This window comes from Asaia astilbis JCM 15831 (assembly GCF_000613845.1).
Taxonomy (GTDB): Bacteria; Pseudomonadota; Alphaproteobacteria; order Acetobacterales; family Acetobacteraceae; genus Asaia; species Asaia astilbis.
The window spans coordinates 115,344-230,686 of the sequence record NZ_BAJT01000001.1 but is presented as its reverse complement, the minus strand read 5'-3'; the positions used below and the strand labels follow the sequence as shown (position 1 = coordinate 230,686).

Genomic DNA, 115,343 nt, shown 5'->3' with positions numbered 1-115,343 from the left:
AAGAAATCGATCCTGACCGGCTGCTTCCTGATCGGGGCCTGTTTTTACGCCCCCGCCCCGGTCTCAGCAGCGCCGCACGCTGCTTCCCACGGGCATCGAGCGCCGAAGAGCGCCAACCAGCAGGCTTTGGAAAAAGCGCAACGCGCGCGCAAGGCGCTCCTCTCTCGTCGGGCAGGAGAAGCTGCCCTGATTGCAACCCAGCGCGCGGCTCAGGCAAAAGCCACGCAGGAGGCCGCCCTGCAGGCCGCACGGGCGCACCATTTTTCCGACCTGACACAGGACGCTGCAGCCGAGCTCGCGACGACCGAAAAGCAGATCGAGGATCTCACACAGGAAATCGCCCGGCTGGCGGCTCAACAAGAGCAGCAACGCGAAGCTCTGGCCCGCAGACGGGCCAGCTTCCAGGCCATCCTGCCTGTTACGCTCCGTCTGGCCCGTTATCCGAGTTCCTCATTACTAGCCCTCTCCGGACAGGCTGACGACGCAGTGCAGGGATTGAGCCTCATCGCGGGTCTGACAAAACTGACAGAACGTCAGTCAGCCGATCTGCGTGGACAACAGGTCTTGCTCGACCGGACGGCGCAAGAACTTGCCGAGCGCAACACTGCGCTCGAAAATGCCCGCAGGAACGCGGAGCGCCTGCACAACCTCAATGCCCGCAAAATGGACGTTGCCACGCACCATCAGGAAGAAGCGCAAACCCGGGCACAACAGGCCCGCGAGGAGATTGCCGCCGCCACGGCCAAGGCGACAACGCTCGATGACGCGCTGGCCGCCATCGAGCAAACTCAGGCGACCATCCGGACACGCATGGAAGACGAGGCCAAAAACCTGGCCCGTCAGAATCGCAAGGCCAAGGCGCGCGCGGTGGCGTCTCAGGCAAAGCACCTCACCAGTTCGGGCGGCGCAGGCGTGAGCCATGGCGGAGGCCAGGGGCCCGTCTCGGGCACCATCCTCACGGCCTGGCATCAGGACACAGAGAGTGGCCCGGCAACGGGAATCACGTATGGCGCTCGACCGGCAAGCCCCGTCACAGCCCCTTGCGCCGGGCAGATCGATTTCGCCGGACCGTTCCGCTCCTTCGGCAACATGGTCATTCTCGATTGCGGGCGCCATTATCGCTTTGTGCTGTCGGGACTGGGGCAGCTTTCTGTTGCGAGCGGACAAAGCGTCAAACGTAATGCGCCAATGGGGCAGATGGAGGCGTCCGGAGGGCGTCTGTTCGTCCAGCTCCGGGCAGGCAGCAAGATCGTCGATCCCCGCCCCTATCTATGAGCGTTAACCAAAGAAACGGCGGACCCCACTTGGCTATTCTGCGTTGTTTCGACAGAGTGGTATAAGAAGACTATATATTTCAAAAGTCAGGTTGGTGAGGGTCCGGGTTCGCGGGTTCAGCTGACAAAAAGACGCTAACAGGATCGGCCCCCGAGCCGGATTCAAGGGATGAATTGCATGAAGCTCCGCACTGGTCTGCTGCTCGGAACGGCATTCCTGGCCGGAATCACCGCCGGCCCGAAACTGGAAGCCATCATGCGCCAAGCCTTGGCAGATGATCAGCAGCAAGGCCTTCGCAAAAGAAGTCGCGTCTGACCCCGACAATCACAGCGAGACCCTGCGCCTGCTGACCCTTTTCGGCACTGTGCTCGATCTGGTTCGCGCCGAATATGTCGAGCCGGTCAGCGACAAGGATTTGATCAACAACGCGCTGGACGGTATGGTCGGCGGGCTCGACCCTCACAGCTCCTATATGAACGAAAAGCAGTTCAAGGAGATGCAGATCCAGATCAGCGGCAAGTTCGGCGGTCTGGGCGTGCAGGTGCAACAGCAGAACGGCCATATTCGCGTCGTCTCGCCCATCGATGGCACCCCTGCTTCCCGCGCCGGGCTCAAGCCGGGCGACTACATCACCGAGGTGGACGGCAAGTCGCTCGAAGGTCTGACCCTCGATCAGGCGGTCACCAAGATGCGGGGCGATGCGGGGACCAAGATCACCCTGACGCTCGTCCGCGCCAAGGAACCTAAACCCCTCAAAGTGACCCTGACGCGTGAGATCGTGCATGTGCAGGTCGTCCGCTCCGCGCTCTACGGCACGATCGGCTATGTGCGCATCTCCGAGTTCGACGACGACACCGAAACCGCGCTGCATGACGCCTATGACAAGCTCAAGGCCAAATCCGGCGGCAAGCTTCAGGGCCTTGTGCTCGATCTGCGTCTGAATCCGGGTGGCAAGCTCGATCAGGCCATTTCTGTCAGCGACGATTTCATCCCCGAGGGCGAGATCGTGTCGATCCGCGGTCGCCATGCGGAGGGCAACCGTCGCTGGGATGCCAAGGGCACCGACATCACCGGCAAGCTACCGATCGTCGTCCTGATCGATGGCGGCTCGGCCTCGGCATCGGAAATCGTGGCCGGTGCCTTGCAGGATCACCGTCGCGCTGTGCTGGTGGGCGAAAAATCCTTCGGCAAGGGCTCGGTTCAGTCGCTCATTCCGGTTCCTGGTCATGGCGCTGTGCGTCTGACGACCGCGCGCTACTACACGCCGTCGGGCCGCTCGATCCAGGCTCTGGGTATCGCCCCCGATATTCTGGTCAAGGAGAGCAAGGACGACGATGGCTACGGCTATCGTGAGGCCGATCTCGCCCATATCATCACCAATACGGGCGGCAACAAGAACAAGGCTCCGGTCCGCACAGACCTGCCCTCCATTTCAAGCAGCATCCCGAGCGCACCGCCCGAGAACTGGCCCCATTTCGAGCTGGCCAAGCCTGCAACCGACTTCCAGCTGCAGCAGGGCCTGCGCATTGTCAGAGCCATGGCCTCCCTGCCCGATGAGGCCTTTCCTCTGGGACAGCCTCCGGCCGATAAGCCCGGAGACAAGAAGGACCAGAAGCAGGCCGCAGCGCCGGAGCCGAAACCGACGATGCAACAGCCCGCAGCTCCAACCCAAGCTGCACCCAAACACTGATCGAAGTTCCTGTCCGGCCCCCTCAGAGGGGCCGGAATTCTATGGGCCTGACGCATGATTGATCCTGCAACCCTTCCCTATCGCCCCAATGTCGGCATCACGCTGTTCAACAGCGCGGGCGCGCTTTTCCTCGCCCGGCGCGCGGATCTGCGCGATGTCTGGCAATGCCCGCAAGGCGGCATTGATGAAAATGAGACCCCGGAGGACGCCGCGATCAGGGAATTGCGTGAGGAAACAGGTCTGAGCGAAGCTCTCCTGCTCGGCAGCTTTCCAGGCTGGCTACCCTATGACCTGCCTGCTCATCTGATCGGGAAGGCGTTAGGAGGAAAATTCCGGGGTCAGACACAGCGCTGGTTCGCCATGCGGATGACGCAGGATGACAGCGCGATCAATCTCGCTGGCGATGGCAGCGAACCGGCAGAATTCGACCGCTGGGAATGGGTCATGCCAGGCGACGTGACCCGCTTCAATCTTGGCTTCAAGCGACCGCTTTACGAAAAGATCCTGCCCGTTCTCTCGGCCCTCGCACCGCCTCTATAAAGAAGCAGGAACCGACTCTTCTTCCTGAGCGGGCTCGACCGGAACCTCCACGTGATCGAGCGACTGGTTGCGTACCAGTCGGGCATAGAGCCCACCCTGAGCCTGTAGCTCGGCATGAGTGCCCAGCTCAACCACAGCGCCGTCTCCCATGACGATAATCAGATCCGCGCTTTTCACCGTGGAGAGACGATGCGCGACGATGATCGTCGTGCGATCGCGACGCAGATCGGCCAGCGTCTTCTGAACCTTTGATTCGCTCTCCGAATCAAGCGCACTCGTCGCCTCATCCAGCAGCAGCAGACGCGGGTCTCGCAGCAGAGCCCGTGCCAGAGCGACGCGCTGTCTCTGCCCGCCAGAGAGACGCTGACCGCCCGGTCCCACGCGTGTATCGAGCCCTTGCGGCAGGGTTTCCGCAAAATCGACGGCGGCGGCCAAAGCGGCAGCTTCTACTTCGGCCCGGCTCGCCTGAGGACGCCCGATCCGGATATTCTCGAGAACCGAGATGTCGAACAGGGTCGTATCCTGGCTGACATAAGCGATGGCGTCACGCAGATCGGCAAGGGTCAGAGCACGGAGATCGACCCCATCGAGCAAGATAGCCCCATCGCTGACATCATGCAGACGAGGAATCAGCGAGAGTGCCGTGGATTTACCCGCCCCTGACGGGCCAACCAGAGCAACGGTCCATCCGGGTTTGACGTCAAAACTCAACCCACGCAGACCGACACGCCCATCGGGGTAAGCAAAACTGGCGTTCTGAAAAACAAGATGGCCGTGGCCCGGAGGCAAAGGGGAAGCATCGCGACGTTCTGCGACGGCAGGAGGCTCATCGATGACGGAGAACACACGCTCCAGCCCGCCCAGGCCTTCCTGAAGAGCGGCGTTGAGCGATCCCAGAGACCGCAAGGGGCGCGATGCTGCAAACAGGGCAGCGATAAACGCCGTAAAATCGCCGAGCGTGGCGCCGCCCATGGCAGCGCGCCACCCGGCAAAACCCAGAACAGCCGCAATCGCTGTGCCACCCAGCACTTCAAGCACGGGATCGACGCGCGCACGACCACGGGAAATGCGCCAGAAGGCACCGTGCAGAAGATCGAGCGAACGATCGATCCGCGTCGACTCACTGCCCTCCATCCGGTAGACACGCACCTGACGCGCCAGAGCGAAACTCTCATTCAGCAAGGTCGCCGTCTCACCGATTTGCTCCTGCATGCCGCCCGAAGCTCTGCGCACGCGCTTGCCCAGCTTCTGGATCGGCACGGCCGCAATCGGGTAAAGCACGAGCGCGATCAGGCTCAGCTCCCAGTCGGTATAGATCATCGACACCACAAGTCCGACGACCGTCACGACATCGCCTAGGGCGTTGACCGCCCGGATCATGGCCTCGCGGATCGAGACGGCATCGGTCGTAAACCGTGCGGCCCATTGAGCCGGAGCCTCGCGCTCGATGCGGGCAATGTCAGCGGTCAGCGCATGAGAGAACATGCGCGACTGCAACCCGCGGATCACGACAAGAACGAGACTCTGCACCGTCAGGGTCTGGCCGTATTGCGATGCGGCCTTGAGCCCCGTCACCAGCACGACCAGAGCGGGAACTTGGTAAAGGATGCGTGGGTCATGCACCGCAAACATGTCGACGGCGCGCTTGATGACCAGCGGATAAAGAGCCGTCAGTCCAGCGGTGAGCACGGTCAGCACCACGACCCCGGCCAGACGGCCGACATGCTGGCGGACTTCCTCACGCCAGATCCGGAACAGCATCCGGCGCCCCTGAGCGCTTGGGGATCGATCCGTCGCAATGGTGTCTGGCTGGCCGGCTGCGGTGTTTTCATCCCTGCCGTTTACCGCTCTCAGCCCCGCGGGGAAAGGGGCAGGCGGTTATTGAGCTCGGCCAGACAGGCCTGCCGGTCCGGCCGACAGCCTTTGGCGCGCCACCAGCGCGTAAGATCGCCGATCACCTTTCCGATCTCCTTGCCAGCCGGCACGCCGAGCGCGACGATATCACGCCCCGCGAGCGGAAAGACGGGCACCGCCATCGTCGCCAGTCTCTTCCGGAGATCGTCCCAATTTTCGCGATCGGGCTCGAAGAGCTCCGCCTGCACGCGCCAGGAACGATCAATCAGGCCCGCCTGATCATGACAGGACAAAAGCCGGCGCAGGGCATCCCCATCCAGATCAGGGCTGAGGTGACCGGATTTTGAAAATTCTGCGCCCTGCTCATCAAACGCGATCAACGGCGTCGATGGATTGAACCGGGCAAGTCGTTGCCCCTGCTTGATGGAAAGACGAAGGCTGCGAGACAGGTCCGGGGCGTCGCTCAGAAGGCCGAGACGAAGAACCGCCTCCTCTGGTGCGCCATTCGACAAGGCATTTGCAAGCCGATCGATCCGGGGTTCAGGAACGATGCGCTCGAGGAGACCGATCTGCTGCATCGCCATCAGCGTCCGAATGAGATTTGGCCCCACCAGAAGACGGAGCAATTCACTGGCAATCCGTTCAGCCGAGAGGCCGGAAATCAGCCCTACACGCTCTCGGATTGCGGCCAGCGCCTCGTCATTGGGCTGGACCGTGCCAAATCGGGCATCGAAACGGAAGAACCGCAGGATTCGTAACGCATCTTCCTCAATGCGCTGAACGGCATCGCCGACAAACCGTACCCGGGACGCGGCAATATCTCGCTGCCCCTCAAAGAAATCGTGAATAACGCCATCTTTGTCGCAGAACAGGGCATTGATCGTGAAATCGCGTCGCGCGGCATCTTCTCGCCAATCCGTCGTCCAGGCGACTTCGGCATGGCGTCCGTCTGTCGTAACATCCCGCCGTAATGTGGTGATCTCGAAGCACATGATCGATCAATGCCGTCACCGTGCCGTGAGAAAGCCCTGTCGGAATCGTCTTGATACCCGCCTGCTGCAAGAGACGCTGCACGTCTTCTGGCGGCTCGGGTGTTGCCAGATCGAGATCGTGGACCGCTTGCCCGCCGAGAAGCAGATCCCGAACGGACCCACCGACAAGGCGCGCTTCAGGCAGAACGGCCCAGAGACGGTCCAGCCCTGTGCGATCAGGCAGTTTTTTCAGAATGCTCACATCAAACCCGGGGCAAGAGAGACGGCTATCGGCGCCTGCTCAATATTACTCGACGTGCATGGGCGCGAGCGGGAAGAAACAATCCTGACTCCACACTCCCATGCAGGGACGACACCCCACATGGCCGGGAACAGCCAGAGCCACAAGCTCATAATAGATCGGGCGAGGAAGCCGGGCGAGAATGGGCTGGTCTCCCTCGCCTCGTCTGACCTGGACATAGGGAATCGCAGCACATTCTTCCGAGGGGGGATGATCCCAGTCCACGATCAGCGGATGCGCGGGACCGACACACAGCAATTCGTCCATATTGGTGCGCAGGCACAGATTCTGCTGTCGACCGCATAACCCGCGAAAATCGAGTTCACGCACGATGAAGGGCGCATCTTCAACCTGGATCGTGCCCGACTCCGTCGCGTCCGCAGCCAGTAAGTTCCGCTATGGTCCCGTGTCAGCATCGATCCGAAAAGACACAGCATCTCTTTGCGGCGGATCGGCGAGCCGCGATAAAGCCACGTCCCATCCCGTTTGATGAGAAAGGGCAGTACTCTATGGGCTGTTTCTTCAGGCTGACCATCAGCCTTCATGTCCCCTCGCACGTCGCACGCCCCCTGCACATCACTCAGGATTGTTGCCTGCATCTGCGCGCAGTATGAGTCCTGTTTTCCACCCTCGTCTCTCAACGCTCTCTCCGCCTGCGGTCCAAAAAACTCGTCTCATGCTGCAAGTTGGGTCGTCTTATGGCTTGATGAAACCCCCGGAACTGTCAGATTGGCAAATATGAGCCAGAACGATCTCTCTTCCTTCTCCGCCGAAACCCCTGCCGACCTCGCCTTGGCCGAGCGCCTGACGGCGCAACTCGGCTCTGTCCAGAGCGCGATCGGGCAGGTTGTGCTTGGGCAACGCGATGTGATCAACCGCCTGCTGGTCACGATCCTCTCTGGCGGACACGCCCTTTTGATCGGCGCACCGGGGCTCGGCAAGACCCTGCTCGTCAGCACGGCGGCTCAGGTTCTGGGGCTGGACACGCGGCGCGTCCAGTTCACGCCTGACCTCATGCCGTCTGACATCACAGGCAGCGACATTCTCGATGAGGATGAGAACGGACGCCGGTTTTTCCGCTTCGTCAAAGGCCCGATCTTCACGCAATTGCTGCTGGCCGACGAAATCAATCGCGCCAGCCCGCGTACGCAGTCCGCACTGCTGCAGGCGATGCAGGAATATGAGGTGGCTCAGGCCGGGACCAATCATAAGCTCCCCCGCCCGTTCCATGTTCTGGCAACCCAGAATCCGATCGAGCAGGAGGGAACCTACCCTCTGCCTGAAGCCCAGCTCGATCGGTTCATGCTGCGTATTGCGCTGACCTTCCCCGAGCGTGAGGCCGAGCGCGAGATGCTGCTGCAGACCACGGGCGTTCAGGCTGCAGAAGCCCCCACCTGCTCTCTCCTCGTCGCCTGATCGAGGCTCAGGGACTGGTGCGCCGTCTTCCCGTTGGCGACAAAGTGCTCGAGGGGATTCTCTCTCTCGTGCGTGGTCTCCGCCCCGAGACTGCTTACAAGCCTGAGCTGGCCTCCTCGCTTCTCTACGGCCCCGGCCCTCGCGCAGCCCAGGCTCTGATGCTGAGCTGCCGCGCCCAGGCCCTGCTCGACGGACGTCTGACGCCCAGCCTGGACGATGTTGCCGATCTTGCAGAATCCGTTCTGGCCCATCGCATGGCGCTCAGCTTCTCAGCCCGGGCCTCCGGCCTTCAGGTGGAAGAGCTGATTGCAAAGGCGGTCGAGGCGCTCCTCTGACCGTGAGCGGTTTTTTCGGGAAATGGCGACGCAAGGCAGATCCTGAAGCGGCGTCGGGAGCCACGATCGCGCCGCTGATGCCGGAAGCCGAAGCCCTGCTTCCTCCGCTGGTGATCGAGGCAGAGCGCATCGGACGTCAAATTCGTGCCGGTGTGCATCATCAGCACCGCGCCGGAGCGGGCGAGGATTTCTGGCAATATCGCCCCGCCCATGATCATGAACCGGCCCACCGCATCGACTGGCGGCAATCGGCGCGCAGCGATCAGCTCTGGGTGCGTGAACGCGAGGCCGAAGGCGCGCAGCAGCTCACTTTGTGGTGCGATCCTTCCCCGTCGATGACATGGCAGTCACGGCCTGACCTGCCGACCAAGAAAAAACAGGCACAGACTGCGACGCTGGCTCTGGCTGCAGCAGGCCTGCATGGTGGTGAACGCGTCGCGCTTCTGAACGGGCCTGAGCAGGGACGATCCGTGAGCGGCCCCCACTCCCTGCAACGTCTGGCGCTTAATCTGACAGCGGGCCCCTCACCGTCCCTGCCCTCGCTGGACACGCTCCGCCCCTATGGCCAGCTCGTTCTGATCAGTGATTTTCTGTTCCCTCTGGACACACTCGAGGCCCTGCTGCGCGATGTGGCCGCCCGCCCGGCGCGCACCGAACTGTTCTGCGTTCTCGACCCGGCCGAACGCAGCCTGCCTTATGCAGGGCGCATCAATTTCGACAGTCTCGAAGCAGAGGGCGCCCTGACCCTGCCCGCTGTCGAGACGCTTACCGCCGCCTATAAACAGGAAATGCGTGCTCATCTCGACCAGATTACCTTGCTGGCAGAAGCCCATGGTGCAGGCTTCACCCTGCATCACAGCGACCAGCCCCTGCTCCCTGCCCTTCTCGCCCTCTATGCGCGCCTGACCGGGGGGCGTCTGCACGCATGATCTTTCTGACACCGCTTGCCCTGATCGGCCTGCTGGCCCTTCCTGCTCTTTACTGGCTGGTCAAGGCCACGCCACCGCCGCCCAAGGAACAGGCCTATCCCTCGCTTCAGATTTTGAGGCGCCTCCGACCGGGGCGGGCCGATACGGCGCGCTCGCCGCTCTGGCTGCTTATGCTCCGTCTGATCGCCGTCGCGCTTCTGATTTTTGGCCTTGCTCAGCCGATCTGGCTGGGTCGCGATCTAAGCGACGCGCCCTCGAAAGATCTTGTCCTCGTTCTCGATAATGGCTGGGCGTCTGTCCCCCATTGGCAGGACCGTCTCCGGGCTGCCCGTCAACTGGCTGAGCGGCGTTTCAGAGCCGGGCATGAGGTCACGCTCCTGCTGACGGCCCCGGACCCTGATGGCAGCATGGCTGCGCCGTTCACCACGACGGATCGTCCCCGCTTTGAGGAGCGTCTTCTCGCGCTGACGCCTCATTCCTGGCCCGCCGACCGGGCACAGAGCGCCAGACAGCTTGCACAATTTGCGGTCGCTACGGGGAATGGATCTCAGCCCCCTCATGACGTTGTCTTTCTCTCCGACGGCGTTGCCACTGCGACCGACATCGTACTGGCAAAATCCGTTCAGGAGCTGAAAGCACATGCGAGCGGCGCAATCAGCGATATGCGCTGGCCTGACTGCGACACGCTGCTTCTCACGGCCAAAAATGAAGAGGGCGGCCATCTGAGCGCGGCCGTCAGTGGATTTCCCTGCCCCTCGCGACCGCTCAGGATCAGGGTCCGTGACGAAAAGGGCGGCACGCTCGGCATTTTTCCGCTCGATGAGAAAAGCCAAAAGCCGACCGACATCGCCCTGCCTCCCCTGCTGCGCAATCGCGCCGCGCGCCTCGCGCTTGAAAGCGACACGGCGCCGCTGCCGGGACCGTCCTCCCTCTTCCTGCTGGATTCGGGAGATCGTCGTCATCCGGTCGGGCTGCTGACACCGGGGGCCGAAGATACCCCTCTGACCGGACAGGGCTTCTTTCTGGCTCAGGCGATCAAGGGCGTTGGGGAACTGCATCGTGGCCCGGCTCCCGCCCTGCTCAAGCAAAAGCTTTCCGTCCTGATCGCAACAGACGGAACCCTTGGCGATGACGACACGCGAAACCGCGTTGCCGACTGGGTGCGTCATGGGGGCGTGCTGATCCGCTTCGCCGGACCGAATCTGGCGGCAGATGCACAGGCAGCCTCCCAGGACAGCAGCAAGACGCTCCTCCCCGTGCCCCTGATGAGCGGCATGCGCCAGCTCGGCGGCCCGATGTCCTGGGGTAAACCCCAGCTGCTCTCGGCCTTTGCCGAGCATTCTCCTTTCGAAGGTCTCGATCTTTCCAAAGAAGTGACCGTGACGCGTCAGGTTCTCGCGCAGCCGACGACCGATCTCGGGGCGCATGTCTGGGCGCGCCTGAGCGACGGAACACCTCTGGTAACCGCTGCTCCCCTCGGTCAGGGAGAGCTCGTTCTGTTTCACGTCACCGGCACGGCAGACTGGTCCAGCCTCCCGCTCTCGGGACTTCTCCCGGCGATGCTCGAACGCCTGATCGAGCGTTCTCTGGGTCAGCAGGATCAGACAGTCCTGCGTCAGCTGACACCGTTCACCATGCTCGACACGCAGGGCGCACTGGTTCCGCCTCCCGAGCGGCGCGCCCGCTGGCCGTGGACAAACTCGCGCTCACCCATCCGGATGTGCAGCACCTCCGGGCTATTACGGTCCCCGCCTTTCCCGTCGGGCGTTCAATCTCGGGGATCACCTCCCCCCGCTTCAGGCAGAAGCTCTTCTGGGCGACGCGGTCACTCCGCAGCATTTGTCGTCCGATCGTACTCTGGCGCCGTTTCTGCTGGCTGCGGCGCTGTTTCTGCTTCTGGCCGATTTCCTGATCGCCCTGTGGCTGCGTGGCCTGTTCGGACGCGCAACCCTCATCCTCTGCGTCCTTGTTGGCGCAACCGGGCTTTCCGGCTCTCCAGCCCTGGCACAGGATGAGGACGAAGGACCTGGCCTGACAAGCGTCACCCACGGCTCTGTGCCAGGCGCCGCGCTCGAAACGCGTCTGGGCTATATCCTGAGCGGCCATGACGACATCGATCAGGCATCTCGTGAAGGCCTGCAGGGGCTCTCCAACTACGCCTCCGACCGCTCCTCGGCCATGATGGGTCACCCCGATGGGGTTACACCGGGCAAGGACGATCTCGCATTCTATCCCCTGCTCTACTGGCCGATCACCGACGACGTTCAGGAAGACCCGAAGCGCTCTGCCGCGCTGAACAGCTTCATGGCCCATGGCGGTATCCTGATGCTCGACACGCAGGGCGTCGGTTCCGAGCTTTCGACGCAGGATGACCGGCAGACGCGCTCTGCCCTGAAACGGGCAACGAGCGGGCTGGTCGTCCCGCCGCTCAGCAAGCTCGACGATCATCATGTGCTCGCCCACAGCTTCTATCTGCTCCATGATTTCCCCGGTCGTGTGCAGGGACTGCCCGTCTGGGTGGCGCGAAGCGGTGATGACAGCAATGACGATGTCAGCCCGATTATTATCGGTGCTGGTGACTGGGCGCATGCCTGGGCTGTCGATGCTCAGGGAAATGCCCCTTATGCGGTCATCCCCGGTGGGGATGAGCAACGCACACAGGCCTACCGCTTTGGCGTCAATCTTCTTCTCTATGCCCTGACCGGCAACTACAAGGCCGATCAGATGCGCGTGCCGGAACTTCTGAAGAGGATGGCCCAATGAACCATCTCACCTTCATGCCCCTCATTCCGGTCTGGACGATCGCAGCGGCTGCGGGGATCGTAACCCTCATCGGGGCCTATGCCCTGCTGCGCCGCGTACCGGGGAGCCTCGCACGGCTCCTTGCGCTACTTCTCGTCCTGCTCTGGCTCTCTGGCCCGAGACTCAGCCAACCGGTCTTCGAGCCCGCACCGCAAGACGTGCTGCTCGTCGTCGATCACTCCCCGTCGATGGCATTGCGCAACCGACTGGACAGTGCGGAAAAAGCTGCGGCGCGCCTGCAGGAGGAGGCCCGGTCAATCCCCGGTCTCACGCTGCACACGGTCACGGTGCAAGGCGGCAATGGTCACGGCACGCGTCTTTTCGACGCCATCGATCAGGCCGACCTCCCTCCGGGACGGTTCAGCGGCACGGTTCTGGTGACCGATGGCATGGTGCATGATGCACCGGCAAACCTGCCATCTCTCTTCACGCATGAGAAAAATACCCTTCCCCTGCATGTGCTTTTGACCGGTAAGGGAGAGGAAACCGACCGCAGGCTGCGCGTGCTTCAGGCACCGCCCTATGCCCTCGTCGGCAAGGAGGCGGTCATGCGTGTGATCGTCGACGATCTGGGTGTACCGAGCGGGCAACCCGTCACCCTCACCCTGCGTCAGGGTGACGAAAAGCCCCGTCAGATCCCGGCCATCTCTGGCCAGGCAGTCGACCTCAGCGTGCCGATCCATCGTCCGGGTGAGACACTGGTCACACTGACAGCTGCCCCTTTGAGCGGCGAGGTCAGCCCTCGCAACAACACGGCAATTGTCCGGATCAACGGGGTGCGTGACCGCCTGAAGGTCCTGCTTGTCTCAGGCACGCCCAATCAGGGCGAACGTATCTGGCGTCGCTTGCTCAAGGCAGACCCCTCGGTCGATCTCGTGCATTTTACGATCCTGCGTCCGCCCGACAAGGATGATGGCACCCCGCTTTCCGACCTTGCCCTGATCCCCTTCCCCATCAAGGAACTGTTTCAGGACAAGATCAAACAGTTCGATCTGATCATTCTCGACGGGTTCCATAACGCCGGGATTCTGCCGCAGGACTATCTCGCCAATATCGCCGATTATGTACGCGAGGGCGGTGGCCTGCTGCTGACTGCCGGACCGGAATTCACTCAGGACGGAACGCTTCAGGATACGCCGCTCGCCGATATCCTGCCCGCGCATGTGCCTTCGAACGGCGTCGTCAATGAACGCTTCGTTCCGGCGCTGACGCAGGCGGGCCGACGTCACCCGGTAACAGCCGATCTGCCGCAGCCCTGGGGGCCCTGGTACCGTGCACTGGCATCGGACAGTTCACACGGCACCCCGCTGCTTGCCGGACCGGGTAACCAGCCCCTGCTCGTGCTCGATACGGTGAACAAGGGACGTGTCGCCCTGTTGCTCTCCGATCAGCTCTGGCTCTGGTCACGAGGTGAAGGCGGCGGCGGCCCACAGGCTGAACTGCTCAAGCGCCTGTCACATTGGCTGATGAAGGAGCCCGATCTGGAGGAAAACCAGCTTCGCGCCTCCATCAACGACAATACGCTGCATATTGAGCGCCATAGCGATTCGGAACGTCTGGCGACCCCGGCACTCCTCACGACCCCGGACGGCAGGATGATTTCTGTGCCGCTGAAGCCTTCAGGCAATGGGCTTTTTACGGCGAACGCGCCCACCAATGGCGCAGAAGGTCTCTGGGTCGTGAGACAGGACGGCTTGACCGCCGTTGCCGCTCAGACGACGCGCAATGCGCTCGAAGATGCCGATTTACGGGCCACAGCGACGATCCTCTCTCCCCTGTCAGCCAAAAGCGAGGGTGCCACGTCCTGGCTCGGATCGGACACGTCGACACCCCAGATCAGGCAGGTTTCCTCAGGTTCGCTCTCCGGGTCCGGCTGGATCGGTTTCCCGAGACAGCTTGTCCCTGTTGCGTCTTCGAGCCGTTTGACGGCACTGTGCCCTTCCTGGCTCGCCTTGGGCGGGACGCTGGTCCTTCTCTTCCTCAGCTGGTGGCGCGAAGGTCAACTTCGCCGTCGATAGGGAGTCGCCAGCCCGTTCACGATTGCTTATAGTCCGATCATGCGCCACTCGAGACGTCACATGAATGTCACACGACTCTTTCCTCTGATGCTGACGACAGCTTTGGCTGCGTCACCTGTTTTCTTCATTCCCTGGCATGCCGCGCATGCGCAGTCTGCTGATGATGCGGAAGCGGAACAGGAAGCCGAAGAGGCACAGAAGAAAGCCGAAGCTCGTCGCGCTGCCAAAGCAGCTGCGCCACCAGCGGCTCTTCCGGGTGCAGAGTCACAGGAAATGAATGCCGGTCACGCAAACGCGGACCTTAATCCCACCGACGCCCTTTTCGACGCGATCAACCGTGGCTCTCTGAACGCTGCCAAGGAAGCCCTTAATCGCGGCGCAGATATGAGGGGAAAGAACGTCCTGTTCCAGACCCCTCTGGACATGGCGATCGATCTGAACCGCAAGGACATCATGTTCCTGCTGCTCTCGATGCGGAGCTACAATGACAACGGTGGCAGCTTTGCAGCCGAAACCAGCCATTCCGGGATCGAGACCGATTCCAAAGGCAATGGTCATCTGACCATCAAGGGTCGAGGCAGACAAAATGCGACGGCAGTAGCGGCCTCAGCCAAGTCCCGTTTCGACGCCTCGGGCGGTCAGCCCCAGCCAGAAATCGGCTTTCTTGGTTTTGGCGGACGCTGAAACCAACGCCCTCTCTGGGTAATCAAGAGGGGCAAGAGCCCGATCTGAGGCTTGATTTCCGGATCGCAAGATCCGGCTCCCCTTTTCAGCGAACCTGCGACGGATCCCTGTCACGGATCAGGATGATCCTCAGGAACCCCAAAACCTTCTGGATTTTCCACGATATGCGACCCGGATGCTCACGATGAGCGACCCATGCTGACAATGCGGCAACAGCCGCATGTCAGCTTAGCGATCTGGAGTTAGCCGACGTTGCGAAGCGGCGCCTGCGCCAGTTCAGTGCGCAGAATATCCAGCTGAAGCACCTCGCCCTTGCGCTCGAAATACCAGAACGTCCAGCCATTGCAGGACGGGGCATTGGTGAGAAGCGCGCCCATCTTGTGGATGGAGCCACGCTGCATGCCTGACACAAGGCTGCCATCGGGCATGACAGTAGCACTGATGCGACGCTGCCGATCGAACAACTCTGTCCCTGCGGGCAGCGCGCCCTGCTCCACAAAACTGCCGAAAGGAACACGAGGCATTTCCCGCTTGGCAGGTGATGGCCAGCTGCTCGTCTGACAGACGCGTTTCAGCCGCCACACGCGCCCGGGCTGCCTCGATATAATCCGGATGACGCTCGATCCCGATGAAGCGACGGCCCAGACGCTTGGCCATGGCAGCCGTCGTGCCGCTTCCCGAAAACGGATCCAGCACGATATCGTCGACCACAGTCGATGCAATCAGCACGCGATGGAGCAGGCTCTCGGGCTTCTGAGTAGGATGCAGCTTCAGCCCGTGGGCGTTACGCAGGCGCTCATTGCCTGTGCAGAGCGGCAGATACCAGTCGCTGCGCATCTGCATGTCGTCGTTCAGGGCCTTCATGGCCTGATAGTTGAAACGATATTTGCTTTCCGGTCCGCGCGCCGCCCAGATCAGAGTTTCATGAGCATTGGTGAAACGACGCCCCCGGAAATTGGGCATCGGGTTAGCTTTGCGCCAGACGATGTCGTTGAGGATCCAGAAGCCCAGATCCTGCATGATCGCACCAAGGCGGAAGACGTTATGGTAAGACCCGATGACCCAGATCGTCCCGTCTTTAGTCAGGATCCGTCGGGCCTCTGCCAGCCATTCACGCGTGAAATTGTCATAGGTCGCGTAATCGGCAAATTTGTCCCAGGCATCATCCACACCGTCGACCACAGTCTCGTCTGGACGGCGTAGTTCGCCTCGCAGCTGCAGATTATACGGTGGGTCAGCGAAGATGCAGTCGATACTGGCATCAGGCAGGCTGCGCATCGTGTCGACGCATTCACCACACAGGATCTGATCGAGAGGGAAATCCTGCATTAAATAGCTCCGACCTGTTGGGCTGCGCTGGCAAGATGCGCACGTATAGGGGCAAATTCGCGACGGTGATGGGGCGTAACGCCGGCCTGTTTCAGACCAGCCATGTGCAGGGCCGTGCCGTATCCGGCATTCTTTTCCCAGCCATACGCATTGTGACGCTCTGAAAGTCTGGTCATCAGACGATCTCGCGTCACCTTGGCGATGATCGACGCCCCGGCGATCGACAGGCTTTTCCTGTCGCCACCGACAACAGCCAGAGCCGGGCAGCCCATCTCAGGGAGGCGATTGCCATCCACAAGGGCAAGATCAGGGACGATGTCGATATGCTCGAGCGCCCGCTGCATCGCCAGATGGCAGGCCTTGCCAATATTGATCGCCTCGATCTCGGCAACCGAGGCAGCCCCCAGCCCGACGCGCACCGACGGATGGGCGAGTAATGCAGCGTAGGCGGCATCGCGACGTTTTGCCGTCAAACGCTTTGAATCATCGATCAGGCTCGCCAGCGCATCGTCTGGCGGCGTCAGAAAAAGCATCGCTGCGGCGATAACCGGACCGGCAAGCGGACCACGCCCCACCTCATCGAGACCGACCACTCTCTTTTCTGGTGCCCCGTGGGCAAGTTCGAGAGCGTAATCCGGCATGAGCTGCGATGTGATCCTTGACGACGAGAAAAAAGGTCAGACTGTCCGAGTCGCACAGTCATTCGAATCGCTTTTGAATCACCCGAATCGCGCTGTAAACCCCTAGCGGCATTCACTGAATCATTTTTGCCGCTCCAAAACGAAAAAGAGGGACCGCATTGCTGCGATCCCTCTTCCCCGTCTCGGGCTTTCAGAGCTGCTTAGTTCTTCTTCGAGCGACCGAAAAAGAGCGCGCCCAGGATCGTACCGACGACGATCGCAACGCTGAGTGAGATCAGCGGGCGGTCCTGCACGAAGGCTGTTGCCTTCTCGAGGGTGGTCTCGGCATCGTCATAAAGATCGGCAAATTCCTGCTGCGCCACGCCGGAGAGCTGGTCGATCTTGCCTTCAGCCTGAACCTTGGCGTCGCCGGTCAGCCCGCCTGCTGCGTCCTTGATGCGGCCCTTGGCTTCGTCGAGCAGACCTTCACCTTTGTTCTTCACTGAATCGCTCATTGTCATAATCCTTTCACAAAACGGACTCAAAGTTATCCGTGACGAGAAGACCAACGACGCATAGGCAAAACGGTTTCGTTTACCAAGACGCAATATCCATTCAAGATGAGGTGGCGCTCTCTAACGTGTCGTGTTTTAAATTGTTTCGTCCTTGAACTAGAATTTAGCTGACGTCATGACAGGTCGGCCTCAAATAACGTATGTCCGAGATACCAGCGCGCGCACATGACCGCTCCTGGATCTGGGTTATGGAAGACGAGAAGAGATGACTGATCAGACGGGCCCCGACCGGACCCAGCCTGCGCGCCATACTGCGCCCCATGCCGCCACAACGCCCGTATCGGGCAAGCCGCGCCGCAAGCGTAAGCTTCTATTTGTGATCGGTGGCGTGATCGTTCTGCTTCTTGCCATCGCCTTCCTGCGCCCCCACTCCTCGACGCACCACGCCGGTCGGGGCACGCATAAAACGGGGCGACCGCCCAGGGCAAAAGCGATGCGAGCCCCGTTGCGGTCGCCGTGGTGAAAACCGGCGACATGCCCGAGATCCTGACCGAGCTCGGCACGGTCGTGCCGATTACAAACGTGACCGTTCAGGCCCGTGTGAGCGGCTACATCATGCAGGTCGAATTCAAGGAGGGTCAGCACGTCAAGGCGGGCGACGAACTCGTTCTGATCGATCCCCGCCCCTATCAGGTGGCGCTCGAGCAGCAGCTCGGCACGCTCAAGCAGGACGAGGCCCAGCTGGCTGACGCCCGCATCAATGCCGGTCGCTATGACAAGCTGATCAAGCAGAACTCGATCGCCGCAATGACGGCCATCGACGCACAATACAAGGTGCAGCAGCTCGAAGGTACGGTAAAGCTCGATCAGGCCAATGTCGATAATGCGCGCCTCAACCTCTATTACTGTCATATCATCGCGCCTGTGGACGGCCGCGTGGGTATTCGTGCGGTAGACATGGGCAATTACTTTACCGCCGGACAATCGGGTGGTCTGACGATCCTGACCCAGATGCAGCCGATCTCGGTCATCTTCACCCTGCCGCAGGATCAGTTGCCGCAGGTCATGGATCGCCTGCGCGCGGTCGGAGAGCTGCCTGTCGAAGCCTGGGACAGCGCAAACCTGAACAAAATTGCCTCCGGAACGGTCAAGGCCGTGGACAGTCAGATCGACACCGCCACCGGTACGGTGCGGATGCGCGCGATCTTCACAAACGAAGACGAGCATCTCTTCCCCAACCAGTTCGTCAACGCACGCCTTCTGGTCGATACGCTGCACGACGTGATCCTGTTGTCGTCCAACGCCCTGCAGACCGGGCCGGACGGCCAGTTTGTCTATGTGGTCAAGGACGACAACACGGTCGAGATGCGCAGTGTCACCACGGGCATTGCCAGCAATGACACGACAGTCATCAAGTCTGGCCTGAAGCTGGGTGAACGCGTCGTGACTGACGGGACGAACCATCTCCGTCCCGGTGCGAAGGTCACCATCCCCGCCGACGATACCGGCAAGAGCGAGAACCCGTCTGCAGACAAGCCCGCCTCTCCCTCCAAGCCTGCACAGTAAATCCGGCCATGAACCCGTCACGCCTCTTCATCGATCGTCCGGTCGCCACTTCGCTGTTGATGCTGGCGATCATGCTGACCGGTTTTCTCGGCTATCACTTCCTGCCGATTTCAGCCCTGCCGCAGGTTGAATATCCGACGATCACGGTCTCGACCTTCTATCCGGGTGCCGGCCCGGATGTGATGACGACCTCCGTCACGGCCCCCCTCGAAACGCAGCTTGGCCAGATGCCGGGTCTTGACCAGATGACGTCACAGTCTTCTGGCGGCGCCTCGGTCATCACGCTGCGTTTTGGTCTCGACATGTCGATGGACATTGCCGAGCAGGAGGTGCAGGCGGCGATCAACCAGTCGAATTCCCTGTTGCCGACTGACCTGCCGGCCCCGCCCATCTACGCAAAGGTCAATCCGGCAGACACCCCCGTACTCACGCTCGGGATCACATCGCGTACCCTGCCGCTCACGGACGTGCAGGACTTCGTGAATACGCGTCTGCAGCAGCGTGTCAGCCAGATTTCAGGCGTCGGACTGGTGACGCTCTCGGGCGGCAACCGCAAGGCGATCCGCGTTCGTCTCAATATCCCAAAGCTGACCTCTTACGGCATTGCGATCGATACGGTTCGCACGACAATCGGCACCGTCAATATCAACTCGCCGACCGGCACGTTCGACGGGCCTCATCGCTCGACCACGCTGCGCATCGACGGACAGATTACCTCCGTCGATCAGCTGATGAACCAGATCATCGCCTATCAGAATAACGGCCCGATCCGTCTGCGTGATGTCGGAACAGTCGTGCAGGGTCCCGAAAACGACCAGCTCGCCGCATGGTCCGACAAGACCCCTGCCCTGATCCTGAATGTGCAGCGCCAACCCGGCGCCAACGTGATTTCGGTCGTCGATAACGTGCTGGCCGTGCTGCCTCAGCTACGAAAGACCTTGCCTCCGGGCATTGAGATCACCCCGCTGACCGATCGCACGACCACAATCCGCGCCTCCGTGTCCGACGTGGAGTTCGAGCTTGGCATGGCCATGCTGCTGGTCGTCGCGGTGATCTTCGTCTTCCTGTTCAACGTCCCGGCGACGATCATCCCGAGCCTCAGCGTCCCGCTCTCGCTGATCGGCACCCTCGCCGTCATGTATCTGCTCGATTTCTCGCTCGACAATCTCTCGCTCATGGCACTGACCATCGCGACCGGCTTCGTGGTCGATGACGCCATCGTCGTGATCGAGAACATCGCGCGCTATATCGAGATGGGCGAAGATCGCTATACGGCGGCCGTCAAGGGCTCGCAGGAGATCGGCTTCACGATCATCTCTCTGACCGTTTCCCTGATCGCCGTGCTGATCCCGCTGCTCTTCATGAGCGATGTGGTCGGCCGTCTCTTCCATGAATTTGCGATGACGCTGGCCGTCACGATCGTGATTTCAGCCATCGTCTCCATCACGCTTGTGCCGATGATGTGCGCACGCCTTCTGAGCGAACGCCCGCATGACGCTCAGGACGGCACACGCTTCCAGCGTCTTGCAGCCAAGGTCGGCAACGGAATCGACCGCGTGATTGCTACCTATGCGCGCTGGCTCGATGTCGTTCTGCGTCATCAGACCGCGACGCTCATCGTGGCTCTGGGCACCTTCGTGCTGACCTTTGTGCTCGCCCTCGTCATCCCCAAGGGCTTCTTCCCGCGACAGGATACCGGTGTCGTTCAGTATTACCGAGATGGCTCAGGCCATTTCGTTCGACAGCATGAAGAAGCACCAGGAAGCCGTCATCGCCGAAGTGCTTCAGGACCCTGACGTTGCCAGCGTGTCGAGCTTTGTCGGTATCGACGGGCAGAACATGACGCTCAATGTCGGACGGATGCTCATCAACCTGAAGCCGCTCGAACAGCGCACGAGCGGTCTTTCGGCCATCCTCGCGCGCCTTGCCGAGAGAGGCAGTTCCACACCCGGAGCGCGCCTCTTCCTTCAACCGGTGCAGGATCTCTCGCTCGATTCCACCGTATCGGCGACGCAGTATCAGTTCCTGCTCGAAAACCCGGATTACGACACCTTCAAGACCTGGGTGCCGAAGCTCCTCACCGCACTCCAGAACGAGCCCGCTCTGGCCGATGTCACATCCGACCTGCAGGCCGAGGGACTGGTCGCCCATGTCACGCTCGACCGCACAAACGGCGCGCGCTACTCGATCACGCCTCAGACGGTCGATAACCTTCTTTATGACAGCTACGGCCAGCGTCAGATCTCGACGATCTACACGCAGTCGAACCAGTATCGCGTCATTCTGGAGACCGAACCGCGCTTTCAGCACGATCTGGCAAGCCTGAACCAGCTCTACCTGCCCGGCATCTCGAGCGAGGCCGGTCAAAGCTCCTCAGGCCCGACACGCCTCCCGACCTCGGGTCTCGTGCCGCTGCATCAGGTCACGACCATCACCAAGGGTCTGGCACCGCTTCTGGTCACCCATTTCGGCCAGTTTCCGGCAACGACGGTCTCGTTCAATGTGGCCGAAGGCTATTCGCTCGGAGCGGCCACGAACGCTATCGACCACGCTGCGGCGGCGATCGGTCTGCCTCCGGCGTTCCAGACGGCGTTTCAAGGCACGGCGGCCGCTTTCCGTTCCTCGCTCAGCAACGAACTCTATCTCGTGATCGCAGCCCTGCTGGCCGTCTATATCGTGCTTGGCGTGCTCTATGAGAGCTTCATCCACCCGCTCACCATTCTCTCGACCCTGCCCTCTGCCGCCATCGGCGCGCTTCTGGCGCTGCTGCTCTGCGGTATGGACCTCGACGTGATGGGCATTATCGGCATCGTCCTGCTGATCGGTATCGTCAAGAAAAACGCCATCATGATGATCGACTTCGCTCTCGAAGCCGAGCGTCTTGACGGCCTCGCGCCGCTCGATGCGATCCGGCGTGCGGCGCTGCTGCGGTTCCGTCCGATCCTCATGACGACACTGGCCGCCTTCTTCGGCGCACTGCCGTTGATGCTGGGTCAGGGTGTCGGCTCTGAGCTGCGTCGCCCGCTCGGCGTCGCCATCGTCGGCGGCCTGCTGCTCTCGCAGCTGCTGACCTTGTTTACGACGCCGGTGATCTATCTGATGATGGATCGCATCGCGAGCGCCACGCGCCGTCGCTTCGGTATGCGCAGCATGTCCGAGCGCCTTGCCGAACAGGGTGGCGAGTGAACATCACCCGCCCCTTCATCCTTCGGCCGGTAGCGACCTCGCTGCTGACCGTCGCGATGCTGATTGCCGGCCTTCTGGCCTACACCACACTGCCTGTCGCCGATCTGCCAATGTGGATATGCCGGTCATCATGGTGCAGGCCCAGCAGGCAGGCGGATCACCCACCGAAATTGCCAGCACCATCGCCGCTCCGCTTGAGCGTCATCTGGGCGCCATCGCCGGTCTGACCGAAATGACCTCGCAATCGATGGTCAATCAGGCGCGTATCATCCTTCAGTTCGATTTGTCCCGCGACATCAACGGTGCAGCCCGCGACGTCGAGGCCGCCCTTCAGGCGGCACGCGCCGATCTGCCCACCACATTGCGAACCAATCCGAGCTATCAGAAGGCCAATCCGAACGGGGCCCCCATTCTGGTTATGGCTCTGACCTCCCGGACCAAAACGCCGGCAACGCTCTATGATGAAGCCACCAACGTGCTTCAGCAGCAGCTCAGCCAGGTTCAGGGCGTCGGTCAGGTCGAGGTCGGCGGCGGCGCGCTGCCCGCCGTTCGCGTCGAGATCAATCCTCTTCAGCTCTATAAATTCGGGATCGGCTTTGAGGATGTTCGCGCGGCGCTGGCCTCCGCCAATGCTCACACGCCCAAAGGCTTCATCGATTCAAACGGCTTTCGCTTCACCCTCGATACGAACGATCAGGCGGAGAAAGCACAGGCCTATCGCGATCTCATCATTGCCTATCGCAACACACGCCCCGTCAGGCTATCCAGCATCGCCGAGGTCAATGACAGCGTCGAAAACCTGCGGACACTGGGCGTCTATAACGGACAGCGCGCCGTCGTCGGGCTCGTTTTTGCCCAGGCAGGCGCGAACATCGTCAAGACAGCGGATGAGATCAAGGCACGCCTACCCCTTATCCGCGCCGCCCTTCCCGCCGGGATTGATCTGCATATCGCTGTCGACCGGTCCCTGACCATCCGGGCCGCCTTGAGCGACACCAAGCTGACCCTGATCCTTGCCGTCATTCTGGTCGTGCTGGTCGTGCTGGTCTTTCTGCAATCGGCCCCGGCCATCCTCGTGCCCGCCATCGTCGTGCCGACCTCGATCATCGCGACCTTCGCCGCCATGAAGCTGCTGGGCTATCAGCTCGATAACATGTCACTGATGGCACTGACCATCTCGACCGGCTTCGTGGTCGATGACGCCATTGTGGTGCTCGAAAACATCACCCGCTATCTCGAACAGGGACAGTCACCGCTCAAGGCGGCGCTGACGGGGGCTGGCGAGGTCGCCTTCACCGTCATGTCGATTACGTTCTCGCTGATTGCCGTCTTTGTGCCCATCATTCTGCTTGGCGGCGTAGCAGGGCGTCTGTTCCACGAGTTTGCCATGACGATCTCGATCACACTTGTGATCTCCATGGTTCTCTCCCTGTCGCTGACCCCGATGATCTGCGCCCTCCTGCTCCGTCCGGCGAAAGAAGAGCACAAGCGTGCCCGTATCGCGATCTATCTCGACAGACAGATCACGCGCATCACCGATGGCTATGTCGTGTCACTGGACTGGTCGCTGCGCCATCGCTGGCTCATGCTGCTCAGCCTGCCGCTCACACTCGTTATCGCAGGGGCTCTCTTCGTCAAAATGCCCAAAGGCTTTTTCCCGGATGAGGATACCGGGATCATGATGGGTCACATCATTGGCGATCAGTCCGCCTCGTTCAGCCAGATGAGCACCAAGACCTACGATGTCGCCAAAACGGTATCGAAGGATCGCGACGTCGCAGCTGTCGTCGGTTTTCTCGGCGGACGACAGGCCAATCAGACCAATCTCTTCGCCTCTCTCAAAGACAAATCCGCACGCGAAGACACGGTCACCCAGACCATCGAACGCCTTGGTCGTAAATTCAGCAAGATGGTCGGGGCGGAGGTCTTCTTCATGGCACCGGGCGCCGTTCGTGCTGGTGCGCGTGGCGGGAACGCCTCTTATCAATATGCGCTGCAAGGTCCGGATGCCGACGAGCTTTTCGCGCTGACCCCAAAGGTCGTGGAAGCCTTCCAGAAGCTGCCCGAACTGATGGATGTCTCTTCCGATCTGAGCGAAGGGGGTTCGGCGCTGGACGTGAAGATCAATCGTGACCTGTCATCACGTTTTCAGATCACGCCGCAGCTGGTCTCCAACATCCTGTTCGACGCTTATGGCCAGCGCGCGGCTTCTGTCATCTACAAGCCGATCAACCAGTATCGCGTGATCATGGAAGCCGCTCCCCGCTTCTGGAAAGACACGCATTCACTCAATCAGGTCTGGGTCAGCACATCAGGAGGCACCGCAGCAGGCAGCGTCGCCTCGAACCGTATCCGCGTTGTCGCCACAAGCACCAGCTCGACCAGCGCCTCGACGGCTGACACGAACTACCAGAACCAGATGGCCAATAGCCTCGCAGGCGGCAACAGCGCGTCTTCTGGCTCGGCTGTGGCAACCAGCAGCTCGACCATGGTGCCATTGTCGCTCACCTCGCATATTCTGCCCGGCACAACGGCTCTCAGCGTCAATCATCAGGGCCAGTCGGTCGCCACCACGATCTCGTTCAATCTCAAGCCGGGCGTCTCTCTCGGCGATGCGGTCACATCGATCAATGCGGCCCTGCTCAAGCTGCACGTTCCCTCCGACATTCAGGGTGGATTTGCGGGCAACGCAGCGTTGTTCCAGAAATCGGTCAACGACGAACCCCTCCTGATTCTGGCGGCCCTTGCTGCGGTCTATATTGTGCTGGGTATTCTCTATGAGAGCCTGGTGCATCCGATCACCATTCTCTCGACCCTGCCTTCCGCTGGCGTCGGGGCCATTCTGGCGTTGCAGATCTTTGGCGAAGAATTCTCGCTGATCGCCATGATCGGGGTCATCTTGCTGATCGGTATCGTCAAGAAAAACGCGATCATGCTGATCGACTTCGCCATGCAGGCCCAGCGAGACGGTGCGACGCCCGAAGAGGCCATTCGTATGGCCAGTGCGCTGCGTTTTCGCCCCATCATGATGACGTCGCTCGCCGCTGCGCTCGGCGCTGTTCCGTTGATCATTGCCAATGGCTATGGTGCGGAATTACGACGCCCCTTGGGTATTTCCATCCTCGGTGGCCTGGTGGTCAGCCAGGCCCTCACCCTTTACAGCACGCCCGCCGTGTTTCTCACGCTCGATGCTCTGGGGCGCAAAATTAAACGCCGCCTTCAGTCCCTCACCGCGCTCTTTCGCCCGCGCCATCAGGATCAGATTCAAGGATGACTTCCTCCCCGTCCCGCTCCGCTCGACGCTTCAGCCTCCTTGCTGCATGTTGCATGCCCCTTCTGGGGGGATGTTTCATGGTCGGTCCTGACTATCATCGCCCCCACGCCGTGATTTCCCCACAGTTCAAGGAAGCTCCCAAGCCTCCTCAGGGATGGGGTGTGGCCCAGCCTCACCTCGCCGAGGCATCGAAGGGCGCGTGGTGGGAGGTCTATAATGATCCGCAGCTGAACTGGCTGGAATCTCAGGTCGCGATCTCGAACCAGAACGTCAAACAATACGAAGCCCAGTTTCGCAAAGCCGAAGCCACGATCGACGCGATCAGGGCACAGCTTTTCCCAACCTGTCCGGGACATTCAGCTTTACCCAAAACGCTCAGGGCAGAGCCTCACAGAGTGCTAGTTCAGGATCAGTGGTCACCTACACGAATTCGACCACAACCAACACCTGGAACACGGGGCCATCGGCCTCCTGGACGCTCGACGTCTGGGGGCGCATCCGTCGTCAGGTGCAGCAGCAGGTGACGGCGGCGCAGGCTAGTGCAGCCGATCTCGCAAATGCCCAGCTTTCCTACCAGTCTCAGCTGGCGAGCGCCTATTTCAACCTGCGCTATCAGGACAGCCTGAAAAAGCTCTATCTGAATAATGTCGGCTACTTCCAGCAGGCTCTGACCATCGTTCAAAATCAGGTCGATGCCGGGGTGACCGACCCCAGCGCACTCTGGCAGGCCAAATACCAGCTCCAGCAAACTCGGGCACAGGCCACTCAGGCGGGCATCACGCGCGCGCAATACGAGCATGCCATTGCGGTCCTCATCGGCCGGGCGCCTGCAGACCTGACAATCCCAACAGGTGCCCTACCGCTCTCCTTGCCGACACCGCCGCAGTCCCTGCCTTCAGTCCTGCTGCAACGTCGGCCTGATATCGCAGCCGCGGAACGCACGATGGAAGGCTATAATGCTTCAATCGGCACAGCCATCGCTGCCTACTATCCCGAGATTTCAGTCAGTGCGTCTTACGGCTATAGCGGCAACCCGCTTCAGACACTCGTACAGGCGGCAACACGGTTCTGGTCCCTTGGCGCATCGTCCACCGAAACCCTTTTCAAGGGTGGAGCAAGGACGGCAGCGGTTCGTTCCGCACGTGCGGATTATGACGCGTCAGTCGCAACATATCGCCAGACCGTGCTAACCGCCCTTCAGGGGGTGGAAGACAATTTGTCCAATTTGCGCCTCTTGAGTGAGCAGCTCACGCAGCAGGATGTCGCCGTCAAATCGGCTCAGGAAGCGGTGCGCGTCTCGTTGAACGAATACATGGCCGGCACGCAGACCTACACGACTGTTCTCACAAGCCAGCAAAGCGCCCTCAATTACGAAGTGCAGGCTCTGGGGATCCATCAGAGCATGGCCATTTCGCATGTCGATTTGATTGTTGCTCTGGGCGGAGGTTGGGACGTTTCGCAGCTCCCGAACAAGGCGTCGCTGCAGACAAATAATCCCCTCCTGCCTGAGTTCATCTCAAAAACGAAGCAGTGAGCCACGCATCAGGCAAAAAAGGGGGAGAGCCGCAAGGCCCTCCCCCGTTTCTTATGGTGTTCAATCGCGCAGGCTCAGGTCACAGCCTTGCCGACGAAAACCGCGATGACCAGAAACAGCACGAACAGCGCGATGAACAGGAAGAACAGAATCTTCGCGATCCCCGCCGATGCCGCCGAAATACCGGTAAACCCGAAAAGACCCGCGATCAGGGAGATGATCAGAAAGAATATGGCTAGCTTCAGCATGGGGGACCCCTCGTTGTTCTGTGGGAGCGTCAACGCGGTCCTGCGATAAAAGTTCGCCTCACAAGACCCGCTTACAGGCTCTGCAGTTCGGCTCAGGCCCGCCGAAGATCTTGCCGAACGTCATCCAGACCTCAGACGTCTCCCGATCTGTGGCCCGCCTCTTCAATCGTCAGAACGGCGGCGTAGGGATGCGCATTCCCTCCGCAGCAGCACAGAATCAAAAATGCCGTTGACCTTGGCCAACGGCATTTCCTCAACAAGCCAGATGATAGGGAGCGGCCCGCAAGAACCGCCCGCTTTTTATCAGTGACCGACCGCCGTAACCGACTCACCGCGGGCAATGGCTTCCTGCGTGTAGCGACGGGCTTCGTCGGAGATCCGCAATGTAATCGTCATCCCGGCAGCTGCGAGATAGATTACAGCGAAGGCCCAGATGATCCCTTCCATGCCAAAGCCGAAAACGCTTCCGCAAATACCAGCAATCGCCGGACCGACCCAGGTGCTCGCACCTGCGCCAAGACCAAGGATCGACAGCGCTGCTGCCTTTTCCTTCGGGCAGATCTGCGGCATCAGGCCGGACAGCGGCACGAAGGCAGCAACAGTCGCGCCGTAGAAGATACCCACGGCAGCCGCAGCGACGAAGTTACCCGGATACCAGACAGGAACGTAGTAGAAGAGCGGGATCGAAATAAAGCCGCCAATGCCCCCGAAGACAGCGACAATGAAACGATGACCCAGGCGTCCGCCAGCATCCCTGAAACCAGATTGAAGAGAATGTTGCTGAGGAAGATCAGAGACAGAAGGTTCAGCCACTGGCCCTGAGTGAACCCGAGATGGTCAATGAAGAACGCGGGCATGATGGCGAGAAATGCATATTCCGACGACGTGTCGATCGTACGGACGATACCGGCGATCAGGGTCTTGGGCTCACGCCACATGATCGAGATCGAGCCGAAAAAGATGTCACGCGTGCTGACGTCATCCGGAAGAAGACGCTTCTTGCCGGTCGGCTCATGGGTGAACAGCAGAGCGACCAGGCCACCGAACACCACGAGACCGAGCGAGCACCAGAATGTCGCCAGTTCGCCAATGGCAGGAATGGCGTAGCGGGCAAACTGCGAACCGAGTGTCGGCAGACCCGCCGAAAAGGAGAACCAGAACCAGCCAGCCGCAGATCCCAGCATATTTGCTGGCGTCGCTGCCGCAATCCAGACCAGGAAGCCATAGGCAAAGAGCGGATAGGCAAAACCACGCAGCGTGTAGAAGATGAGCGTCATGGTGAAATTGTTCGGTCCAAGACCGAGAGCAAGCAGCCCGACTTCAAGGAGCGCCCAGAGGATCAGGCCAATCCACATGACCTTCTTCGGACCGTAGAGATCCGAAAGCGGACCGGAGAACCAGGCGGAGATCATGACCGTTATGCCATAGGTCGTGAAGAGCAGGTTCACATCGCCCTGCGTATGACCGTTATGGAGCATGAAGGTGTCGAGATACCCCGCCTCAACGCCGTCGCCGATCATGAAGAGGAGAAGGCCGACGAAGCCAAAGAAGAGGGGGCGTGGGATGCCCAGGATCTCAGCGATCCCGCGTTTCTGGGTGGTGCTTGCCTCAGACAAAGAAGCTCTCCTGTATCTACACGCGACACGAGCGTACCGGACCTCATTGCCCGGGGCGGCATGGGAAGCGTGGTGACTGGTCCTACGAGAGTGCTCGGACCGTATGGGTGATCAGGATTGGTGAACGCTGGTGAGCGCTCTTATATCCATCCCAACCTCACGAATCTGTGATGAAACAGAAACGTCATCAGACATGAACAATTATCCCAAGCATCGCGCTCGGCTTGTTCATGATCAGCTCAAGGGCGGTCTTAAACGAACTGCGCCCATTTTGTAAGCCATAAACCAGAAAAGCCGGACGGTTTCCCGTCCGGCTTTCTGCAAAGCGCAAGAAGCTGTTAGCTTCAGGCTGCCATGGGCTCTTCACCAGACTGGTTGAAGACCGGGCCGCTATCCTTGCCCTTGGCCTCCACGTCGCGATCGACCATCTCGACAACGGCCATGTCAGCATTGTCGCCATAACGGACGCCAGCCTTTAGGACGCGGGTGTAGCCACCCGAACGGCCCTGATAACGCTCAGCGATCGTCGAGAACAGCTTGGCAACGATCGTCTCGTCACGAAGATGTGCAAATGCCTGGCGACGAGCGTGGAGCGTGCCACGCTTGCCGAGGGTGATCAGCTTCTCGACGACCGGACGAATTTCCTTCGCCTTCGGCAGCGTCGTCGTGATCTGCTCGTGCTTGATAATAGCCACGGCCATGTTGCGGAACATAGCTGCGCGGTGGGTCGAGGTAACATTGAGCTTACGCCCAGCAACACCATGACGCATGATCGGGTTTCCTTACTCTACTTTCTACCGGATAAGGCTCAGAACGTCTCGTCGAGACGCTTCGCCAGATCCTCAATGTTCTCGGGAGGCCAGGCCGGAACATTCATTCCCAGCGACAGACCCATGGAAGTCAGAACTTCCTTGATTTCATTCAGCGACTTGCGGCCGAAATTCGGCGTGCGCAGCATTTCCTGTTCGGACTTCTGCACCAGGTCACCGATATAAACGATGTTATCGTTCTTCAGGCAGTTGGCGCTACGAACCGAAAGCTCAAGCTCGTCAACCTTGCGAAGCAGGTTGCGGTTGAACGGCAGGTCGTCACGGGGCTCTTCCTGACGGACCGGACGCGGCTCATCGAAGTTGATGAACAGCTGAAGCTGGTCTTGCAGGATGCGAGCAGCCAAAGCCAGGCTGTCTTCCGGCGTAACCGCACCGTTCGTCTCAAGCGTGAGCAACAACTTGTCATAGTCGGTGACCTGACCCACGCGGGTCGGCTCAACCTTGTAAGACACCTTGCGGACCGGGGAGTAGATCGCATCGATGGGGATAAGCCCAATCGGTGCATCTTCCGGACGGTTAGCTGCGGCCGGGACGTAACCCTTGCCCATGTTAACCGTGAATTCCATGCCCAACTTAACGCCGTCATCGAGCGTGCAGATAACGAGGTCAGGGTTCATGATTTCGATGTCATGACCTGCCTGAATCTGGCCTGCACGCACTTCGCCGGGGCCGGTGGCCGTCAGCACCATACGCTTGGGGCCTTCACCGTGCATACGCAGGGCAAGCTGCTTGATGTTCAGCACGATATCCGTCACGTCCTCGCGGACGCCCGGCACGGACGAAAACTCATGCAGCACGCCGTCGATCTGGATCGCCGTCACAGCGGCACCCTGAAGCGAAGACAGCAGAACGCGACGAATCGCATTGCCGAGCGTCATGCCAAAACCACGCTCCAGCGGCTCGGCGATCACCGTGGCTGTCTGCGTGGGCACGGAGCCGGGCGCGACTTCCAGCTTTTCCGGCTTGATAAGGGACTGCCAGTTCTTCTGGAGGACCAATGTCGTGGCCTTTCAAACAACTTGTCCCGCTGGGCACCAACGGAACATCAACCGCACCGTAGTGCGGTCAGAACGTGCCGGTGGCTCTCCCGACAGGAAGAACCACCTACGGACGGGTGGTGAGAGACAGACGGCCCCTGATGGGGCCGCAGTCAATCAGACGCGACGACGCTTGCGCGGGCGGCAACCGTTATGCGGCACCGGAGTCATATCGCGGATCGACGTGATGGAAAACCCGACAGCCTGAAGGGCACGGAGGGCGCTCTCACGACCCGAACCCGGGCCCGAGACTTCAATCTCAAGAGTTTCCATGCCGTGATCGCGAGCCTTGCGGCCAGCGTCTTCAGCAGCAACCTGAGCAGCATACGGGGTCGACTTACGCGAACCCTTGAAGCCCTGGGCGCCAGCCGAAGACCAGGCAATCGAATTGCCCTGGGCATCGGAGATGGTGATCATGGTGTTGTTGAACGTCGAAAGAACGTGCGCGACACCAGAGATAATGTTCTTGCGCTCCTTCTTACGGATGCGCGGGGCTGCGGCCTTGGCCATAGTGAGGTCGTCCTGTCAAACTTAGCAATGAGCGAAGGGACGAGAACAGCCTGAAGGCCGTCGCTCGCCACGATCCGCTTAAGATGCGCGAATTAGCGCGTAGCTTTCTTCTTACCGGCAATCGCCACGGCCTTGCCCTTACGGGTACGGGCGTTCGTGTGCGTCCGCTGGCCGCGCACCGGCAGACCACGGCGATGACGCAGACCGCGATAGCAACCAAGGTCCATCAGACGCTTGATGTTCATCGCGGTTTCACGGCGGAGGTCACCCTCAACGCGGAAATCTGCATCGATCAGTTCGCGGATCTTCACGATCTCGTCGTCGCTCAGCTCGTTAACGCGCTTCGCATCAGGAACTTCAAGCTTCGTGCAGATTGCCTTCGCCGTCGACGGACCAATGCCGTAGATGTAGCTCAGGGCAATGACTACCCGCTTGTTCGTCGGAATATTTACGCCGGCAATACGCGCCACGCCACTCACTCCCTGCCTGACCGGAAGGCCAGGCTCTCTTTTCTGCTTCGACCCGAAATTCGGGCCAGTTCAATCGAAGCTGTTCGATCCGGCAAAGAATCGATCACCGTTGAGGTGACGACCACCAGACCTGACAGCACCTGTGTCGAGGGCGCGAGATATATCGAGCACCCCCCCTTGAGTCAAATAAAACCGTTCACATTTGCGTGATCGACGTTACTCAGACCCCTTGTTCAGACCGAGAGCCGAGACAATCGCCTCATGAACAGACTGTACGTCCTGCATACCGTCTATCTGACGCAAGCGTCCTGCACTCTCATAATACGGCAAAATTGGCGCCGTCTGGTCCTGATAGACCTGTATACGCCGACGCACCGTATCGGGTTCATCATCTGCTCTGCGTGAGCCATCCGGGGCGCGTCGTTGCGCGAGACGCCCAACAATCTGCTCCGCGTCGACACCGAGCAGGAGCACGGCATCGATCTTCATGCCACGCGCTGCCAGCATGGTATCCAGCGCTTCCGCCTGGCTCTCCGTACGGGGAAACCCGTCGAGAATGAAGCCCTGCGCACAATCGGACTGGAGTGTCCGACTATGGATAAGGTCGATCATGACCGGATCCGGCACAAACTGCCCGGATTCGACAATCGACTTCACGTTCAGACCCAAAGGCGTCCCTGCGGCCATCTCGGCACGAAGCATATCCCCGGTGGAGATCTGCTTCAGACCGAAATCCTGCTCGAGGCGCTGGGCCTGCGTGCCCTTACCCGCACCGGGCGGACCGAGAAGGATAATGTTCATCGGCGACGCACTCCTCGAGACTGATCTCCCTTGGCGTTACCACGTCCGCCGCGCTGCTTGCGGATCAGGCCCTGATAGCGATGCGCCACCAGATGGGACTGAACCTGCGTCATCGTATCGATCGTAACCGACACGATAATGATGAGGCTCGTTCCGCCGAAGTAGAAAGGCACGTTGTAACGGCTGATGAGAATCTGCGGCAGCAGACACACGGCAACAAGGTAGAGCGCACCGATCGTCGTCAGGCGGGAAAGAATCCGATCGAAATAACGCGCCGTATTCGAACCCGGTCTGATCCCCGGCACGAAGCCGCCCTGCTTGCGCAGATTCTCTGCTGTCTCTTCAGGATTGAAGGTCACAGCCGCATAGAAATACGAGAAGAACAGAATCATCGCCGCATAGAAAATCATGTAGAGCGGCTGCCCCTGCCCGAACTCCTGCCCAAGCGTATTCAACCACCCCGGCATGTTCTTGCCATTCATGAAGCCGGAGATCGTGACCGGAATCAGAAGGACAGAAGACGCAAAGATCGGAGGAATAACGCCCGCCGTATTGACCTTGAGCGGCATATGCGAGGAATCGCCCCCGAACATCCGGCTTCCAACCTGACGCTTGGGATACTGAATCACCACACGACGCTGAGCCTGCTCCATAAACACGATAAACGCGATGGTAGCGCCCGCAAGCACCAGGAACAGCAGCACGAAGAACGGTGACAACGCGCCCGTGTATCCGAGTTGGAAAAGGCTCGCGAGGGCATGAGGCAGGTTGGCCACGATACCGGCAAAGATAATCAGCGAAATGCCATTACCGACGCCGCGAGACGTGATCTGCTCGCCTAACCACATGAGGAACATCGTGCCACCCACGAGGGTGATAACGCTCGACAGAATGAAGAACGGCCCCGGTGTAACGACGGCACTGGCCCCGTTATTCGTGATGTGCTCGAGTCCCATCGCAATGCCATAGGCCTGAAACAGGGCAATCAGCACGGTCAGGTAACGCGTGTAAGCATTGAGCTTTTTGCGGCCCTGATCGCCTTCCTTCTTCAGCGCTTCCAGCGACGGCAGGGCTGTCGACAGCAGCTGCACGATGATCGAGGCACTGATATAGGGCATGATATTGAGAGCGAACACGGTCATACGACCGAGTGCACCACCGGTGAACATGTCGAACATGCCGATGATGCCGCCCTGGTTCTGATGCAGAAGCTGACCCATGACCGTCGCATCGACCCCAGGCACCGGAATGTAGGTGCCGAGACGATAGATAATGAGTGCGCCCAGCGTGAACCAGATACGCTTTTTCAGCTCGGTCGCCTTGGCGAACGAACTCAGATTGAGATTGGCGGCAAGCTGCTCGGCTGCGGAGGCCATCCACCGGTCCTTTCAACAAAAACAGCGTCACCGCGCGGGCGCGGGACGCTGTTTATGATTACCTATGCCCGCCCTACACCGCAACCGGTGCAGAACGTTCTTTTGGGCGATCAAGCCTCGGCGGGAGCCTCAGCCTTCGCGGCAACCTTGACAGAGCCACCAGCCTTTTCGACAGCCGCAATAGCGGATGCAGAGGCGCCGGAGATGTCGAAGGTCACTGCGCGGGTCAGTTCACCCTTTGCCAGCAGGCGGATACCGGCATACTTGCCAGTGCCAACCAGACCGGCAGCGCGGAGAACGTCTTCCGTGATCGTAACGTCTGCCTGGAGCTTGCCGTCAGCAATCGCGCGATCAATGGTGCCCAGGTTGATCGGAGCAAATTCCTTGCGGAAGATGTTCTTAAACCCGCGCTTCGGCATACGACGGTACAGCGGAAGCTGACCACCCTCGAAGCCGTTCAGCGAGACGCCTTCACGCGCCTTCTGACCCTTAACGCCGCGACCGGACGTCTTGCCTTTGCCTGAACCGATACCACGGCCCAGACGCTTCTTGCGGTAACGAGAACCCTCGTTATCGCGGAGTTCATTGAGGTTCATATCAACCCTCCACCTGGATGAGGTGGGCGACCTTGCGGATCATGCCGCGAACCGAAGGTGTATCCTCCAGCTCACGCTCGCTGCCGATGCCGCGCAGACCGAGACCGATAAGGGTATCGGCCTGGCCAGGCTTACGCCCGATAGCAGAAGCAATCTGCTTGACGCGAACAGTCTTGTTCTCAGCCATTGGTCGCCTCCACGGTCTCTTCTGACGAAGCTTCACGCTTCGCGAACAGCTCGGAAGCCTTCTTGCCACGACGGCTTGCAACAGCGCGGGGGCTGCTGCAACGCTCAAGCGCTGCAAATGTGGCCTTGACCATGTTATGCGGGTTACGGGTCCCGAGGGACTTCGCAACGACGTCATTCACACCGAGTGATTCGAAGACAGCGCGCATCGGGCCGCCTGCGATGATCCCTGTTCCGGCTTCAGCTGCACGCACCACGACCTTACCAGCACCGAAATGCCCGAAAGAATCATGATGAAGCGTACGACCTTCCTTCATGGGAACGCGGATCATGGTGCGCTTGGCGCGTTCGGTCGCCTTGCGGATCGCTTCGGGGACTTCACGAGCTTTACCCGCACCGTACCCAACGCGACCCTTCTGATCACCAACCACAACCAGTGCGGCAAAAGCGAAACGACGTCCGCCCTTAACCACCTTGGCTACACGGTTGATCGTGACCAGCTTGTCGACCAGATCGTCGCCTTCGCGTTCCCGCTCGCGACCACCACGGCCGCCTTCTCTTGGCTCACGTGCCATGTGTGATCCTTCCTTAGAACGAAAGGCCGCCCTCACGGGCAGCTTCGGCCAGCGCCTTGACGCGGCCATGATAAAGATATGCACCGCGATCGAAAACGACCGCCGTCACGCCAGCTGCGAGCGCACGCTCTGCAACGAGCTTGCCGACAACCGAAGCGGCTTCGACATTTGCGCCGGTCTTGCCAGCGTCGCGCAGGGTCTTTTCGAGGGTCGAAGCGCTGGCGAGTGTCACGCCCTGCGCATCGTCGATGACCTGTGCATAAATGTTCTTGCCTGAGCGGAAGACCGACAAACGCGGCCGGCCACCGCTCTTGCGGCGAAGCTGGAAGCGAAGCCGCTGACGGCGCCGTTCCTGCAATCCATGCTGCGTAGCCATTATTTCTTCTTGCCTTCCTTACGACGGAGAACTTCGGTCTCGTACCGCACGCCCTTGCCCTTATAGGGTTCCGGCTTACGGAAGTTGCGGATATCGAGCGCAACCTGACCAACACGCTGCTTGTCGTTGCCTTCGACCGTGATGGCCGTCGGACGGGGCGTGGTGATCTTGACGTCAGCCGGGACCGGGTAAACGACGTCGTGGGAGTACCCGAGATTCATGACCAGGTTCGAGCCCTGGACGCTGGCACGGAAACCCGTTCCGGTGATTTCGAGCGTCTTGCTGAAACCTTCGGAAACGCCCTTGACGACATTGGCGACGACCGCACGGGTCGTTCCCCACATCGTCCAGGTCTCGCGTGAGCGATTACCAACCGGACGCACGGTGACCTTGCCGTCTTCGACCTTCGCTTCAACGAAGCGGGTCAGAGGCATGGTGAGCGAACCGCGCTTACCCTTGGCCGTCAGCGTTCCGTCAGCGATTGAAACTTCAACGCCTGCAGGAATGACAACCGGATATTTGCCTACTCGTGACATGTGATCCTCCTTAGAAGACGCGGCAGAGGACTTCGCCACCGACATTAGCGGCGCGAGCCTCGATATCCGACAGGATACCGCGCGGGGTGGAAAGGATCGACACGCCGAGACCGGCATAGACGCGCGGCAGTTCCTTGATCTTGGAATACACGCGACGGCCCGGCTTGGACACGCGGTGGATTTCCTTGATCACGGGCTGGCCATCAGCGTATTTCAGCTCGATGCGAAGCTGGGAGATACCGGCGCGCAGCTCTTCCGTGGAATACCCACGAATATAGCCTTCGCGACGCAGCGCTTCCAGAACGTTGGCACGCAGCTTTGAAGCCGGTGAGATGCAAGCCGCGTGACGGGCACGCTGAGCATTGCGAATACGGGTGAGCATATCACCCAACGGATCGGAAAGGGACATTCGCTTTCTACCTTACCAGCTCGACTTAACCATACCGGGGATCTGGCCGGTTGAGGCCAGGTCGCGCAGAGCGATACGGCTCAGCTCGAACTTGCGGTAGTTCGCGCGGGGACGTCCCGAAACCTTGCAACGCAGACGGAACCGAACGCGCGACCCGTTACGCGGCATTTCTGCCAGCTTCAGGGTTGCGTCGAAACGCTCCTCTACCGGAAGGGTCCGGTCCTTGATGATATCTTTCAACGCGGTCCGCTTCGCTTTATCGCGCAGCGCCATCTGGGCGCGCTTAGCGTTGCGGTTCACGGCGGAGATCTTTGCCATGCTAAATCTTCTCCCGGAACCTGTCGGGCCAATCCCAACGGTTTTCCAAACAGCGTGTGTATATAGGGAGCCGGGCTTCCTTTGGAAAGGAAAAAACCCGGTTCAACCCAATAAATCAGGCAGTGAAGGGCAGATCGAACGCCTTAAGCAGCGCTTTTGCCTCTTCATCCGTCTTCGCCGTGGTGACGAAGATGATGTCCATGCCACGTACGGAATCGATCTTGTCGTAGTCGATTTCCGGGAACACGATCTGCTCCTTGATGCCCATGGCAAAGTTGCCACGACCGTCAAAGCCCTTGTTCGGGGGCAGACCGCGGAAGTCACGGATGCGCGGCATCGCAATCGTCGTAAGACGATCGAGGAATTCGTACATACGCGTGCGACGCAGGGTCACCTTACAACCGATCGGCAGACCCTCACGGATCTTGAAGCCGGCGATTGCCTTACGGGCAACAGTCTTGACCGGCTTCTGACCGGAGATTGCTGCCATTTCGGCAACAGCTGCGTCGAGCTGCTTCTGGTCGCCCGCGGCTTCGCCGACGCCCATGTTCAGCACGATCTTTTCCAGCTTCGGCACCTGCATGGCGTTCTTGTAGCCGAACTGCTCACGCAGCTGGCCACGAAGGACGTCATTGTAACGCTGCTGCAGGCGTGGCTGAACGCGGATAATGGTCTCGCTCATAGTCGCCCCCTTAGCCTTCGATTACTTCGCCGGTCACCTTGGCGACGCGGACCTTGCGGCCGTCCTCAAGCTGACGGAAACCAACGCGAGTCGGCTTGCCGCTCTTCGGGTCAACGAGCTTCAGGTTGGACAGATGAACCGGCATTTCCTTAGCGATGATTCCGCCTTCCTGGTTCGTACGTGACGGCTTCTGGTGACGCTTGGCCACCGCTACACCGCGCACGATGGCCTTTTCGACCTTCGGCAGGACAGAGAGAACCTCGCCGCGCGTGCCGCGCGAAGAGCCGGAGAGGACCAGAACCTGGTCACCCTTCTTAATACGAGCAGCCATTATAGCACCTCCGGAGCCAGGGAGATGATTTTCATGAACTTGCGTGCACGCAGTTCACGAACCACCGGGCCAAAGATACGCGTGCCGATGGGCTCCATCGACTTGTTGATCAGCACAGCCGCGTTCTTGTCGAAGCGGATTGCACTGCCGTCAGCGCGACGAACGGGGTAGGACGTGCGAACGATGACGGCCTGATGGACGTCACCCTTCTTCACCTTGCCGCGAGGAATTGCTTCCTTAACGGACACGACGATCACGTCGCCGACCGAGGCGGTCTTCCGCTTGGAACCGCCCAGCACCTTGATGCACTGCACCTGACGAGCGCCGGAGTTATCGGCAACTTCCAGATTGGTCTCGGGATGGATCATTTCTCAGTCCCCTCTTACGCTGACGCCTGAGCCGGTGCCGCAGGAGCTGCCTCAAGGGCCGCGCCATTACGGGTAATCACCGTCCAGGTCTTGCGCTTGGAAATGGGTGCGCATTCTTCAATGCGAACCGTATCACCGGTCTTGCACTCATTCAGCTCGTCATGCGCCGCGTATTTCTTGGAACGACGAATGAACTTCTTATAGAGCGGGTGCATAATGCGGCGATCGACAAGAACGGTAACCGTCTTGTCCATCTTGTCGCTTGTCACTCGCCCTGTCAGGACGCGCCTTGGCATCGTCCGTCTCCTCTCAGGACTCTGCGGTGGACGTTTTTGCGCCCACCTTGTTCTTCGATTGATGTGCAACCGTCTTGATGCGAGCAATCGCACGACGGAGAACACGAACTCGTCCGACTCCTTCGGACTGACCCGTGGCAGCCTGGAACCGGAGGTTCAGCTGCTCACGCTTCAGATCCAGAAGAAGAGCATCGAGCTCATCAGCGGACTTGGCGCGCAGATCAGCGACTTTATAAGCGTCAGCCATGATCAGACCTCCCCAATCCGGGTGATGAACTTGGTCTTGATCGGCAACTTAGCCGCACCAAGAGCCAGTGCTTCACGTGCCACTTCTGGCGGCACGCCTTCGATTTCAAACAGCACGCGGCCGGGCTTCACACGAGCTACCCAGAATTCGGGCGAGCCCTTACCGGAGCCCATGCGGACCTCGGCAGGCTTCGTGGAAACTGGCAGATCCGGGAAAATCCGGATCCAAACGCGGCCTGCACGCTTCATGGCACGGGTGATCGCGCGACGTGACGCTTCGATCTGGCGAGCCGTGATACGCTCGGGTTCAAGAGCCTTAAGGCCGAACGCGCCGAAATTCAACGTCGTTCCGCCCTTGGCCAACCCATGAATGCGGCCCTTATGGGCCTTGCGAAACTTAGTCCGCTTCGGGGAAAGCATGGTGTCGTATCCTCATGCGCCTCGCGGCGCTTGTCATAATCTACTGCTCAGCGCTGCGGCGCTTGTTCCGCTGCACGACGGTCCTGAGCCATCGGATCATGGGCAAGGATTTCACCCTTGAAGATCCAGACTTTCACACCGCACGTACCATAGGTCGTCTTCGCAGTGGCGATACCGTAATCAATGTCGGCGCGCAACGTATGAAGTGGCACGCGGCCTTCGCGATACCACTCAACGCGAGCGATTTCTGCGCCGCCGAGGCGACCCGAACAGTTGATACGAATGCCCTGTGCGCCGAGACGCATGGCGGACTGAACAGAACGCTTCATGGCGCGACGGAAGGCGACGCGACGCTCAAGCTGCTGTGCAATGTTCTCAGCGACCAGAGTCGCATCGATCTCGGGCTTGCGGATTTCGACAATGTTCAGCGCAACATCGGTCTTGGCCAGACGGCTCAGATCCTTGCGCAGATTGTCGATGTCCTGGCCCTTCTTGCCGATGACAACGCCCGGACGTGCTGCGTAGATCGTAACGCGCGGCTTCTTGGCCGGGCGCTCGATGACAACGCGAGAAACGCCTGCACCCGAAAGCTTGCGACGCAGGTAAGCGCGCAGCTTCAGGTCTTCATGCAGCAGACGGGAATAGTCGGTGCCAGCGTACCAGCGGCTATCCCAGGTGCGGTTAACGCCGAGCCGGAGCCCGATCGGATTGACTTTGTGTCCCATATCAGGCTGCCTTCTGCTCTGCTGCGTCTTTGCCCTTGCCCTTCGGCGCCGGCGCTTCGTCTGCAGCGCGCTCGGCAACGACGATCTTCAGATGGCTGAAGAACTTCTCGATGCGCGAGGAGCGACCACGACCACGAGCGTGGAAACGCTTCATGACGATCGACTTGCCAACTTCTGCGGTCTTGACCACGAGCTGATCGACGTCGAGCTGGTGATTGTTCTCTGCGTTTGCAACAGCGCTCTCAAGGGCCTTGCGGACCTCTTGAGCGATGCGGCGACGCGAGAACGTCAGCGCTGCGATCGCCTTATCTGCCGGCTGTTGCGGATCATTGCCGCAACCAGGTTCAGCTTGCGCGGGCTAACGCGGATGTTGCGGGCAACTGCCTGCGCTTCCGTGTCAGCGAGTGTGCGAATGTGCTTCGGCTTGCTCATGATCAGCCCCGCTTCGACTTCTTGTCGGAAGCATGACCGGGGAACGTGCGTGTCGGCGAGAACTCACCGAACTTGTGCCCGACCATGTTTTCCGTCACCTGCACCGGCAGGAACTTGTGGCCATTATAAACGCCGAACGTGAGTCCGACGAACTGCGGCAGGATCGTCGAACGACGCGACCAGATCTTGATCACCTCATTACGACCCGAAGCGCGTGATGCTTCGGCCTTGCCGAACAAGTACCCGTCAACGAACGGGCCCTTCCAGACGGAACGTGCCATCTCTGTTTGCCCCCTTCTTACTTGCCGGTCTTGCGGCGACGGATGATCAGGCTGTCCGTCTTCTTGTTAACGCGAGTCTTGTAGCCCTTGGTCGGCTTGCCCCAAGGCGTAACCGGATGACGGCCACCAGAGGTACGACCTTCACCACCACCGTGCGGATGGTCGACCGGGTTCATGACGACGCCGCGGTTATGCGGACGACGGCCGAGCCAACGGTTACGACCGGCCTTGCCGAGATGCTGGTTCATGTTGTCGGGGTTCGAGACCGCGCCAACAGTTGCCATGCATTCGCCACGGACGAGACGCAGCTCGCCAGACTGGAGCTTGATCTGCGCATAGCCGGCGTCCTTGCCGACGAGCTGGCAGTAGGTGCCTGCCGAACGCGCGATCTTGCCGCCTGCACCGGGCTTCAGCTCGATGTTGTGCACGATCGTACCAACTGGCATCGAACCGAGCGGCATCGCATTGCCTGGCTTCACATCTGTGCGCTGGCCAGCAATAACCTGATCGCCGACCTTAACGCGCTGCGGAGCCAGAATGTAGGCAAGCTCGCCGTCTTCGTACTTGATCAGTGCGATGAAGGCCGTGCGGTTCGGGTCATATTCGAGACGTTCGACCGTGCCGTAAACGTCGAACTTGCGACGCTTGAAATCGACATAGCGATACGACTGCTTATGCCCGCCACCACGGAAACGCGATGTCGTGCGGCCGTGGTTGTTACGGCCACCGGACTTGTTCTTACCCTCGGTCAGCTGCTTGACCGGCTTGCCCTTGTAGAGCTCGCTGCGGTCAATCAGAACCGTGCCACGTGTGCTCGGCGTCGTGGGATTAAAGTGCTTTAGTGCCATGGTATCCTATCCCGCGTCAGCCCAGCTTCGCGGTAAGGTCAATGGACTGACCTTCCGCAAGCTGAACATACGCCTTCTTGATGTCCGAACGGCGACCAGGACGGCCCTTGACCATCTTGGTCTTGCCCTTCTGCACCAGCGTGTTCACGGAGACGACCTTGACGCCGAAGAGCGTCTCGATCGCAACCTTGATTTCCGGCTTAGCGGCCGTCAGGGCCACGCGGAAAACAACCTGGTTGCGCTCAGAAAGGGCCGTCGCCTTTTCGGTGATGAGCGGCGCGCGAACGATGTCGAACATCGATTCACGCGTCATGCGCTGCGCCTTGTTACGGCGCGCAAGAACGATGCTCGTGGTCATGCCAGGCGCTCCTTGAGACCCTCGAGCCCAGCGCGCGTCAGCACCAGAACGTCGTGGTTCAGAATGTCATACACATTGGCACCGATCGTGGGCAGCACATCGATCTTGGGCAGGTTGCGCACAGCGCGACCGAATGCCACGTCGACGGCACCGTCAACGATCAGAGCAGACGACCAGCCGAGTGCAGCCAGCTTTGCAGCGGCTTCACGGGTCTTGGTCACACCTGCTGCCTGATCGATCACGATCAGCTTGCCGGCTGCGGCCTTCTGCGACAGCGCAGAAATCAGGCCGAGGCGACGCACCTTCTTGGGCAGGTCATAGCCATGGTCGCGAACGACCGGACCATGCACGACGCCACCGGTGCGGAACTGCGGTGCGCGCAGCGAGCCCTGACGTGCCGAGCCTGTGCCCTTCTGGCGGTACGGCTTCTTGGTCGTGCCAGAAACCTCGCCCATGCCCTTGGTACGGTGCGTACCGGCGCGGCGCTTGGCCAGCTGCCAGTGAACGACGCGTGCCATGATGTCCGTACGCGGAGTCGCGCCGAACAGCTCCTCTGGCAGAGACACCGTTCCGGCGCTGCCATTATCGAGGGTTTTGATATCGTATTCCATCGCCCTCAGTCCTTAACCGGCGGCCGCTGCAGTTGCTGCCGGATACGGCGCATCTGCATGGCGGGCCTTCTTGATCGCATCGCGGATCATCACCAGGCCATCCTTGGCACCCGGAATCGAACCACGAACCATGATCAGGTTGCGTTCGGCGTCTACGGCTGCCACTTCGAGGTTGAGCGTCGTGATTCGCTCGTCACCCATATGACCGGCCATTTTCTTGCCCTTGAAGACCTTGCCCGGATCCTGGCGCTGACCCGTCGAACCATGCGAACGATGGCTGATGGACACGCCGTGGGAGGCTTCAAGACCAGCGAAGTTCCAGCGCTTCATGACGCCGGCGAAGCCTTTGCCCTTGCTGGTGCCGGTGACGTCGACCTTCTGGCCAACGACGAAATGGGCCGCAGAGAGCTTCGTGCCAGCCTCAAGCACGGCATCTTCTGCCACGCGAAACTCGACAAGAGTCTTCTTCGGCTCCACCTTGGTGCGAGCATAATGGCCACGCATCGGCTTGGTGACGTTCTTCACCTTCGCCTTGCTCATGCCGACCTGTACTGCGGTATAGCCATCACGCTCCTGCGTGCGGGTATCCACCACCTCGACCTCGTCGAGATGCAGCACTGTGACCGGCACATGTGTGCCATCTTCCTTGAATAGCCGGGTCATACCCAGCTTTTTTGCGATCAATCCGGTACGCATCGTCTGGACCTTAAAGTTTGATCTCGACATCAACGCCAGCGGCGAGGTCGAGCTTCATGAGGGCGTCCACGGTCTGCGGTGTCGGCTCAACAATGTCGAGCAGGCGGCGATGAGTTCGAATCTCGAACTGCTCGCGGCTTTTCTTGTCCACATGTGGGGAACGGTTCACAGTGAACCGCTCGATATGCGTCGGTAGCGGGATAGGACCCCGAACCCGCGCACCCGTACGCTTCGCCGTGTTTACGATTTCCTTCGTGCTGTTGTCGAGCACGCGGTGATCGTACGCCTTTAGGCGAATGCGGATGTTCTGGTTGTCCATCTTACCAATAATCCAACTCGTTGGGGTTCGGGTCTTACCCTGCTCCCTCCTGGTCCCTTTGAAAGCCGACCCCGGCCGGATTTCTCCGACCGGGGCCTGCCACAAATCAGGACCCGTGCTTAAACTCAGGCGCCGATCGAAGAGACCACGCCTGCACCGACGGTGCGGCCACCTTCGCGGATAGCGAAGCGGAGACCTTCGTCCATGGCGATCGGAGCAATGAGCTCGACGTCCATAGCGATGTTGTCACCCGGCATGACCATTTCCGTGCCTTCCGGCAGCTGAACAACGCCAGTGACGTCGGTCGTGCGGAAATAGAACTGCGGACGATAGTTTGTAAAGAACGGAGTGTGACGTCCGCCTTCTTCCTTCGTGAGGATGTAAGCCTCAGCCTTGAAGTTCTTGTGCGGGGTGATTGAACCCGGCTTTGCAAGAACCTGGCCACGCTCGACGTCTTCGCGCTTCGTGCCACGAACCAGTGCACCGATGTTGTCACCGGCTTCACCGCGATCAAGCAGCTTGCGGAACATTTCAACGCCCGTAACGGTCGTCTTGATGGTGTCCTTGAGGCCGACGATTTCGACTTCGTCACCGACGTTCACGATGCCGCGCTCAACACGACCCGTGACAACCGTACCACGGCCAGAGATCGAGAACACGTCTTCGATCGGCATCAGGAACGGACGGTCAACCGGACGCTCCGGCTGCGGGATGTAGGCGTCAACAGCTTCCATCAGCTCGAGCACGCGGTCTTCACCGATTGCTGCGTCGCCGTCTTCAAGCGTCACAAGAGCCGAACCCTTGATGATGGGGATATCGTCGCCAGGGAACTGGTAGGACGAAAGAAGTTCACGAACTTCCATTTCCACCAGCTCGAGGAGCTCGGCGTCATCAACCTGGTCAACCTTGTTCAGGAAGACAACCAGAGCCGGCACACCGACCTGGCGAGCGAGCAGGATGTGCTCACGCGTCTGCGGCATCGGGCCGTCAGCAGCGGACACAACCAGGATCGCGCCGTCCATCTGAGCGGCACCGGTGATCATGTTCTTGACGTAGTCAGCATGGCCGGGGCAGTCGACGTGGGCGTAGTGACGGTTCTTCGTCTCGTACTCAACGTGAGCGGTGGAGATCGTGATGCCACGAGCGCGCTCTTCAGGAGCCGCATCGATCTGGTCATATGCACGGAAGGTCGCGCCGCCGGACTTGGCGAGCGTCTTCGTGATAGCAGCCGTCAGTGAAGTCTTGCCATGGTCAACGTGACCGATGGTGCCGATGTTGCAGTGCGGCTTCGTCCGCTCAAATTTAGCCTTAGCCATCATTCTCTCCATAACCCACCGCCGAAGGAGTTGCGGCGGGGAAGATTGCTAATTCGTACCGGACGTCTCTACGCGAGACATCCGGCGAAACCGGTTAGCCGTAAAAGCTTACCAACGATAGTGGCTGAACGCTTTATTTGCTTCAGCCATGCGATGCGTGTCTTCACGCTTCTTGACGGCGGAACCGCGATTGTTGATCGCGTCCATCAACTCGTTGGAGAGACGCTCCTGCATCGTGTTCTCACCGCGCTTACGCGAGGCGTCGATCAGCCAGCGGATCGCGAGAGCCTGACGGCGCTCGGTGCGGACTTCGACGGGGACCTGATAGGTCGCACCGCCGACACGGCGGGAGCGGACCTCTACGGCCGGCTTCACGTTGTCCAGGGCCGCATGGAACATGGCGACCGGGTCAGCTGTAGCACCACCGCGACGGCGCACTGATTCCAGCGCTCCATAGACGATGCCCTCGGCTGTGGACTTTTTACCATCGTACATCAGGGCGTTCATAAAACGCGTGATGACGACATCTCCGAACTTCGGATCGGGAAGGATCTCACGCTTAACAGCGCGATGACGGCGACTCATGCCTGAATTTCCTCTTACTTCGGACGCTTCGCGCCATACAGCGAACGGCGCTGACGACGCTTGGCGATGCCCTGCGTGTCAAGCACGCCGCGCAGGATGTGATAACGCACACCCGGCAAATCTTTTACACGGCCGCCGCGGATCAGCACGACGCTGTGTTCCTGCAGGTTATGGCCTTCACCGGGGATGTAGCTCACGACCTCATACCCGTTGGTCAGGCGCACCTTAGCCACCTTACGCAGGGCCGAGTTTGGCTTTTTCGGGGTAACCGTATAGACGCGCGTGCACACGCCGCGCTTCTGGGGGCAACCCTGAAGGGCCGGCACTTTATTCCGCTTGGCGGCAGGCTCACGGCCCTTGGCGATCAACTGGTTGATGGTCGGCATACGCCCTTCCCGATCCTTGCTTAATGCGAGACCGGACCGGGGCCCGATTTACTCGCTTCCAACAAAATGCAGCGCGCGACAGAATGTCGCCCGCTTTGACTCTTTCACTACCGGCCTAAGCCTCACCCGAAGGCGGCGGCACCGTTAGCGTTTGATGCTGTCTATCAACGGCTCAGACGCCTTACGAGACGGGGGTAGCCGAGGGCGCGGAACCTATGGCTATTCAGAATGAAAGTCAAGCATTCTCTAGAGTTCTGCTCGATTCTCATACGAGTCCCGTTTCGACTCGCCGGATACGAAATCGGGCGGGTATTACCCCGCCCGATCTCAAACGTAAACTGCTTTTCTGACCCTGTGGAGGTCTTTACTCCGCAGCGTCGTCTGTCACCACCGGTGTGCCACGACTCACGCGCTGACGGTCCTGAGACGCAGCCACCGCACGAAGCTTGTTCATGACACTTCCCGTGCCTGCCGGGATCAGACGTCCGACAATCACGTTTTCCTTCAGACCGTTCAGTGTATCGACCTTACCGGCTGTTGCCGCCTCGGTCAGAACACGGGTGGTCTCCTGGAAGGAAGCCGCGGAGATGAAGGACTGCGTCTGCAACGATGCCTTGGTGATCCCCTGAAGGATCGGCATGCCACGTGCAGCTTCTTCACCTGCCTTGATGCGCTTCTCGTTCTCGACTTCGAACTCGATCCGGTCGACTGTCTCGCCGATCAGATAGGTCGTATCGCCCGGCTCGAGGATTTCCACCTTCTGCAGCATCTGACGAACAATGACTTCGATATGCTTGTCATTGATCTTCACGCCTTGCAGTCGATAGACGTCCTGGATCTCATTGACGAGATAGTCGGACAGCGCCTCGACGCCCATGACCTTGAGAATGTCATGGGGAACGCGCGGACCGTCGACCAGCGGATCGCCCTTCTGCACGAAGTCACCTTCCTGTACCGAGACGTGCTTGCCCTTGGGAATGAGGTAGTTGGTCTCTTCCCCGGTCTCGTCGTTCTTCACGATGATGCAGCGCTTGGACTTGTAGTCCTTGCCGATCTCGATCCGACCCTCGGTTTCAGCGATGATCGCATGATCCTTAGGACGACGGGCCTCGAACAGTTCGGCAACGCGCGGCAGACCACCCGTAATGTCACGGGTCTTCGAGCCTTCACGCGGGATACGGGCCAGAACGTCACCGGCATGGACCGTTGCGCCATTTTCGATCGAAAGCAGCGAATCCGGCGACAGGAAGTATCGGGCCTCATTGCCATTGGCGAGACGCACAACGTTACCAGCCGAATCCTTGAGCTGCAGACGGGGACGAAGATCCACGCCCTTGCTGCCCTGCTTGTAATCGACGACCACCTTCGAGGTCAGGCCGGTGACTTCATCCATACGCTCGACGAGCGTGATGGAGTCGATCAGGTCGAGATATTCGACCGTACCAGCCTGCTCGGTGATGATCGGAAGGGTGTAGGGGTCCCACTCGGCCATTTTCAGACCGCGTGTGACTTCCTGACCATCATTGACCATCAGACGGGCACCGTAAGGCACACGGTAACGCGCGCGCTCGACACCCTTCTCGTCGGTCAGCAGAATTTCGCAGTTACGCGACATCACGATGGTGATGTTCTGGCTGTTCTGAACGACGTTGCGGTTGCGGATAGTCACCTTGCCGTCGCGGGACGCTTCGACCATCGACTGCTCAGCACCACGCGTTGCCGCACCACCGATATGGAAGGTACGCATTGTCAGCTGCGTGCCGGGCTCACCGATCGACTGTGCAGCGATAACGCCGACAGCTTCACCGATATTGACCGGCGTTCCTCGAGCAAGATCGCGTCCATAGCAGTGACCGCAGACGCCGACTCGGCTGTCGCAGGTCAGGACCGAACGGATCAGGACGCTTTCGACGCCTGCCTTCTCGATGATCTCTGCCTCAGCTTCCTCGATCAGCGTGTTGCGCGGGAAGAGCACAGCACCGCTCACCGGATCGGTCACATCAGCCGTCAGGGTACGACCCAGGATACGCTCGGAAAGCGAGGAAATAACTTCACCGCTATCCATGACCGCACGGATCGTCAGGCCACGCTCGGTACCGCAATCGTTTTCAACGATGATGCAATCCTGAGCCACGTCAACGAGACGACGCGTGAGGTAACCCGAGTTAGCCGTCTTCAGAGCCGTATCAGCGAGACCCTTACGGGCACCGTGAGTCGAGGTGAAGTAATCGAGAACCGACAGACCTTCTTTGAAGTTCGCGATAATCGGCTGCTCGATGATCTCACCCGATGGCTTGGCCATAAGACCACGCATACCGGCAAGCTGCTTCATCTGCGCTGGCGACCCACGAGCACCCGAGTGGCTCATCATCCAGACCGAGTTTGTCGGCTTGCCGATGACCTGACGGGAGATCTCCTTCATCATCGCGGCCTGGACTTCGTCCGTGCAACGTGACCAGGCATCAACCACCTTGTTGTAGCGCTCGCCTGCGGTGATCAGACCGTCCTGATACTGCTGCTCGAACTCCTTGATCTCAGCCTGCGTACGCTCGACCAGCTCCTGCTTCTCGACCGGGATGATCATGTCATCCTTGCCGAAGGAAATGCCGGCGCGCGCAGCGTGGCGGAAACCGAGGCCCATCAGACGGTCGCAGAAAATGACTGCTTCCTTCTGACCGCAATGACGATAAACGGCATCGATGACGTCGGACACGTTCTTCTTGGTCAGCTGCTTGTTGACCAGAGAGAACGGAATAGCGACGTTGCGCGGCAGAATCTGCGCGATCAAGGCACGGCCCGGCGTGGTCAGCAGGGTCTGGCGGACAGTCTTGCCCTCAGCGTCCTGCGTTTCCATACGGAGACGGATCTTGTCATGCAGTCTGAGCGTGCCTTCGTTCATAGCCAGCTCGATTTCGGCAACCGAGGCGTAAGCCGAAGGACCTGCCTTAACGAGACGACCTTCTGCATCGTACTCAGCCTTGTCAGGCGTCGTATGATACTCAGGAACCTCAAGGCTCAGATAATAGAGGCCCAGCACGATATCCTGCGACGGCACGATGATCGGCTTGCCGTTTGCAGGGCTGAGGATGTTGTTGGTCGACATCATCAGCACGCGGGCTTCAAGCTGAGCTTCGAGCGACAGCGGCACGTGAACGGCCATCTGATCGCCGTCAAAGTCAGCGTTGAACGCGGTGCAGACCAGCGGATGAAGCTGAATGGCCTTACCTTCGATCAGCACAGGCTCGAAAGCCTGAATACCGAGACGATGGAGCGTCGGGGCGCGGTTCAGCATCACGGGATGCTCGCGGATAACCTCTTCAAGGATATCCCAGACTTCCGGACGCTCTTTTTCCACCATGCGCTTTGCAGCCTTGATGGTGGTGGCGTGGCCGTATTTTTCGAGCTTGCTGTAGATGAACGGCTTGAACAGCTCCAGAGCCATCTTCTTCGGCAGGCCGCACTGGTGCAGCTTCAGCTCCGGGCCGACCACGATGACCGAACGGCCAGAATAATCGACGCGCTTGCCGAGAAGGTTCTGACGGAAGCGGCCCTGCTTGCCCTTGAGCATGTCGGAAAGCGACTTCAGCGGGCGCTTGTTGGCCCCCGTGATGGCGCGGCCACGACGACCGTTATCGAACAGCGCATCGACAGCTTCCTGCAGCATGCGCTTTTCGTTACGGACGATGATGTCCGGTGCACGCAGTTCGATCAGACGCTTCAGACGGTTGTTGCGGTTGATCACGCGACGATAGAGATCGTTCAGATCCGACGTGGCGAAACGACCACCATCCAGCGGCACCAGCGGGCGCAGCTCGGGCGGGATCACCGGCACGAGGTCAAGGATCATCCATTCGGGACGCGAGCCACTCTCGGAGAACGCTTCGAACAGCTTCAGGCGCTTGACGAGCTTCTTGCGCTTGGCTTCGGACGTTGCCTCACGAAGGTCTTCACGCAGCAGATCGCCGTCAGACTTGTCCTGATCGCGGCCGTCACGGTCAATCAGGCCGGGGCGATCGACCTCAGTGGACAGCAGACGAGCCTTCCACAGGATCTTCTTGACCGCTTCAGCACCGATACCGACTTCAAGACCTTCATCGGCGTAATCGTCCATCGCGTCGAAATACTGATCTTCCGACAGGAGCGAATAACGCTTGAACGGGCTCGTGCCGGATTCGAGAACGATATAGCTCTCGAAATACAGAACCTTCTCGAGATCCTTCAGCGTGATATCGACCATCGTCGCGATGCGGCTTGGCAGCGACTTCAGGAACCAGATATGCGCGACCGGCGAGGCAAGCTCGATATGGCCCATGCGCTCGCGACGGACCTTGGCCAGCGTAACTTCAACACCGCATTTCTCGCAGACAATGCCGCGGAACTTCATGCGCTTGTACTTGCCGCACAGGCACTCGTAGTCCTTGATCGGGCCAAAGATACGCGCACAGAACAGGCCGTCACGCTCAGGCTTGAACGTACGATAGTTGATGGTCTCAGGCTTCTTGATTTCGCCAAAAGACCAGGAACGGATTTGCTCGGATGAGGCGAGCTGGATTTTGATCTGGTCGAAAGACAGGTTCTGGCCCGTCTGACCAAGGATCTTCATGAGTTCGTTCATGCGCCGAAATCCCATTTCACGGAGCGGGCCGGAAAACCGGCCGCGCCCGCGTTAGCAACAAACACAGAGAAGGCAGAAGCTGAAGGCATCAGGTGCCACTCTGCTCCAGATCGACATTCAGGCCGAGCGACTTCAGTTCCTTGATGAGAACGTTGAAGCTCTCCGGGATACCTGCCTCGAAATCATCCTGCTCGCGAACGATGGCCTCATAGACCTTCGTACGACCGGAAACGTCATCGGACTTGACCGTGAGCATTTCCTGCAGGGTGTAGGCGGCACCGTAGGCCTCAAGTGCCCAGACTTCCATCTCACCAAAGCGCTGTCCACCGAACTGCGCCTTACCACCCAGCGGCTGCTGGGTAACAAGCGAGTACGGACCGATCGAACGGGCGTGGATCTTGTCGTCCACAAGGTGATGCAGCTTCAGCATATAGATGTAGCCGACTGTCGTACGACGTTCGAACGTCTCACCCGTACGCCCGTCGATGAGCTGCGACTGACCCGACTTGTCGACACCGGCCTTGACCAGCATGTCTTCAATATCAGGGATCGACGCACCATCGAACACAGGCGTCGCAATCGGTACGCCTTTACGTAGGTTCCCCGTCAGCTCAAGCAGCTGCTCGTTCGGCAGAGTCGCAATATCGCTTTCGAAGACAGCGTCGCCATAGACGTCACGCAGGCTCTCGAGCAGTTCCAGCTTACGCTCGCCGGTGCGCTGGTAGTCATCGGCAATCTTGCCAATGTTCTGACCGATATTTGCACAGGCCCAGCCGAGATGGGTCTCGAGAATCTGACCGACATTCATGCGCGACGGCACGCCCAGCGGGTTCAGCACGAGATCGACCGGCGTTCCGTCTTCGAGGAACGGCATGTCCTCAACCGGAACGACGCGCGACACGACACCCTTGTTACCGTGACGGCCAGCCATCTTGTCACCCGGCTGAAGCTTGCGCTTCACGGCAACGAAGACCTTGACCATCTTCATCACGCCCGGCGGCAGCTCGTCACCGCGCTGCAGCTTCTCGACCTTGCTGTCGAAACGCGCCTGGATCTTGCCAACAGCAGCATCGTATTCACGACGCAGCGTCTCCAGCTCGGACATCACGCTGTCATCGGTGACCGTGATGTTGCGCCATGCGCCACGCGGATGCTCATCGAGCACCTCGTCGGTGATGACGGTTCCAGCGCGGACCCCCTTGAAGCCAGCCGCAGCTGTCTGGTTGAGCAGACGCTCGCGCAGACGGGCAATGAAGCTACGCTCCTGAATGGCGCGCTCGTCGTCGCGGTCCTTGGTCAGTCGCTCGATTTCCGAACGCTCGATCGCCATGGCGCGCTCGTCCTTGTCGACACCACGACGGGAGAAGACGCGAACATCGACAATCGTGCCGCTCGTACCGGGGGGCAGCTTGAGCGACGTATCACGAACGTCAGAGGCTTTCTCACCGAAGATGGCGCGCAGAAGCTTTTCTTCCGGCGTCATCGGGCTCTCGCCCTTCGGCGTAACCTTGCCGATCAAAATGTCGCCCGGATTAACTTCGGCACCGACATAGACAATACCGGCTTCGTCGAGGTTGCGCAGAGCTTCCTCACCGACATTCGGAATGTCACGGGTGATTTCTTCCTGACCGAGCTTCGTGTCACGCGCCATGACTTCGAATTCCTCGATATGGATCGAGGTGAAGACGTCGTCGCGGGCGATACGCTCGGAGATAAGGATCGAATCTTCGAAGTTGTACCCGTTCCAAGGCATGAACGCGACGAGCACGTTACGGCCCAGAGCCAGTTCGCCCAGCTCCGTGGACGGACCGTCGGCAATGATATCACCGGCATGAACCGTGTCACCGACGCGCACCAGCGGACGCTGGTTGATGCAAGTCGACTGGTTCGACCGCATGTACTTGCGCAGACGATAGATATCGACGCCCTGGGTCGAGCCCGTTTCGTCGGTCGCGCGCACAACGATACGCGCACCGTCGATCTGATCGATGACACCGTTGCGCTTGGCAACGATGGTCGCACCCGAGTCATGAGCCACAGCGGCTTCCATGCCCGTTCCGACCAGCGGCGCATCGGCGCGTACCAGCGGCACGGCCTGACGCTGCATGTTCGATCCCATCAGCGCGCGGTTGGCGTCATCGTTCTCAAGGAACGGAATCAGCGCTGCAGCGACGGAAACGAGCTGCTTGGGCGAGACGTCGCAAGCCGTGACCTGCTCAGGCGGGACAAGACGGAAGTCACCTGAACGACGAACCGAAACCAGCTCATCGGTCAGACGACCTGTTTCCTTGTCCTGCGCGGCGTCAGCCTGGGCCACGATCAGCTTGTCCTCTTCCATAGCGGAGAGGTATTTCCAGCCGGTCTGCAGCACACCGTCCTGAACCAGGCGATACGGCGTCTCGATGAAGCCGTACTTGTTCACCTTGGCGTAGGTGGAGAGCGAGTTGATCAGACCGATATTCGGGCCTTCAGGCGTCTCAATCGGGCAGATACGGCCGTAATGCGTCGGGTGAACGTCACGGACTTCGAAGCCTGCGCGCTCACGGGTCAGACCGCCTGGGCCAAGCGCCGAAAGACGACGCTTATGCGTCACTTCGGAAAGCGGGTTGGTCTGATCCATGAACTGGCTGAGCTGCGACGAACCGAAGAACTCGCGGACGGCTGCGGCAGCAGGCTTCGCGTTGATCAGATCATGCGGCATGACCGTATCGACATCGACGGAGCCCATACGCTCGCGGATCGCACGCTCCATACGGAGCAGGCCCACGCGATACTGGTTTTCCATTAGCTCGCCGACGGAACGGACACGACGGTTACCGAGGTTATCGATATCGTCGATTTGGCCGCGGCCGTCCTTCAGCTCGCACATGATCTTCACGGCGCGCAGAATGTCTTCCTTACGCAGAACGCGCATGGTGTCCGGCGCATCGACTTCAAGACGCATGTTCATCTTGACGCGACCAACGGCCGAAAGGTCGTAGCGGTCTGCATCGAAGAAGAGACCATGGAACATGGCTTCTGCCGTTTCCGGGGTCGGCGGCTCGCCGGGGCGCATGATGCGATAGATATCGATCAGCGCTTCGTCGCGACGGTTGTTCTTGTCGACGGCCAGCGTGTTGCGGATCCAGGGGCCATGAGACGAGTCGACAGCGAGCATCGGCAGCTCGGTAACACCGGCTTCCTCAAGCGCATCGAGACGGGCTTCGGTCAGCTCTTCACCGGCCTCGGCATAGATCTCACCCGTGTTCTCGTTCACAAGGTCCTTGGCCATGAAGCGACCGAGCAGATCGGCACGACCCACGAGCACGTCCTTGGTCGTCTCGGCGATCTTGCGAACCATACGTGCCGTCAGCTTGGCGTCGGCCTCAGCCACAACCTCACCGGTATCGGCGTCATAAAGCGGCTCGAGCAGCTTCATGCCACGGAAGGCTTCCGGATCGAACGGACGCGCCCAGCCCTTCGGCATGCGTGTGAACGGAACCGTGCCGTAGAAATAGGCCAGGATCTCGTCCTGATCCATACCGCGGATCGTCAGGGACTCCAGATCACCACCCTCGGCAGCCTTGGCGGCACGGGCAGCGATCGAGTGCTCACCTTCGAGCGCATAAAGCAGGGTCGTGACAGGGAGCTTACGCTTACGGTCGATACGAACGTAGATCAGATCCTTGGCATCGAATTCGAAATCGAGCCACGAACCACGATAGGGAATGACACGTGCGGCAAAGAGATACTTGCCTGACGAATGCGTCTTGCCCTTGTCGTGATCGAAGAACACGCCCGGGCTACGATGCATCTGGCTGACAATAACACGTTCGGTGCCGTTGATGATGAAGGTACCGTTGTCGGTCATGAGCGGCATGTCGCCCATATAGACCGGCTGTTCCTTGATATCACGGATCGAACGCGATCCGGTATCTTCATCGACGTCCCAAACGATCAGACGCAGGATGACCTTCAGCGGTGCTGCATAGGTCAAACCGCGCTGAATGCACTCTTCGACATCATATTTCGGCTCTTCGAGTTCGTAGGAAACAAACTCGAGACGGCCACGTCCCGCAAAATCGTTGATCGGAAAAACCGACCGGAACACTTCCTGAAGACCCGTCTGCTGACGGCTGTCAGGCGCCACGTTCATCTGAAGGAACGTCTCATAGCTTGCGCGCTGCACGTCAATCAGGTTGGGCATCGGCGCCACTTCGGGGATCCGCCCGAAGCTCTTGCGAATCCGCTTGCGTCCTGTGAACGATTTGGTGATTGCGTTCATCTATCCCTGCCCTCTCGCACCAGACCTTCGGGTCGTCCGCGCCTCAGAAATCCTGAGTCGACGGGCGACCGGAACGACCGGCGCTATGATTTCTGCCATTACTTGTGCGACAACCGGCCCTTATACAGGGTTTGGCCGCAACGGCAAATCGGGCGGAAACCCCGAAGGATTTCCGCCCTGACCTGTCTCAATCCACAACCGGCCTCACCCGCAGGCAAGGCACAGTTCGTGGGCTTGGTTACTTGACTTCGACCTTGGCGCCGTTGTCTTCGAGCAGCTTCTTGATCTTAGCTGCTTCGTCCTTGGAAACGCCTTCCTTAACGGTCTTCGGAGCGCCTTCGACCAGGTCCTTGGCTTCCTTCAGACCGAGGCCGGTGATGCCACGGATTTCCTTAATGACGTTGATCTTCTTGTCGCCAGCAGCGGCGAGAACAACGGTGAACTCGGTCTGCTCTTCAGCAGGAGCAGCAGCGGCAGCAGCCGGTGCAGCAGCAGCAACAGGAGCAGCAGCAGAAACGCCCCACTTCTCTTCGAGCAGCTTGGAAAGTTCAGCAGCTTCGAGAACGGTCAGAGCGGACAGTTCGTCAACGATTTTGTTCAGATCGGCCATGGTAATGGTCCTTAATTACAACTGGTTTTCGATTCACAACGCGCACCCGGAAACCGGGGTTGTGCTGTGTAAGACACTTCAAGCGGCTTCGCCGGTCTTGGCATAGGCGCCGAAGACGCGAGCAAGCTGGCCAGCCGGAGCCTGGACAACGCCTGCGATACGCGTAGCGGGGGTAGAAATCATACCCACCAGCTGCGCACGCAGTTCGTCCAGCGACGGCAGCGCGGCAAGAGCCTTGATACCATTCGCATCGAGCGTCTGGTTACCAAGGGCGCCACCGAGCACCACAAGCTTCTCATTCGTCTTGGCGAACTCGACGATCGCCTTCGCAACTGCGACGGGGTCCTCAGACCACGCAAGCGCGGTCGGGCCCTTCAGCAGCGGAAGAATACCGTCGAATTGGGTCCCATCCAGAGCAAGGCGGGCCAGCCGGTTTTTCGCAACCTTATATGTCGCACCCGCCGCACGAACGCGTCGACGCAGCTCCGTCACATCAGCTACCGTGAGACCTTTGTTTTCGGTCACGACAACCATGGACGTGCTGTTGAACACGTTGGCGAGGAATTCGACAAAGGCCCGTTTTTCCTGACGGTCCAAATCCATTCTCCTCGTCAGCCTGAAAACCGGAGTTTCCAGACCGGGTTACCCATGACGCTCCCCCATTATCGGAAGAGCGCCGCTCGCCTGTCCATTCAATCGGAACCCAGCATGACTAGTGGTTACCCACCCTGCACTGCTGGCGCCCCGTCTCCCGCTCGCGGATCCCTTGCAGGATCCCTTAGATCACCCCTTACAGGGTAACACGCCCGGTCTCGGACAGGTTCGGAAGCAGGACTGACGCCCTGCCCCTACGCCACTGCGCGGCATAGCCACGCAGTGTCATCTCTCAAATCAGGCCGTAAACGTCGCGACGTCGACGCTCACACCTGCGCCCATCGTGGAAGACAGGGCTGCCTTCTTCAGATAGGTGCCCTTGGCGCCGGTCGGACGAGCCTTCTGGACGGCATCGACCAGAGCCTTGATGTTCTCGACCAGCTTGTCTTCGCCGAACGAAGCCTTGCCAACGCCAGCATGAATGATACCGGCCTTTTCAGCGCGGTATTCGACCTGGCCGGACTTGGCTGCCGTCACGGCACCCTTAACGTCCATGGTCACCGTGCCCAGACGGGGGTTCGGCATCAGGCCACGCGGGCCGAGGATCTTACCCAGACGACCAACCAGTGCCATCATGTCCGGCGTCGCAATGCAGCGATCGAACTCGATTTCACCGTTCTGGATCTTCTCGGCCAGATCTTCCGCACCGACGACTTCTGCACCAGCTGCCTTGGCTTCTTCAGCCTTCGGGCCACGTGCAAACACGCCAACGCGCAGGGTCTTGCCCGTGCCGTTCGGCAGCGAGATCAGACCACGAACCATCTGGTCAGCATGACGGGGGTCGATGCCGAGGTTCAGCGAGATTTCGATCGTCTCGTCGAACTTTGCCTTGGCATTGCCCTTTACCAGAGCGACAGCTGCGGCAAGGTCATAGACCTTGTTGGTGTCGATCGTTGCGCGGGCAGCGTTCAGCCTCTTATTCTTGGCCATAGGATCAGCCCTCCACCACGTTCAGACCCATCGACTTGGCCGAACCGGCCAACATGCGCACGGCGCCGTCGATGTCATTCGCGTTCATGTCCTTGAACTTCTCTGCAGCGATCTCGCGCAGCTGCGCGGTCGTCACGGAACCGACTGCGGCAGACTTGCCAACGGTCTGGCTACCCTTGGAAATCTTGGCAGCCTTGAGCAGGAAGTAGGTGTTCGGCGGGGTCTTGGTGACGAAGCTGAACGTACGATCCGCATAAGCCGTGATAACGACCGGGATCGGCATGCCGGGCTCGAGGGTCTGCGTCTTGGCGTTGAACTCTTTGCAGAACTGCATGATGTTCAGGCCGCGCTGACCCAGCGCCGGGCCGACTGGCGGAGACGGATTCGCCTTGCCTGCCGGGATCTGCAACTTGATGTAGCCAACAACTTTTTTGGCCATATCCGGGACTCCTTGATGGTTTGCCCGAACCGCGGTTCCAATGAGATTCACCCGGCCTTACGACCGACACAACCTCTCCCGCGTTCCGAATTGGAGCGGCCCCTTACCGTCCTGAAGAGGCGGCTGTCAAGTCTTTCATGGGCGGAGTCCCGGGCTGAACTCCGGATAAATCCTGGTCTGCCGGGCTCGTATGCGTATCTACATCACCAGCAGGTCGCGGATGCCGAAGCCCGTCATATTGCAGGATTCCGAACGGATCGATCGCCTTGACAGAAGGCAGAGCTGCACGATCCCAGCCACCGCCGAGCGCCTTGATCAGACGCACGCTGGCCTGAACCTGAATGGTCTGCGCCTGCACCGCATCGATCCGTGCTACAAGCGCCGCCTGCTGCGCGACAACGACGTCAAGATAATTGGTCAGCCCACCTGTGTAGAGCGCCATGGTCATGCGCTGTGTGCGCAAGGCCGCGTCCACAGCCTCCATCTGCTGCTTTTGCTGGTCGGCATAGGCGGTGGTCTGGGAGATGCCGTCCTCGACATCCTGAAAGGCTGCCAGCACGGTCGAGCGATAGCGATCGGCACTCTCGCGATATTGCGACCAGACACGCTGCAACGCGGCACGACGCAGGCCGCCAGTAAAGAGCGGCTCAACAGCCTGCACACCGTAGCTCCACATCGAATTGCTCAGGCTCGCCAGATCGAACCCGTTATTCATGAAGCCGCCATTCAGGCTGAACGTGACATTGGGATAAAAGGCCGCGCGAGCAACGCCGATCGCACGGCTATTGGCCGCCAGATTACGCTCGGCCGAGGCGATATCAGGACGGCGCTCCAAAAGCTGGGAAGGAAAGCCCGCAGGAATACGCAGGATCGAGTAAGGAAGAACCGGCGCCGTCGACGGTGCAATGTGAAAGCTGCCGGGTACGGTATTCACCATGGCCGCGATCGCATGTTCCAGCACCTGTCGCTGAGCCCGCACATTACTCTGGGCCGCTTCAGTGGCAAAAAGCTGATTCTCGGCGCGTGACACATCCAGTCCAGCAGCAATAGCGCCCGCCTGACGCAGTCGGGTGATCTTTACCGCTGTCTGATAATAACGGATCGAATCGTCATAGACGGCATATTGGGCATCGAGGCCCCGCAGCCCGAGATAGGTCGAAGCCAGCTCTGCTTCGAGCATCAGACGCAGATTGGCGTAATCCGCAGCACTGGCCTGAGCCATGTTCTTCTGCATATGCGTCGAGTTGCGGATACGGCTGAAGAAATCCGGCTCCCACGTTGCGGCACCACTATAGAACACACTGGATTCTGTCGTGGGAGAGTTGGCATTTGCCCCGCGCCACAACCGTGTCTGGGATGTCTTGTTGTTCGACATCCCGGCTGAGCCATTGAGCTGAGGGGCGAGCTGGGCTTCGGTCTCTCGCGCAATGTCACGCGACTGGGTGAAGATTTCGGCCTGGGCCTGCAGATCAGGGTTCGAGGCCAGCATCTTCTCTTCGAGCGCGTTTAGCTGGGGATCGTGAAAGACCTCCCACCATTTGCCCTTGGGCACGTCATCGGCCGGTTTTCCGTCGACCAGCACGCCCTTGCCGCCCCATCCATCGGGATAGATGAATTTGGGGGCCTCATATTTGGGAGCGAGATCACAGCCCGACAGCAATGAGAGGCTGAAAACAGCGCTGGCGATGCCGCCACCCAAGGCACGACGTGTCGTTCTGCCACTCATCGGGGCGCTCCATGTTCGTCGCTGTCGCCGTTTTCTTCGAGAGCAGCATGGCCCGGCACAGGCGTGACATTCTTCCGCGCTGCCGCCGTCACATCATTATAGCCCCGGGTTGGATTCACGACCTTCACCTCATCGCCCTCAAGCATATCCGCGGTCGGATTGGCCACGATCTCATCCTTGGCTGAAATACCGCTCAGGATCTGGATCGTCATGCCGTAATTGATGCCGGTCTTCACATCGATCAGATGAACATGATTGTTCTCGACCGTCGCGATCTGCGTCCCCTGCGCCCGAAAAATCAGCGCATTGACCGGCACGATCAGGATATCCGGCTCACCCGGAGCCGTGAAATGCGCCGTCGCGTAGGAGTCTGGCCACAGCGACCCATCGTCATTTGCAAGCTCGAGCTCGGTCGTGACGGTGCGCGTTGCGGCGTTAAACGCCTGAGCGCTCGCCAAGAAGCTGGCGTCAAACACCCGGCCAGGAAACTGCGGAAGCGTCAGCTTGGCTGAGAGCTTGTCGGAGATGACCGCCGCATAATCCTGAGGCACCGAGACAAAGACGCGCATGCGGTGTGTGTCGGCTACGGTGAACAGCTCCGACGCATTGCCTCTCGAATTAAGATCGCCACTTCCTGCGTTGACATAATCGCCCACATTGACGCGACGCGACGTCACGATGCCATCGAAGGGAGACACGATCCGCTTGAAGTTCTCAAGCGCCTCGAAACGCTCGACCTCATGCTGCGCCTGATCGACCTGAGCCTTCTGCGCCGCGGCATTGGCCGCCTGAACATCCACTTCCTGACGCGAGACAGCCTGCGTATCCCGCAGATCGGCCCATCGCTTGGCCGTGATGACAGCAAGCTTATACCGGGCAACAACCACGTTATAATTGGCCTTGGCTGCCTCATACTGGGCGTCGAGGCTCGGTGTGCTGATTTCGGCCAGAAGTTCGCCCGTTTTCACATGGGCGCCGTAATCCTTGTACCACATCTTCACATAGCCGGAGACCTGCGCGTAGATCGGCGCCTGATACCAAGCGGCCAGATTGGCCGGCAGGTCCAGATGACGCTCGCTCGGCCCCGGCTGAGGCGTGATCAGACTGACACGTGCTTTGGCGTTGTCCTCAACCTCGTCTTCCAGACTGCGGTAATGCATCGAGCGCTCGATGATTCCCCAGGCTGCCAGCAACAGGGCAAGGGCGAGGACGATGATGATGATAAAGCGGCCCCGCTTGCGGTTCTGCTCGGCACCGTGTTTTGGGTGCTGGGTCATGCGTGGGCTCCCTCATCTCCGCTTTCGCGCGGCTTTCTGTAATGGACGATGGCAAAGACACAGGGGACGAACAGAAGCGTCGCTGCGGTCGCTACAATCAGGCCACCGATCACGGCCTTGCCGATCGGGGCGTTGTCGGAATTGCTCATGGACATCGGCACCATGCCGATGATCATGGCGAGAGCTGTCATCAGAACCGGGCGGATACGCTCATACCCGGCCTCAAGCGCAGCCTTGAGTGCATCGCCATGAATTTCCATGCGCTCTCGGGCAAAGGAGACAACCAAGATGGCATTGGCAGTCGCGGTTCCCATGCACATGATGGCACCTGTCAGAGCAGGAACCGAAAGCGATGTATGGGTCAGGAACAGGCTCCATGCGATGCCGCCCAATGCGCCTGGCAGCGCCGTGATGATGACGAACGGATCGAGCCAGGACTGAAAATTGACGACGATAATCAGGTAAACCAGCGTGATCGACATCGCGAGACCGACGATCAGCTGCGAATAGGCACCTGACATCGTGACAGCCTGCCCGCGCACCACGAGATGCGATCCCCGTGGCAGCTCGGATTTCATCGAGTCAGCGACACGCTGCACAGACCGCGCCACCGTTCCGAGATCGATATTCTCGTTGGACGCATAGATATCGAACACCGGCATGATGTTGTAATGCGCGACCTCAGCCGGGGTGCCGGTCTGCTGGATTTCAGACAAAGCTCCCAGAAGCTGGGGTTGAGCGTTGGTCGGATTACCGTCGCCACGATCGATGGGCACCGTCTGAAGGTCGTTCAGGGTCTGCAGGTAGTTCGCCGGGGTCTGCACATCGATCAGCTGCGCTACACCTGAGCTGTTCAGGAAGTAGACCTGCCCGACCTGCGCGCTCCCTGACAGCACGATCAGCGCGTTCTGCGCGATGTTCTGTTCAGTAATACCCGTCCCCAACGCAAAGCTGCGCTTGGCGTTGATGCTGAGCGTCGGCTGGGTCATCGGCTCCTGAATGGAGACATCCGTGATCCCGGGGATTTCCGCCAGTTTGCGGCGCAGTTTTTTGGCAAACGCAAAGTTGCCGTAGAGGTCACGCCCGACCACCTGAACATCGAGCGGCGCAGGCAGGCCGAAATTCAGGATCTTGGCCGTCAGATCGGCTGGCTGGAATGTAATCTGCGTGCCCGGAAAAGCCTCGATCAGACCCGCACGGATCTTGCGGCGATACTCGGCGGTCGGGCTCTCGTCATTCTTGAGCGAGACCGTGATATCGCAATCTTCCGTCCCGACGGTCGGTGTCGGGATAAATGCCTGATTCAGCTGTGAGAACGGCAGACCGCAATTATTCAGCACGGCGTCGATCTGACCGGGAAGGATCTGATGCATCTTCTTTTCGATCAGCACCGAGATCTTGCCGGATTCCTCAAGCCGCGTGCCGATCGGCGCGCGCATATGCAGTTGCAACGTACCGGATTTGATTTCGGGGAAGAAATCCTGACCCACGAAGAAATACAGGCCGCTGGACGCAATCGAGACCGCCATAAAGAACGGGACAAACTTCGCCCGCTCCTCGATCAGCCCGCTGAGCACGATCTTGTAGCGCTCGCGAAACCGCGTAAATCCGCGCTCGAAACCCCGCTGGAAGCGACCGAAGAAGCCCGGCTCCCTGCCCTCATCGCCATGCGCATGGGCCGCGACCTGGGCTGCAAGCATCCAGTTGGCCATGGTGGGCACCAAGGTACGCGACAGGATGAACGACGCGATCATGGCAAAGATGATGGCTTCCGCCATTGGCATGAACAGCCAGCCTGCAACGCCGGTCAGCTCGAAGAGCGGGAGCCAGACAATGCAGATACAGGTGGTCGAGACAAAAGTCGGCACAACGATCTGGTTGGCCGCATCGATGATGGCCATCTCTAGATCTTTGCCCATTTCAAGATGGGCATCGATATTCTCGATCATGACAGTCGCGTCGTCGACAAGAATACCGACAGCAAGCGCCAGCCCGCCCAGCGTCATGACGTTGATCGACTGCCCCACAAGACTGAGGCCGATTACCGAGCACAGGATGGCAAGCGGAATCGAGGTTGCGACGATCAGGGTCGATCGCCACGACCCGAGGAAAAGAAGGACAGCCAGCGAGGTGAGAAGCGCCGCGATGACCATTTCGCGGACAACATCCTCGACCGAATCCTTCACGAAGCCCGACGCATCGGTCAGGATCTTGATGCTCGTCCCCTTGGGCAGGGTGTCGATCACCTGAGGCAAGAGCTTCTTGACCCCGGCCACCACGTCGAGCGTGGACGCATCGCCCGTTTTCATGATGACCATCATGACGGCCTGGCGCCCCTTCACGAGCACCATATTGGCCTGAGGCGGGCCGCCGCGATGCACATGAGCAACGTCACGCAGATAGACCACGGCATTGCCCACCTGCTTGAGCGGCAGATTGTTGAATGTCTCGATCTCACGTGGCTGGGCGTTGGTTCGGACCATATAGTCGAACGGACCGATACGCTGATCACCCGCAGGCAGCACGATATTCTGCTTGTTCAGCGCCGTGCTGACATCCACTGCCGACAGATTATGCGCCATCAGTTTTGCTGGATCGATATCGACCGTGATGTAGGGCGCCAGCCCCCCGTAGGATTGGGAATGGAAACCCCGGGCACGGAGATAAGCTGCGGTCGGATCAGGTTGGACGCCATGTTGTACAGCTCGGAGCCGTTCAGCTTGTCCGAGTTGATCTGAAGCGTAAGCACCGGCACCGATGACGCATTATAAGCCAGAATAAGCGGAGGCGTGGCCCCTGTCGGCAGCTGCTTGATGACCGTCTGGGAGACCGAAGTAATCTGCGTCTGTGCGACAGCCGTATCGGTACCAGGCTGGAAGAAGACCTTGACGATGCCACGTCCGTAAAACGAGCCACTCTCGATATGCTCGATATTATTGACGGTCGTGGTCAGGGTCCGCTCGTAATAATAAACGACTCGCCCTGACATATCCTCGGGCATCAGACCGAGATAGGACCAGACAATCGCGACGACCGGAATGTTGATGTTGGGAAAGACGTCAGTTGGTGTCTTGATGACCGAACGAACGCCGAAGATCACGATGAAGATGGACAGGACGACAAATGTGTAAGGCCGCTTGAGCGCAGTGATAACAACCTGATTCATGCCGTTATCCCATTCCGCAGTCCAGAAACTGCCCGGTGCCTCAGGTCAATGACCGACACGAGGAGTCTCCATCCGTATCCCGATATCATCAAGGAGCTTCCTTTTCTGTTACGGCCAGAAATACAACGACGCAGAAACGCGACAAGGAAATTCCCTTTTAAGTTCCGATCCGCAAGGATCGTCCTTTCTGCGTCTCTGCGGCTCCGCCCTTCTCTGGTTCGACCTCCGGTCCCACCGCAAACACTAGATCCCCTCGCCCCTCTCTCGCCATCCCCGCGCGAGGACGTGAGCCGGGGCTGTCAGACTGTCTCCGACCCGGTCGAGAGAACAAAAACCATCTCGAAGGCACAGCCCGGCATGTCCGGCGGACCATCCCCACCGCAGATGGAAAGCTCCACTGCGTGCAGCCTCAAAATCGCGAGAACAAGGCTCAGCCCAAGGCCACTTCCCGGCACATGCCGGCTCTTGTCGGAGCGATAAAAACGACCCAGGACGGCCTCGCGTTCTGCTTCAGGGATCCCGATACCGGTATCGGCCACACGCAGACGAATGCCACCGGGAACCGAACTCGCCGAGACCGTCACGCGCCCTCCTTCAGGGGTGAATTTCAGTGCGTTATCGAAGAGATTGGCCAGGACTTCGACGAGAAGATCTCGATCACCGAACGTGATCATGGCATGGCCGTCGGTCTCTCCAGACTGATTTTCTAACGCATTTGTGATCGGTATCGCGTTGGTGAGTGTCAGCCCGTTCGTCTCGGCGATCGGCTCGTACAGATCGACGATATCGGCCACCAGATCGGCCAGATTGACCAAGGCGAAGCCCGCTCTACGACGGCCGTTCTCGATTTCACCGATCCTCAGCAGAGCCGTGATGACCGAAAAGCATTGATCGAGATCGAGCGTCGCTCTCTCGATCACCGAGTTCAGATAATCGGCGTCATGCGGGCTCGATGTTGCCCGTTCGAGCCGTGCCCGCACACGTGAGAGCGGCGTACGCAGATCATGCGCGATGTCGTTCCCCACATCGCGGATCTCGTCCATCAGATGTTCGAGCCTGTCGAGCATGCGGTTGACCGAGCCCGCGAGCCGCTCGAGCTCGTCACGCTCGCGCGCAGCGGGCAAGCGCTCGTGAACGTCACCCTGCATGATGCGATCGATGGCTTCATGCATGATCTTGACGCGGGCCAGAGCACGATGACTGAGCACGATGCCGGTCAGCAGCGCAAACATGACAACCGGAAAAACCGAGAGCAGCGCACCGCGGCGGATCATGAACCGCAGTTCCGAGAGCAGATGCAGCGAGTGGGCCAGCACCAGAATACGTCCGCCGGGCACTTTGACTGCCAGAAACCGCATCTCGTACGGCGCATCATCGGTGGGAGAGAGAGTCAGACGATGCACCTGGCCATCGACCACAAGACCTTCCGGCCAGGTCTTCAGATCACCGGCGATATGACGATAATGGCCATCGAACAGACCGACCCAGTTGATGACAACACGCAGATCGTTATTGGCACGCTCGCGGACCTGATATTCCAGCCGCTCGGGCGTTTCCTGCTCAAGAACATCGGCCTCCCGATGCAGGATGCCACTTGAGCGTTCGGCCTCGAAATGCGTCATCTGCACAAAGAGCAGAACGAACTGGAGCACCATGCCGCAGATAATCGCGGCGACGAAGGCCAGCGTCAGTCGAAACGTGGCTGTCCGGAAAACGCCAAAGCGCGGATTATCAGAGGGCGACACGCAGCATGAATCCCGATCCCCGGATGCTGTGGATCAGAGGCGCCTCACCGGGCGCATCAACCTTGCGTCGCAGCTTGCCGATATGAACATCGACGAGATTGGTCTGCGGAATGAAACGGTAATTCCACACATCCTCGAGCAACATCGTCCGCGTCAGAACCTGATTGGGGCGACGCATGAGATATTCGAGAAGGCGGAATTCCCGGGGCAGCAATTCGATCTCGCGCCCTTCGCGCATAACCGTCCGATCGATCAGATCCATATCGAGCGGGCCGACGCGCAGGGTTGTGGCCCGCGAATCGTTCGGGCGACGCAAGAGCGCCTCGATCCGCGCAGCGAGTTCGTCCATCGCGAACGGCTTTGTCAGATAGTCGTCTCCCCCGGCCTTGAGCCCCGTCACGCGGTCATCGACGGCCGAGAGCGCGGAGAGCACGAGAACAGGAGACTGTACATTCTGACCACGCAATTTCTCAATCACGCTGAGACCATCGAGCAGCGGCAGCATGCGGTCGAGCACGAGAAGCTCATAAGCCTCACTCATCGCGGCATCGAGACCGGCCTGCCCGGTCGAGACATGGGAGACGGCAAAACCTCGGGCAGCCAGTTCCTCAACCACCTCGCGGGCAAGCGTATCGTCATCCTCCACAAGCAGAATACGTGCCTTGGAGGGCCCCTCAGGCAGCACAGATGAAAGAGCTTGATCCGATATCATGGTGTCGACACTGCCTAAACCTGCCCCGCTTCGATAGTAAAATTGGTTTAAAGCTCGTCCAGTGACTCCAGCTCGTCACCCGGATTTTGCCCGTCCAGACCACGTAACTTGCGGCCCAGAACACGCGTGCGCCGTCTGGCCTCATCGATCGTGTTACTCATAGCCCCGGCGCCGCGGGAAAGTTTCTCGAGCACGCCATCCATGCGCAACATTTCCTGACGTGTCAGCCCGAGCAAACGCGCAATGGCATCAGTTCGCTCCTCGAGAGCCAGGGTCACATATCCGAGATGAACCGTGCGCAGCAGCGCTGGCATCAAGGACGGCCCCATGATGATGACGCGGTGCAGTCGCCCTATTTCGTCGATCAGTCCGGGAATGCGGGCCACCTCCATATAAAGCCCGTCTGTCGGCAGATAGAGCACGGCAAACTCGACCGTTATCGGCGGGTGGATATATTTGTCGCTGATCTTGCGCGCTTCGAGCCGCACCGCATTATCGAGCGCACGTCGGGCGATGCGCTCAGCCGCCTGATCGGTCCGGTCGACGGCATCGAGCAGACGCTCATAGGCTTCTGTGGGAAATTTGCTGTCGATCGCCAGCCTGGGCGGCACAGTACTGCGAACGGGCATGCGCAGAGCGAATTCGACCGCCTCGCCTCCATCGCCGATCCGGAAATTGCTGTCGTATGAGTTGGCGGGGAGAATATCGTCCAGAATGGCCCTCAGCTGGGCCTCGCCCCACCCTCCTCGGGTCTTAACGTTACCGAACAGCCTTTTGAGATCACCGATCTGGGCCGTGACCGCAGACACCTCGCCAATGGCCTTCTGCATCGCTGAAAACTGCTCGACCACGCGCTGAAACGAGGTCTGCATCTGCTTTTCGACCGTCACATGAAGCTGCTCGCTGACAGAGGCCCTGATCTGGGCCAATTGCTCCGCATTTTCACGCATCATGTCGCGCAACATCTCCGCCTGGGCGAGGCGCGTATCAGCCAGTTCCTGACCGAGGCGGTGGCTGAGCCCCGCTATTCTGTCACTTACATCGCTTCGCTGCTGCTCCAGACGCGAGGCAAGCGCCCGCTCGGTTTCAACCAGCGCGTTACGCTGAAATTCGATACCCGAACCCCGCTCGGCAGCTTCGCGCTCCAGCAGGATGTAGATGCGCGAGAGAAGATCGCGATCGGTACCGCGTCGCGAAAGCCGCGACCAAAGAAAGACAGCAAGGGCAAGCGCGAGAACCGCGACCAGCCAGGGAAAAAAACTCAAGAAATCCTGCGACAATTCCGGCTCCGTATCATGCCCCTTCTATAAGAACAAAATAGGAATGAAGAAAGCCGTTTCCTGTCAGGCAATGCCGCAACGCACCGCCTGACAGAGACCACCGGGTTCACACCTCAGTGCTTATATTCTCAGGCTGATGGATATTGCCGTATGAGGCTGCACCAATGCCGGGACAGGAGCAGGGATTACCGAGCGGCACCTGGTTGGCATCTTGCAGGTATAGATGCCCGCCTTGCAGGTATAACCGTAACCGACGACCTGCGTGCCCGGCGGGGTCGGACCGGGGGCTGCGGTGCCCTGACAGGCCGCGAGCATCAATAGACCGGCCAATCCTCCGAGAGCCCGTGCCGAGCGTCGGATCGATGGTGAGTGCGTCATCTAACTATCCCTTTCTGCTTTGGGGCTGCTTTTGGAGACAAAGTCCGACAGCCCCTCTTCGTTGCGATCAACGACCGAGAAAGAAGGCAGTTTTCAGGCAGGTCTGTTGCGATATTGGGCAAGCAGCGCTTCGCAGAAGACAGGCAGGTCTTCAGGGCAGCGGGACGTTACGAGATTACCATCCACGACCACCTCACGATCGACCCAGTTCGCCCCTGCATTGAGCAGATCGGTCTGCAAGGAGGGCCACGATGTCAGGGTGCGGCCTTTGACGCCACCCGCCTCGATCAGGGTCCAGGCGCCGTGGCAGATGCTCGCAATCGGCTTTCCCTCGGCAACGAAGCCTCGAAGAAACGCGACAGCCGATTCATCGAGACGCAGCTTATCCGGATTGGTCGTGCCCCCGGGCAGCAGAATCCCCGCAAACTCCATGTCAGCAGCGGCGCCGATTGTGGCGTCTACGCGATGGGTCGCGACCGGACGAACATCCCCTTCCATCGACTGGATCGCACCTTGTGTCGGCGAAACCAACAGCGTCTTGATCCCGGCCTTTTCCAGCGACTCACGGGGCTGGACCAGCTCACATTCCTCGACACCATCGGTTGCGAGAATGGCCACGCACTGACTCATCTAAACGATCTCCTGACATGAAGTCTCAGCCCCAAGGGGGCTCAAACACGCTGCAGACATGACGCTCAGGGCAGGACCGGGTTCGAAAAATCAGCGTCTCGCTGCGATCGCCCTGCCCGCTGCCACGCCACTCGACCAGGCCCATTGGAAATTATATCCCCCGAGCCAGCCCGTCACATCCACAGCCTCACCGATGGCGAACAGACCTGGCACGTCACGGGCTTCCATGGTCTTGGAAGATAGAACGCGCGTATCGATCCCGCCTTTCATGACCTCGGCCTTGGCATAGCCTCAGTGCCAGAAAGTCTTGGACGCCAGGAGGCGATCTGTGCCGCCAGATCGGCGATGCGCTTATCGGGCAGATTGGCCAATGTGCAGGTCAGATCGCCCAGACTGTTCTGCGCAATATGGCGGGCCAGGCGTTGCGGCAGCTCCTGAAGAAGTGACGGCGGTTCAGCACGCGGCCGCGCCTTCTTGATCGCGCCCAAAGCCTCCCGCGCATCCACTCCCGGCATCATGTCGATCAAAGGAGGATCGAGCGGGCCGTTCTGGTAGGACGATATCTGCAAAATAGCCGGCCCGGACAGACCACGATGGGTGAATACCATGCCATCGGTAAATCCGATTTTGCCCATGCTCGCCCGAACAGGCAGCGACACCCCGGCCAGCTCAGGCAGCGGTGTTTCCAGCGTCAGCGGCACCAGCCCCGGCACGGTCGGCACGACCGGCAGGCCGAACTGCCGCGCAAGGCGCAGGGAAAGATCGGTCGCACCCAGCTTGGGGATGGATAACCCGCCCGTCGCCAGAATGAGGTTGGTCGCCCTCACCTCGCCTGCATCCGTCTGAATGCAGAAAACGTCTCCCTTGGTCACGCTCCGGACCGAGGTATTGAACCTCAGTTCGCAGCCTTCGGCTTCACGCAACAGGAGCGACACGATATCGCGCGCCGACTGCCGACAGAAGAGCTGCCCTTCGGTCTTTTCTTCCCACGCAATATCATGACGCTCGACAAGAGCCAGAAAGTCGCGCGGTGTGTAGCCAGCCAATGCCGAGCGCATGAAGTGCCGGTTTGCAGAGAGAAAATTTTCGGCTTTTGCGTCGAGATGGGTGAAATTGCAGCGTCCGCCCCCGGAGATCAGGATCTTGCGTCCCGGCTCGGCAGCATGGTCGAGCACCACGACCGAGGCCCCGCCCTTGCGCGCCGAGGCAGCAGCCATCAGTCCGGCTGCCCCAGCACCCAGAATGGCAACGTCAAAACTATAACTCATTCAGAAATCCAGATCGGCATAATGCGCGGGCGGATTGAACCCGTTCACGCGATCGTTAAGCAGAGAGCGGAAGCTGGGACGCGACTTCATGCGCGCATACCAGTCCTTGGCTGCAGGCGCCTTCGACCAATCGATATCGCCGATGAAGTCGAGACAGGAGAGATGCGCCGCCGCTGCGAAATCGGCGATGGAGAGCATATTGCCCGCAAGCCAGGACCGCGTCTCAGCCAGCCAGCCGATATAATCGAGGTGAAAGCGCATATTGGCATAGCCTGCACGCAGCGCCGTCCCATCGGGATTGCCGCGCGCCGCCAGACGCTTGTCGACTTTCTCGCCAAGGAGATTGCGCGAGACTTCATGGCCAAACTTGCCCTCGAACCAGGCCATCAGGCGACGCACCTCGACGCGCTCGGCCAGCGTGCGCCCCATGAGTGGGTTATCGGGATAGGCCTCTTCGAGATATTCGCAGATCACCCAGGCGTTAGGGATCGACAAACCATTCTCCTCAACCAGAAGAGGCACGTCGCCCGCCGGGTTGAGTGCGAGATAATCCGGGCGGTTTTCCCAGATTTTCTCGGTCTTCGGTTCATAAGGTAACCGTTTCTCAGCAAGAACGAGCCTAACCTGGCGGCTTTGCGGAGAGAGCGGCAGATGGTACAGAATACGCATAACTCTATTCTTAAGCGTCTGCACGCTGGCGAAGCAAGAGAACTGAACCAGTTGCAACCCTAATTCCCGTTCATGAGCATTTTAGAGCGTTTTCCGACCCATGACAGACCAGACGACCAGCGCAGATCCCGTCCACGCTCCGGCCAGGACGCCAATGCGCATCCGCGCACGGGGACGCTCCTTTCTGGCGCTCGTTCTGTCTCCCGAAGCGCCGCTGGATCACTGGCTCGAAGGGCTGGATAACCAGATCGCGCGCTCGGTCGGCTTCTTCGCCGGACGCCCCGTCATTCTCGATCTCGGCCTTGTTTCGCAGGATGATGCCGGGCTCGAAACGCTTCAGGCAGATCTGACCGAACGCGGCATCCACATGATCGGGATCGAAGGGGCCAGTCCCGATTGGCCTGCGCTCGCTCACTGGGTCTGGCCTGCCGTTCTCGATGGGGGCCGCGCAAGCGGCACCATCGATTTTCCAGACGGACAGGATGATGAACTGGCGGCTTCCCCGGTCGCTCCACAACGGGCCGAAAGCCTGATCCTCGATCGTGCCATTCGCTCTGGTCAGAGCATCATGCATCTCGATGGCGATATCGTCGTGACCGGATCGGTTGCGTCAGGAGCCGAGCTGATTGCAGGCGGATCCATCCATGTCTATGGCGCTGCGGGGACGCGCGATTGCCGGCGTGGGTGGCCAGCCGGGAGCGCGCATCTTTGTCGCTCGCATGCAGGCCGAGCTGCTCGCCATCGATGGATTTTACATGATCGCAGAAGAGATCGACGCCGATCTGCACGATCAATCGGCACAGGCCTTGCTAAACGAAGATCGTGTGACGGTAACAAAACTCCCGTAACCGGAACTATTTGCTTTCAGGACATTGCGGGGCAAACCCTTTCGTCAGTAGTATGAAGGCCGCCGCGCCATCAGGATTGCGGCTGATACCGTTTGAGTTTTGGTGGAGCGCACATGGCTAAGGTGCTGGTAGTCACTTCCGGTAAGGGTGGGGTCGGAAAGACGACCACGACAGCAGCACTTGGTGCAGCGCTCGCCCAGTCGGGCCAGAATGTGGTTGTGATCGATTTTGATGTCGGTCTGCGCAACCTTGATCTGGTGATGGGCGCCGAGCGCCGCGTTGTGTTCGACTTCATCAATGTCGTTCAGGGCGATGCCAAGCTTGCTCAGGCCCTGATCCGTGACAAGCGCTGTGAAACGCTCTCGATTCTCCCTGCATCGCAGACACGCGACAAGGATGCACTGACCGCCGAAGGCGTGGCAAAGGTCATCGAGGAACTGCGTGAGAAATTCGACTGGATCATCTGCGACAGTCCGGCCGGGATCGAGCGCGGTGCCCAGATGGCGATGTATCACGCCGACGTTGCCGTGGTCGTCACCAATCCCGAGGTGAGCTCGGTGCGCGATAGCGACCGCATCATCGGTATGCTCGACAGCACGACCGAGAAGGCGAAAAACGGCGAGAAGGTCGAAAAGCACCTGCTCATGACCCGTTACGACCCTTCCCGCGCGGCCAGGGGCGAGATGCTGAACACGGAAGACGTTCTGGAAATTCTCTCCATTCCGCTGCTCGGCATCGTCCCCGAAAGCGAGGAAGTGCTGCGCGCATCAAACGTAGGCTCGCCCGTCACTCTTTCGAACCCCGACTCTGCTCCGGCTCGCGCCTATTTCGACGCGGCGCGTCGCCTGCAGGGTGAAAAGCTCGAAATTCAGATCCCGCTTGAGCGCAAGGGGTTGCTCGACTGGCTGTTCAAGAAGAGGACCTCATGAGCCTGTTCGGTCTTTTTACCAAGCGCAACACCAGCACCGTCGCTCGCGACCGTCTTCAGATCCTTCTGGCGCATGAACGTTCGGGAAATGGCAACTCCGAGCTGATAAGCCAGTTACACAAGGAAATCCTTGAAGTGATCAAACGTCATGTGACGGTCGATCAGGACAAGGTGCAGGTCAAGCTCGATGGCGGGCTCGACGGATGCTCGGTTCTCGAGATCGATATCGAGATGCCGCAAATCGACAAGGAAACGCGACGCTCGGCCTGATCCTCGGGCCGCGCCAGGAACGGGAGATGTGATGTGAGCGGTTTTATCGGTTCGATGGTCAATTCGGCTCTGGGGTCTGTGGGCGACAAGCTCAAGGAAAAGCTCGGTGGCGGCATTGGTGAGTTCCTCACCAGTGAGCAGGGTATCCAGACCCTCGTTGAACAGGCCCGCAAGGCCGGTCTGGATGAGAAAGTGCGGTCCTGGATTGGCAATGGTGAAAACCTGCCCATCTCTGCGGACGAAATTCGCGCCCTTCTGACCGATGAGCAGGTTCAGGCGCTCGTCTCCAAGACGGGACTTCCCGCTGCCGCCCTGCTTCCGGCAGTTGCCCAGTTCCTCCCCGCAGTGGTCGATCGTCACACGAATGAGCAGGGTGAAGGCACGCAGTCTGCCTGAACCTCAATCGACCAATGGGTACGATGCAAAAGCCGGATCACGATGCGATCCGGCTTTTGTCGTTTCAGGGGCAAAGCACTCGCGTCTCAACCGGAATGATCGGACTGCGCTGAGAGCGGCGGAAGCGGTTCAACGGGAAACCGGATCAGGAAATAAGGCGGCCGACGGCGGTTCTCCCCGTCATTGAACGATGCCAACCGGTTCCATTGTCCTAGAGTGCAGTAGATCCAGTCTCGTGTCGCGCAGATGCCATCCGGGGAAAGAAGACGGGCGTCCCTCACCGCCACGGTGAAGGAACCATCCGGATCACGCCGCAAAATGCAGTCATGCTCGTAATTCGTGGTGTACAGTCTGGCATGACGATCGAAACACAATCCGTCTGCCGTCCCCTTTTCCCCCTCATCCCGCACCAGATCGCCAAGGGCCTTATCCGACAAAGAGCGATCGGCGAGAGCTTCGGTTGGCAGGCTATACAGCCGCCGGCTCGTCAGCGGCGCGTAGTAAAGACGTGACTCATCGGGCAGGAGTGCGATCCCGTCAGCGCCTCCTGAAACAAGCTGGGGACGATGCGGTATATAGCGACGCGGTTCCCCTTCAATAATGGCCATGAACCCTGTTTCGGCCTGAACAGAGGGATGCTCGGCCAGTACGCGTCGCGCCTCGCCCGTCGCGATATCGACGACAATCAGAGCCGGCTTCATCCCGAAGGAGGAGTCAGTCACGAAGACTGTCCCCTGCTCACCTGCCGAGAGCGCTACGCGCAAATCGTTCATATGACTGTCGGGCAGCATGACGGGCGATTTGAGCAGGAATTTATGCACAACCCGGTCCGTCGTTGGATCGATGCACAGAATTTTGGCCGCTCCCTCCGGGATATCATGTTTGGCAAGCTTGCATCGTCGATGAGCCAGAGCCGGTTCCTGCTGTCGAGCGCAAGGCCATGAACCGACATCAATCGATCTGCAGGCGATCGATTCGAAGGAAGGCTCCACTCTGCCGAGGGATAAGGCACAACCTTCCCTCCCTTCACCTCTCCCAATGTGGCACCCGAATGGTTCTCGGCATGGCGGGGAAAGCCAACAAACAGACGCCCATCGGGCAACACCGCCACGCCTGAAGGTCCGGGGCCAGTGAATTCGGCAACGATGTCGAAAACACCGACGGAGCTGAGACCATTATCTGCGTTACCGCTGGCGCGCGCCTGCCCGGCCGTGGCCAGCAAAGGCGCTACTGACGCAGCAGAGAGGAAGGACCGTCTTTTCATGGCATCTGACCTTGGCAGGGCTGGAGAAAAAGCCTTTGCTCAACGTCGCAGGGGACAAAATCGTCTCACAACGCCTTCCGTGAAGCTTCGATCTCTGTCGCTCTTTTGTCACACTATGCCATAAAGCGGGCGCCTCAGTGGCGTATGTATTGTTATGTTATATCATACGGATTAGGAACGCTGACGATTTGCTCCGCTCCCAGCCTGTTGGATTGTCATGACCTCTCCTCGATCCCTGTGGTTATCCGGCCTGTTTTTTTCCTGCTCCGTGCTGGCGCTGACCCTGCCGACACATGTGCAGGCGCAGACCACGCAGGATCGGCCGATTTCGCCAGCCACGCCTCAGACCCCGCCTTCGAAAACTGAGGTCAGACGCCCTGCAACTGCCTCCGCTCCTGCGCAAGAGTCACGCACGTCCTTCGACAACGACACAGTCGCACCTTCAGCCGCGTCAGCAGCGCCGAAAGAGGAGCATATCGTCGTCAATGCCCGGCTGGACGAAATCCGCTCCTCGCTTCAGGCTTCAACCGGAGCCACGACCTACCGCTTTACGCGCGGCGATATCGAGAAAAATCCGGGTGGCGACAATGCCCCGTTGAACACGCTCCTGCTTCAGGCTCCCGGCGTGGCGCAGGATAGTTTCGGCCAGATCCATGTCCGTGGCGATCATAACGAAGTGCAGTTTCGCCTCGACGGCGTGCAGCTGCCCGAAGGTCTGAGCGTTTTCGGTCAGGCCTTGATGACGCGCTTTGCCCATTCCGCCTCGCTGACGACCGGTGCGCTCCCCAGTGAGTTCGGGTTTCTGCAGGCCGGTGTCATCGATATCACGACCAAAAACGGCAGTGCCGATCCCGGCGGGGATGCCTCGATTTATGGAGGCGCGCGCGATTATTTCTTCCCGTCCCTGCAATATGGTGGCCATGCCGGGAAATGGGATTTCTTCGCGACGGGTGACTTCGTGCATAACCGTGTGGGCGTCGAGAACCCGACCCCCAGCTTCAACGCCATTCATGATCTGAGCAATCAGTACCATGCGCTCGGTCATCTGCGTTACACGGCCGATGAGAACACCCGCATCAGCCTTATCGGCGGCGTCTCGAATGCGCAGTATCAGCTGCCGAATAATCCGGGTCAACAAAGACAATTCGCCAATCCGAGCTTTCTCGATTCCGCTCTGTCACAGCAGGTTTATGGCAGCGTCGATAGCGCCAGCCTGAATGAGCGCCAGAAAGAAATCACCGATTTCGGCATCCTGTCGCTGCAAAAAGATATGGGCAAAGTGAGCCTGCAAAGCTCGATCATCACCCGTTATTCGTCACTCGGGTACTCTCCCGATCCCTTGGGCGATCTGGTTTATAACGGCATCAGCCAACACGCCGCGCGCTCGGTTTTCTCGACAGGGTCGCAAAGCGATGTCACGTGGAAAGCGAGCCCGCATCACACGGTACGCTTCGGCTATCAGGTCTATGTCGAGCGCAACAGCTCGAAAACGAATTCGATCGTCTACCAGCAGACCGGCGCGGAAGACGATGGTACGGCGATTTACGATGGCACGACCACGACCGTGCATGATGGCAGCGGCCGCACGGGCTGGATGTATGGCCTTTACGCACAAGACGAGTGGCGTCCCCTTCGAAACCTGACCATTAATTACGGGCTGCGTTTTGATGGGGTCGATGAATACACCATGCCAAGCAGGTCAGCCCCCGGATCAACATCGTCTGGCGTGCCTGGCGCGGCGGTGTGATCCATGCAGGGTACTCACGCTATTTCACCCCGCCCCCTTTCGAACTCGTCGCCAATACCTCTCTGAGCAAGTTCGTCGGCACCTCCAACGAGCCCCAGACGCTGCAGAACAACACGGTGAAGGCCGAGCGAGACCATTATTTCGATGCGGGTGTGACCCAATCCCTCCTGCCCGGCTGGCATGCGTCGTTCGATGCCTATGTCAAACTGGCGAAGAACATGATCGATGAAGGCCAGTTCGGCGCGCCGATCATTCTCTCAGCCTTCAACTATCGTCGCGGTCAGGTGAACGGCTACGAGCTTTCGACCAATTACGAGCACGGCCCGCTTTCGCTTTATGGCAATGCCTCCTGGTCGCGCGCCATGGGCAAGGACATCACCACGGCCCAGTGGACCATGGATCCGGACGATCTGGCCTATATCCAGCATCGCTGGATTCATCTCGATCACGACCAGCGTTGGACGGCCTCCGCCGGAGGAAGCTATTCCTTCTTCTACCATACAGGCCACCCAACCCGCGTGTCCGCATCGATGGTCTATGGCAGCGGTCTGCGTGCGGATGGCACCGTGCCGAACGGCCGCTCCGTGCCGATTTACGCCACCTTCAACCTCTCGCTCGTGCAGTCCTTCAAGGACCTGTTTCAGGTGCCCTTCCTCAAGCGCACCGAGCTGCGTCTCGATGTGCTGAACCTGTTCGACAGGACGTATGAAATTCGTGACGGTTCGGGTGTCGGCGTGGGAGCACCGCAATACGGGCTACGGCGGACGATCCTGACGGGGATTTCCCAGCGGTTTTGACGTTGCCTTGGGGCTTTGCCCCGAACCCCACCAAAGGGCGGTCGCCTTTTGGATACCACTTGGATTGAAGGAGACTGTCTAAATTATTAGCTCAAGCGTCATAGCGAGGGGAAATGACAGGCTACGCGATGTTGACTCTGTTTTTCCTCCAGCTCTGGTCGCTCGACTGCGCATCGAGGCTGAGCTCCGGGGCACCGCGTATGAAACCGACAGCCTGAAGGAGGCGAAAGCGGGCTCGGCACATCTCCCGGCAAAGGCTGACCGAGAGTTTTCCCGGGCTGTGGCACGGCGTCGACAAGGCTCGTGTATAAGGATGAGCCGGTGCCGCAAGAAGAGAGAGGGTTTCGCCCTCCTCGACGATCCCACCCAGATACATGACCGCAATGCGGTCCGAGATCTGACGCACCACCGCAAGATCATGAGAAATGAACAGACTGGCCAGTCCCATATCCGTCTGAAGATCGCGAAGCAGATTGATGATCTGCGCCTGCACCGAAACATCGAGCGCCGAGACAGGCTCGTCAGCCACGATTACTCTCGGGCTCAATGCGATGGCACGGGCGATATTCAGTCTTTGCCGCTGGCCGCCGGAAAGCGCGGCTGGATAGCGATCGTAAAAACTGCCTGAGAGTCCAACACGCTCCAGAAGGTCTTCCACGCTCTGCCGGGAAAACGGGCGTTTATGAATGCGAAAAGGCTCGGCGAGCGCACTGCCGATCGTCCATCTGGGATTGAAAGCCGAGGCGGAATCCTGAAACACCATCTGCAGCTGACTGCGTGTCTGACGGAGTGCACGGGATGAAAGCCTGGCCATGTCCTGGCCATCGAACAGGATCTGTCCCCGGTCAGGGCGGTCGAACCCCATGAGCAGACGGCCCAGCGTCGATTTTCCACATCCCGATTCACCAACCAGAGCCAGCGTTTCACCCGGCGCCAGCGACAGGGAGATGCCATCGACAGCACGCAAACGCCCCTTACCTCCGGCGGCGTAGGTGCGGACAACATCCTTCGCTTCGAGCAACGCCGTCATGCGATAAGCACACAAGCCACACGATGCAGCCCCTCGCCTCTCATTGAGGGACGTACGGCGCATTTTGACGTCACCTGAGGGCAACGTGGCGCAAAAACGCAGCCTGCGGGCCGCGTTTCCGGTGAAGGCGGCACTCCCTCGATAACAGGCAGACGCTCGGGGCGGGGGCCGTCCATGGGTGGAATAGCGCGTAAAAGCGCCTGCGTATAAGGGTGCAAAGGCGTTTGGAGTACCTCGGTAACGGGACCCGTCTCGACCACCACCCCCGCATACAGCACCGCGACATCGGTGCAGCTCTGGGCGACTACGCCCATATCATGCGTGATGAGCATCACGCTGGCCTCTCGTGCACCGATTTCCCTGATGAGCGTCAGGATCTGAGCCTGAACGGTCACATCGAGTGCTGTCGTGGGCTCGTCAGCGATCAACAGCTCCGGGTCGCAGGACAGCGCCATGGCGATCATGGCGCGCTGGCGCAATCCGCCGGAGAGCTCGTGTGGAAAGCGATCCGCTGCCTGCTCCGGTGCGGGCACGCCCATGCGCGTAAGCAGCGACACGACCTGTTTTCTGGCCTCCTGTCGTGACACCGATTTGTGCAATCTGATCTGCTCGATGATCTGCGCCCCGATCCGGCGCACCGGCAAAAACGCCGTCATGGGGTCCTGAAAAATCATGGCCGCGCGCCGACCGCGAAAACGACGCCAGTCCCGAGAGCCGAACCGCGTCAGATCCTCTCCGGCAAACGTCATCGTCCCGCTGAGCCTGCCCTTGGGCTGCAATCCGAGAACGCTGAGCCCAGTCAGGCTTTTCCCCGAGCCTGATTCGCCCACGACGCCCAGAACCTGCCCCCGCCTGACGGTCAACGACACCCCATCGAGCAGAACCCCTGCTTTTTCGTGATCGAGACGCAGATCCTCAAGCTCCAGAAGCGCTTCACCGGCCATAAGAGCCTCCGCCGATACGCGGGTCCATCAGACGATAGAGACCATCGATCAAGGCATTGGCAATCACCACGAAGAACGCCGCATACAGCACTGTCGCCATGATCAGAGGCAGATCGAGTGTGCTGAGACCCTGATAAGTGAGATGCCCGACGCCGGGGAGAGCAAATACCACTTCGGTCAGCAAGGCACCGCCGCCAAGCAGCTGGGCGAAATCGAGGCCGAAGAGAGAAAGGGCACTTAACCCGGAAAGACGAAGCGCATGGGCAAACCAGAGCCTGAGCGGCCCTGCCCCCTTCGCCCGCGCGGTACGCAGGGAATCTTCCTGCATCGCGGTCAGAAGATCGGTCCGCAGCACGCGGCTATAGAGCCCGACAAAAGAGACAGAGAGCGTCAAAGCGGGCAGGATCAGCGCTTTCGCCCATCCGATCGGGCTCGTCATGAGCGGCACATAGCCAAGGGGCGGTACCCAGCGGAATAGCCAGAATTCGTGGAAGCGGCTCTGGCTCACAAGATTGACCATCTCGCCCAGCCAGAAAACCGGAATGGAAAGACCGACCAGAGCAAGAAGAGACAGGAAACGATCGAACCAGCTTCCCTGAAAAGCGGCTCCGATCATCCCGAACATCAGGCACCCGTGATCCAGAATACGGCTGCCCACAAAACGAGCGACAAGGTCACCGGAGCTGCCTCGAAGACCTCGGACACCACGTTCTGACCGTGATTCACATAGGATGTCAGGTTACGCGAGATGAACAGATGGTCCATCATCGTGAGATAACGCATGGGTAGAGCACGGTCGAAACCGTAAGCGTGTCGCACCCGCTCGATCACCTCAGGGCTCGCACCGCGTCCGGCGATACGCGCAGAAGGGTCCGAACCGGGCGTTGCGAAGAACACTGCAAAGACCAGAACCGAGATGCCGAAAAGAACGAGCGCCATCTGCCCGAGGCGGGAAAGCAGCGCTTTCATCGTCCCCCCCGTTCTCGCAACACAGCCTGAGCCGCGTCACCCAGCATATTGAGCGAGAGCACGGTCACGATAATGGCCAGACCCGGCGCAATCGCAACGACGGGGCGGCTGTAAATCAGCCCTTCTCCATCGTGGATCAGACTACCCCAGGATGCCGCCGGCGCCTGCACCCCGAGGCTGAGAAAAGACAGGCAGATTCGGCCAGGAGACAAAGCGCCATAACAAGAGGCGCGAGCACAAGGACCGTCTCCGCAAGGACGGGAAGAATTTCGCGCAAGACAATTCGCGAGGTGGACGCACCCAGACCTCGAGCGGCAAGGACGAAACCGGCACTGGCAAGGCTTTTCGTTCGTGCCTGATCGGGCGCGCCGCATAAGGCACGTAGATGAGCGCAATAATACCGATCGGAAGCAGGAGACTGTCTGCCTCCACGTGAAACGGTCCGACAGACAGACCGTGCCCGATCGTGACGACACTCAGACTGATTGCGAAGAGATAGACCGGCACCGCCCAGAGAATGTCGAGCAGCCGAGACACGATGATGTCGATCCAGCCTCCACAATACCCCGCCAGCAACCCGCATCCGGTCGCCATGACAAGGCAGAGACAGGCCGCGGAAAACGCGATGATCAGGGAGCTACGCGCGCCGTAAAGCAGGCGTGCCGCAAGATCCCGCCCCTGAGAGTCGGCGCCAAGCGCATAGGGGCCCCAGCGCCATGACGGCCCGATCGGCGACAGGCCAAGATGGAGCGGATTATCATTCGGTTGCATGATGTCCATCGCCGCGCCATCGCGCAGAACCGTACCAGCGAGATTTGACTGCATCGCGTCGACACCGACGATGCGTGCATAAAGCGGCGCGGCCAAAGCGGAGAAAAACAGGACGCTCAGAAGCCCGAGAGCCAGCAACACGGATTTGCGGCGCCAGAAAAACATCGTTCGACCGAAAAAGGATTTAACGCGACCGATTGATCCATCTCCCGTCTCAGCCCTGCCCTGATTTCAGGCGTGACAGAACCGCCCGATAATTTCAACGCTGGAATGAGCGTGGGCCAAGGCAGAGCTGGGCAATCAGACGTCGCGACAAAGCGAGGTCGGGGCAGCCCGTCTGCTTGCAGGCAAGCTCGAATCCCTGCACCGCCTCGCAGGCCCGACCGAGACCAGCCTTGTCCCAACGCTCGAGCGCCTTGGTGAAACTGTCCATCCGTTTGAAAAACACCGGAGGCCGGAGCGCCTTGATGGCTTCCTGCCGAGACTTTCCCTCATCCATGGATACAAGAACGCGTTGAAGACGCGTCATGAGGGACAGGCAGGCCCTGGCAAGAGCGATTGGCGACAGACCATCGGCCAGAGCGCGCTCGAGCGCCATATCGGCCAGAGCCCGCTCGCCAGCCATCGCAGCATTTGTTGCATCATCGAGCGTTGCGCTGGCTGAGTCTCCGATACATTCCTGTACATCGTCGAGAGACAATTTTCCGCCCTCGCCCGCATAGAGAATGAGTTTTTCAACCTCGCTCCGCACCGCTGCCCTGTCAGCCCCCAGCACGGACGAGAGCCAGAACAAGGCATCCCGGTCGATCGCAACCGATGCGTCTCGGAACAGATCTGTCAGAGAGGCAATCAGGCTGCGTCCTTCGTCGGGATAGCACCCGATCGACGCAATCTTTGGATGGGCATCGAGTGCCGCACGCAGCTTGGCGCGTGAGGCAAGACCGGGAGCCTCGATCACCAGCAAGGTATCACTCTCGATGGCCAGAGCGGCTGTCACGCGGGAAAGCAGCGTGTCTTGGGCGTCGCGCACCCAGACGACGCGGCGTCCGCCGATAAGCGACAGGGCGCCGGTCTCTTCTTCCACGCGGCCGTGCTGCTCCTGATCCAGAAGAGCAACCCGAAACGGATCATCGAGCGATTCTGCGACCTGACGCACGCAGTGCGCCGCACGTTCGCGGATCAGGCCGAAATCATCACCGTAAAGCAGGACACCCCGCCACTTGCCGATTTCGGCGAGTGTTCTCGACGTCGAGCGGGCATCGATTTTCATGAAAGATCAGTCGCCGTTCTGGCTGTTCAGATCCGTACGTCCGGTCGCTGCCGCCGGGAAGCCGTCCGGACCCGCGCTCTGGTAAGGCTGGCCATCCCGCGTCGGCATCGCATTGGGATCGAAATAGGACGGCACGTTCCGGGCATTGTCCCGAGACGGCTTGATCTGGGATTTGAACCAGACGGCAATCTGCTGGCGGATGGAGCCTGCAAGCGTTTCGGCAAGACGAGCACGCACTGTCTCATCGTTCAAGGTTTGAGCTAAATACTGCTCAAAGGTGGCATTGAATCCATCGAGCGAGGACACGTCGCCTTCAGCCAGGAATTTCGGCGAGGCATCGACGGTCCAGAGACGCCAATGCGCCGAGCCGATCTCGCGGAAACGACCTGCCGTGTTATCGCTATGAATGTCGATCACCGAGGCATTCACGTTAAAGCTGACCTTGAGGGTATAACCGTCAGGCGCCTTGGTGCTCCCGCCTCCCAACTGCTCCTGCAGGGCCAGACGCAGTTCCTGCCCCTGGCGCTCCGGGATGTTGGCAACATAAATACGCTGCAGTTCGTGAACCACACGTGTCCCACCCGCGCCGTCACTTCCATAAAGCGGTTGAAAACCACACCCGCTCAGGGTCAGAGAGGCGAGCAGAACGAAACGACGCATAAACTCAGCCTGCCACAACAAAATTGACGATACGATTCGGCACGTGGATCCGTTTGACGATCCGCTTGCCCTCAAGCATCCGGGCGACATTCGGCTCGGCCTCTGCAAGAGGCAGGACCATATCAGAAGGCGCATCCGGCGGCACCTCAATTGTCCCACGCAGCTTGCCCATGATCTGAATGCCCAGCGTGATGCTGTCGAGGGCGATGAACTCTTCAAGGGCCACAGGCCATGATCGCTCAACCACCATGGCGCTCTCCGGCTCAAGCAGAGCGACCATTTCCTCCGCCAGATGCGGCATCATCGGAGCAACGAGCAAGGCGAGCGTGAGGGCAGCCTCACGACGTGCGGCCCCAATCCCGTCTTCCGTCGTCTTCTCTGCCTCAGCCAGGGCCGCACTCAACTCATGCAATCGGGCTACCGCCACATTTGGCGTAAAGTTCTCAAGCGCTTCGGTCACTGCCTTGATGGAACGATGCGTCGCCTGTCGCAAGGAACGGCCACCCTCGGCAAAAGCCGCATTCTGCGGGACCTGAGTGGCGACGGCTTGCACCAGACGGTACAGACGCTGTCCAAAACGGGCTGAAGCCGCGACACCTGACTCTGTCCATTCCATATCACGCTCTGGCGGGCTGTCTGACAGCACGAACCAGCGCGCCGTGTCCGCGCCGAAGCGTTCGATAATCGCGGTGGGTGACACCGTATTGCGCTTTGATTTGGACATCTTTTCGAGACGCCCGAGCTGAACCGGCTGACCGTTATCCCGACGAACATAGCCTTCCCCGGAACGAACGACATCCTCCGGCGAGAGCCAGCCATTTTCATCCCGATAGCTCTCATGGGTGATCATCCCCTGAGTGAACAGACCGCCAAATGGCTCATCGATATCCAGATGGCCGGTCTCTTTCATGGCTCTCGTAAAGAAGCGCGCATAAAGCAAATGAAGAATCGCATGCTCGATGCCGCCGATATACTGATCGACCGGAAGCCAGGAATTGGCCGCAATCGGGTCTGTCGGCGTGCCCGCTTGAGGCGCGGTAAAGCGGGCAAAATACCAGGAACTGTCGACGAACGTGTCGAACGTGTCCGTCTCACGTCGGGCATCAGCACCACATTGCGGGCACGACACATGCTTCCAGCTCGGGTGATGATCCAATGGATTTCCCGGCCGGTCAAACGTGACATCTTCCGGCAGCTTGAGCGGCAATTGGTCGTCAGGGACCGGGACAGCCCCACAGGACTCGCAATGGACGACCGGGATCGGGCAACCCCAGTAACGCTGACGCGAAATACCCCAGTCACGCAGACGCCAGTTCACGACGCCACGGCCTACGCCCATGGCCTCAACGCGCTTAATCGCCTTGCGCTTGCCCTCAACGGTTCCAAGACCATCGAGAAAGCCGGAATTATAGAGCGTGCCATCACCAGTGACGGCTGTCTTGCCGACAGTGAAGGTGCTCGGCTCTTCACCCGGAGGAAGAATGACAGGACGAACCGGCAAATCGTATTTACGAGCGAAATCGAGGTCGCGCTGATCGCCGCAGGGGCAGCCGAACACGGCTCCTGTGCCGTAATCCATCAGAACGAAATTGGCGATCCAGACCGGCACCGTCTCGTCAGGCGCAAACGGGTTGCTGACACGCAGCCCCGTGTCGAACCCGCGCTTCTCTGCGGCTTCGATGGCCTCTTCCGACGTGCCCAGTCTCTGGCATTCTTCGATAAAGCCGCGCGCCGCGTCATTGCCCGCAGCGACTTTTGCCGCAAGGGGATGATCGGCGGCGATGGCGACAAAGCTCATCCCGAACAACGTATCGGGGCGCGTCGTAAAGACCTCGACCGCGTCGAGATCCACATCATATCCCGATGGCGGAGCATGGAGCGCGAAGCGTACACGTGCACCTTCCGACCGACCGATCCAGCGTTCCTGCATGACGCGAACTCGGGCTGGCCAGCGATCGAGCTTGTCCAGCCCTTCGAGCAATGGAGCGGCAAAGTCTGTGATCTTCAGGAACCACTGGGAGAGGCGTTTTTTCTCGATCAGCGCGCCAGATCGCCAGCCACGCCCATCGACAACCTGCTCGTTGGCCAGAACCGTGTTGTCCACCGGGTCCCAGTTGACCGCCGATTCACGGCGCTCGACCAGGCCCTTGCGCCACATATCGAGAAACAGCTTCTGCTGATGACCGTAATATTCCGGCAGACAGGTCGCGATTTCACGTTCCCAGTCGAGCGAAAAACCAAGACGCTGCAGCGTCCCACGCATTGCTGCGATGTTATCGAGCGTCCACTGGCCGGGATGTACGCCACGCTCGCGCGCAGCGTTCTCAGCAGGCAGGCCGAACGCATCCCAACCCATGGGATGCAGGACCGAAAAACCGCGAGCACGCTTGTAGCGCGCGACCACATCGCCCAAGGCGTAATTACGCACATGGCCCATATGGAGCTGACCGGACGGATAAGGAAACATCTCAAGCACGTAATATTTCGGCTTGTCCGCAGCTGGATGATCGTCAGCTGCAAACGCGCGTGCACCGTCCCATTTGGCTTGCCATTTGGGCTCGGCCTCATCGAAATCGTAGCCGAGTGTCTCTTGTTCCGTCATAATCTTCTATCGTTTGTTTCGGTCACGTTGTCGTCGAAAGGCAGGGATCAGTCCCGATTGCCGTTATCGGCACGGAGCTGACGGGCGCGAGCGAGAATACGCGTTGTGATGTCAGACGTCGTGTTGGGCGCAACCGACGTATCGACCCATTCAGCCCCCTGCTTTTCCTGGCGGAAAATCGACACGCGCAACGCATCGGAACGCAGACGACGATCGAGGATATACGCCGCAATCTTGAAACGCTCATTCGTGCTTGCAGGCGGCTGATACCAATCGGTCAGGATGACACCCCCATTGGCGTCGGCAGACGCAAACGGCATGAAGGAGAGCGTGTCGATCGCTCCGCGCCAAAGATACGCGTTGACTCCGCCCTTGAGTTCGTCATCGCCACCCGTGGCGCCGCGATCAACACCCAGAAGATGATTACGGGGCTGGGTCAGGCTGTCGGGATCACGTCCACCGCCACAGGCACTTAAAGCCATGAGCGCGCAGAGCGGCACTACGGGCAGGAGCTGCCTCATTAGAGAGGATGCCTTGGCGGGCTTGGAGAGAGGGGCAATCGGCTGCAAACGAGGAGTCATGATGTCCCTATTAGACTGGCACTGGTGGCGTGTCGAAATCCCTGATCGCGGTACCCGCGTCCGGCTCTGAAAGCAATTCATATCGCGCCCACAGAGCCACGCCAAGCGGGGCGATGGTTTAACCTTTGGGGATATTCACCCGCTCGAGCTTGTCACGCAGCCATGCCTGCATGGAAGCTGGCAGATATTCGTGGCGTGACAACACCCCCTCGATCGTGATGTCGGGTGCCAGACGGAGAAGATGTCGCTTCACACGCTCGGTTTCCTCCCCCATATCCTGTGCCGCCAGGGCAGCAAGATAGTACAGGACCCCGGCAACACTTCTGGGATAAAGGCTCACGAACGCCGCGCCTGCCTGACGGGCTTCTTCAGCATTACCGGACACTTCAAGCACGAAGATACTGAACGGCTCCGAGAGAACGGCGAGGGGCTGAGACGCCCGCAAAGCCCGGAATTGCTGAATCTCTTCGAGAGCGACCTTGTTGTTCTCGCTCAAAAGCGCCTGCACCGCCCGGAGAGCATGAATCGACGGCGAAATCGCAATCGCCGGGAATACTCCATCCTCGCCTGTATATTCGGCCGTGAGCGCCTTCGCTTCATCAAGCTGCCCTGGAGTGAAGGTCCTCGTCAGCATGGAAAGCCAGACACCAAGCGGGTTGGACCGCAGCTGAATGGCCACGTATCCAGCTGCGGAGGCAATCTCTTCCATCTCTTCGCGAGAATCCCGCGTCCAGTTTTCCTGATAGAGAAAAAAACGAATCAGCGAGCGCACATAAAGAACGAAAACCGATTCCTGATCCGACTGATAGGCGCGCTCCACCAACTCTGCCAGCTCAGCCGTGAGTGTCACATCACAGCGCAGCAAAAGAGTGAGGGCACGGATGGCCATCTGGAAAGCGGACAACTCGGCAATCGGGCGCGACATCATCCGCTGCCCTTCGGAGAGGACAAGCGACCACTGGAGCGACTTCATCACATAGAAAAGCAAGGCCCGCTGCGCGCGCGTATCCTTTGGCAGCTCGAATCGATCCGCCCAGACAACGCTCCCTTCCTGACGCAAACTCAGCAGGCGAATGATGACATAGCTTCAGACGACTCATCATGAGGGCAATTTGCCCGAACCAGCCCCGAGATGACGTAATCCGTGCCGGGGTTATGCGTATTCCCTAAGAGTGGCCCCGTATCGCCCAGCGGTGTTTCAGGGAAAGGCACCACCGTGAAGGTCTGCAATCCGACAAGCTTGACCTCCAGACGCTCGGTCAACTCCGCTGCCAATGCCTCAGCGTGATCGCCACCCGTGGATTTAAGCGGAGCAACAGCAATTGAGCCCAGAGTACGCGGTGGTGAACCAGCAGAGAGGAAAGCCCCCTCTCCTCCATCGGGGAAAAAAGTCCGGCGTTTTCAGGACGCGCATCGGCATGGAGCATCGAGCATCGTTCTCGACGGATTGCCCATGATGCGTCTTGGAATAGGAATCGAAGGCGATACGTTCCTGCAGGCCGCGGACCAGCCCCATCGTTGCCGGGCCAGGAACTGTGCCGAGCTGGTCCTGAAAAAGCTGCACCACCTGATCGCCCAGAGTTGCCGCCTGAGCATATTCCCCTTTGGTCACCCAGGCCTGGATACGCGCGCGCCAGGCCGCCTCGTTAAGCCCGTCACGCATCAACAAATGATCGGCCGTCTCAAGGATTGTATCGGGATCGACCTGAGTGCGCAGGGCGCTCTCGAACAGCTGATAGATGTGACGGTTCAGGCGCGCTCTCTGGCCTTCGATCCATTCATTGAACGCCGGGTCGATTCCATTGAGCTCGCTCAGCAGAACTTCATTCGGAGCAGGCAATTCGCGCAGGATCGATTTGCCGCCATTGAGAATCCGTTCGACGTCTACCGAGGTCAGGGCAGGTTTGAGCGCGAGCGTATGGCGCTGCACATCGATCACGTCGACGCCAAGCGGGCTCAAGGCATCAAGAAGACGGTGGATTTCCTGCCTCAGTGACGCACGTGCCAGATCGTCCGGGCGTCGGCTCCACAAAAGCTCGGCTAAATGGGATCTGGCAACAGGCTTGCGATCCGATAAAGCAAGTATCGCGAGCAGCCCTTTTGTCTTTCCGCCGACAGGAAGAACGCTTTCACCAGTAAGCGTTGTCGCCTCAACGCGACCAATGAGTCGCAGACGCAGCAGGGTAGAGTCGGTTTTTGCAACGCCACGGAGGGCCAGATCGAACATTACTTCACGCTTTCTTTTCTGCACGCCTTATATCACATTTCCCAACTCGGTTTTTTTACGAAACGTATTCCCCACTTCAACATCCCGATCACGTTTAGGGAAGACGATAAAGGCCGAGACTGTTTTAGCTGACAATGGCCCCTTGGGGAAAATGCGCAGTAAAACCACCATCCTGCAAACACTAAGTGTTTCTTAATGCCCTATGTCGGCAGGGAACGGAACTTACTACAAGAAACAATCTTACTTTCACTTGCCAGTATTGCAACCGATGATGGTGAACAGAAAAATTTGAAAGAGAACAGCTTGATTGCTGCGCAAGCCCCCCCTAGAATGGAGATGGTGGTCCGCGTAGCTCAGCAGGATAGAGCACAGGATTCCTAGATAATTGGGCGCCTCGTTCGGAAACGGCGTGGTGGATCTGCTCAAATTCGGGGAACGCTCTGGCGCAAGCGTGCCAATCCCGAGCCAAGCGCTTTTCTGAAAAGAGAGGCGAAGGTGTAGAGACTGTACGGGCAGCACCTGTCGTCTGGCGAGCCAGACTATGGTGAAGAGACAGTCCAGACCACGAACGAAGCCTCCAGCCGGAGGCTTCGGCGGCGAAAGTCGAAGTGGGATGAATCCTGGGGCCGTGGGTTCGAATCCCGCCGCGGACACCATTCTCGACACTAAAGACAGCACCCACCTTCCCCCTCTTGCGGGCAAGGCTTGGTGTGTGTGTGCCAAGCCACAAAGAGTCAGAAAGAAAAAGCGGTGACTTCAGGTGCGAAAAGCGCGTGGAACAGCAGAGCCAAAAGAACCGCCGCGATCAACACGCCGAAAAGTCGACCGAATAAACGGAACGACAGAACAACGAGCACAAGGAGCAGCAAAGCCAGCAAGGCTGTCTGCACCTGGTGAGGCACACCAAGCGCCACCAATCCTCTCCTGCCTGCTTCTTCGATCGCCGCAATTACGGAAATAATGAGAGTGAACAAGCCAAGTATGAGGCCCGTGACTATTGCTATCGCACTCTGGATCACGCTTTGCCCCTCTCTCAACGCCTTTTGACGTCAGACTACCTGATATCCGTATGACCGAGATCATCGGCTCTCACAACGCGCAAAGTCGCCTTTCGATTTCGGCGCCTCGTCGGCAGCGCCCCTATCGGCCCACGAGCTCGAAGCTGTTGCGGGACCGTCATTTGATATCGAAGGGGATTATAGCCTAGACCCGTGCCTTCTGCAGGATAGGGAGCCCGAATGATGAAGCGCGTGAGCATGACTACATTGATCGTCATTGCAATGCTGCTCGGCATTGCCGTCGGAGCGGCGGCTCACAGTCTGGGAACTGATGCGGTCCAGCAACAAGCTATCGCGCATTATCTCTCAATTGGTTCGACCGTCTTTTTACGTCTCATCAAAATGATCATTGCCCCGCTCGTGTTCTCCACACTCGTCGTCGGCATCGGTCGTATGTCAGATGCGTCCTCCGTGGGACGCGTCGGGGCCAAGGCCATGATCTGGTTCGTCGGGGCTTCCCTGTTTTCGCTCACGCTTGGCATGCTTCTGGTCAATCTCTTTGGCCCGGGCATCGGCATGCACCGCCTTCAGGGTGCGATCACATCGCCGGTTGCGACGTCGGGGATGTCGCTCGACAGCTTCGTCAAACATATCGTTCCGGATTCGGTCTTTCGTGCCATGACCGACAACGAAATCCTGCAGATCGTGGTATTTTCCGTCTTTTTCGGCATTGCGTGCGCTGCTGCTCCTGACAAGGCCCGGGTTGTCATGGAGTGGACCGAGAGCCTGTCCCACATCATCCTGAGGGTCACGGGCTATGTCATGATGCTCGCACCGATCGCCGTTTTCTGTGCCATGGCGGCGACCATCACGACGAACGGACTTGGCGTCCTGATCAATTACGGGAAGTTTATGGGCGAATTCTACGTCGCCCTGTTTCTTCTCTGGTGTGCCCTGATCGCCGCGGCATTTCTCATCCTCGGACGCCCTGCAAAGCGACTGATCTCGCTGATGCGGGAACCTTTTCTGCTGGCATTTTCGACAGCCAGCTCGGAAGCCGCCTATCCGGTGATGCTCGAACAGCTTTCCCGCTTCCCTATTTCACGCCGCATTTCCTCTTTTGTGCTGCCGCTCGGCTATTCGTTCAATCTGGACGGCACGATGATGTATTGCACTTTTGCCAGCATCTTCATTGCTCAGGCCTATGATATCAGCCTTCCGTGGAGCACGCAGATTGTGATGCTTCTGACCCTGATGCTGACAAGCAAAGGTGTAGCAGGCATTCCCCGCGCCTCTCTGGTCGTAATTGCTGCGACGCTCAGTCAATTCAAACTGCCGGAGGAAGGTGTTCTCCTCATTATCGGCATCGACACATTTCTGGATATGGGACGTTCCGCCACGAATGTCGTGGGCAATTCTCTAGCGACCGCAGTGGTCGCCAAATGGGAGGGTCAACTCCCCAAAAACCTTGCTCAGCCCGCCGAGGGCTGAACAAATTCCGTCAAATGGTCAGGCGGCCTTTCGGCGGCTCAGAATAATCAGGCCCCAACCCAGAGCAAGAAGCAAGCAGATGAACGGGATCGCAATGACCGTATAGGTGCCCTCAGGATAATCGAGCGCCATCATCAGCACAACGAAGCCGAGAAAACCCAGAGTGAGCCAGGCCGTATAAGGCGCGCCCGGCATCCGGAAGCCCGCACTCTCGATCTGACCGTTATTGACCAGCTTACGCATGCGGATCTGACAAATCAGGATAAAGCTCCAGGTGCTGATAATCCCGAGCGCGGCAACATTGAGGACGATTTCGAACACCCGTGCCGGAATCAGGTAATTAAGACCGACACCCACGAGATACACGACAACCGTCGTCAGAATGCCAACATACGGGACTGACTGACGGTTCATCCTGGCCAGTGCGCGCGGTGCCGATCCCCCGAGAGCGAGGGCACGCAACACACGACCGGTGGAATACAGACCCGAGTTCAAGCTCGACAAAGCCGCGGTCAGAACAACGATATTCATGACCGTATCAACATGTGGCACGCCGAGAGCCTGGAAGAAGGTCACGAAAGGCTGACGCCTTTGTGATAGGCAGTCCAGGGCAGAAGGCAGACCAGCAGGATCACCGAACCGACATAGAAAAGGCCGATACGCCAGATCACACTATTGATGGCGCGAGGAATGATGTCCCGCGGATTTGCGCACTCTCCAGCCGCCGTGCCAACCAGCTCAATCGCCGAATAGGCAAAGACGACACCCTGCATCAAAAACAGGGCCGGCATGATTCCGTGGGGGAAGATGCCACCATTTTCCGAGATCAGGTGAAAGCCCGGCACCTCGCCACCAACAGGCATTTTCAGACCGAGAACGACGCAACCGAAAATCAGGAAGAGCGCAAGGGCAACCACCTTGATGAGCGAAAACCAGAACTCCAGCTCACCGAAATAGCGCACACCGATCATGTTCATGGTGCCGACAATACCGAGTGCGACCAGAGCGAACACCCATTGCGGCACATGCTCGAAGGTGCCCCAGAAATGCATGTAAAGCGCGACTGCCGTGATATCGACGATACCGGTCATCGCCCAGTTCAGAAAAGAAAGCCAGCCGGCTGCGTAGGCTGCTTTTTCACCGAGAAACTCACGGGCATAGGACACGAAACTGCCCGCACTGGGGCGATACATCACCAGTTCGCCAAGCGCCCTGAGAATGAGAAAGCAGAATAAGCCACAGACGAGGTAGTCGATCGCCAGAGACGGGCCTGCCTGTTGCAGGCGCGTTCCCGCACCCAGGAAGAGACCCGTACCAATGGCGCCACCGATGGCGATCATCTGGACCTGACGACGTCCCAGATCCTTGTGATATCCTTCATCCGTTTCTGGGGGCGGATGATGCGACGTGGATGGACTGTTCAAGCTCTGTATTCCTGACCCGGTTAACGAGATTTCTTGTTTAATCGTAACGATAACGACGATCGCTGCCAATCATTTACATGATGGATCCGGGAGCGACCATGGCCAACGGCACCGGCTCCGGGACGACTTTCCTCTCTAGGTAGCTTCAGGTCTCGCCCCTCTTGAAGAGCGCGTCGCGCGCGATACGTGCCGTCACATCAATGTGTCTCACCTCACCTCGATATGTCGTATTCGCGCATGATTTCAGCTCCTACTCTCTCCTCCTGAAGCGACATTCCCCGGCAAAAACCACACGGAAATTCGACGCGGAGACGAGACATGAAGCGGTTCTTCAACAAGCGCGACACCATTGTAGCAGAGGGACTCGAAGGGCTTTTACGCTCTTCCTACGGTGCCAAACTCTGTCGCCTGACAGGCGCAGACGACATTCATGTCATTCTCCGCAAAGACTGGAGCAAGGATCGTGTCGCTGTTCTCTCCGGCGGGGGCTCAGGCCACGAACCCGCTCATGCCGGATTTGTGGGAAAAGGCATGCTGACCGGCGCCGTTTGCGGCCAGCTTTTTGCCTCGCCCGGCGTCGATGCCATTCTCGCGGCCATTCGTTCCGTCACCGGCGAAGCAGGCTGCCTGCTCATCGTGAAGAACTATACAGGCGATCGCCTGAATTTCGGTATCGCCGCCGAGCAGGCCAAAGCTCTGGGTCTTGACGTTGAGGTCGTGATCATCGGCGATGACATCGCCCTGGGTCGGAACAGCAAGGCACGCGGCATCGCAGGCACCGTACTTGTCCACAAAATCGCTGGTGCCGCAGCAGAATCTGGCAAGTCTCTTGTCGAAGTCGCTGCGCTCGCCCGCAAGGCCGCGGCGTCACTTAGCTCCATCGGCCTCGCTCTGAGCGATTGCTCTGTCTACAATCCTGAGCAGGAGCCTCGCCTACGCGACGACGAGGCCGAACTCGGGCTTGGTATCCACGGTGAAGCCGGGATCGAACGCATTCCCCTGACAGGGCTCGACGCCTCATGACACGCGCGGCGGAAAAACTGGAAGCGTCTCTGCCACGTGAAGGCAGGTTCATCGTGCTTCTCAACATGCTGGGCAGTGTGCCCCCTCTTGAAGCCTATGCGCTGCTCGACGGTTTCTCGCGTACTGCGCTTGCTGCCCGGACCGATTGGATCATCGGTCCGGCTCCCGTTATGACCGCGCTCGACATGAACGGGTTTTCTCTCACGACCCTGCCGTCAGAGCCCGCCTTTCTCGACGCCTTGTCGAGCGATGCCGAGCCTCGTGCCTGGCCGGGACTGGCGCCCTACGCCCCAATCGCCACACTCCCGTTACCGCCCATGACCGACACATTCCTCGATACCCCATCGGAAAATACGATGCTGCGTCGGCTTATCGTCACGGGCGCCGAGGCCCTGATCGCGAGTGAAGCCAGACTGAATGCGCTCGATGCCAAATGTGGCGATGGCGATGCCGGCTCGACCTTTGCTGAATCGTCACGAGTCGTCCTGAAGTCGATCGACTCCCTGCCCCTCGCCTCTCCCCAAAAGGTGTTGTCGACCCTGGGTCGCTTGCTCGCACGCCATAGTGGCGGATCAAGCGGGGTTCTGTTGTCGATTTTGGCAACGACGGCTGGCAACGAACCAAGCTGGCGTCAGGGATTGCAAAAAGGTGCTGCACGCATGCAGGGCTATGGAGGGGCTCGAGCAGGCGACCGCACCATGCTCGATGCCCTCCTTCCAGCAATCGAGGCTCTTGAAGCTGGAAGTTCTTTGCACGAGGTGGCGCAGGCGTCACGTGCAGGTGCCGATGCGACGCGCAGCATGAAGGCGCGCGCTGGTCGCGCTTCTTATATCCCCGACGAACAACTGAAAGACATCCCGGATCCGGGAGCTGAAGCGATTGCTGTTCTCTTCGAAACCCTCGCCAAAGCGCTCTAGCGCTTATCGACCCGATTTCCTCCGGTCGGTGCAGGAAAAGCACTGATCGGAGAGGCAGGATGCCCGCAATTTTTAGATGCTCGGCGCATACGAAGACCGCTTTTGCCTTCAATCATGTCTCACGGGACTGGAGCCGAGGCTTCTTCAGACGTTCAGTCGGTCGAGCAGACTCTCGATCATGCCGAGATAGGAAGTTCCGAAAAGACGGTAATGCACGAGAGCAGGCCACAAACGATAGACGTCGATGCTTCGCTCGTATCCCTCTGGCAAACATCCATAGCTTTGCCAGAACGCCTCTGGCGGTGTTGAAAACAGTGTCAGCATGGCGAAGTCAGTGCTGGCATCTCCGATATAGCAAGCCGGATCGATCAGCACGCTTCGTACAGAGTAAGCCGATTGACCCGTCATGAGCACGTTCCCGCTCCAGAGGTCACCATGCAGGAGAGCCGCACGCGGCGTTCGAGGCAAAAGACCGTCGAGCCTGTCAGCAAGCCGGTTCACCCTGAACGCAAGCGTTTTGGGCAGAAAACCACTACAGGGCAGAAGACGATACTCGCGCCAGAAGCTGCACCAGTCCGCTGTCCAGCCGTTAGGGATCGGCATGGCGCCGAAAGCATAATTCCGATGCCATCCATAGCGGGAGGGCTGGCTCTTGTTATGAAGTGTAAAGAGAGACTTTCCCAAGGCCTTCCAGCCCTGCTCGGTCAGGCCGCACGCAGGCAGGTACTCCAGAATGAGCAGATCGCCCTGCGCTGTCAGAACATCTGGCGCCCCAGCCCCTGTTTCCGCGATTGCGCGTAACATCTCGGCCTCTGCCTCGGCGTCCCCCCCAAGCTTGACGACGACATCGCGACCTGAGGCAAAACGAAGGTGCCAAATCTCTGAGAGATCGCCGCCACTTAAAGGAAGCGCCTCGAACGCCGTGTTGTCCCCGAGGAGCACCGCCGCATGGTCGAGACGTGTCGTCATTCAGGAGTCCAGAGAGAAACTCGCAAGGCTCGCGCAACCGAGCGCGATTTCCTGCCAGGCCGTCTCAAAATCGACCTCTTTTCCGTAGAAGGGATCTGAAATCTCTTCACCGCGCCGCTCGGGAACGTAGTCAAGCAGCAGACGGATACGGTCTTGCTCGGTCTCGGGCGCAAGACGACGCAAGGCGCGCATATGCCCTGAATCCAGCGCGATGATATGGTCAAACCGCTCGAAATCTTCTTCCTGCACCTGCCTGGCAACGTAGGAATCGATATCGAGCCCATGACGTTTGGCCACGCGGCGCGCCCTGACATCCGGGGCCTCGCCAACATGCCAGACCCCGGTGGCCGCTGAATCGATGTCCAGCGCCAGACCACGCTTGGACGCTTCAGCGCGCATCGCCGCCTCAGCAAGGGGCGAACGGCAGATATTGCCTGTGCAGACAAACAGGAACGAAGGCAAAGGCATAGCAGTAATCCCGCGCTATCACTTGTTTCAGTCGGAGGCCGTCTTTTCAATCCGGGTCCGAAAGCATCCCTGCAGAATAAACAGCTCACGGCCATTGAAAATGCCAGACCGTATCAAGACTTTGCTACCGGTTCGGCATGGAACTTTTCAGCGTCGGCGCGCGACATGGCCAGCCAGGCAGAATGCCGTCACCGGTGCCACCAGAAACCGGCAAAAACGTTGCCTTCTGAGCTAGTCCGGGCTCCTAGGCGCATCGAAGTCTCCCGAAATCGACTGTTCTGGTGAAGATCTGAGCCATCCCAAGACCTGACCTGCATTGGTCTGATCAGACTCAGGAGCTGACTTGTTTGTGGCCAATCACCGAACTTCCTCAGGATGGGGCACTCACAGTGAAGCCGGTCTTTGTCCGGTTCCGGGCCTGCGAGAGCGGCGTCGCTGAACGAAGCCCCCCACCGGACAGCTGGGTCACACGCAAAGAAGAAACCATGTCGCCAATGAGTTTTTTGTAACATCTCGGCCCCTCTTCAGGATACCCTGAAGGAACGACCCAATCCCGTCTTTGCCACCGCATGACCAAAGGACCGAAACATCACATGCAATACGGTTTTTCTGAGCCCTGGCCTAATCCTCAACGTGCCGAACGCGCGAAACGATGGGCGTGGACCGTTCACATACTTTTTGTTGCGTCATTCTTTTTCGGAATTACCAGCATCCCCGGCGTCATCGTCGCTTATTTCAAGCGCGGTGAAGCACGAGGCACAATTTACGAGAGCCATTTCACCTACGCTATCCGCACATTCTGGCTGGGTCTTTGCGGAGCGATCATTGCCGGGGTTCTTTGCCTGATTCTGGTTGGCTATGTGCTCTTCGGGCTGCTTTTCATCTGGTGGTTGATCCGGGTCATCCGTCCGATTATCGCTCTTGTCGATGAGTCGGCGATCCGCAAACCACAAGGCTGGTTCTGAGAAAAACCACCCGACCTGTCAGCTTGTTCTGGGCAGCCAGACCCGGCAGGTCATCCCTTTTCCAGGGGCGCTCTCGATACGCAACCGCCCTCCATGGCGATCGACGATGTGCTTGACGATCGCAAGACCGAGGCCGGTGCCGGTCTGCGATGCAGTCACGCGTCCCTCTACCCGATAGAAACGCTCTGTCAGACGGGGGACATGCTGCGCATCCACCCCACGTCCATTATCGGCAACGGTGATCTCGACGCCCTTGCCATTATCAGCAGTGATGCCGACTCGGATCTCGACATCCTGCCCGGCATATTTGAGAGCGTTTTCGATCAGGTTAAGCAGAACCTGAACAATCTGGTCTTCATCGGCCGGAAAAAGAAGATCCTCCTCGGTCGGCAAGAGGATCAGTCTGGCCTCCGATGAACGGATCAGAATCTGGGTGTCCTCGAGCAGACGATCCATAATGTCCTGTGCCGCCACCATGTCATGCGGGCGCATATGTTCCAGACGTTGCACTCGAGACAGATAGAGAAGACGCTCGATCAGACGCTCCATCCGGGCTGCCTGAGCGGCCATGACCGCCAGAAACTGCTGTTGCGCCGCAGGATCGTCAGAAGCGGGTCCCTGCAGAGTTTCGATGAACCCGATGAGCGAAGCGAGAGGCGTTCGGAGTTCATGGCTGGCATACGCGACAAAATCGGCGCGCATCCGGTCGACCACCTCAAACTCCGAGCAGTCTTCCAGAACGGCAAGAACCCCCTCATCCCAGCCGATGCCCTTGGCGAACCGCTCCGACCATTTGCGGAAGGTGACCTGAACGATGCGCCGCACCGGCACGTCCAGCTCGACGCGGGTCACAACCCCCGTCTCCGGGGTGAGCGTCGCCAGGACCGACTGTACTGCGGGGTGCCGGATAACGGCCCCTAGTGCATCTCCAAAGGTTGAATGCGCCACACGATTAGCATGGAAGATGCGCCCCCCCTGATCCAGCAGGACTGCCGGGATGGGCAGAAGCTCGCAGAAAGCCGGTGCCTGAGGCGCCTCGTTCTGCACCGGCCTGGACTTGAGCACACTTGCCTCGGCCAGATTGGCTCGACGCCGCCAGGATCTCCAGGAGACGCCCCAGCCCAGCAGGGAAAGTCCCAGCAGGACCGCAAGAACTGCGGGAAGCGTCACGCTGCCTCAGGCCTGATCGTCGAGCGCATAACCGGCGGATCGCACGGTTCTCACATAATCCATTTCATGATCCAGATTGAGCGCGCGTCGCAAGCGTCTGATGTGAACATCGATTGTGCGCAATTCGACATGCACATTCGAACCCCAGACCTTTTGCAGAAGATCTTCACGCGAGAAAACCCGCCGGGGATGCCGCATCAAAAATTCAAGCAGACGAAACTCTGTCGGACCCAGGGTCAGAGACCGGCCATCACGTTCTGCCCGATGGGTCTGCAGATCGAGCTGCAGATCCGCAAAGCTCAGGACGTTCTGCTTGACCGGCTGGGTGCGGCGCAGCAGCGCGCGCAGACGGGCATCCAGAGCCTCGATGCTGCAGGGCTTCGCAATATAATCATCGGCTCCGCTATCGAGGCCGCGAATGCTATCCTGCTCGTCGGCGCGAGCCGTCAGCATCAAGACAGGCAGATCATGCAGATTGGGCATTCCTCTGACCTTACGGCAGAGATCTAACCCCGACATGCCTGGCAGCATCCAGTCAAGCACAAGAGCATCGGGACGCGTGCGAGATATGGATTCCAGCGCTTGCTCAGCCTCTGAAAAAGCCGAGACTTCGTAGCCCAGCTTGTCCAGATTATAACGGATCATCAATTGAAGAGACGGATCGTCCTCGACGACGACAATCTTCACCAGCGCAGCACTCATCGCGAAACCACATCTTCCCCGTTGGAGAGCCCGCCGCGCGGACGCACTGCCGGCAGGTTGTCGCCAGTCACAGCATAATAAACACGCTCGGCAATATTGGTCGTGTGATCGCCGATACGCTCGAAATTTTTAGCAATGAAGAGCAGATGCGTACATGGGCTGATATTGCGTGGATCTTCCATCATGTACGTGACGAGTTCACGGAACATCGCGGTGTAATACTCGTCGACTTCACGATCAGCCTGCCACACTTCCAGGGCGCGATCATCGTCCTGCTGGGTAACGGCATCTATGACGCGACGCAGATTTTCCTGCACCAGTCGCCCCATGCTTCTGAGGCCTGAAAGCGAAATCTGACGATCAGCGAGATCGAAGCGCTGGCTGCGTCGTGCAATTGACGCCGCGTAATCTCCGATGCGCTCGAGATCCCCGGTAATCTTGAGCGCTGCCACAATCTCACGCAGATCGCCCGCCATGGGGCTTCGAAGGGCGAGCAGACGAATAGCCAGCGCTTCAACATCGCGTTCCAGCAGATCGACCTGAGGATCCTGAGCGGGCGCTGCCTGAGCGGCATCCTCGTCATGCTCGGTCACAGCAGCCACAGCCTGCGCCACCTGACTTTCGACGATCCCGCCCATGCGCGCCATCATGGCACGCATCCGGTCCAGTTCCTGCTCGTAGCTTTTGACGGTGTGAAGGCTATCAGTTGGCATCTTTTTCTGTCCCTACCGCTTGGGGAAAACTTAACCGAAACGCCCGGTAATATAATCCTGCGTCTGCTTCTGACGCGGATTGGTGAACATCCGGTCCGCACTATCCATTTCAATCAAGGAACCCAGATAGAAAAAGCCAACCTGATCGGCACAGCGTGCCGCTTGCTGCATGTTGTGCGTCACGATCGCAATCGTGAAATCCTGCTTGAGCTCATCGAGCAACTCCTCAATGCGCGCCGTCGAAATCGGATCGAGCGCTGAAGTTGGCTCATCCAGAAGCAGGACTTCAGGCTTGGTCGCGATACTACGAGCGATACAAAGGCGTTGCTGCTGGCCTCCAGACATTCCCGTCGCCGGTTCTTTCAAGCGGTCGCGCACTTCTTTCCAGAGGGCGACACGGGTCAGGGCATCCTCGACGCGTCCATCGAGCTCGGAGCGCGAAAGCTTTTCATGCAAGCGAACGCCGAAGGCGATGTTGTCGTAAATCGACATCGGGAATGGCGTCGGTTTCTGGAACACCATACCGATACGCGACCGCAGCGTGTTGAGATCGAGCGAAGGGTCGAGAATATTGGCGCCATCGAACAGGACAGACCCCGTCGCCTTCTGACCGGGATACAGGTCGTACATTCTGTTGAAGATACGCAGGAGCGTCGATTTACCGCAACCAGACGGGCCAATCATGGCCGTCACGCTCTGCTTGCGGAAATCCATATTAATGGATTTGAGAGCCTGTTTTTCGCCGTAATAGAAGTCGAGCCCACGCACAGCCAGAGCGGCTTCCGGCGCATCGATATTCTGCGGTGGGAATGAGGGATCCTGCAGGGCTTCGCTCATGAGCGTAACGTCCTCTTGCTTACGATTGTTTGCTGCGGAAGCCGAACCGCACGATGATATTGATGCTGAGAACGCCCAGCGTCACGAGAAGCGCACCTGTCCAGGCAAGGCGCACCCAATCGTCATAGGACGCGCCCGCATATTGGTAGATGGCAATGGGCAAACTCGCCATGGGTTTATCAAGACTGAAGGACCAGTTCTGATTGCCAAGCGAGGTGAAGAGTAGCGGAGCCGTCTCACCGCTGACGCGTGCGAGGGCGAGCAGGATGCCTGTCAACACGCCGGCGCTGCCGAGCGGAGACACAGGAACAGAACAACACGCCAATGCGCAGCCCCGAGCGCAGAGCCCGCCTCGCGCATCGCCACAGGAACGAGACGCAACATATCTTCCGTTGTACGAACGATGATCGGCACTGCGAGGATCGCAAGCGCGACTGATCCAGCCAGACCCGAAAAATGTCCAAACGGCGCTACGAGAACGAGATAGACGAACAGACCGATCAGGATCGACGGCGCAGAGAGAAGCACGTCGGAGACGAAACGCACCGAGGTGGCAAATTTCGACCCACGGCCGAATTCAGAGAGATAGATACCGCACCCCAGTCCGACCGGCGTGGCCATAAGCAACGCGACCCCTGTCTGGATCACACTCCCGACGATTGCATTGGCCAGGCCACCATTGCTACCCGGCGGCCCCATCGGATGCATCAGCGCAGCAATAGACAGACCGGCAAGACCGTTACGCAGCAGCGTCCACAAGATGGAAACCAAGGCGATCACGAGAATGCCGGTAGCGGCAAAACTTGCTCCAGTGGCCAGCCGATCCATGATCAGGCGCTGCGTCGCGCGGGGATCCTTGCGCCATCCCTGCCCTTTAGGCTTGCTCATGCGTTTTTCTCCCGCAGCAGCCAGCGCGCAATGGCAAGAGTGGTGAAGGAAAGCAGCATCAGGATAAAACCCAGAGCCAGCAAGGAAGAAAGTTTGAGACTGCCCGCCGCACTCTCGGGAAATTCGAGGGCAACGAGGGAAGCCACTGTGTTGCGTGGAGCGAAGAGTGACCAGCCAATCGTATTGGCATTACCGATCACGAAGGTCACAGCCATGGTCTCGCCAAGTGCGCGCCCCATGCCCAGTACCACGCCGCCGATCATGCCTGCACGCGACCACGGAACGATCACACGTCGCATCACTTCCCAACGTGTCGCGCCCAATCCATAGGCGCTCTCCTTGAGCATCGGCGGCATGACGGCAAACACATCGCGCATCACCGCCGTCACGAAAGGCGTAATCATAACAGCCAGCACCAGCCCGCCGGTGAGCAGACCGTAGCCGAAAGGGGCACCGTGCACGAGCCAGCGAATACCTGGTACGTGACCGAAATGATGGCGGAAGAAAGGCTGAACGTGCTGCGCCATAAAAGGCACCACAATGAAGAAGCCCCACATGCCGAAAATGATCGAGGGCACCGCCGCCAGAAGCTGAACAGCCGTCCCAACCACACCAGCCACCATGGGCGGCGCGATATTCGTGAGCCAGAAGGCCGCACCGAAGGCGAGCGGCACGCCGATGATCACCGCAATCAGCGTCGAACCGATCGTACCGAAGACGGGAGCAAGCGCACCATAGGTGTTCGAAACCGGATTCCACACATTGCTGAAAACGAATGACGGACCGAAAGTGGCAAAGGCCTTGCTTCCACCAACCGCCATCGTGAGGACCAACCCTCCAAGCGAGACAAGAACCAGAAGCGCACAGGCGCCCACCAGCAGACGGAAAAGCCGATCGCCTTTCCAAAAGGGAGTTTTCCGGGCTTCCTGGAGGGGGGCAGGCTGGGTCCGCGGAGCGGCAGCGCTAGTCATTCGGTCAGTTCGTCCTGGCTCAGACAAGAAGTAAACAATATCTAAACGGCACCCGGTGCCAGTCTGTCGTGTAGCTTCCCCGCATTGATGAGACAACAAGCCTCGCCAGGCAAGCGCTATGAATATTTCATGACAGACCTAGAGGTGCCGTCCTTCGCACCACCCATGCAGAAGATAGTGCATCAAGGGACCAGGCGGCCAGGCTTCCACATCTGCATAGTGCTCCCGATAGGCGCTGCCTGACCAGGGCTGCGCCATCTGTCTGTCTCTTATCAGGACCGGACCATTCGCAAGATGCGTATTGAGGGCCGAGGCGGACCTCGCCCATGGCAGATAGAGCTGCAACAGCGCATTGTAACGTGTGAGATAATGCGCTTCATCGTTGAGCAATACCCCGACGAGGTGGCGACCAGGCATGTTGGGCAACTCCGCGAAACGCAGGAGCGCAGCCCGATCGTCAGGGTTGAGCAGGGAACTTGAGAGCTTGAGGCGCGCCCGACGCTGCATCTCCGGAAATTCATGGTTGTGAAAATGAAGATACGAAAACCGGGTTAATGCAAAACCCGAAGCGAGCCGTGAAGATGGATTGTGCTGACCGTTATCTACAACGGCCACACTGCCCGACGGAAGAAACCCTTTAATGAAACCCGTATCGAGCGCGAACCAGCCAGGCTTGGAAGGAACATTGAACAGCGAACTCCCGATCCTGAGCGCACGCTTTTCCCCAAGATGACATACAAATTCCTGCAAGATACGCTCGCGGCTTGTCGAGATTCCCTCGTCATCGATCACCACCAGAAACTCGTCGCAATCGACCGGCAAGGCAAAATCATAATCACCTTGCCGATCCCACTCACGAAACTGCTCTGCGAAGTGCAGACCCTTGCCATGAAAATCCGCAGGGTCAGGGCGATCGCGCCTGACCGACGCCCCGCATTTCTCAGCGTGAGCAAGCAGATGCACCGTCAGGGGATCGACTGAACCATTGTCGAAAATGGTCAATGCCGGAAATCCAAAGATCTGGCCGTAATAGGAGAGCCAGGCCATGAGCATAGGGCCCTCGTCGCGTTGCATCATCACAACACGAATTCGGGGTGGCCCGCTCATGATAAGATCCCCCTCGCACGCAGTTCAGGCATTCATCTAGCCTTCGCAGACGAAGTGCGGCATTTCAGACTGCAACGAACAGAAAACTTCTGCGATCCGCCCGAAACGAGAGACAGAAAATGACAGCTGCCCCAGCCAACAGCCCTTTCATCGGTTATTGCGACGGTCTTCAAAGCGATATCCTGATCGGGTGGGCAGTCAACAGACGAGACCCTGCGACGCCGGTGCGTCTCCATATTCTGATCGACGGCCAGGAAATCGCCCAGATTCTTGCTGAAGAATCGCGGTCCGACGTTCAGGATGCCCTCAAAACACCTCATGACAGACTCGGGTTCAATTTTTCCATTCCCGTAACATTCATGGATGGAAAGCCTCATCAAATCTCTATTCGCCTTCCAGATCGATCAGTATTACCCATAACGGATCAAACTATACCTGAAGGAAAAAGACTATTTCAGGTTTTTAACCTAGAGTCACGACCCGAATACTCAAGTTGTGTTGATGGCATCAAGCAAGGTGCCCTCAAAGGCTGGATCCTGCAGAAGCTCCCGGGCGAGGAGGAGTGGCGCGGTGACTGCGTCGTGTCCGTCACAGCCAATAATGTGCTGGTGGCCCAGGTCAGAGCCGATCGTTATCGAGGCGATGTCGCCGCAGCCATCGGCTGCAATCCGAATTGCGGCTTCGATATCCCTATCCCGCAGCGCTTTCGCGGCTCGTCGCCGCGCAGCTTTTCGGTCAAGGTCCTGCCCGAAGGGGACGAGCTCATGGGAAGCCCGTTCATCAGTTCGATCGCCGACGACGCGCTCGAAACCCGACTGCTCGATATTGCCGACACGATCGATCGCCTTCATCGGGAACTCACCAAATTACGGACGGAGATACGCAGCGCGATCCCGCAGGCGGGCTTCAACCTCGGCAACTACGATCGCTGGGCGACACTTTACTATACGGCCTTGCGCGAACGCACCGCCATGGCCCGCGTGAAAGCCCCTCTCAAAGATGAGCCGCTCATCAGCATTCTGTGTCCCACATACAGACCTTTGAAAGCCGACTACATCACGGCAATCGAGTCCGTCATCGGTCAAAGCTGGCGTAACTGGGAGCTGATCCTGATCGATGACGGCATGGTCTGCCCCCAGACAACCGCCCTGATGCAGAGTTATGCCGACCGCGACAGCCGGATCCGCATTCTGCCTCTGAGCAAAAATCTTGGCATCTCGGGCGCGACCAATGAAGGGATGATGGCCGCCAAGGGCGAGTACACCGTCTTTTTCGATCATGACGACATGCTCGTCGATGTCGCCCTCGAAACCATGGTTCGCAGGGTGCAGGAAACGGGCGCCCTCCTGCTCTATTCGGATGAAGACAAGGTCGATCAGGCCAATAATTGGCAATCACCGAACTTCAAGCCGGACTTCAACTATCGTTATCTGCTTGGCTGCAATTATATCTGCCACCTGACGATGATCGACACCGCGACGATGCGGCAGATCGGCCTGCTCCGCGCCGATTATGATGGCGCGCAGGATCATGATTTCATTCTTCGCGCCTCTGAATTACTCCCTCACGACAAAATCGCCCATGTCGAAGAGCTGCTCTATCACTGGCGCATGACCCCCAATTCGACAGCGGTCGCCGTAGGCAACAAGACCTACGCCATTGCCGCTGGTGTGAAGGCTGTCTCGGATCACCTCGCCCGACGTGGCTTCAACGCTGACGTGTCGTCGATCAATGGGCTGACACTTTACCGCGTGGACTGGAAACTCTCTGAAACGCCGTCGATCTCGATCATCATCCCGTTCAAGGATCAGATCGACATTACGCAGCGCTGCGTGGAAAATCTGCTGAAGCACACCGACTACGCCAGTTTCGAGATCGTCCTCGTCGACAACTGGTCTGTCACACCGCAGGCCGCGTCTTTCATCGAGACATTCAGTAAGCATGACAGGGTACGCTTTCTGACGATCGAGGAGCCGTTCAACTATTCGCGGCTGAACAACATCGCCGCCCAGACCTGCCAGTCAGAGTTTCTCCTTTTCCTGAACAACGACGTTTTCGTCGAACAGCGCAATTGGCTTCGCCTGATGGTGAACGAGGCACTCGCCGGTGATCGGGTTGCTGCTGTGGGCGCGCGACTGCTCTACCCCAACCAGACCATCCAGCATGCCGGTGTCGTGGTCGGACCGGCTGGGGTCGGTGCCCACGCCCATAGAGGCTGCGGGCCGGAAGATTACGGCTATATCGGGCGTATTCTTCTCAGCCATGAAGTCACAGCCGTGACCGCCGCCTGCATGCTTGTCAGGCGTGAGGTCTTCGAAGAAGTCGGGCGGTTCGACGAAAAAGATCTCAAGATCGCGTACAATGACGTCGATCTCTGCCTGCGTATCCGTAGCGCTGGCCACCGGATCATCTATTGCGCCGAAGCCGTCGCGTCTCACCATGAGAGCCTGACACGTGGTTCAGATGACGTCCCGGAACACGAAGCCCGTTTCTTCGAAGAAGGGCAGGTCATGCAAAAAAGATGGACCGGCCACGCGCTTTATGAACGCGACCCCGCTTACCCGCGCTTCTTCACGGTCGATCTGCAGCCCTTTTTCGATCTCGTCGATCCGTCGAGCACCTAAGAAAAAAAGGGGGCCTAAGCCCCCTCTTTCTTCCCCAACTTAAGGGCGCGAGACGTGTTTTTACGACGCTTGAACTCATCTGCGATGCTGAGCAGATAAATCACGAACCCGCCAAGCGAGAGCGCGAGACCCACCCAACCGACAGAGGTCCAGCCCAGCCCAGCCGATATCGCCAGGCCGCCAAGCCAGGGCCCGACAGCATTGGCAATATTGAACGCGCTCTGATTGAGCGCCGCGGCAAGACCCTCGGCACCCACGGCCACAGTCAACAGCCTCGCCTGCACCACCGTCGCCAGACCGCCACTTGCACCGATCATGAAGACATTGATCGCAAGCGGAACCAGCTTATGGGATGCCTCCGGAAATCCTGCCATCGCTGCAGCTCCCATCAGGAGCACGCCCGCAAGGGTCGGCATCATCTTGTGGTCCGCAAGCCACGCGCAGACCAATGTCCCGATTGTCATCCCCACGCCGAACACGGCCAGCATGATGGGCACGTAGGATTCCGGCACCTTTGTCACATGAATCATGATCGATGCGAGATAAGTGTAGACGCAGAACACACTGCCAAAGCCAACCGCGCCAATGGCAAGCGTCAACCAGACCTGCTTGATCTTGAGCGCCGTGAATTCGTTGAGGATGCTCGCATCCTTGCGAGACGTGTCCTTGGGAGCGAAGAGAACAATCAGGACAGCCGTACAGAGCGCGAGCAACGCGATAAGACCGAAAGCCCAGCGCCAGCCGACAAGCTGGCCGATCCCGTTGGCCAGCGGCACACCGCCGATGGTCGCAATCGTCAGACCCAGGATGACTCTCCCCACCGCCTGAGACCGCTTGTTGGGCGGCACGAGTGACGACGCCAGAATGCTGGCGATACCGAAATACGCACCATGCGGCAGCCCGCTCACAAAGCGACAGACCAGAAACAAGCTGTAGCTTGGCGCGAGAGCACTCAATCCGTTGCCCAATGTATAAAGGATCATCATGCTGATCAGCATCGTGCGGCGACTGATACCCGCGCTGAAGAGCGCGATGGTCGGTGCTCCGATACAGACACCCGCCGCATAAAGCACGATGGCATGACCCGCTTCCGGATCGCTCACGCCAAAGGTGTGAGCGATCATGGGCACGAGGCTCATCGCCGCAAATTCTGCGGTACCGATCGCGAAAGCGCCCAACCCAAGACTAAAAAATATGATGCGTATATCGCGCATCGATCGAGCCAGATCGCCAGACCCCAAGCCGCTCATGCCACCCTCAGCAATACTATAGATTGTTCTCTTGAATCGGGGCGCCCTTACGGATCTCACCGCATACCCTGAAACAGGTTCAGCCCTTACAGCAGCTTCGAACCAATACGAAGGGCTTGCGCCTCAAAATGACGTCAACAGACCAGGGACCTTCGAGAAAAAGAGTCTCGGCGCGAAGGCGTTGTACAGGACCCGAGGCACATGTTCTTTTCTTGCTGTTACTTTCCTTCCCCTTACGCGCAACCGATCCAGATTATCGACGTTCAGTGGACATCGCTTAACGCGAAATGCTGACAAGAAATCGTAAGGGTGAAACCATGACAACCAAACATGCGACACACACGACACAGAACGCTCTAAAATCGAATGCGAAAACCGTATCGATCGAGACGCTCAACGCACGCCTCGCCGATCTCATCGATCTGGCCCTGATCACCAAGCAGGCTCATTGGAATCTCAAAGGCCCGCAGTTCATCGGTGTGCACGAAATGCTCGACGGATTCCGCGACAGCGTGGATAATCTCGTTGACGAGGTTGCCGAACGCGCGGTCCAGCTCGGTGGCACAGCTTACGGCACCACGCAGGATGTTACCAAGAAATCAGCCTGCAAGCCCTACCCGACCGATGTCTATAAAATTGCCGATCACATCGCCGCCCTGATCGATCGTTATGCAACGGTTGCCAATAATGTCCGTGAGTCGATCGATATCACGGAAGAAGCGGGCGATGCCGATACTGCCGACCTTTTCACCGAAGCATCGCGTGCGCTCGATAAGCATCTGTGGTTCCTCGAGGCCCACACTCAGGAGCCCACAGGTCAGTTGCGCGACGGAGACCATGAAGGATCGCGCTAATTATTTTTACACCTTAGTTAAATAACAATATTGTAATTCCCGCCTTTGCAAAGGGGCGGGAATTTCTTTTACCTACGCAGGTAAATCCGAATTAATATTCTACAGATTCTTGAAATAAACCCAGGAAAAACAGGTATTTAATGATTTTTAACGCATAGATTTGTGCGGAAAATATGGTTTAATGAAAAATAATGAAAACTTATGTTTCAGACGTAAGTTCTTAACGGTATAGCAGGCGCTTCGTCCCTGGACTTCGCAAAGTAGGGTGAGTACGCATGAGCATCGTTACAATCGTAGGCGCTTCCGGTACAGCTATTCAGGTCACCGTTACTGGCGGTCAAGCTCAGGAGCTGGCTGAGGTCTACGCAGGACAGATGGGAAATGCTTTCAAGCAGAACGAGCTGAGCACCATTCTGCTTTCCGAAGGATCGACATCCACCAACTGGTCGAATGGTGGCGTGATGGAAGGGTTTGTCACGACAGGGGGAAGCTATTCCCCACTCGGGACGTACGATTTCCTCGGCGTCGGCTCATGGGGCGGTAAGAACGGCACCGTTGCACCTTTGGAAGATCGCGTCACGATCGACGGCTCCGGTGTCACGACAGAAGGTGTCCTAACGGTCTTCGGCGGAGGTGCAGCAGGCCTCACCTACATCGCTGGAGAGTCGAACGGTAACTTTCTGGCAACAAGTGGTGACAACTACTTCAATGGGGGCGAACAAAGCGCGAATTGGACCATTGTCACGGCTGACGGCAATGACACAATCCTGGCAACGAACGGGACCAACAACATCAATGCTGGCACAGGAAAAAACCTGATCCTGCTGCAGCAGGGCACGAATAACGTTGTCTCTGAAGGACAGGACACCATAACTGGTGGCTCGGTCGGGGTGAATTCCGTCACACTTCAAGGTGGGCATTCGGTTGTGTCACTTGGAGACCGAGCTTATGTCAGCGACAAGGCCACGGTCGGTAGTTCAATCACGCTCGGCAATAACAGTTCAGTTGAGGGCGGTCAGAGCTCGAAGATTATCTTCGCCGGGGCCAATGGGACAATCTCAAACGCACAGAATGACACTGTATCCGCTTATGGCGACCTCTCAGTCTACTACGGCAGCGATCAGACAGTCAGCGTTTCCGGTGCGTTGAAATTCATCGCTGGAACTGGCACGACGAATATTGCCGCGCAACAGGCGACACTCTGGGGCGCCAACGACCTTTCCGCCAACATTGATGTCGGCGACGAAGCGATATTCTCCGGCAATCAGTTCGGTGTCGATGCAGACCAGCTGATTGACGCATCTTCGTCGACGGGAACCTTGCAAGCCTGGACTGGCGCGGGCAGGCAAACCATCATTGGTAGTTCCGGCAGCGACCATTTCGTCTTCGGCACGGCCTATGGCGGGAAAATCGATCCGAGTTATGCGACGGTGACTGGCGGCGATGGCGCGGCAAACACTTTCGGGGTTCTTGCTGGGCATACGGCGGGCGACGTTACCATCACGGATTTCTCCGCGACGCGTGGCGATACCTTCTTCATGTATAATTACAAACCTGAGGACAGCGCTGCTGAAGTGCAAAAGCTTCTGGCAACAGCGACCATTCAAGGCGGCAATACGTCTCTCATGCTCGACAACGACATGCGGGTTACCTTCCTCGGGGTCACCGACCTTCAGTCTTCAAGTATTACTATGAGCTGAAAAAAAGAGGGGGCTTCCTCTTTTTCAGTCTTGCTCAACAACGTTCGAACTCCGGGGTGCGAGCTAGCGATTGACGAGTGCCATGTTGTTCGCGTTGTAGCGCTCTCCGACGATATGTTCGGCTGATAGCGCTTTATCGAGTTGCTTGGTGTCCTCATCGGTCAGCCTGATATCGAGCGCACCCAGATTTTCGTCGAGATAATGCGCGCGCTTTGTTCCCGGGATCGGAACGATGTCAGGGCCTCTGGAAAGCAACCACGCCAAAGCGATCTGAGCCGCAGTCGCATTGTGACGCTCGGCGACAATGCCGACACAGACCGCCGCGCGCTGATTGGCCTCGAAATTGGATCCCATGAAACGCGGGTCGGTATGTCGGAAATCCGAGGCAGGATAGGTCTCCGCCGGGCGCGCCGTGCCGGTCAGAAAACCGCGCCCCAATGGGCTGAACGGAACAAAGCCAATGCCCTGTTCCCTCAATAGAGGCAGGATATCTGCTTCAATATTGCGCTCCCAGAGAGAGTACTCGCTTTGCAGCGCGGTCACAGGATGCTCGGCATGAGCCTCCCAGATCGCATCGACACCGGCCTCTGAAAGGCCAAAATAACGTACTTTCCCTTCCTCAACGAGACGTGCAACCGTACCTGCAACGTCACTCATCGGTACACTCGGATCGACCCGATGCTGGTAGAGCAGTTCAATCCTGTCCGTCTTAAGTCGAGAAAGCGACGCTTCGACGACCTCCCGAATATGCGACGGTCGGCTATCGACCCCGTTCACCTTGCCGTTTTCAATTCTGAACCCGAACTTCGTCGCAAGCTGCACATGATTGCGACGTGCGCCCAAAGCCTGCCCCAGCAACGTCTCATTTGTGAAAGGACCGTAGACCTCGGCAGTATCGAAAAGCGTCACGCCGCGTTCAATGGCGCGATCCAGTGTCTTGAGCGCCTCACGCTCATCCGCGACGCCGTAGGACTGGCTCATCCCCATACACCCAAGCCCGAGAGCGGAGACCCTGAAACCTGCTGAGCCGAGAATTCGGTAATCCATCTATCGGACGCTCCCAGTCCTGTTTGTACTCTCGATCACAAAGCGCCTGACGCGACGAGGTTGCGTCAGGAAAGCCTTCTCGGAAAAGCTATCTATCAAGAAGGCGAGTCAGGTATCCAATCATCGTCACCTCATCCGCAGAGAGGGCATGGGTGTCCGTCGTATCATCCAGAACGCTCTCCGCCCTGCTTGCGAAGGCCTTTCTTAAACTTCCATCGAGATAGCCACTTAGTATCTGCGGGTGGATGTAGCATTTGCGACAGACCGAGGGCGTGTTCCCAAGCTTTGACGCTACCGTTTCGATGGTCCGCAGAACGTTTTTCTTCTCCCGCGCCTTGGTGTCGCTCTTTTCGAGGCTCGACAAGGTCAAAGCGGCCAGATGTGTCGCCGCCCAGGTGCGAAAATCTTTCGCTGTAATGTCCTCGTTGGTCACTTCCTGGAGATAGGCATTGACGTCATGCGAGTGAATGTCATGACGGGTGCCCTCATCATCGAGATACTGAAACAGCCTCTGACCGGGAAGATCCTGCAAACGCCCGATCACACGGATCAGACGGGGATCACGGACGTCGAGCTGTGCCTCGATTCCATGCTTGCCTTTGAAGTCGAGCGCGAGCCGCCCGCCCTCAATCCGCGCATGCCGATGCCGCAGCGTTGTCAGGCCATAGCTACGGTTCTCTTTCGCATAAGTTTCGTTGCCGATGCGCGCCATCGTGCGCTCCATGAGCCGAATAACGGCAGCTACCACGCGAGCGCGGTCAAGCCTGGGACGACGGAGGTCTTCATCCACCTGCGCGCGGATCTTCGGCAGTTTGTCGCCAAAGACAAGCATGCGAGCAAATTTGTCTTCATCGCGAACATCGCGCCATCTGGGATGATATCGATATTGCAGACGACCCCGGCGGTCTTTACCGACGGCTTGCAGATGGCCTTTCGGGTTAGGGCAAATCCAGACATCTCGATAGGCTGGCGGTATGGCGAGCCCCTTCAGACGCTTGAGCGTTTCTGCTTCCGTAACCCGCTCTCCCTGCTGGTCACGATAGAAGAAACCACGCCCGGCGCGATGGCGTGTGATACCCGGAGAAGAACGGTCTACATAAGAAAGCCGTGCCAGTTTTGCATGGGCACGCGCTTCCTGTTCTGCTGTCTGGGTCGTTTCTGTCGTCATGATGCGCTCGGCTCCCGCCCGGGAGGGATGAGCGCTGGAGCGAGGTGAAGGTTGCCCTTCAGCCTCCAGAAGCATGTCAGGAACTAGGCTTCAGGCACCCGGCAGGCGAATAAGGTAATCGAAAGCCGACAATGCGCTTTTGGCCCCTTCTCCAACCGCAATCACGATCTGCTTGTAAGGGGTGGTGGTCGCGTCGCCGGCAGCAAAGACACCCGGCACCGACGTTGCCCCGTGATCATCGACCTTGATCTCGCCGAAATCATTAAGCGCAAGCGTATTCCTGAGCCACTCGGTATTGGGCAGCAATCCGATCTGCACGAACACGCCTTCAAGATCGAGACGATGATCTTTCCCATCTCCGCCGCGATAAGTCAGGCCGTTCACCTTGCTGCCATCACCCTCGATCCGGGAGGTCAAGGCCTCAGTTAGGACCGTCACATTGGGCAGGCTCAGAAGCTTGTCCTGAAGCACCTTGTCCGCCTTCAGCTTCGAGCTACGCTGCAGCAGCGTCACATGGCCGACAATACCGGCAAGATCGATCGCTGCTTCGACGCCACTATTCCCGCCGCCAGCAACCGCAACACGCTTGCCCTTGTAAAACGGGCCGTCGCAATGCGGGCAGTAAGCAACACCTTTGGTGCGATATTGCTCCTCACCCGGCACACCGAGCTGACGCCAATGCGCCCCTGTCGCCAGAATGACGGTACGGCTATGCAAGATGGCACCGCTTTCCAGAGCAAGACCGTGCAATCCACCGGGCTGAGGCGTGGGAAAAAGCTCCTTGGCCCGCTGGCCAGAGATAATCTCGACGTCGTAGGAGCGGACATGCGCCTCCAGCTGAGCCGAAAGCTTCGGACCTTCGGTCTCCTTGATCGAGATGAAATTCTCGATACCCGCTGTGTCCATGACCTGACCGCCAAACCGGTCCGCCACGAGGCCCGTACGCAGACCCTTGCGCGCTGCATAGACAGCGGCTGAAGCGCCTGCGGGGCCGCTCCCGACGATCAAGACATCAAAGGCAGGCATATCCTTCAGCCGCTCGGCTGCGCGCCTTGGGGCATCGTCATCGAGCTTTGCCAGAATCTGATCGACATCCATTCGTCCCGAGCCAAATACGGCCCCGTTCAGATAGATCTGCGGAACAGTCATGATGTTTTTCGACGCGACCTCGTCCTGAAACAGGGCGCCATCGATCGTCGTCACCGAGATTGCCGGATTGAGTACGCTCATCGCATTCAATGCCTGCACCACATCCGGACAGTTCTGGCAGGAGAGCGAGACGAAGATCTCAAAACGAAAATCGCCGGCCAGACCCTGAACCTGCGTTGCGATTTCGGGGGCAATTTTCGGCGGGTGGCCACCCGCCTGGAGCAGGGCCAGCACGAATGACGTAAATTCATGACCCATTGGGATCGCCGCGAAGCTGACACCCTGACGGCTATCCGCGCGGCGGATGACAAAGGACGGGCGTCGTTCGCTTACACCGTCTTCGGTGAAAGACAATTTTTCGGAAAGGGCAGCGACTTCCTGCAAGAGATCGCGCATTTCGCGACCTTTTTCGCTCTCGTCGAGGGATGCTTCAAGCACGACCGGATGGGCCAGGCTCGCCAGATAGGTCGTCAATTGTGACTTGATGGGATCCTGAAGCATCGGGCGTATCCTGCTCTTTTCCGAAAAATTGCGTGGAGGTGGCCCGGCGCATGACGCCGGGCCGAGAGACCTCAGATCTTGCCGATCAGATCGAGCGACGGGGAAAGGGTTGCGCCGCCTTCTTTCCACTTCGCCGGGCAGACTTCACCGGGGTGAGCTGCGACATACTGTGCAGCGCGAACCTTTTCGATCAGTTCTGCAGCAGAGCGGCCGACGCCACCCGAGGTGACTTCGATGTACTGGATCTTGCCTTCCGGATCGATCAGGAACGTGCCGCGGTCAGCCATACCTGCTTCTTCGATCAGGACATCGAAATTGCGGCTGATGGTGCCCGTCGGGTCAGCAAGCATGACATACTTGATCTTGCCGATGGCCGGTGACGTGTCGTGCCATGCCTTGTGCGTGAAGTGCTTGTCGGTGGAAACCGAGTAGATCTCTACGCCGAGCTGCTTGAACGTCTCGTAGTTCTCTGCAAGATCTTCGAGTTCCGTCGGGCAGACAAAGGTGAAATCTGCCGGATAGAAAAAGAAGACTGACCACTTTCCCTTAACGTCGGTGTCCGACACCTTGATAAACTTACCGTCGTGGTAAGCGTCGGTCTCGAATGGCTTCAGTGACGAGTTAATACGTGGCATGCCAAAGGCTCCTCAGTTGCACATCTGTGTTTGATGACAGGGAGACTGTCACACAGATACGAACGCTTCAGAAATCGTTTCTGTCAATGGTAGTTATCGGCAAAACCTTTTTCCCAAACAACAAGGATTGGTCCTATCTATGGGTATGACCTATATTCCCCTCTCGGGCCTCTCCCTGCGCGACATCGAATATGTTGTAGCGGTAGACGACCTCCGCAACTTCTCGCGCGCAGCCGAACGCTGCGGTGTCAGCCAGGCGGGGCTGTCAGAGCAGGTGCGCAAACTGGAAATGCTGCTCGACGTCACGCTGTTCGAGCGATCGAGGCGCCATGTCGCGCCAACTCCCGATGGGAGCCGGTTGATTGCCATGGGACGCGAAGTCCTCGCCTCAGCCCGAGCGATGATCGAGGCCGCCCGCGCCCGAACCGGCCCGCTCGAGGGGCTGTTGCGCATCGGCGTCATCGCGACGCTTGGCCCCTACTACGTGCCGAGTCTGCTTCCGTTGCTACGGCGATCCTATCCTGAGCTACGCCTGCAGCTGACGGAGAGCCTCACCGCCCAGATGCTCGGCAAGCTGCGTCAGAACGAGCTGGATCTTGTTTTTGCGGCCCTTCCTGTCGTTGGTGAAAGTTTTGAGACAGCACCTCTTTTCGAAGAACCCTTCGTCGCTGTTTTCCCACGCAACCATAGTCTGGCCACGCAGGAGCACATGACGATGGAAGACCTCGCCAGCAACACGGAAGAAAACGGCCTTCTGCTTCTGGAAGACGGGCATTGTCTTCGTGATCAGGCTCTGGCGGTGTGCGGCATGATGCCTTTACGCGACCAGCAGCGCCTCGCCACAAGCTTGGAAATGCTCTGGCACATGATCGGTGCGGGAGAAGGCTACTCCCTCATTCCACAATTGGCGCTCAAAAACCGGGCAGAGTGGGAGGAGCTGGTCGTGACACGCCCGATGAAACCCTCCAGCCGTCAGATCGGCCTCGTCTGGCGTAGCTCGGATCCGCGTGGTCCGGCTTTTCGCGATTTCGCCCGCTTCCTTGCGCAGGAGATTCCAGAGGGATGCCTGCCCGTCACCACACCCTGAGATCAGAAGCTGCGGTGGAACCTCACCCGAAGAGCCAGGCCCAGAAGCCTTTGTCTTTGAGGTCCTGCTCGCAGCTCGTGTATTGAGCCGCATAAACATTGGCGCGTGCGCCCACCTTGCGGGCGACGGTCATAAGCCAGCCTTTTCGCGCATATGACCGCTTACGAAATCCACCAAGCCTTCATGATAGGCCAGATACTGTCTCATTCCGTCAGTCACAGGCACGCGTGCCTGCTTCTTCGTATTGGTTACGTACCAGTTAATGAAGCTGAGCGAGTCAGAGAAATTTTCCCGACTGGCGCTCGTATTCGTCGCGTCCTGGTATTCCTGCCAGACCTCGTCTTTCGCCTGAGGGTACCCATAAGCAGTGGTCACATAGCCCCAGGGGATGAACCACAGGAAATAGGTCCGTTTGGTGTGGAGATTACTGTGGAAGCCCGACTCCTGATACATGATGGCCATCGGCACGGAGAAAGGAACATTCCATTTTCTCTCCTGCCGCAGGGCGGCATGATACCAGCCGCGTTTTTCATGAAAGATCGAGCAGATATCATCCGGATGAGCGGGCGGCGCGGGCGTACAAGCCGATAAAAGAAGGCCCGTCAGGACGGATAACAAAACGCTCTTTCTCACTGACACCCGCTTTCTTCGCCTTCGTCCGTTTCATCACCGATGATCGAATGCCCAACCACCAACACTGACCGACGCTCAGTGTGACGCGGCGGCGCTCTCGCGCCCTCCCCTCTTCACCCTCCCTGTCGCGAGGAGCGAAGAAAGACAGGCGAGCTCGGCTCCAGACCTTAAGACGTTCGGCATCACAGGACCAGATTAGCCGCCTGGCTCGCAAACCTTCGTGTTTCGGGAGAGTTTTGCTCACAGACACAATCAATACGTGTCACTTTTTCGACAGAACCCGGCAAAGGGCACACCGGATGACCGACACTCCGCACGATTCCGTTTCAGAAGAACGCGAGAGACAGATCAGGCTCGACCGCCTCGTGGGCAGGCTGCCTGAGAAGCTCCAGCGGTTGACCCGCTGGCTGCTTGCTCCGCCACGCCGCTGGATCAGAATCCCGGCGGGTATCCTGTTTATGCTCGGAGGGTGCCTCGCCTTTCTGCCGATCCTCGGACTATGGATGCTGCCGCTGGGCTTTTTCCTGCTGGCGGAGGACGTTCCTTTCCTCCGGCGGCAGAGCGGCAGGCTTCTTGCCTGGATCGAACACCGGCACCCGGAATGGATGGGGCTGAAAAAGTAACGCGCGCCGACTCAGCGCCGCGGCGCTCCTTTGGTCTTCAAGTCCCTTATTTCACGCAGGCAGTCTGAGCTTCCGCATGTTCGGCGCAGCGCGGCAGAGGCTGCGAAGTGGGAACGGGCCAGAAAACCCTGATGCCCAG

The 115,343-nt window shown here is 59.0% G+C and carries 90 protein-coding genes and 22 pseudogenes (2 of these 112 cut by a window edge); 27 read left to right on the top strand and 85 right to left on the bottom strand.

All coding sequences use genetic code 11. The annotated features are described in order from the left end of the window. The 3 genes and pseudogenes from JCM15831_RS15625 to JCM15831_RS15615 all read left to right on the top strand — a co-directional run. On the top strand, positions 1-1,275 hold the 3' portion of the coding sequence (locus JCM15831_RS15625; RefSeq protein WP_025822090.1) for a murein hydrolase activator EnvC family protein. Its footprint begins 9 nt before the window's first position; 1,275 of the gene's 1,284 nt are visible here — the last part of the coding sequence; the start codon falls outside the window, past its left edge; its stop codon occupies positions 1,273-1,275. A 177-nt stretch (positions 1,276-1,452) separates the two neighbouring features. Next, positions 1,453-2,965: pseudogene (locus tag JCM15831_RS15620) on the top strand (S41 family peptidase). Between the two features lie 54 nt (positions 2,966-3,019). Further along, positions 3,020-3,505 carry an RNA pyrophosphohydrolase gene (locus tag JCM15831_RS15615; protein ID WP_035773545.1) on the top strand — a complete coding sequence of 162 codons (486 nt, stop codon included), beginning with the start codon at positions 3,020-3,022 and terminating at the stop codon, positions 3,503-3,505. Here the strand turns inward: JCM15831_RS15615 and JCM15831_RS01050 are convergent. The 4 genes and pseudogenes from JCM15831_RS01050 to JCM15831_RS20735 all read right to left on the bottom strand — a co-directional run bounded on the left by JCM15831_RS01050 (position 3,500) and on the right by JCM15831_RS20735 (position 7,176). After that, the gene (locus tag JCM15831_RS01050) at positions 3,500-5,266 is read right to left on the bottom strand and encodes an ABC transporter ATP-binding protein (protein ID WP_025822088.1); all 1,767 of its coding nucleotides are present in this window, start codon (positions 5,264-5,266) and stop codon (positions 3,500-3,502) included. The genes JCM15831_RS15615 and JCM15831_RS01050 overlap by 6 nt on opposite strands. 89 nt (positions 5,267-5,355) lie before the next feature. Next, complete coding sequence (locus JCM15831_RS15610; RefSeq protein WP_306301789.1) at positions 5,356-6,351, bottom strand: tRNA nucleotidyltransferase/poly(A) polymerase family protein; 996 nt, start codon at positions 6,349-6,351, stop codon at positions 5,356-5,358. Positions 6,352-6,406: 55 nt separating this feature from the next. Then, a pseudogene (locus tag JCM15831_RS23520) lies at positions 6,407-6,592 on the bottom strand (CCA tRNA nucleotidyltransferase); the annotation flags it as partial. Between the two features lie 45 nt (positions 6,593-6,637). Then, positions 6,638-7,176, bottom strand: a pseudogene (locus JCM15831_RS20735) (DUF1285 domain-containing protein). A 193-nt stretch (positions 7,177-7,369) separates the two neighbouring features. Between JCM15831_RS20735 and JCM15831_RS15605 the strand changes: the two are divergent. The 6 genes and pseudogenes from JCM15831_RS15605 to JCM15831_RS01015 all read left to right on the top strand — a co-directional run bounded on the left by JCM15831_RS15605 (position 7,370) and on the right by JCM15831_RS01015 (position 14,815). Further along, a pseudogene (locus JCM15831_RS15605) lies at positions 7,370-8,382 on the top strand (AAA family ATPase). A 2-nt stretch (positions 8,383-8,384) separates the two neighbouring features. Beyond that, positions 8,385-9,311 carry a DUF58 domain-containing protein gene (locus tag JCM15831_RS01030; protein ID WP_025822084.1) on the top strand — a complete coding sequence of 309 codons (927 nt, stop codon included), beginning with the start codon at positions 8,385-8,387 and terminating at the stop codon, positions 9,309-9,311. Then, positions 9,308-11,326: a BatA domain-containing protein gene (locus tag JCM15831_RS15600; protein ID WP_232227914.1), complete on the top strand. Its 2,019-nt coding sequence runs from the start codon at positions 9,308-9,310 to the stop codon at positions 11,324-11,326. Before JCM15831_RS01030 ends, JCM15831_RS15600 begins: the two co-directional genes overlap by 4 nt. A 40-nt stretch (positions 11,327-11,366) precedes the next feature. Next, the gene (locus JCM15831_RS22115; protein ID WP_232227922.1) at positions 11,367-12,074 is read left to right on the top strand and encodes a DUF4159 domain-containing protein; all 708 of its coding nucleotides are present in this window, start codon (positions 11,367-11,369) and stop codon (positions 12,072-12,074) included. Continuing rightward, positions 12,071-14,131, top strand: coding sequence for a hypothetical protein (locus JCM15831_RS01020; RefSeq protein WP_025822082.1), 2,061 nt, complete (start codon positions 12,071-12,073; stop codon positions 14,129-14,131). The genes JCM15831_RS22115 and JCM15831_RS01020 overlap by 4 nt, the downstream gene beginning before the upstream one ends. Positions 14,132-14,218: 87 nt before the next feature. After that, entirely contained in the window at positions 14,219-14,815 is a 597-nt protein-coding gene (locus JCM15831_RS01015) for an ankyrin repeat domain-containing protein (protein WP_232227921.1), read from the top strand. A 242-nt stretch (positions 14,816-15,057) separates the two neighbouring features. On the opposite strand, the pseudogene JCM15831_RS01010 reads toward JCM15831_RS01015, so the two are convergent. From JCM15831_RS01010 to JCM15831_RS01000, 3 genes and pseudogenes are all read right to left on the bottom strand, one after another. After that, positions 15,058-16,144, bottom strand: a pseudogene (locus JCM15831_RS01010) (DNA methyltransferase). Next, positions 16,144-16,785, bottom strand: coding sequence for a ribonuclease HII (locus tag JCM15831_RS01005; protein ID WP_025822075.1), 642 nt, complete (start codon positions 16,783-16,785; stop codon positions 16,144-16,146). The pseudogene JCM15831_RS01010 and the gene JCM15831_RS01005 overlap by 1 nt, the downstream one beginning before the upstream one ends. Before the next feature lie 200 nt (positions 16,786-16,985). Beyond that, the gene (locus JCM15831_RS01000; protein WP_025822073.1) at positions 16,986-17,279 is read right to left on the bottom strand and encodes a CsbD family protein; all 294 of its coding nucleotides are present in this window, start codon (positions 17,277-17,279) and stop codon (positions 16,986-16,988) included. A gap of 265 nt (positions 17,280-17,544) precedes the next feature. Here JCM15831_RS01000 and JCM15831_RS15595 point away from each other — a divergent pair. The 4 pseudogenes from JCM15831_RS15595 to JCM15831_RS15580 all read left to right on the top strand — a co-directional run bounded on the left by JCM15831_RS15595 (position 17,545) and on the right by JCM15831_RS15580 (position 26,839). After that, positions 17,545-18,845, top strand: a pseudogene (locus JCM15831_RS15595) (efflux RND transporter periplasmic adaptor subunit). 8 nt (positions 18,846-18,853) lie between these two features. Then, positions 18,854-22,031, top strand: a pseudogene (locus JCM15831_RS15590) (efflux RND transporter permease subunit). Next, positions 22,028-25,305, top strand: a pseudogene (locus JCM15831_RS15585) (efflux RND transporter permease subunit). Before JCM15831_RS15590 ends, JCM15831_RS15585 begins: the two co-directional pseudogenes overlap by 4 nt. After that, a pseudogene (locus JCM15831_RS15580) lies at positions 25,302-26,839 on the top strand (efflux transporter outer membrane subunit). Before JCM15831_RS15585 ends, JCM15831_RS15580 begins: the two co-directional pseudogenes overlap by 4 nt. 74 nt (positions 26,840-26,913) lie before the next feature. On the opposite strand, the gene JCM15831_RS20725 reads toward JCM15831_RS15580, so the two are convergent. The 48 genes and pseudogenes from JCM15831_RS20725 to JCM15831_RS00735 all read right to left on the bottom strand — a co-directional run bounded on the left by JCM15831_RS20725 (position 26,914) and on the right by JCM15831_RS00735 (position 69,986). Beyond that, positions 26,914-27,087, bottom strand: coding sequence for a DUF1328 domain-containing protein (locus JCM15831_RS20725; RefSeq protein WP_023978976.1), 174 nt, complete (start codon positions 27,085-27,087; stop codon positions 26,914-26,916). Between the two features lie 303 nt (positions 27,088-27,390). Further along, positions 27,391-28,703, bottom strand: a pseudogene (locus JCM15831_RS15575) (MFS transporter). Positions 28,704-29,047: 344 nt separating this feature from the next. Next, positions 29,048-29,473: a 50S ribosomal protein L17 gene (gene rplQ / locus JCM15831_RS00960; protein ID WP_025822070.1), complete on the bottom strand. Its 426-nt coding sequence runs from the start codon at positions 29,471-29,473 to the stop codon at positions 29,048-29,050. 38 nt (positions 29,474-29,511) lie between these two features. Then, positions 29,512-30,531: a DNA-directed RNA polymerase subunit alpha gene (locus JCM15831_RS00955; RefSeq protein ID WP_025822068.1), complete on the bottom strand. Its 1,020-nt coding sequence runs from the start codon at positions 30,529-30,531 to the stop codon at positions 29,512-29,514. Between the two features lie 156 nt (positions 30,532-30,687). Then, positions 30,688-31,080 carry a 30S ribosomal protein S11 gene (gene rpsK / locus JCM15831_RS00950; protein ID WP_025822066.1) on the bottom strand — a complete coding sequence of 131 codons (393 nt, stop codon included), beginning with the start codon at positions 31,078-31,080 and terminating at the stop codon, positions 30,688-30,690. A 92-nt stretch (positions 31,081-31,172) separates the two neighbouring features. Beyond that, on the bottom strand, positions 31,173-31,550 hold the full coding sequence (gene rpsM, locus JCM15831_RS00945) for a 30S ribosomal protein S13 (RefSeq protein WP_025822064.1): 378 nt from the start codon (positions 31,548-31,550) through the stop codon (positions 31,173-31,175). 216 nt (positions 31,551-31,766) lie between these two features. Next, positions 31,767-32,351, bottom strand: coding sequence for an adenylate kinase (locus JCM15831_RS00940; RefSeq protein ID WP_025822062.1), 585 nt, complete (start codon positions 32,349-32,351; stop codon positions 31,767-31,769). Continuing rightward, positions 32,348-33,727 carry a preprotein translocase subunit SecY gene (secY, locus tag JCM15831_RS00935; RefSeq protein WP_025822060.1) on the bottom strand — a complete coding sequence of 460 codons (1,380 nt, stop codon included), beginning with the start codon at positions 33,725-33,727 and terminating at the stop codon, positions 32,348-32,350. The genes JCM15831_RS00940 and secY overlap by 4 nt, the downstream gene beginning before the upstream one ends. A gap of 110 nt (positions 33,728-33,837) precedes the next feature. Continuing rightward, entirely contained in the window at positions 33,838-34,323 is a 486-nt protein-coding gene (gene rplO, locus JCM15831_RS00930) for a 50S ribosomal protein L15 (RefSeq protein WP_025822058.1), read from the bottom strand. A gap of 1 nt (position 34,324) precedes the next feature. Next, positions 34,325-34,510, bottom strand: a complete 186-nt coding sequence (rpmD, locus tag JCM15831_RS00925) for a 50S ribosomal protein L30 (RefSeq protein WP_025822056.1) — start codon at positions 34,508-34,510, stop codon at positions 34,325-34,327. Next, positions 34,503-35,084 (bottom strand): 30S ribosomal protein S5, encoded by a 582-nt coding sequence (rpsE, locus tag JCM15831_RS00920; RefSeq protein ID WP_025822054.1) that lies wholly within the window; start codon positions 35,082-35,084, stop codon positions 34,503-34,505. Before rpsE ends, rpmD begins: the two co-directional genes overlap by 8 nt. Positions 35,085-35,097: 13 nt before the next feature. After that, positions 35,098-35,460 (bottom strand): 50S ribosomal protein L18, encoded by a 363-nt coding sequence (rplR, locus tag JCM15831_RS00915; RefSeq protein WP_025822052.1) that lies wholly within the window; start codon positions 35,458-35,460, stop codon positions 35,098-35,100. Then, the gene (gene rplF / locus JCM15831_RS00910; protein WP_025822050.1) at positions 35,460-35,996 is read right to left on the bottom strand and encodes a 50S ribosomal protein L6; all 537 of its coding nucleotides are present in this window, start codon (positions 35,994-35,996) and stop codon (positions 35,460-35,462) included. The genes rplR and rplF overlap by 1 nt, the downstream gene beginning before the upstream one ends. A gap of 10 nt (positions 35,997-36,006) precedes the next feature. Further along, a complete protein-coding gene (gene rpsH / locus JCM15831_RS00905; protein WP_025822048.1) occupies positions 36,007-36,405 on the bottom strand; it encodes a 30S ribosomal protein S8 in 399 nt (132 codons plus the stop codon). Between the two features lie 12 nt (positions 36,406-36,417). After that, a complete protein-coding gene (gene rpsN / locus JCM15831_RS00900) occupies positions 36,418-36,723 on the bottom strand; it encodes a 30S ribosomal protein S14 (RefSeq protein ID WP_025822046.1) in 306 nt (101 codons plus the stop codon). 115 nt (positions 36,724-36,838) lie between these two features. Further along, positions 36,839-37,405 (bottom strand): 50S ribosomal protein L5, encoded by a 567-nt coding sequence (rplE, locus tag JCM15831_RS00895; protein WP_025822044.1) that lies wholly within the window; start codon positions 37,403-37,405, stop codon positions 36,839-36,841. A gap of 10 nt (positions 37,406-37,415) precedes the next feature. Next, the gene (rplX, locus tag JCM15831_RS00890; protein WP_025822042.1) at positions 37,416-37,736 is read right to left on the bottom strand and encodes a 50S ribosomal protein L24; all 321 of its coding nucleotides are present in this window, start codon (positions 37,734-37,736) and stop codon (positions 37,416-37,418) included. Then, positions 37,736-38,104 carry a 50S ribosomal protein L14 gene (gene rplN / locus JCM15831_RS00885; protein ID WP_025822040.1) on the bottom strand — a complete coding sequence of 123 codons (369 nt, stop codon included), beginning with the start codon at positions 38,102-38,104 and terminating at the stop codon, positions 37,736-37,738. Before rplN ends, rplX begins: the two co-directional genes overlap by 1 nt. Before the next feature lie 14 nt (positions 38,105-38,118). Continuing rightward, positions 38,119-38,400 carry a 30S ribosomal protein S17 gene (rpsQ, locus tag JCM15831_RS00880; protein WP_025822038.1) on the bottom strand — a complete coding sequence of 94 codons (282 nt, stop codon included), beginning with the start codon at positions 38,398-38,400 and terminating at the stop codon, positions 38,119-38,121. 13 nt (positions 38,401-38,413) lie between these two features. Continuing rightward, positions 38,414-38,647 (bottom strand): 50S ribosomal protein L29, encoded by a 234-nt coding sequence (rpmC, locus tag JCM15831_RS00875; RefSeq protein WP_025822036.1) that lies wholly within the window; start codon positions 38,645-38,647, stop codon positions 38,414-38,416. Between the two features lie 2 nt (positions 38,648-38,649). Next, positions 38,650-39,066 carry a 50S ribosomal protein L16 gene (gene rplP, locus JCM15831_RS00870; protein WP_025822034.1) on the bottom strand — a complete coding sequence of 139 codons (417 nt, stop codon included), beginning with the start codon at positions 39,064-39,066 and terminating at the stop codon, positions 38,650-38,652. 47 nt (positions 39,067-39,113) lie between these two features. Then, a complete protein-coding gene (rpsC, locus tag JCM15831_RS00865; protein WP_025822032.1) occupies positions 39,114-39,791 on the bottom strand; it encodes a 30S ribosomal protein S3 in 678 nt (225 codons plus the stop codon). Between the two features lies 1 nt (position 39,792). Beyond that, a pseudogene (gene rplV / locus JCM15831_RS00860) lies at positions 39,793-40,223 on the bottom strand (50S ribosomal protein L22). A gap of 2 nt (positions 40,224-40,225) precedes the next feature. Beyond that, entirely contained in the window at positions 40,226-40,504 is a 279-nt protein-coding gene (gene rpsS / locus JCM15831_RS00855; protein WP_023979000.1) for a 30S ribosomal protein S19, read from the bottom strand. Between the two features lie 17 nt (positions 40,505-40,521). Further along, on the bottom strand, positions 40,522-41,352 hold the full coding sequence (rplB, locus tag JCM15831_RS00850) for a 50S ribosomal protein L2 (protein ID WP_025822028.1): 831 nt from the start codon (positions 41,350-41,352) through the stop codon (positions 40,522-40,524). 16 nt (positions 41,353-41,368) lie between these two features. Then, complete coding sequence (locus JCM15831_RS00845) at positions 41,369-41,665, bottom strand: 50S ribosomal protein L23 (RefSeq protein WP_198024212.1); 297 nt, start codon at positions 41,663-41,665, stop codon at positions 41,369-41,371. A 41-nt stretch (positions 41,666-41,706) separates the two neighbouring features. Further along, on the bottom strand, positions 41,707-42,321 hold the full coding sequence (gene rplD, locus JCM15831_RS00840; protein WP_025822023.1) for a 50S ribosomal protein L4: 615 nt from the start codon (positions 42,319-42,321) through the stop codon (positions 41,707-41,709). 12 nt (positions 42,322-42,333) lie between these two features. Continuing rightward, positions 42,334-43,017, bottom strand: coding sequence for a 50S ribosomal protein L3 (gene rplC, locus JCM15831_RS00835; RefSeq protein ID WP_025822021.1), 684 nt, complete (start codon positions 43,015-43,017; stop codon positions 42,334-42,336). A gap of 10 nt (positions 43,018-43,027) precedes the next feature. Beyond that, the gene (gene rpsJ, locus JCM15831_RS00830; protein WP_007282720.1) at positions 43,028-43,336 is read right to left on the bottom strand and encodes a 30S ribosomal protein S10; all 309 of its coding nucleotides are present in this window, start codon (positions 43,334-43,336) and stop codon (positions 43,028-43,030) included. A gap of 125 nt (positions 43,337-43,461) precedes the next feature. Next, positions 43,462-44,652, bottom strand: coding sequence for an elongation factor Tu (tuf, locus tag JCM15831_RS00825; protein WP_025822019.1), 1,191 nt, complete (start codon positions 44,650-44,652; stop codon positions 43,462-43,464). A 108-nt stretch (positions 44,653-44,760) separates the two neighbouring features. Beyond that, on the bottom strand, positions 44,761-45,237 hold the full coding sequence (rpsG, locus tag JCM15831_RS00820) for a 30S ribosomal protein S7 (RefSeq protein ID WP_025822017.1): 477 nt from the start codon (positions 45,235-45,237) through the stop codon (positions 44,761-44,763). 14 nt (positions 45,238-45,251) lie between these two features. Beyond that, positions 45,252-45,623, bottom strand: a complete 372-nt coding sequence (gene rpsL / locus JCM15831_RS00815) for a 30S ribosomal protein S12 (RefSeq protein ID WP_023979007.1) — start codon at positions 45,621-45,623, stop codon at positions 45,252-45,254. A 364-nt stretch (positions 45,624-45,987) separates the two neighbouring features. Further along, a complete protein-coding gene (rpoC, locus tag JCM15831_RS00810; protein ID WP_025822014.1) occupies positions 45,988-50,238 on the bottom strand; it encodes a DNA-directed RNA polymerase subunit beta' in 4,251 nt (1,416 codons plus the stop codon). Positions 50,239-50,326: 88 nt separating this feature from the next. Then, positions 50,327-54,502: a DNA-directed RNA polymerase subunit beta gene (rpoB, locus tag JCM15831_RS00800; protein ID WP_025822012.1), complete on the bottom strand. Its 4,176-nt coding sequence runs from the start codon at positions 54,500-54,502 to the stop codon at positions 50,327-50,329. Positions 54,503-54,740: 238 nt separating this feature from the next. Beyond that, positions 54,741-55,112, bottom strand: coding sequence for a 50S ribosomal protein L7/L12 (gene rplL / locus JCM15831_RS00795; RefSeq protein WP_025822010.1), 372 nt, complete (start codon positions 55,110-55,112; stop codon positions 54,741-54,743). A 78-nt stretch (positions 55,113-55,190) separates the two neighbouring features. Continuing rightward, the gene (rplJ, locus tag JCM15831_RS00790) at positions 55,191-55,709 is read right to left on the bottom strand and encodes a 50S ribosomal protein L10 (RefSeq protein WP_025822008.1); all 519 of its coding nucleotides are present in this window, start codon (positions 55,707-55,709) and stop codon (positions 55,191-55,193) included. Positions 55,710-56,003: 294 nt separating this feature from the next. Then, positions 56,004-56,696 carry a 50S ribosomal protein L1 gene (gene rplA, locus JCM15831_RS00785; RefSeq protein ID WP_025822006.1) on the bottom strand — a complete coding sequence of 231 codons (693 nt, stop codon included), beginning with the start codon at positions 56,694-56,696 and terminating at the stop codon, positions 56,004-56,006. 4 nt (positions 56,697-56,700) lie between these two features. Continuing rightward, the gene (gene rplK / locus JCM15831_RS00780) at positions 56,701-57,135 is read right to left on the bottom strand and encodes a 50S ribosomal protein L11 (protein WP_025822004.1); all 435 of its coding nucleotides are present in this window, start codon (positions 57,133-57,135) and stop codon (positions 56,701-56,703) included. Between the two features lie 103 nt (positions 57,136-57,238). Then, entirely contained in the window at positions 57,239-58,861 is a 1,623-nt protein-coding gene (locus JCM15831_RS00775; RefSeq protein WP_025822002.1) for an efflux transporter outer membrane subunit, read from the bottom strand. Then, a complete protein-coding gene (locus JCM15831_RS00770) occupies positions 58,858-60,138 on the bottom strand; it encodes an efflux RND transporter periplasmic adaptor subunit (RefSeq protein ID WP_025822000.1) in 1,281 nt (426 codons plus the stop codon). The genes JCM15831_RS00775 and JCM15831_RS00770 overlap by 4 nt, the downstream gene beginning before the upstream one ends. Further along, positions 60,135-63,304, bottom strand: a pseudogene (locus JCM15831_RS15570) (efflux RND transporter permease subunit). Before JCM15831_RS15570 ends, JCM15831_RS00770 begins: the two are co-directional and overlap by 4 nt. A gap of 299 nt (positions 63,305-63,603) precedes the next feature. Further along, positions 63,604-65,049 (bottom strand): sensor histidine kinase, encoded by a 1,446-nt coding sequence (locus JCM15831_RS00760; protein WP_025821998.1) that lies wholly within the window; start codon positions 65,047-65,049, stop codon positions 63,604-63,606. Then, positions 65,036-65,761: a response regulator transcription factor gene (locus JCM15831_RS00755; RefSeq protein ID WP_025821996.1), complete on the bottom strand. Its 726-nt coding sequence runs from the start codon at positions 65,759-65,761 to the stop codon at positions 65,036-65,038. The genes JCM15831_RS00760 and JCM15831_RS00755 overlap by 14 nt, the downstream gene beginning before the upstream one ends. Positions 65,762-65,808: 47 nt before the next feature. Then, positions 65,809-67,026, bottom strand: a complete 1,218-nt coding sequence (locus JCM15831_RS00750; protein WP_035773581.1) for a DNA recombination protein RmuC — start codon at positions 67,024-67,026, stop codon at positions 65,809-65,811. Between the two features lie 135 nt (positions 67,027-67,161). Further along, positions 67,162-67,419, bottom strand: a complete 258-nt coding sequence (locus tag JCM15831_RS20720; protein ID WP_232227912.1) for a hypothetical protein — start codon at positions 67,417-67,419, stop codon at positions 67,162-67,164. Between the two features lie 93 nt (positions 67,420-67,512). Beyond that, positions 67,513-68,049 carry a type 1 glutamine amidotransferase domain-containing protein gene (locus tag JCM15831_RS00745; protein ID WP_025821992.1) on the bottom strand — a complete coding sequence of 179 codons (537 nt, stop codon included), beginning with the start codon at positions 68,047-68,049 and terminating at the stop codon, positions 67,513-67,515. A gap of 90 nt (positions 68,050-68,139) precedes the next feature. Further along, a pseudogene (locus JCM15831_RS15565) lies at positions 68,140-69,317 on the bottom strand (NAD(P)/FAD-dependent oxidoreductase). Then, on the bottom strand, positions 69,318-69,986 hold the full coding sequence (locus tag JCM15831_RS00735; RefSeq protein WP_025821990.1) for a glutathione S-transferase family protein: 669 nt from the start codon (positions 69,984-69,986) through the stop codon (positions 69,318-69,320). It lies immediately after the preceding pseudogene. Positions 69,987-70,140: 154 nt separating this feature from the next. On the opposite strand from JCM15831_RS00735, the pseudogene minC reads away from it, so the two are divergent. The 4 genes and pseudogenes from minC (at position 70,141) to JCM15831_RS00710 (ending at position 72,428) form a co-directional block, all read left to right on the top strand. After that, positions 70,141-70,834: pseudogene (minC, locus tag JCM15831_RS23785) on the top strand (septum site-determining protein MinC). A 113-nt stretch (positions 70,835-70,947) separates the two neighbouring features. Then, a complete protein-coding gene (minD, locus tag JCM15831_RS00720) occupies positions 70,948-71,763 on the top strand; it encodes a septum site-determining protein MinD (RefSeq protein ID WP_025821984.1) in 816 nt (271 codons plus the stop codon). Then, positions 71,760-72,032, top strand: coding sequence for a cell division topological specificity factor MinE (gene minE, locus JCM15831_RS00715; protein ID WP_025821982.1), 273 nt, complete (start codon positions 71,760-71,762; stop codon positions 72,030-72,032). Before minD ends, minE begins: the two co-directional genes overlap by 4 nt. Positions 72,033-72,065: 33 nt before the next feature. Beyond that, positions 72,066-72,428 carry a YidB family protein gene (locus JCM15831_RS00710; RefSeq protein WP_025821980.1) on the top strand — a complete coding sequence of 121 codons (363 nt, stop codon included), beginning with the start codon at positions 72,066-72,068 and terminating at the stop codon, positions 72,426-72,428. An 86-nt stretch (positions 72,429-72,514) separates the two neighbouring features. Here the strand turns inward: JCM15831_RS00710 and JCM15831_RS15555 are convergent. Beyond that, positions 72,515-73,692: pseudogene (locus tag JCM15831_RS15555) on the bottom strand (SMP-30/gluconolactonase/LRE family protein). A 295-nt stretch (positions 73,693-73,987) separates the two neighbouring features. On the opposite strand from JCM15831_RS15555, the pseudogene JCM15831_RS15550 reads away from it, so the two are divergent. Further along, a pseudogene (locus JCM15831_RS15550) lies at positions 73,988-76,236 on the top strand (TonB-dependent receptor). Positions 76,237-76,334: 98 nt separating this feature from the next. Here JCM15831_RS15550 and JCM15831_RS15545 read toward each other — a convergent pair. From JCM15831_RS15545 to JCM15831_RS00640, 12 genes and pseudogenes are all read right to left on the bottom strand, one after another. Continuing rightward, positions 76,335-77,266 (bottom strand): annotated as a pseudogene (locus JCM15831_RS15545) (ABC transporter ATP-binding protein). Beyond that, a complete protein-coding gene (locus JCM15831_RS00690; RefSeq protein ID WP_025821978.1) occupies positions 77,263-78,210 on the bottom strand; it encodes an ABC transporter ATP-binding protein in 948 nt (315 codons plus the stop codon). Before JCM15831_RS00690 ends, JCM15831_RS15545 begins: the two are co-directional and overlap by 4 nt. Then, a pseudogene (locus tag JCM15831_RS15540) lies at positions 78,200-79,179 on the bottom strand (ABC transporter permease). The gene JCM15831_RS00690 and the pseudogene JCM15831_RS15540 overlap by 11 nt, the downstream one beginning before the upstream one ends. Next, positions 79,176-80,115, bottom strand: a pseudogene (locus JCM15831_RS15535) (ABC transporter permease). Before JCM15831_RS15535 ends, JCM15831_RS15540 begins: the two co-directional pseudogenes overlap by 4 nt. 94 nt (positions 80,116-80,209) lie before the next feature. Then, complete coding sequence (gene holA / locus JCM15831_RS00675) at positions 80,210-81,220, bottom strand: DNA polymerase III subunit delta (RefSeq protein ID WP_025821976.1); 1,011 nt, start codon at positions 81,218-81,220, stop codon at positions 80,210-80,212. Between the two features lie 6 nt (positions 81,221-81,226). After that, positions 81,227-81,880: a hypothetical protein gene (locus tag JCM15831_RS00670; RefSeq protein ID WP_025821974.1), complete on the bottom strand. Its 654-nt coding sequence runs from the start codon at positions 81,878-81,880 to the stop codon at positions 81,227-81,229. Between the two features lie 4 nt (positions 81,881-81,884). Further along, entirely contained in the window at positions 81,885-84,482 is a 2,598-nt protein-coding gene (gene leuS, locus JCM15831_RS00665) for a leucine--tRNA ligase (protein WP_025821972.1), read from the bottom strand. Between the two features lie 47 nt (positions 84,483-84,529). Further along, the gene (locus tag JCM15831_RS00660) at positions 84,530-85,003 is read right to left on the bottom strand and encodes a DUF3576 domain-containing protein (protein WP_232227919.1); all 474 of its coding nucleotides are present in this window, start codon (positions 85,001-85,003) and stop codon (positions 84,530-84,532) included. A 178-nt stretch (positions 85,004-85,181) separates the two neighbouring features. Beyond that, on the bottom strand, positions 85,182-86,051 hold the full coding sequence (locus tag JCM15831_RS00655; RefSeq protein WP_156938675.1) for a hypothetical protein: 870 nt from the start codon (positions 86,049-86,051) through the stop codon (positions 85,182-85,184). Between the two features lie 74 nt (positions 86,052-86,125). Continuing rightward, on the bottom strand, positions 86,126-86,326 hold the full coding sequence (locus JCM15831_RS15530; protein WP_156938674.1) for a hypothetical protein: 201 nt from the start codon (positions 86,324-86,326) through the stop codon (positions 86,126-86,128). Between the two features lie 40 nt (positions 86,327-86,366). Then, entirely contained in the window at positions 86,367-87,290 is a 924-nt protein-coding gene (locus tag JCM15831_RS00650) for an AfsR/SARP family transcriptional regulator (protein ID WP_025821966.1), read from the bottom strand. Positions 87,291-88,024: 734 nt separating this feature from the next. Then, positions 88,025-88,264 carry a hypothetical protein gene (locus JCM15831_RS00640; protein ID WP_232227911.1) on the bottom strand — a complete coding sequence of 80 codons (240 nt, stop codon included), beginning with the start codon at positions 88,262-88,264 and terminating at the stop codon, positions 88,025-88,027. Positions 88,265-88,546: 282 nt separating this feature from the next. Between JCM15831_RS00640 and JCM15831_RS00635 the strand changes: the two genes are divergently transcribed. Continuing rightward, a complete protein-coding gene (locus JCM15831_RS00635) occupies positions 88,547-89,779 on the top strand; it encodes a dicarboxylate/amino acid:cation symporter (protein WP_232227918.1) in 1,233 nt (410 codons plus the stop codon). 18 nt (positions 89,780-89,797) lie between these two features. On the opposite strand, the pseudogene JCM15831_RS15525 reads toward JCM15831_RS00635, so the two are convergent. Further along, a pseudogene (locus JCM15831_RS15525) lies at positions 89,798-91,212 on the bottom strand (amino acid permease). Between the two features lie 309 nt (positions 91,213-91,521). On the opposite strand from JCM15831_RS15525, the gene JCM15831_RS23510 reads away from it, so the two are divergent. Both JCM15831_RS23510 and JCM15831_RS23505 read left to right on the top strand, forming a co-directional pair. Beyond that, positions 91,522-92,226, top strand: coding sequence for a dihydroxyacetone kinase subunit DhaK (locus tag JCM15831_RS23510; RefSeq protein WP_306301788.1), 705 nt, complete (start codon positions 91,522-91,524; stop codon positions 92,224-92,226). Continuing rightward, the gene (locus JCM15831_RS23505) at positions 92,223-93,143 is read left to right on the top strand and encodes a DAK2 domain-containing protein (RefSeq protein WP_306301787.1); all 921 of its coding nucleotides are present in this window, start codon (positions 92,223-92,225) and stop codon (positions 93,141-93,143) included. Before JCM15831_RS23510 ends, JCM15831_RS23505 begins: the two co-directional genes overlap by 4 nt. A gap of 144 nt (positions 93,144-93,287) precedes the next feature. Here JCM15831_RS23505 and JCM15831_RS00615 read toward each other — a convergent pair whose 3' ends face one another. Together JCM15831_RS00615 and JCM15831_RS00610 are read right to left on the bottom strand one after the other, a co-directional pair. Beyond that, positions 93,288-94,112: a fructosamine kinase family protein gene (locus JCM15831_RS00615; RefSeq protein ID WP_025821959.1), complete on the bottom strand. Its 825-nt coding sequence runs from the start codon at positions 94,110-94,112 to the stop codon at positions 93,288-93,290. Next, positions 94,113-94,580, bottom strand: a complete 468-nt coding sequence (locus JCM15831_RS00610) for a low molecular weight protein-tyrosine-phosphatase (protein WP_035773528.1) — start codon at positions 94,578-94,580, stop codon at positions 94,113-94,115. A 593-nt stretch (positions 94,581-95,173) separates the two neighbouring features. On the opposite strand from JCM15831_RS00610, the gene JCM15831_RS15515 reads away from it, so the two are divergent. Beyond that, positions 95,174-95,545 carry a DUF4870 family protein gene (locus JCM15831_RS15515; RefSeq protein ID WP_156938673.1) on the top strand — a complete coding sequence of 124 codons (372 nt, stop codon included), beginning with the start codon at positions 95,174-95,176 and terminating at the stop codon, positions 95,543-95,545. An 18-nt stretch (positions 95,546-95,563) separates the two neighbouring features. Here JCM15831_RS15515 and JCM15831_RS00600 read toward each other — a convergent pair whose 3' ends face one another. The 7 genes and pseudogenes from JCM15831_RS00600 to JCM15831_RS00570 all read right to left on the bottom strand — a co-directional run bounded on the left by JCM15831_RS00600 (position 95,564) and on the right by JCM15831_RS00570 (position 101,933). Next, positions 95,564-96,715, bottom strand: a complete 1,152-nt coding sequence (locus JCM15831_RS00600) for a sensor histidine kinase (protein WP_025821953.1) — start codon at positions 96,713-96,715, stop codon at positions 95,564-95,566. A 6-nt stretch (positions 96,716-96,721) separates the two neighbouring features. After that, positions 96,722-97,417, bottom strand: a complete 696-nt coding sequence (phoB, locus tag JCM15831_RS00595) for a phosphate regulon transcriptional regulator PhoB (protein WP_025821951.1) — start codon at positions 97,415-97,417, stop codon at positions 96,722-96,724. After that, complete coding sequence (gene phoU, locus JCM15831_RS00590; RefSeq protein ID WP_025821948.1) at positions 97,414-98,130, bottom strand: phosphate signaling complex protein PhoU; 717 nt, start codon at positions 98,128-98,130, stop codon at positions 97,414-97,416. The genes phoB and phoU overlap by 4 nt, the downstream gene beginning before the upstream one ends. A 30-nt stretch (positions 98,131-98,160) precedes the next feature. Then, complete coding sequence (pstB, locus tag JCM15831_RS00585; RefSeq protein ID WP_025821946.1) at positions 98,161-98,967, bottom strand: phosphate ABC transporter ATP-binding protein PstB; 807 nt, start codon at positions 98,965-98,967, stop codon at positions 98,161-98,163. 19 nt (positions 98,968-98,986) lie between these two features. Next, a pseudogene (gene pstA / locus JCM15831_RS15510) lies at positions 98,987-99,855 on the bottom strand (phosphate ABC transporter permease PstA). Continuing rightward, the gene (gene pstC, locus JCM15831_RS00575; protein ID WP_025821944.1) at positions 99,852-100,826 is read right to left on the bottom strand and encodes a phosphate ABC transporter permease subunit PstC; all 975 of its coding nucleotides are present in this window, start codon (positions 100,824-100,826) and stop codon (positions 99,852-99,854) included. The pseudogene pstA and the gene pstC overlap by 4 nt, the downstream one beginning before the upstream one ends. A 138-nt stretch (positions 100,827-100,964) precedes the next feature. Beyond that, positions 100,965-101,933 carry a glycosyltransferase family 2 protein gene (locus JCM15831_RS00570; RefSeq protein WP_025821942.1) on the bottom strand — a complete coding sequence of 323 codons (969 nt, stop codon included), beginning with the start codon at positions 101,931-101,933 and terminating at the stop codon, positions 100,965-100,967. A gap of 119 nt (positions 101,934-102,052) precedes the next feature. On the opposite strand from JCM15831_RS00570, the gene JCM15831_RS00565 reads away from it, so the two are divergent. Then, positions 102,053-104,557 carry a glycosyltransferase family 2 protein gene (locus JCM15831_RS00565; protein ID WP_025821940.1) on the top strand — a complete coding sequence of 835 codons (2,505 nt, stop codon included), beginning with the start codon at positions 102,053-102,055 and terminating at the stop codon, positions 104,555-104,557. A gap of 14 nt (positions 104,558-104,571) precedes the next feature. Here the strand turns inward: JCM15831_RS00565 and JCM15831_RS00560 are convergent, their stop codons facing one another. After that, complete coding sequence (locus JCM15831_RS00560; protein WP_025821938.1) at positions 104,572-105,807, bottom strand: MFS transporter; 1,236 nt, start codon at positions 105,805-105,807, stop codon at positions 104,572-104,574. A gap of 317 nt (positions 105,808-106,124) precedes the next feature. Here JCM15831_RS00560 and dps point away from each other — a divergent pair, with 317 nt between their 5' ends. Together dps and JCM15831_RS00550 are read left to right on the top strand one after the other, a co-directional pair. After that, entirely contained in the window at positions 106,125-106,661 is a 537-nt protein-coding gene (gene dps / locus JCM15831_RS00555; RefSeq protein WP_025821936.1) for a DNA starvation/stationary phase protection protein Dps, read from the top strand. A 275-nt stretch (positions 106,662-106,936) separates the two neighbouring features. Next, on the top strand, positions 106,937-108,361 hold the full coding sequence (locus tag JCM15831_RS00550) for a hypothetical protein (protein WP_025821934.1): 1,425 nt from the start codon (positions 106,937-106,939) through the stop codon (positions 108,359-108,361). A 63-nt stretch (positions 108,362-108,424) separates the two neighbouring features. Here the strand turns inward: JCM15831_RS00550 and JCM15831_RS00545 are convergent, their stop codons facing one another. The 4 genes from JCM15831_RS00545 to ahpC all read right to left on the bottom strand — a co-directional run bounded on the left by JCM15831_RS00545 (position 108,425) and on the right by ahpC (position 112,861). Further along, positions 108,425-109,408, bottom strand: a complete 984-nt coding sequence (locus JCM15831_RS00545) for an aldo/keto reductase (RefSeq protein WP_025821932.1) — start codon at positions 109,406-109,408, stop codon at positions 108,425-108,427. An 88-nt stretch (positions 109,409-109,496) separates the two neighbouring features. Next, positions 109,497-110,576 (bottom strand): DNA topoisomerase IB, encoded by a 1,080-nt coding sequence (locus tag JCM15831_RS00540; RefSeq protein ID WP_025821930.1) that lies wholly within the window; start codon positions 110,574-110,576, stop codon positions 109,497-109,499. Positions 110,577-110,666: 90 nt separating this feature from the next. Further along, on the bottom strand, positions 110,667-112,226 hold the full coding sequence (gene ahpF, locus JCM15831_RS00535) for an alkyl hydroperoxide reductase subunit F (protein ID WP_025821928.1): 1,560 nt from the start codon (positions 112,224-112,226) through the stop codon (positions 110,667-110,669). A gap of 71 nt (positions 112,227-112,297) precedes the next feature. Then, positions 112,298-112,861: an alkyl hydroperoxide reductase subunit C gene (gene ahpC, locus JCM15831_RS00530; RefSeq protein ID WP_025821926.1), complete on the bottom strand. Its 564-nt coding sequence runs from the start codon at positions 112,859-112,861 to the stop codon at positions 112,298-112,300. A 145-nt stretch (positions 112,862-113,006) separates the two neighbouring features. On the opposite strand from ahpC, the gene JCM15831_RS00525 reads away from it, so the two are divergent. Next, positions 113,007-113,948 (top strand): hydrogen peroxide-inducible genes activator, encoded by a 942-nt coding sequence (locus tag JCM15831_RS00525; protein WP_025821924.1) that lies wholly within the window; start codon positions 113,007-113,009, stop codon positions 113,946-113,948. 22 nt (positions 113,949-113,970) lie between these two features. On the opposite strand, the pseudogene JCM15831_RS15505 reads toward JCM15831_RS00525, so the two are convergent. Next, positions 113,971-114,581 (bottom strand): annotated as a pseudogene (locus tag JCM15831_RS15505) (transglycosylase SLT domain-containing protein). A 299-nt stretch (positions 114,582-114,880) separates the two neighbouring features. Here JCM15831_RS15505 and JCM15831_RS15500 point away from each other — a divergent pair. Next, on the top strand, positions 114,881-115,204 hold the full coding sequence (locus tag JCM15831_RS15500) for a hypothetical protein (RefSeq protein WP_035773524.1): 324 nt from the start codon (positions 114,881-114,883) through the stop codon (positions 115,202-115,204). A gap of 46 nt (positions 115,205-115,250) precedes the next feature. Here JCM15831_RS15500 and JCM15831_RS15495 read toward each other — a convergent pair whose 3' ends face one another. After that, on the bottom strand, positions 115,251-115,343 hold the 3' end of the coding sequence (locus JCM15831_RS15495) for a hypothetical protein (RefSeq protein ID WP_035773522.1). 114 nt of this gene lie beyond the right edge of the window; the window shows 93 of its 207 coding nt (coding positions 115-207); its start codon lies off the right edge, out of view; its stop codon occupies positions 115,251-115,253.

Excerpts from the sequence above, each read along its gene's own strand:
- rpsS (WP_023979000.1), bottom strand. The coding sequence starts at position 40,504 with ATGGCACGTTCCGTCTGGAAGGGCCCGTTCGTTGACGGGTACTTGTTC.
- rplK (WP_025822004.1), bottom strand. The coding sequence starts at position 57,135 with ATGGCCAAAAAAGTTGTTGGCTACATCAAGTTGCAGATCCCGGCAGGC.
- JCM15831_RS01020 (WP_025822082.1), top strand. The coding sequence starts at position 12,071 with ATGAACCATCTCACCTTCATGCCCCTCATTCCGGTCTGGACGATCGCA.
- JCM15831_RS01015 (WP_232227921.1), top strand. The coding sequence starts at position 14,219 with ATGCTGACGACAGCTTTGGCTGCGTCACCTGTTTTCTTCATTCCCTGG.
- JCM15831_RS00775 (WP_025822002.1), bottom strand. The coding sequence starts at position 58,861 with ATGAGTGGCAGAACGACACGTCGTGCCTTGGGTGGCGGCATCGCCAGC.
- leuS (WP_025821972.1), bottom strand. The coding sequence starts at position 84,482 with ATGACGGAACAAGAGACACTCGGCTACGATTTCGATGAGGCCGAGCCC.
- phoB (WP_025821951.1), bottom strand. The coding sequence starts at position 97,417 with ATGAGTGCTGCGCTGGTGAAGATTGTCGTCGTCGAGGACGATCCGTCT.
- rpsE (WP_025822054.1), bottom strand. The coding sequence starts at position 35,084 with ATGGCACGTGAGCCAAGAGAAGGCGGCCGTGGTGGTCGCGAGCGGGAA.
- rpsQ (WP_025822038.1), bottom strand. The coding sequence starts at position 38,400 with ATGCCAAGGCGCGTCCTGACAGGGCGAGTGACAAGCGACAAGATGGAC.
- rpmD (WP_025822056.1), bottom strand. The coding sequence starts at position 34,510 with ATGGCTGAGAACAAGACTGTTCGCGTCAAGCAGATTGCTTCTGCTATC.
- JCM15831_RS01000 (WP_025822073.1), bottom strand. The coding sequence starts at position 17,279 with ATGAGCGATTCAGTGAAGAACAAAGGTGAAGGTCTGCTCGACGAAGCC.
- rpsJ (WP_007282720.1), bottom strand. The coding sequence starts at position 43,336 with ATGGACAACCAGAACATCCGCATTCGCCTAAAGGCGTACGATCACCGC.
- JCM15831_RS00755 (WP_025821996.1), bottom strand. The coding sequence starts at position 65,761 with ATGATATCGGATCAAGCTCTTTCATCTGTGCTGCCTGAGGGGCCCTCC.
- JCM15831_RS00735 (WP_025821990.1), bottom strand. The coding sequence starts at position 69,986 with ATGCGTATTCTGTACCATCTGCCGCTCTCTCCGCAAAGCCGCCAGGTT.
- tuf (WP_025822019.1), bottom strand. The coding sequence starts at position 44,652 with ATGGCTAAGGCTAAATTTGAGCGGACGAAGCCGCACTGCAACATCGGC.
- secY (WP_025822060.1), bottom strand. The coding sequence starts at position 33,727 with ATGGCCTCCGCAGCCGAGCAGCTTGCCGCCAATCTCAATCTGAGTTCG.
- rplB (WP_025822028.1), bottom strand. The coding sequence starts at position 41,352 with ATGGCACTAAAGCACTTTAATCCCACGACGCCGAGCACACGTGGCACG.
- JCM15831_RS15615 (WP_035773545.1), top strand. The coding sequence starts at position 3,020 with ATGATTGATCCTGCAACCCTTCCCTATCGCCCCAATGTCGGCATCACG.
- dps (WP_025821936.1), top strand. The coding sequence starts at position 106,125 with ATGACAACCAAACATGCGACACACACGACACAGAACGCTCTAAAATCG.
- JCM15831_RS00650 (WP_025821966.1), bottom strand. The coding sequence starts at position 87,290 with ATGTTCGATCTGGCCCTCCGTGGCGTTGCAAAAACCGACTCTACCCTG.
- rpsC (WP_025822032.1), bottom strand. The coding sequence starts at position 39,791 with ATGGGACACAAAGTCAATCCGATCGGGCTCCGGCTCGGCGTTAACCGC.
- minE (WP_025821982.1), top strand. The coding sequence starts at position 71,760 with ATGAGCCTGTTCGGTCTTTTTACCAAGCGCAACACCAGCACCGTCGCT.
- rplL (WP_025822010.1), bottom strand. The coding sequence starts at position 55,112 with ATGGCCGATCTGAACAAAATCGTTGACGAACTGTCCGCTCTGACCGTT.
- JCM15831_RS00565 (WP_025821940.1), top strand. The coding sequence starts at position 102,053 with ATGACAGCTGCCCCAGCCAACAGCCCTTTCATCGGTTATTGCGACGGT.
- rplQ (WP_025822070.1), bottom strand. The coding sequence starts at position 29,473 with ATGCGTCATGGTGTTGCTGGGCGTAAGCTCAATGTTACCTCGACCCAC.
- rplN (WP_025822040.1), bottom strand. The coding sequence starts at position 38,104 with ATGATCCATCCCGAGACCAATCTGGAAGTTGCCGATAACTCCGGCGCT.
- JCM15831_RS00845 (WP_198024212.1), bottom strand. The coding sequence starts at position 41,665 with ATGACGCGTGAATCGATGTTCGACATCGTTCGCGCGCCGCTCATCACC.
- JCM15831_RS00550 (WP_025821934.1), top strand. The coding sequence starts at position 106,937 with ATGAGCATCGTTACAATCGTAGGCGCTTCCGGTACAGCTATTCAGGTC.
- JCM15831_RS20725 (WP_023978976.1), bottom strand. The coding sequence starts at position 27,087 with ATGCTGAAGCTAGCCATATTCTTTCTGATCATCTCCCTGATCGCGGGT.
- rplP (WP_025822034.1), bottom strand. The coding sequence starts at position 39,066 with ATGCTTTCCCCGAAGCGGACTAAGTTTCGCAAGGCCCATAAGGGCCGC.
- holA (WP_025821976.1), bottom strand. The coding sequence starts at position 81,220 with ATGAAAATCGATGCCCGCTCGACGTCGAGAACACTCGCCGAAATCGGC.
- JCM15831_RS00615 (WP_025821959.1), bottom strand. The coding sequence starts at position 94,112 with ATGACGACACGTCTCGACCATGCGGCGGTGCTCCTCGGGGACAACACG.
- rplR (WP_025822052.1), bottom strand. The coding sequence starts at position 35,460 with ATGGCTACGCAGCATGGATTGCAGGAACGGCGCCGTCAGCGGCTTCGC.
- JCM15831_RS15500 (WP_035773524.1), top strand. The coding sequence starts at position 114,881 with ATGACCGACACTCCGCACGATTCCGTTTCAGAAGAACGCGAGAGACAG.
- JCM15831_RS23510 (WP_306301788.1), top strand. The coding sequence starts at position 91,522 with ATGAAGCGGTTCTTCAACAAGCGCGACACCATTGTAGCAGAGGGACTC.
- JCM15831_RS00745 (WP_025821992.1), bottom strand. The coding sequence starts at position 68,049 with ATGAGTCAGTGCGTGGCCATTCTCGCAACCGATGGTGTCGAGGAATGT.
- JCM15831_RS00570 (WP_025821942.1), bottom strand. The coding sequence starts at position 101,933 with ATGAGCGGGCCACCCCGAATTCGTGTTGTGATGATGCAACGCGACGAG.
- JCM15831_RS00525 (WP_025821924.1), top strand. The coding sequence starts at position 113,007 with ATGACCTATATTCCCCTCTCGGGCCTCTCCCTGCGCGACATCGAATAT.
- JCM15831_RS00770 (WP_025822000.1), bottom strand. The coding sequence starts at position 60,138 with ATGACCCAGCACCCAAAACACGGTGCCGAGCAGAACCGCAAGCGGGGC.
- ahpC (WP_025821926.1), bottom strand. The coding sequence starts at position 112,861 with ATGCCACGTATTAACTCGTCACTGAAGCCATTCGAGACCGACGCTTAC.
- JCM15831_RS00560 (WP_025821938.1), bottom strand. The coding sequence starts at position 105,807 with ATGAGCGGCTTGGGGTCTGGCGATCTGGCTCGATCGATGCGCGATATA.
- JCM15831_RS15600 (WP_232227914.1), top strand. The coding sequence starts at position 9,308 with ATGATCTTTCTGACACCGCTTGCCCTGATCGGCCTGCTGGCCCTTCCT.
- rplC (WP_025822021.1), bottom strand. The coding sequence starts at position 43,017 with ATGCGTACCGGATTGATCGCAAAAAAGCTGGGTATGACCCGGCTATTC.
- rplE (WP_025822044.1), bottom strand. The coding sequence starts at position 37,405 with ATGAGCGAGACCATTATCCGCGTTCAGCCACGCCTGCAGCAGCGTTAC.
- phoU (WP_025821948.1), bottom strand. The coding sequence starts at position 98,130 with ATGCCAACTGATAGCCTTCACACCGTCAAAAGCTACGAGCAGGAACTG.
- JCM15831_RS01050 (WP_025822088.1), bottom strand. The coding sequence starts at position 5,266 with ATGCTGTTCCGGATCTGGCGTGAGGAAGTCCGCCAGCATGTCGGCCGT.
- rplD (WP_025822023.1), bottom strand. The coding sequence starts at position 42,321 with ATGGAATACGATATCAAAACCCTCGATAATGGCAGCGCCGGAACGGTG.
- JCM15831_RS00540 (WP_025821930.1), bottom strand. The coding sequence starts at position 110,576 with ATGACGACAGAAACGACCCAGACAGCAGAACAGGAAGCGCGTGCCCAT.
- rpsN (WP_025822046.1), bottom strand. The coding sequence starts at position 36,723 with ATGGCAAAGATCTCCGCCGTGAACCGCAACGCTAAGCGCGCCCAGATG.
- JCM15831_RS00940 (WP_025822062.1), bottom strand. The coding sequence starts at position 32,351 with ATGAACATTATCCTTCTCGGTCCGCCCGGTGCGGGTAAGGGCACGCAG.
- JCM15831_RS01005 (WP_025822075.1), bottom strand. The coding sequence starts at position 16,785 with ATGCCGGATTACGCTCTCGAACTTGCCCACGGGGCACCAGAAAAGAGA.
- JCM15831_RS23505 (WP_306301787.1), top strand. The coding sequence starts at position 92,223 with ATGACACGCGCGGCGGAAAAACTGGAAGCGTCTCTGCCACGTGAAGGC.
- rpsL (WP_023979007.1), bottom strand. The coding sequence starts at position 45,623 with ATGCCGACCATCAACCAGTTGATCGCCAAGGGCCGTGAGCCTGCCGCC.
- JCM15831_RS00635 (WP_232227918.1), top strand. The coding sequence starts at position 88,547 with ATGACTACATTGATCGTCATTGCAATGCTGCTCGGCATTGCCGTCGGA.
- rpsH (WP_025822048.1), bottom strand. The coding sequence starts at position 36,405 with ATGTCCCTTTCCGATCCGTTGGGTGATATGCTCACCCGTATTCGCAAT.
- ahpF (WP_025821928.1), bottom strand. The coding sequence starts at position 112,226 with ATGCTTCAGGATCCCATCAAGTCACAATTGACGACCTATCTGGCGAGC.
- rplX (WP_025822042.1), bottom strand. The coding sequence starts at position 37,736 with ATGGCTGCTCGTATTAAGAAGGGTGACCAGGTTCTGGTCCTCTCCGGC.
- JCM15831_RS00670 (WP_025821974.1), bottom strand. The coding sequence starts at position 81,880 with ATGCGTCGTTTCGTTCTGCTCGCCTCTCTGACCCTGAGCGGGTGTGGT.
- JCM15831_RS00690 (WP_025821978.1), bottom strand. The coding sequence starts at position 78,210 with ATGGCCGGTGAAGCGCTTCTGGAGCTTGAGGATCTGCGTCTCGATCAC.
- rpoB (WP_025822012.1), bottom strand. The coding sequence starts at position 54,502 with ATGAACGCAATCACCAAATCGTTCACAGGACGCAAGCGGATTCGCAAG.
- rplF (WP_025822050.1), bottom strand. The coding sequence starts at position 35,996 with ATGTCACGAGTAGGCAAATATCCGGTTGTCATTCCTGCAGGCGTTGAA.
- rpoC (WP_025822014.1), bottom strand. The coding sequence starts at position 50,238 with ATGAACGAACTCATGAAGATCCTTGGTCAGACGGGCCAGAACCTGTCT.
- rplA (WP_025822006.1), bottom strand. The coding sequence starts at position 56,696 with ATGGCCAAGAATAAGAGGCTGAACGCTGCCCGCGCAACGATCGACACC.
- JCM15831_RS15515 (WP_156938673.1), top strand. The coding sequence starts at position 95,174 with ATGCAATACGGTTTTTCTGAGCCCTGGCCTAATCCTCAACGTGCCGAA.
- rpsG (WP_025822017.1), bottom strand. The coding sequence starts at position 45,237 with ATGAGTCGCCGTCATCGCGCTGTTAAGCGTGAGATCCTTCCCGATCCG.
- JCM15831_RS20720 (WP_232227912.1), bottom strand. The coding sequence starts at position 67,419 with ATGACGCACTCACCATCGATCCGACGCTCGGCACGGGCTCTCGGAGGA.
- rplO (WP_025822058.1), bottom strand. The coding sequence starts at position 34,323 with ATGAACCTCAATGAACTCCGCGATAACGAGGGTTCTCGTTACCGCAAG.
- rpmC (WP_025822036.1), bottom strand. The coding sequence starts at position 38,647 with ATGGCTGACGCTTATAAAGTCGCTGATCTGCGCGCCAAGTCCGCTGAT.
- minD (WP_025821984.1), top strand. The coding sequence starts at position 70,948 with ATGGCTAAGGTGCTGGTAGTCACTTCCGGTAAGGGTGGGGTCGGAAAG.
- pstB (WP_025821946.1), bottom strand. The coding sequence starts at position 98,967 with ATGAGCGAAGCCCTGCAGGATCCCTCATTCCCACCGCAGAATATCGAT.
- JCM15831_RS00660 (WP_232227919.1), bottom strand. The coding sequence starts at position 85,003 with ATGAGGCAGCTCCTGCCCGTAGTGCCGCTCTGCGCGCTCATGGCTTTA.
- JCM15831_RS00610 (WP_035773528.1), bottom strand. The coding sequence starts at position 94,580 with ATGCCTTTGCCTTCGTTCCTGTTTGTCTGCACAGGCAATATCTGCCGT.
- pstC (WP_025821944.1), bottom strand. The coding sequence starts at position 100,826 with ATGACTAGCGCTGCCGCTCCGCGGACCCAGCCTGCCCCCCTCCAGGAA.
- rpsK (WP_025822066.1), bottom strand. The coding sequence starts at position 31,080 with ATGGCCAAGGCCGCAGCCCCGCGCATCCGTAAGAAGGAGCGCAAGAAC.
- JCM15831_RS15610 (WP_306301789.1), bottom strand. The coding sequence starts at position 6,351 with ATGTGCTTCGAGATCACCACATTACGGCGGGATGTTACGACAGACGGA.
- JCM15831_RS00545 (WP_025821932.1), bottom strand. The coding sequence starts at position 109,408 with ATGGATTACCGAATTCTCGGCTCAGCAGGTTTCAGGGTCTCCGCTCTC.